Source organism: Flavobacterium sp. ALJ2, from assembly GCF_015594725.1.
Classification (GTDB): Bacteria; Bacteroidota; Bacteroidia; order Flavobacteriales; family Flavobacteriaceae; genus Flavobacterium.
Genome location: NZ_JADNRC010000013.1, coordinates 1 through 115,343, shown reverse-complemented (window position 1 = coordinate 115,343; position 115,343 = coordinate 1). Strand labels below are relative to the sequence as shown.

Here is a 115,343-nt window from a genome sequence, read left to right as displayed (position 1 = left end):
TAAAAAATAGTAATTTTTGTTTAACGATTCTTTTAAACACTTTATTGTCAGCTGGAGTTTCTCATTAGCAATGATTTTTTTCTTTGTTGTTTTGTCATTTTCATCTTTTCTTTCTTCTTCTCCTGTAATTTTAAAATCATAAAATTCATCTCCTGTAATAGATATATAATCATCCTGACTGTCTCCTTCAAAAAAAACTTCAACACTCAATGTGATTTTTTGTTTTTGTTTTAATAAAACAAAAGGAATATCGACATGATCGCAAAAATTAATTAGTCCATAATTTTGCTGAATCACTTGTATTGCGCCTGGCTCATCTGCACTTTTGGCTATGATATTCCCTAAATCATCGGTTGAATTTCCTTTTTTATAAAAGTATTCAACATCTTTAAAGGGTACATCTTGTATTTTTTGAATTTCCATTGTTTCCGGATCGACATCTATCCAATCAAAACCAAATTCTCCTTTATAAGATGCTAAAGTTCTGACTTTGGCATACACCTTTGAGATTTCTTTTGGCTCTGAGGAGTAATCTCCAAATATAACATTTTTTGTTTCTGCTTGTTTAGAATCTAAAATAGAAATTGTTCCGCCAGAACTACAAGTAGCAGTAGAGGATTCTAAGAGTCCTTTGTATTCGCGTTGAAGTACATTGCTTTTTGTTTTCTCCCAAGGGGCATTAATAATGGGTTGGCATGGGGTAGGTGGGTTTGTTTTATTACAACTGATGAAATTTGGTAAAAATGTTTTTTCGTTTTCAGTAGCCATTAATTTATCCTGAATAAAAATTTTGGATTGAGATTTTACATCCAGCACACCATCTTTAGTGCCCAGAGTACATTTACACTGGGCACCGTTACATATATACTTTGCCATAGTTAGTTAATTAATACGTTATCTCCTTTTATGATTGTGTCTTTAGTGGCTTCTACTTTTATTTCCATATTTGCTTTAATATTTATATTTGCTTTGGCATCTATATTTATATTTTCGCCCTTTAGATTAATGTTACCAGAGGTCAGTATGTTAACACCATTTTGACCTAAAATTTCAATTAAATTATTAGCATCTTTTTTTAATTGGATTTTATCTTTCTCTAAAAGAATGGTCTCGTTTGAGTCAGTAAGTTTTATTTCTGCTTTTTCGTTACCGCTCATTTCAAATGACAGCTTTTCCTTTTCATCATCATTATATAAACGAGCCGATATATTACTTGGTTTTATTAATAAACTAGTTCGTTTTTTACCCTTATCATCGTTTATTTTTAGGTTAGTAACATTTTTTGTCATTGTCAAGACGGAGCCTTCTGTTACAACATTGTTTTTAATCGAATTAAAGGTTGTTGTTAGACTATCAGGGGTAAAATGGGTAATTGCCAATGGTTTTTCATCGTCATCAAAATAGCTGATTTTAAAGTTTTTGTCTTTGTCAAACTCTATTTTAGCAACGTCAGTAATCTTAGTCTCATCAGTTTCTGTGGCAGTTTCTGTGTTTATATAACGAATATGCAGTTTATTGCCATCGGCACTATAATCAAAAAACAATTTAGTGTCATTCTTAGCCTGAATTCTGCCCATAAGCCTATCCACTTCTGAAAACTGCGAAATAAACGCTCTGGTTTCTACTCCGTCTATAATGGTGGCTAAAACCCAACTGTCTTTTTTTGGAATCGTTATAATTCCTTGTTCTAAATCCAGGATCGAAGCTTTTAGCCGTACGTTTTTAATAATGGCGCCATCGGCTCGCATGATGTTTACAGTATAAGCATCTTCCGGATTATGGAAGGATGTTTCTTCTTTGTTTATTTCGATGACTTTTGCTGCAAAAGTTTCAATAATTTGATTTTTACTGGCAACATCTTTTATTAAATCTGTTATATTTCCCATTTTGTTTCTTTAAATTGTTTCTACTCTTCTTCCTATGTAAATCTTTTGCCTATACCCGTTTTCACCATAGCTTCGTTCTACTTTTTCGACCTGAAAAGTGCCATTCTTTTCTTTGTCCTTTGCATTTTCTAGAATTACCTTGTCTGTAGGTCGTACAAACGGTTCGCCAAAAGTGAGAAAATAGCCTTCAAAGCCGCTTGGTTTTGATTCCATTGCTCTCAGTGCGGCATATTGATATAATTCTGAAGCCACTTTTGTTGTAGTATTTTCAAAAGCCACAGGATCTTTTGGCAAGTCATCGGTATCATTATGCAATACATGAGTTTTTATTAATTGCCCATTCGGATCACCTAATTCAATATAAATTGGAGTATTTGAGTTTTTAAAGTATTTTTCTACCCGCATACGGGTATTTTTTGTAGATTCATTAACCACTATTAGTTTATCTTCTATAATATTATAGCGAAATCTAAAGCGTACTTTTCCTAAAAAGCCTCCAGAAATTGATTGCGTTATTTTATTTAATTGGGAACCTAAGAGACTAAGTCCTTGATTGATTAATTTTTTGACTAATGCTCCAGCTAAAGGGCTTTTGATGAAATTCCGATCTATAAAGCCAGCTAATTCTGTGGTGGTATGTTGTTGTGGGTTATTGGTAATTGTAAGTACAGGCGCTGCATTTTCGGTTTTAAAATAGGTATAAATCCCTTTGTCTTTCAACATCTCAAAAACCTGAGCTAAACTTTGATTTCTGTTGATGACTATATTTCCTAATTCTTCATCAAGTGCATTTACTTTAAAAGGTAATTTTAGTTCTTTTATCCTCTTTTCAAAAAAAGTTTTTGGATTAAAATTATCTACATTTGTTGTGGGATTGCTTGCCACAATATTTAGAATATCTTTTTTATTCTGAACGTCATCATCTTTTACTGCTTTTACTTTTTTAAAAGCATACATGGCATCTTCGCAGGTTATTACAGCATTTATATCCGTTTGTACTCCTGTGATGTAACCTCTAAAAGCAGGTTTGTAATCGCCATCATATCCTAAAAATATTTCGATAAAATTTTCTAGTTTAAAAAAATCATAAATTGATTTTTCTTCGCCACTTGCATTTGTAAACAAGCTCTGATCAAAACCTTTGGTATCTGTATATACTTTTTGCGGCATCACAATAGTAGCTGTATCGGTAAGGGATTTATATGAACTGCTGATGTCTACATTTTTTACATAAGTAAACTCATAAAATTTAGGTGTAGGGATAAGTCTTACTGTTTCGTAAACTCTAATTTTAGCATTTAGTTTAAGCATTGTCTCTAATTATTAGTTCTACAGTTTCATCTGATGTGGCACTTGCAGTAAATTTTTGAATGTTTTTTGTTCCGGAAATAGAAGGGATAGCATAGGAGTCTATTACTAATTCATAGATACCAAATCGATTCAAAATAGCATGCGTTACTCTTAAAGCATAAGGGGCATTCAGGAATTGTTTTAACAAGAAAAGTTTTTCTTTTGGATATTCATCTCCAGTTTCATTAGCAATTAGTCCTTCGATTGAAATATTAAAATCACCATTTGTAATATGTTCCTTAATGGTTGAATCGCGACCTTCGATTCCTTCTTTCTTTATAGTTTTTGAACGATTTAAATTAACCGTTACAGCATCTATTCGTAAACTAGGTAGGGTAAGATCTTTTTTTACAAGAGGTTCAAAAACTAAAGGGGCAAAGACTCTTAGATTAAATTCACCTCCGGTTTTATCAATAATAAAATCTTTCGATTCTGATTCGTTATAGTTAATGCCAGTATATTCGGTTTCTTTGGTATCTAAAATTTCGTTTACATTAAAATTGAATTTCATAATGATTTATTTTTATTTTTAATTTGAAAATGTTTGTGCAAAGGCTGCCATGAGTGTGTTTTCCATTCTTTTATCGTTATGTTTTTGTAACCAAAGGGCTTCTTCGAGTAATTTATAAAACTCATCCATTGATAATTGATAGGGATCTATCTGAAAAGCAGATCGAATAAGGGCGGCCGATTTTTTGAATTCATCCTTTTGTGGTGTTGCATCGATTGAGAATTCGCTATCCTTTTTGATCATAGCTACAATAGAATTTCCTGAAGAAAGCATAAATTCGTCATCATAATTTTCTTTATTCAAGACACATTCTTCAAATAAAAATAGGATTGCTTCATGCGGATTATCTTTGTATTTATTTTGGTAATTAAGAAATGTATTGAATGACGGTTTTTTGCAATAAGCTATTGTTAATTGGTCTTCAGAAGTAAGTTTTAATACTGTACCGTGTTTTTCTTTTAGTTTTTGTATTACTATTTCGTCTGGCATTTTTTGTGGTTTTAGTAGATTTGTCTTTTTGTTGTGATATAGAATTAAGCTTAAAAATGTATCCGAGCATTTAAATACTACTGTCTCTGCTTTCTTTTTTAATTACTTCGGATAGACTTTCATTTTTTTTAGATACAGTCATAGGTGTAATAGAAAAACGTTCTATAAAAATGTTTCCTTCAGATGTTCGTCCTAGAGGATTTTTGAAATTACTCATATCGGGTGTTTTAGGTGTTTCTCCTAAGTCTCTTGGTGTATAATCCATGATGGGTTAACTATTTAATTGTTAATATGATTATTGAAAGGGATTGTTAAAGTTGAGGTATTGACTTTCTAAAATATTCTTAAAGTATGAGACTGCTTTTTACATATTAGCGAAACTAATTGTGAAAATTAGAGTGCGTAAAAGTAGTTCGGAAGGGTGCAAAAGAAGAAAAATACAACTCTTGTTTTCGGTAGTTTCAGTAGAAACAAAATACTGATAAAAGTGTTGGTCTTTAGTTTTTAAACTGTGTTTGCATTTAGCATATTCATCGACAAAAATACCCAAGACCATCAGATTTTTATGTAATCCGATGATTTTGGGTGTGTCAGTTTACATTAGCTGTTAGAGTTTGTTTTTAACTTTTGGGATGCTTTTGTATTCCTACTATTTAATCTTCTTCTTTCGTAAAGAAGGGAGTAATACTTGTCAAAGCTGCGGATAAAAACAGTCCGATTAATTTGATTCTGTTTATTGTTATCAATGACAATCCTGCATCCTGTAAAAGATCAAATTTGGTGTCAATTAAAGCTGTTAAAGCAATTACTAGGCTAGCAATTATTGCAATTTTTTGTTTGTTCATATAATTTATTTTAGATTGTTTTTTTATAAGGAGTTAATAATAACCGATAGTATGCGTCCCAAAAGAAAAGGAATCGTTGCTAGAATCAAGTAAAAGGTATTTCCTAATGTTTGGTACTGTTTCATCTTTATGCAAAAACCTTGTTAAGAAGCCTAAAATTGCACTTGTATTGGTTCTTTACCAGTTCTAAATCAGCATAAAATAATGTTGCTATTTGTTGTCATACTTATATTGGGATTGATTATTAAATTTTTTGAGACTCAGACTTTCTAGGGGATTTAAAAAAAACTGAAAGTTGACGAATCGATATTTTAAATTGACAAGTACTATTCGATTTTTGAGGGTGTAAAAGTAGTACAGAAGAATACAAAATACCTATAAAAAACACTTCAGTATTCAGTAGTTTCAGCAAGTTATATTTATACTGAAACTACTGAATACAAGTGTTTTGTAATTTTAAAATGATTCTTTTTGCTACTACTTTTGTACCAAGAAAAAATACCGTAGCTATGAATAAAAATGCAATCCATAATTTCAATCTTTCAATAAAAAATAGTGCTGCTATAAAAAGCTCAGAAGATCTAACAAAAGCAATCATAAAAGAATTAGCCAATGTTTCAAAAGAAATGAGCCAGCAAAAAGATATAGTACAACTATGGCAGGAGTCTAAATCTCTAAATACTACTGCTGTTGTTAACAACTCTAGTACCATAACCGAAGGAGGCACATCTGATGCAAGTATTGAAACAATCAAAAAAACTGCATTATCGGAGAGCAATAATTCTTCGGTTTTTAAAGGAACTATAGGAAATCATAATACGTTTATAAGTATTATTTCATCAGAGAAAAAAGGAACTTCAAATGCTCTAATCGGAGGAGGCGTTGCTGATACCAATGGCAGAACAATAGTTAGTTCTACCGTATCAGACAACACTACTCCTCCGATAATAGGAGCAGATAATAATATGCTAAACTTTAGCAGTGGTCTAACAACTCAGACGTACGCGAGTGTGGCAACACAACAAACGCTTACGGTGCCTCAAATGCTTCAGAAAAATAGCAGTGAACCAACTATAGAAGTTGTCAAAGTAGGAATTAAAAAGAGATTAGATCTAGCTATTACCGCAAATAATAGTGTTGAGATTGAATATTGGAGAGGTATTTCCAACGCCTTTGATGAAGGAGCTACAGCTCAGGATTTTGATGGTAAAAAGGATCAGGAACGTTTTACAAAAATGTATTTTGGATTACAAAAGTGGCGTTTGGCAACAATTGATGAGGCAACAATTGATGAGGCTACAATTAATAATGTAAATTGGGGAGAAGTAAGTGAGTCAATGATCTTCAAATTATCTCAATTATCCAAAGAAGAAAAAGAAGATAGGTTAGTTAGATATTATAACAAATTGATTAAAGAAATTAGAAATCCAGCTATAAATATCCCACAACTCTTTTCAGAACATGATGAGTTATTTTTATTACTAAAGTCAATTTTTCCCCATTTACCAGCTAAGATAACAATTCAAACCCAAAAAGGAAGTTATCCAGATTTAAGTCCTCAAAAAATGTATCCTGACCTTGGAGTAAAAGACATGTATTTTATTTGGTCAGAAACTCAATTAGATGAAGTAGTAATTAAAAATGATAATATTCAGGGAAGTGATGTAGACAAAGGCGCCGTGAAAATTAAAAATGAAGTTGTTAGTATTGGTCAAGCAAAAGAAGTATCTAAAAAAGCTATATTTTTATTAGGTAATCCAGACGATACTTTGACTTTAGAAGCCAAAACCTTTAAAATAAACCCTGCTACAGATGAAGAAAAAGAAAATGTAAAATGGCTGATTTATGACTCTAATAATAAATTATACCCACCAGGCGCTGTACTTCTTACTGAAAATAAGGACCCTCAAAAATCATATCTACATAAATGGAGTTCTTTTACTATGGCTATCCCTCAAAAGGAAGGGCGTTATAAAGTAGAAGCTTACAGTGACAGTAAAAAAGGAGCCAAAGCAAATTGTATTTTTGAAATAGAAGTAAGACATCCGCAAGTCAAAGAAGCACAATGGACTTATGTTAGTGGAGATTTAAAAAAAGTTTCCGGTTTCTCAGGCGAAGAAAATCACATTAAGGCAAGTATTCCAGGTTACATTAACCAAAAAGTAATAATTTACTTTCTTGTCGATGGAAAACGGAATACTACCCAATATATAACTAAAACTAATGATGCAGGAATTGTGAATAGGAGTATAAAGTTCGATGATGCTTTCAAAAAACAATTAGGTTTAACAAATAAAAAGAACAGCACATTACAGTTTATTGTAGAAGGAGAAATTAACGGAAAGACTTACGCGTTTAAAAAAGCAAGGAATAAGTTAAATGACAGTATTTTAATAAATGTAGAAAAGAAAATAGTAGATACCTATTTTGTTTATGATGACAATCGTGTAACTCCATTTACCCAAGTTCCTTATGGGGCAAAAGTAACTGGCGTGGTTAAAACTCTAAATATGGTAGGTAAAGAAATTGTATTAAAAGTGTATAAAAGGAATGCAGAATATTCACAACTTAGAGTAAAAACTATTGTCAATAATGAAGGAGTGGCTACTATAAGTTTTGTTTTAAACAAGAATTGGCAAGTCATAAATCCGTTTATAGATTTAATGGATATGTTTTATCTTGGAATGGATGGATTTGAATCTAAGCTTTCTTTAGAGAATGGATTGAATGCGGTTGTGGGTAGTGTTATAAAATCTAGTGAAAATCTAAAAGAAAAATTTGATGAAAATGACCCACAATTGATTTGGGGAGCTAAAGTAAGCAAGGAATTTAGAGTTAAAGTTGTTGAAATAGCTAAAAAGCTTAAGGTAGATCCTAATTGGATAATGATAATTATTGCAAAAGAAACTTCTCTCACTTTTGACCCACATATTGACAATGGTATTGGATATGTTGGACTCATCCAGTTTAGTGAGGTTTCCGCAAAAGAAGTAGGAACAACGCATATGGAATTAAAAAATATGACAGCAGAAACTCAATTGAATTATGTTGGCAAGAGATTGGCAAGATATGCTAAAAACGGGTATAAATCGTTGTCAGATTTATATTTAGCAGTATTAAACCCTTCAAGTGTTGGTGAAGGAAATAAAGATGGTAATGTTTTATGGACAAGTAGTAGAATGGCATATTATAATAATCCCTCGTACCATAAAGAAAAAGGAGAATATGATAATAAAATAAATATAAAAGGGAAAACTAAAAGAGGATTCGATGGGGGAACTACGTACATGTGGGAAGTAAGACAAGAGTTGGAAAGAATTGAAAAAGAAGGAGAAAAATTTGATAAAATGGTAAAAGCTTTACCACTTGAAATCAAGTATAAAAATTGGACTTTAAACGAAATAACTTCAGGATATGGTAAAAGAGATGTAAAAGTAGGATCAAAATTTCATAAAGGGTTAGATTTTAATTATTCTGGAGGAGGAGATACAGATATTGGTGCACCAATCTTTTCTACACATGACGGTTTCGTTCATGAATTAAAAGACGATGCAAGTGGAACTACAGGAAGGTATATACTAGTTCGTTCGGAGAATAGTTTATTTCAAACTAAATATTTGCATTTAAGTAAAATAGTTGTTAAAAAAGACGAAAAAATTAAAAAAGGTCAAAAAATAGGAGAATTAGGAGCTTCATATAAAGGAAAAGAAAAAGGAGGTGACATTAGCGCACATTTACATTATGAAATAATGACATTGGTAAGTAAAGCTAATGAAAATGTTTACAATCAAATAGATCCTACCGATGGACATGGGAAAAATAAAATTTACTTAATAGACCCTCAAGATTGGATTAAATAACATAAATGCGTTATTTTAGCCTTAAAAATTGTAACATGAAAAATTTATTAAAACTATTTGTTTTATTGGTTATGTTAAGTTGTAACAAGAATCAAGACGAAACAGAAAATACTGAATCTAAAGAAATACTGTACAAAGAAGAATTAAATAAATATGATTTAGTGGATGAAATACAAGATAAGGATACAATAAACAATTTTAGGAGTATAGATCTTGACACTATAAAAAGTTCACAAATAATAAAACGTAATAAAGAAGATTTTGAATTAAAAATATATAATTACAGTCTTAATGATAGTTCCATTGTGAAAAACGTCGGGGATGATTCATATCATGTGAATTTTGATATTTATCATAATCGAGTATCCGAAATTATTTTGAAAAAGAACAATAAAAATATCATATCTAAGATAATTGATAAAAATAATCTAAAAATAAGTAATAAGGAATTTAATCAATATTCTATCATTAAATATACAGAATTTATGTTTAGAAAGGATGGGGAGTTGTTTTTCGAATCAACTTTAAATGTTCCAGATACTGATTGGGTTGAAAAAATTGAGTTTTCAATATTAAAAGATAATCCTTATGAAATAAAGGTATTATAAAAAAATGAAGAACCTAATACTAATTTTTACATTTATTTTCCTTTCATGTAATCAAAAGCAAGAACCGTTTAATAGTGACTTGAGTAATAACAAGCCTCTAAATCAAGATATCCATGATTCTGAAAAGAAAAAGGGAATCAGAAATTTTTTAATCAATGAGGTATATAATGAGGATGATTTTGATTTTTCTGATGTAAGGGTTAATTATAGTTCAGGTAAATTTGTAATTGACAATGAGTTTATAATAGATTCAACTTTAGATCGTGAAGAAAGATATCAAACATTGAAAGATTACGCATTTAGTGAATATGCTGATGACAGAAGTATTATTCGAATATCTAATTATGCTTTTTCACTTCAAAAAAATAATAGTGTTTTGTATGTTGGGCTCTTTAGAAAGACAAATAAGGATAATTGGAAATGTAAAGATATCAAAAAACTTGAAAAATACTCAGTGCTTGGAGATTATAATTATATATTAGGAGATAATAAAGTATTTAGTTATACCTGTGAAACAATGGAAGGACATTCTTGTTTTGCCGTCGTAATTGACAAAGTAAATCCAGCAGGCAAATATGATAAAATTTTAAAAGCTATAAAATTTGATTTAATAAATGAAAAAATCATCGAAGTAGATTTAAAAAAAGAAAAAGTAGAATGTTTTCCTGAAATTGAGGATGATTGAAAAATAAAAATAAGCACAAAAAATCCTGTAAACATTGTTTACAGGATTTTTTTTTGTGGATCTGAAGGATTATCCTTTACGCTACCCTTTTTCTAAAAAAGAAGGATACTATACAGTAGAAGTATTACATCCGCAAGTCAAAGAAGCACAATGGACTTATGCTAGCGGAGACTTAAAAAAAGTTTCCGGTCTTTCAGGCGAAGAAAATCACATTAAGGCAAGTATTCCGAGTTACATTAACCAAAAAGTAATAATTTATTTTCTTGTCGATGGAAAACGGAATACTACGCGATATATAACTAAAACTAATGATGCAGGAATTGTAAATACGAGTATAAAGTTCGATGATGCTTTCAAAAAACAATTAGGCATAACAAATAAAAAGAACTTCACTTTGCAATTTATTCTGGAAGGCGAAATTAACGGAAAGTCTTACGCATTTAAAAAAACAAGAAATAAGTTAAATGACTCTATTTTAATAAATGCAGAAAAGAAAATAGTAGACACTTATTTCGTTTATGATGGCAATCGTGTAACTCCATTTACCCAAGTGCCATATGGGGCAAAAGTAACAGGCGTGGTTAAAACCTTAAATATGGTAGGTAAAGAGGTTGTATTAAAAGTGTATAAAAAGAATGTACAACACTCACAACTTAGAGTAAAAACTATTGTCAATAATGAAGGAGTGGCTACTATAAGTTTTGTTTTAAACAAGAATTGGCAAGTCATAAATCCGTTTATAGATTTAATGGATATGTTTTATCTTGGAATGGATGGATTTGAATCTAAGCTTTCTTTAGAGAATGGATTGAATGCGGTTGTGGGTAGTGTTATAAAATCAAATATGAATTCTAAGATAAATGATGCTGGTTTAGGTATGATTTGGGGAGGTAAAGTTAGTGTAGAATTTAGACAAAAAGTAGTGGCTATTTGTGAACAACTTTGGGAAGAAGACAAAAAGTATGAAATGGCAAATGCTTTAATGATTGCTATGTCTGTAGAAACTGGAGAAACGTTTAGTAGCTCGATGATTAGATTAACTAAAAAAGGATATGTCGGTGTTTCTAAAGAAGAACATAGAAATAATCCTGACTTAGTAAAAGGGAAACCTATAGGTTTAGCTCAATTTACTGTTGCGGCTGTAAAATCTCTTATTTTAAATGAAAAAGGTATTTTAGAGAATAAAAAAACGGCTGATGCTATTACTTTAAAAGAAGTTAATGAATATAAACAAAAACTTGCTTTATTATCACCAGAAAAACAATTGGATTATGTTAAAACCTATTTAATGCTTTTTAATAACCATAAAAAAGTAAAAAGACCTGAAGATGTCTATATGATTATATTTGCACCTGCCGCTACAGGAAAAGGGGATGATGTTAATATTTATAAAAAATTTTTAACAGAAAAAGATAAAGAGAATGAAAAAGTAAATCCAAATTACAGAGATAACGCGACTATGGATACTAAAAATGATGGATTTAATAGAGGGAATAAGGATAATATAATTCAATCTGGAGAATTGCTGGCTAGATATCGAGAAATGAGAGTGAAAGGAATGAGATATGCAATAGATATTAATGAAACTAGAAAATTAAACCAAGTGTTGGCTGAAAAAATAATAAAAGGAGGAAGAGTAACTTTTGCAAATTCTCATGTTTCAGGTATAATTGATAAAGCTATGGCACTAGATAATATAAATGACACTTCATTAGGCTTTGATGCTAAAAGGAGTAGTTATCAAAATGCTCCTGGTGGAACGGTCGAAATCTTATGTGAAATTCTCTATATATTATATGAATTAAGCAAAGTTTACAAATTAAATATTTCTGAGATTGCGGGAGCTTCACATAGTAAAAATAGTTATCATTATAAAGGAGTAGCTATAGATATTAACATAATAGATGGGGTTCATCTTGGAAGTAAAGATAAACCTAGTTTTAGTGAAAAATTTCATGCTGAATTTAGGAATAAAGTTTTAAAATTAGGTGCAACATTAGTTCTAGATCCATATAATGAGAAGACTTACCATTATAATCACATACACATAGAAATTAATAAATAAAAATTTACATTTGCCTAAAATAAAATTCTTATGAAAAAGACATTCTTTATTGTAATATTCTTTATTATTATTTCCTGTGGTAAAAAAAAGGAAGAAAGTTATATTATAAATAACCATGAATATATAATTAAAACCGATAGCGTTCAAGAGCTATTAATTTATAAAGACACTTTAAAATTTTATTATTTAAAAGGTAAATTAGTATCGGTGATCATAAATAACTTTATAACACCAGAATATGATACCGTTAAAGATGATCCATTTTTTGATAAAACTATTTATTGTATAAATGAGAACAATGAATTTGATGCTGCAATTAAAGATTACTATGGAACAAATACCTTAGCTAGTTTTGTGGATGATTATGAATATGTTTTTAAAGATAATATTTGGCAAAATAACGGGAGAATAAGAAGTTTTTTTTATGATTTTGAAGCAATGAACTTAGATATTGCTCTGGCAAGAAATAATTATTATAACTTTCCTGAATTTATTAAAAAAGCACCTAAAGATAGTTTAACACTTTTATCTATTGATCAGGATAAAGAAATCGATTTTTACGATGTTGAAAGCTTAAAAAAATTGAAAAAACTGTCTAATAAAAGTTTTGTATTTAAGTATTTAAAAGATATCAAGATTATCAATAATAGTAATGAGAAATTGATACTAGCAAAAATTATTGAAGAAGAAAACGGTAATGAATATTATATTAATTTAAAGGATATTATTTCAGACATTCGGATAGGTACTTGATATTTAAAAATTATCGTGGCTGAACCATAGTAAGCATACAATAGCCATTTCAATAACAAAGTGTATTAATTATTAAGCTACCGTAACTGGTAGCTTTTTGTTTATATAAGAATATTCTATTTTAGCACAAAAATTATAAAAACATGAAATTATTTCAATACGGTTTATTACTTTTTTTTGCATTTTCAATAATCTCTTGCAAAGATAACAGCCCAGAAAAAAAAGAAGATGTTTATCATCATAATGAAACGAAGAAGCTAAATCTTGATAAAATATTAAAAATAAACGAATATATCTTTAAAAGTTCTGAAAGTGGTTGCTTTTTTACAACATCTTATGATGATGGAACAGTATATGATCCTGAGCACGGAAATGACCTTGGTAATTTAGTAACTTTTTTGATTCCTAAAAATTTCAATTTTTTTAAAAAACATTCAAAATATATCAATAAAGATGATTATGAAAAATTAGAAAAATATGTTAATAAATTAAGCATAGAAGAACTAAAAAAGGCATTTGATATTTATGTATTATTAGTTGATAAAAAATACTTGGTGGCAACTCCTGGATATGATAGTGCCTATAAATTTACAGATAACTATCAGACAGATGTATATCAATATAGAAATAATGCATGGGAAAAAATCGAATCTTTCATTGTAGATTCTGATGAAAAGCATACTAAAGAAACAGAATGGAGATATGACTTTATTGAAAACAAAACAAAAGAGACTCAAATAGCTTTTTTTGATTCTATTTCCAAATTAAAAATTGACGATTCATGGTATCGAGATTATATTCTCCTCCTAGATTCTTATGAACCAAATTATAATTATACTTACTATATAAAAATATCTAAAGACTCTGTTTATATTGCTGAAAGAGCTTTAAAAGATTTACTAGTTCCTTTTCAGAATGAAGATACTTTGTTTTTATATCATAAAAAAAATCTTCTTACTGGTTCGAAGTACATAGAAAATAAGCAGATTCCCGAAGTCAAAATTGTAAAAGTAAAAGACAAGTATTATGTTACTAGTGAGGTTTTTGATTTGAAAAACAGTATTTCTACTAAACCTGCTAAATATGGTTTTTTAAATTATGAAATGAAGTGAGAATATTAAGATTATAATTTTAAAAGCTATAAAGTTTGATTTAGTAAATGAAAAAATTATCGAATTATATTTAAAAAAAGAAAAAGTAGAATGTCTTCCTGAAATCGGGAATGAATAAGTTGAGGTTTTAAATCGATTAGAGATGCAAAAGAAGCTATTTAAGAACAGAAAGTTGAAAAAACATGCGTTTGTACCTCAAGTCTTTTTTTTTGATAAATAGCATCTCATTAATTAACAAGGTAGAGTTAAAAAAAATAGCTGTCCTAAAATTCAGGACAGCTACTTTTTTTTATTTAGAATCTAAAAGCTTTGTTAGATCTTGTTGCTGAATACTTAGTTTTGATTGGAGTTTCAAGACTTCAAGCTCATATTCTTTAGATTTTATTTTATTTTGTTGAATTTTGTTTTCAGGAATTTTGTTAAGGCTTAATTCGTTTTGAATTTTTTGAATCTTATCCTCTGTTTTTTTGATATCTTTCTGCGTTCTTTCCGTCTTTTTTTGAGCAGATTCAATCTTTTTTTGACGCTTTTTAGCTTTATCTTGGTCTTGTTTTAAAAGGTCTTGTCTTTTTTGTAATTCTTTTTGATTCTCTAATGTTCTCTTTGCGTGCTCTTTTTCCTTGTTCAATAGTATTTCTTGACTTGAACTATTTGAACTTGTTTGCTGGCCATAAAAAGATTGTGATGTAATAAAGAGACAAATTGCTAAGCCTAAATTTTGTAGTATTCTCATGCTATTAATGTTTAAATATTTTATAATATTCGCACAAATATTATTCCAAAACATTTAGATCTCTTGTGTTTTAGTTATTTAGAATCATTTTACTGTATAACAAAACACCATTTTGTAAGAACTATAAATGGCGTTTTGTTAAGTAGAGTGTATAATTTCTAATTCAAACACTAAAGTTTTCTATAGAATTTATAGTGTTTCTATCAAAATCCAAGCTTCTGGATTTATAGTATTTTGAATCTCTATTTGTGCTTTTTCAGCTTCACGCATTGTGGCATAACTACCATATAAGACAGGGAAAAGTCCATGTTTATTTGCAGGAATTATTTTAGCATCAAATCCAGCTTTTTTTAATCTGTTGTAAGCTTTTTGAGCATTTTTTTCACTTCTAAATGCACCTGCCATAATGTGATATGACATTACTGATTTTTCTTCCTTTACAGAAAGAGTTACTGTTACGGCTGGCAGTGGATTTTTTATGAAGAAAGTGGCTTCTTGTATTTTATTCTGAACTTGTTTTTGAACAGCTGTTTCTACTAGAACAGTTTGACTAGCGATTTGATTCTGGTACATCGGGTAACCAATACTTCCTGTAACTCCTAATGCAAGTACAAAAATAGCAGCATATTTTAAATAAGAATTAGATCCTTTATAAGCTGAATGCAAGGCTACAGGTTCTTTTTCTTCAACTGTTTCTAATTCTAAAGCTTCTAGTTGTTTTTCAAATGATTCTCTTTTAACCATTGGAGAAACAAATGGGCTTAAACCAAATGAAGTAGCCAAATAATTTTTTTGATCATTTGGAGTAAACACTAGGTTTTTGTCAGCATTCATTCGGATTTGACCAACATTTTTAATAGAAAGGAAACCATTATCCTCTAATTCTTTTTTCCAAGTTGTAACTTCATAATGAACTGCGCTAACAGCAAATTTATACGATGTTTTTTCGGTAAGAGCAATATGATTTGCTAACAAACCATCGTTGTTTTTGATATGTGGGTTGAAAGAAATTAATTTTTTTGGTGGAAAAAATGAATTTGAACCTTCATTAAGTTCGGCCGATTGAATTTCGGTTAAAAAAGCTCCAAACCCAGGAACCGTTACACACTGATAACGATACAATAACTGCGCGATGTAAGTTTCGATTTTCATAGTAACAAAGTTAGGCAAGGAAAATAGTTATCAAAATTTTATTCACAATTTTTATTAACAATTCTCTATTTTTATTCAAACCAATGATATTTAGACGATTATAAATTTGTGCTTATTTTTAATTCTTTCAGATTGTTTTTTTAAACTTAATTTTTAGCAAGAATTTACCTAAAATTAGCATCTTTGTAATTAAGAAATGTTATTTTTATTTTATTTAATAATCCAAATTATTGTAACAAATGACCGAGCAAGATTTATTTTATTTATTGGCATTGCAAAGTGTTGAAGGAGTGGGAGATGTAATGGCAAAAAGGCTATTGCTGCAATGTGGTACTGCCGAAGATGTTTTTAAAACAAAATCATCGCAACTTTCTTTAATTGAAGGTGTTGGCTCAGTATTGTTGAAGAATATTAAGGAGAAATCAATTTTTGAAAAAGCACAAAAGGAACTCGATTTTATTCAGTCAAATGCTATTAAAGTAACGTTTTTTGATGAAAAAAACTATCCTGACCGATTAAAACATTGTATCGATGCGCCAGTTTTGTTATTTAGCTCTGGAAACATTGATTTGAAGAATAAAAAAATCATAAGTATCGTTGGAACGCGACAAATTACGTCATACGGAATGGAATTTTGTAAAAAACTGATAGAAGATTTGGTTCCATTAGATCCCGTTATTGTGAGTGGTTTTGCTTACGGAGTTGATATTGTAGCGCATCAATTGGCAATAGAGAATAATCTCCAGACTATTGGTGTTGTAGCGCATGGTTTGAATCAAATATATCCTAAAGTGCATAAAAAGTACGTTGCTCAAGTGGAGCAAAACGGGGGCTTTATGACTGAATTTTGGAGTTCTTCTAATCCTGATAAAGAAAATTTCGTACGAAGAAACCGAATTGTTGCTGGTATAAGTGAAGCTACAATAGTAATTGAATCTGCAGATAGAGGTGGCTCACTTATAACTGCCAACATGGCAAATGATTATAATCGTGATGTTTTTGCTGTTCCAGGACGTACAACCGACAAATACAGTCAAGGGTGTAATAACTTGATTAAAACCCAAAAAGCAAATGTATTAACCAATGCCGCCGATTTGATTTATATTTTGAACTGGGACGTTAAAAATGAGTCCAAATCAGTACAGAAGCAATTATTTGTTGAGTTAGACCCTGATGAACAGAAAGTATATGATTATTTGTTAAAAGTGGGTAAAGAGTTGATGGATATTATTGCTTTGAGATGTGATTTTCCGATTTACAAAATTTCAGGATTGCTTTTGAATATGGAGCTTAAAGGAGTAATTCGCCCTTTACCTGGAAAGTTATTTGAGGCTATTTAAAAAAAATAACCCTTTCAATATAAAACTGAAAGGGCTGGCTGTGATTGTATTTTGATCTAGTCTTTCTCTAATTAAAGAATTGTTTTTTTTTTGAGGTTGTCACTATTCTTTGTTGTCATAACTCCAAAAAGCTTCAGGACTAGGACCATCAAGCAGGCAATAAGCGGCATATGATATTCCTCGATTGCATCTTCTATAAGTCATGTTTAGATAGTTTTTTTATTTACTAAACCCTAGTTTTACTCGTACTCTTTCTAGAACTTCATTAGCAACAATTGCTGCTTTTTCGGCACCTTTTTTCAGTAACGCATCTACTTCGTCTAGGTTATTGATGTAGTAATTGTATCTTTCTCTTTCGGTTTTAAATTTCTCCGTAATCAATTCAAATAAAGCCTGTTTGGCATGACCGTAACCATAATTTCCACCTAAATAATTGGCTCTCATTGTAGCTATTTGATTTTCACTTGCCATAAGCGAATAAATTGCAAATGCATTACAAGTATCTGGGTTCTTAGGTTCTTCTAGTGGAGTACTATCCGTTTCGATACTCATTACTTGTTTGCGTAATGCTTTATCATCTAAAAATATATTGATAAAATTATTTGCTGATTTACTCATTTTCCCCCCGTTTGTTCCAGGAATCAACATACTGTCTTCTTGTATTTTAGCTTCAGGAACTACAAATGTTTCACCCATTTGGTGGTTAAAACGGGAAGCTACATCACGAGTAATTTCTACATGTTGTAATTGGTCTTTTCCTACTGGAACAAATTCAGCATCATACAGTAAAATATCTGCAGCCATTAACATTGGGTAAGAGAACAAACCTGCGTTTACATCATCAAGACGATCTGCTTTGTCTTTGAATGAATGTGCGAGAGTTAATCTTTGAAAAGGAAAAAAGCAACTCAAATACCAAGTTAATTCTGTTGTTTGTGTAACATCAGATTGTCTGTAAAAAGTAACACGGTCAATATCTAAACCAAAAGCAAGCCAGGCAGAAGCAACGCTAAAGGTGTTCTCTCTTAGAGTTTTACCATCTTTTATTTGTGTAATCGAATGCAAATCGGCGATAAACAAAAATGATTTGTTTTCGGGTTTGTTAGATAATTCGATTGCAGGAATAATTGCTCCTAATAAGTTGCCTAAATGCGGCGTTCCAGTACTTTGTACGCCAGTAAGTATTTTTGCCATGCTAAATTTTTTTCTTAACTGCAAAGTTCGCAAAGTTTTTTGCAAAGTCCGCAAAGTTTTTTACAAAGATCTTTAAATTAGTTTTCACCATAAAGAGCATAAAGTTATTTAACCGCTGAGGACGGAGAGTTTTTCACAGCGTTCACTAAGTATTTGAGGCACTTAGAAGTTGTTAATTACTCTTCTGTTTCCGTTCTTTAGTAAAATTTCATTGAAATTTATTAGTAAACCGAGTTTGTAATTTCCCAATTTTAAGTAGGTTAGGGTTTGGGCTAAATGAATTGTACTTAAAGTTTCTACACTTTTAAGTTCAATTATTAGTTTATTTTCAACCAGCAAATCAACACCATAGCTGCAATCTAATTTAACTTCTTCAAAAGTAATTGGCATTGCTTTTTCTTTCTCAACAAAAAGACCATGTTTTGTAATTTTGTAAAGCAAACATTCTTAGTAGGTATTCTTTAGTAAACCCGGTCTAGTGCTTTGTGTACTTGAATTGCCAATCCAATTATTGTGGTTGATATTTCGTTCTCTGTCATAACTATTTTGAATAAATTATTAAAATTTAACACTTTATTTCTTATGATTATTCTTTATTTTCTCTGCGAAAAACTTTGTGCTCTCTGTGTTAAATAAACACCTTGTTAACTTTGCAGTAAATTAAAAACTTGGCAGTTAATTTCTTTACTAGTGAATTCTTTTTTGCAAAATTCATTTCTGTTTTCTTACTTTTGGGTTTATGAAAGGAATTAAAATTGTTTTTTGGGTTATTTGGCGTATTTGGTTTTATGTTTTAATGGCAATCCCGATATTGGTAATGTTTCCATTTTTAGTACTGTCTATTCTTACTGAAAGTGGGTATCCGTATTTTTTTAGGATGGCAAGAATTTGGGCAAAATTTATCCTTTTTGGAATGGGTTTTTATTACAAAGTAGAGAAGGAGCAAGCTCTTGATCCTAATAAAAGTTATATGATTGTTGCTAATCATACTTCGATGACTGACATTATGCTTACGTTGGCAATTATTAAAAATCCATTTGTTTTTGTTGGAAAGAAAGAGCTTTCTAAGATTCCTTTGTTTGGCTTTTTCTATAAAAGAACCTGTATTTTGGTGGATCGAAAATCTTCAAAAAGTAAAATGGATGTTTTTAACAGGGCACAAAAACGTCTGAATCAGGGGTTAAGTATTTGCATTTTTCCTGAAGGAGGAGTTCCTGATGATGAATCGATTGTTTTAGATGAATTTAAAGATGGTGCTTTTCGTTTGGCAATTGAACATCATATTCCGATAGTTCCAATTACATATGCGGATAATAAAAAGCGGTTTTCATATACTTTTTTTAGTGGAAGTCCCGGAAAAATGAGAGTAAAAATTCATTCATTTATAGAAACAACATCGCTTCAACCCGAAGATAGAAAAACTCTTCGCGATCAAGTAAGACAGCTAATTTATAAGCAACTATTAGTCTTTTGCAAAGACAATACGGTTCAAGCAGATATTGTTTTGCAAAATGAATAATCTAGGATTAATTCTTAAAAAAGTAAATTTTATTCTATCGATGAATGATTTTTTGTGAAATAAAATTCATGACAATTCTTAATTTTCTTTTAGTTATCCAGCGTTTTTGGAATAACGTCTCCAGTTTCTTCTTCATCTTTTACATTTAAAAAATTCATATAAATAAGCTTTTTAAGGCTTAAAACCAGGTGTTCTTTATGTAGATGTTATTTGTTGGATAAGGTTGCGTAAAAAGTATAAAAAAACCCGAAAATATTTTCGGGTTTTTTTTATTTTTAGGCATTTGCCAATTCTTTGATATGTGCTTTTATCTTAATTTCTAATTCATCAGCTAATTCTGGATTGTCTTTAATTAGCGATTTTACTGCATCACGTCCTTGTCCTAATTTAGTTTCACCGTAGCTAAACCATGAACCTGCTTTCTTAACGATTTCAAATTCAACAGCTAAATCTAAAATTTCTCCTGTTTTAGAAACTCCTTCTCCGTACATAATGTCGAATTCAGCAGTCTTAAATGGTGGGGCAACTTTATTTTTAACGATTTTTACTTTGGTTCTATTACCAATTACATTGTCACCGTCTTTGATTTGAGATGAACGGCGAATATCTAAACGTACTGAAGCGTAAAATTTTAAGGCATTACCACCTGTTGTCGTTTCTGGATTTCCAAACATTACACCAATTTTTTCTCTTAACTGGTTAATGAAGAATACTGTACAGTTTGTTTTGCTAATTGTTCCTGTAAGTTTACGAAGTGCTTGTGACATTAAACGAGCATGAAGACCCATTTTTGAATCTCCCATTTCTCCTTCGATTTCACTTTTTGGAGTTAATGCTGCAACTGAGTCAATTACAACAATATCAATTGCTCCTGAACGAATTAAATTCTCGGCAATTTCTAGTGCTTGTTCTCCATTGTCTGGTTGAGAAATAATTAAGTTTTCGATATCGATTCCTAATTTCTCAGCATAATTTCTATCAAATGCATGCTCAGCATCTATAAATGCTGCAATTCCACCTGCTTTTTGAGCTTCAGCAATAGCATGTAATGTTAGGGTTGTTTTCCCAGAAGATTCTGGTCCGTATATTTCGATAATTCTTCCTTTTGGGTAACCGTTTACTCCTAAGGCTAAATCAATCCCTAATGAACCTGATGAAATTGTTTCTACTTCTACAATGGCTTTATCGCCCATTTTCATCACGGTTCCTTTTCCGTAAGTCTTATCAAGTTTATCAAGCGTAAGTTGTAGCGCTTTTAATTTGGCTTCTTTCTCTGAACTCATCTTTTCTTTTTCTTTCATCTAAATTGTTGTAATTTTTTTATAATAAATCAATATAGTTTTAGATTATTGATTTTATTTTTTTGGCTTGTAGTCGACGTAAATTTACTTCTTTTTTTTGAAGTTGCAACGGGATTTGTTTTCTATTTAAGAGTGTACTTTTTTAAATAAATAAGGCTCGAAGTTCTGTTGCTTCTTCTGGTTTTATTTTTCCGGCCAATAACAAACTTAGTTGCTTACGACGTAATGCTGCTTCGAAACGTTGTTTTTCAAGTTCTGTTTCTGGCTCAATTGGCGGTACTTCAACAGGTCTTCCTGTATCATCTACAGCAACAAATGTATAAATTGCCTCATTGGCTTTTGTGCGAAATCCCGATTCCCGATCTTCTACCCAAACATCAATATAAATCTCCATAGAACTTTTAAAAGAGCGTGATACTTTTGCTTCAATTGTTACAACGGCTCCCAGTGGAATTGCTCTGTTAAAAGCAACATGATTTACAGAAGCTGTAACTACAATTCGGCGTGAATGTCTTCGGGCAGCAATACTTGCAGCACGATCCATTCGAGCTAATAATTCGCCACCAAAAAGATTGTTTAAAGGATTAGTTTCGCTCGGTAAAACCAAATCGGTTAATATTGTTAAAGATTCTGAAGGATGTTTTGGTTTCATTTTAATTATTATATTGTTGATTTTTAAGGTCTTAACGAATAGGTGCTAAGATTTATTATTCGGGTCAAATGTAATGATTAATTGGACTTTTTCTAATGTTAGATTTCTTAGATTAATATAAAACCAATTTTTATAAATTTTGGGTTTTTATAGGAAAGGCATGGATATTAATATAAAAATGACACTTTATAATTTTATTAAATATCATTTTAAAATACAAACTGGGGGTGTTTAAGTATTTCAGAAGCTTATTTGGTTAATTGAGCCAATATACCGCTACAACTGCTGGAATAAAGTAGATTGCAATTGTTCTTGCTCCATCATAATCTTTGGCTAATCTTTGCCCAAAAAGGAGCATTATTAAGGTAATACAAGAGAATATTGCACCATAAAGTCCAAATTCTCTTCCGCTGTTTAAAAACAATTGGATTGATCCTACGATACAAAGAATTCCTGATATTAATTCTAAAACAAGGATATTAAATAAGGCAAGAGGTACTTGGTTTTTTAGTTGTGTTTTTGCAAAATGTTCTTTTAACCAGCTTACATTATCTTTCCAATAAAAAATTTTGTCGTAACCTGATTGTATGAATGTAACAGCTAAGAATATTAAAATTAGAATTGAGGCAATATTGTTCATTTTTTTATTTTTTATGAATTAAACGTGTTAATTTTATAGATAAATCGGTTAAAATTATTTTAGCATTTCCGTTGCGCTCAATATGATACATCGCATCAGATAGTTCTTTGAATATATCGTTAATGTTGTTTCCGTTTACAAATGGCGCGAAATTTTCTAATTTAAATTTTTCGACCTTTGGTTCCATATATACTAAGCTAGGGGCTTGATAGTTAAGCAACAGGGCTTGGCGAAACATTTCGATACAAAATTCTAAAAATTTTTTCTGGCTTTCTCTTCCTAAAGCAGCAATTTGCTCACTCCAGGTAATTAAATCTTGTATTGCAGCTGCATTTCCTTTGGCTTTAAAAGCGGCACGAACCCATGTTACGAACCATTGTTCAAAAGGATATTCTTCGTCATCATTTTTTATAAGATGTAAGGCTTTGTTGTAGTTGCCTTGTGCCTGATGTGCTATTTTTAATGCGACATTAGGTTCTAAGTTTTCTTTAGCGACTAGTGCGTCAGCAATTATTTGCTCACTTAATCCATTGAAATGTAATACTTGACAACGGGAACGTATAGTTTGAATAATTGATTCTTCGTTTTCGGATATTAAGATAAAAATGGTTTTGTCGGAAGGCTCTTCTAGTAACTTTAAAAGTTTATTTGATGCTGCGATATTCATTTTATCTGCCATCCAGATGATCATAATTTTATAGCCACCTTCATATGATTTTAATGCAAGAGATTTTAAAACTTCTTGTGCATCTTCTACTCGAATTTCGCCTTGTTTGTTTTGAACTCCAAGTATTTTATACCAATCGAATAATCCTCCATAAGGCATTTCTTGAATGAAATTACGCCAATCTTGAATGAAATCTAAACTTTTAGGTTTGGTTTTTACATCTTCGGTTGTTACGGTTGGATATATAAAGTGCAAGTCAGGATGAGACATGGACTGAAACTTTAAATTGCAGGATGTATTCCCGTTTTCATTTTCAGGACCAGAATTTCCACACAATATATATTGAGCGTATGCGATGGCAGCGGGTAAAGTACCAGATCCTTCTGCTCCTATAAATAATTGTGCATGAGGTATTCTACCTGAGGAAGCAGTTTTTATTAAGTGGTTTTTGATGTGGTCTTGCCCTAAAATTTCAGAAAATTGCATGAAGCAAAGATAGTAGAAAATGATTTAGTCGAAAATTTTCATATATAAAGTTTATTGCCTCAAATACGATGTTTTTCTCACTGTATTTAAAAATTCTATTAGGTAAAAATTATTTTTTTAATAGATTTTAACCTTTTTTGGCGATTTTATCTACTTACTTGAGTGTTAAAATACTTAAATATACCAAATCCATTAAAAAGTTTTCCATACGGAAACAATGTTAATATTTTCTTGTTAATGTTATTTTTAAAATATTTTAAAAGGTAAGTTTTTTTTAGTATAAAAAAATTAACATGTTGGCATTTAGCTAGGTAAATAGTATTAGAGTGATGCATAATAGTTTTTCTTAGATGCTCTAAAATAACCGATAAAATGACATAAATAATCGTTATATGACTTGATTTTGTCATCTTTTGGCTCTTTTTAGGCAAAAAAAGAGCTATAATAATTGCGAGTTAACTTTATTTACATATTTTTGTTTTTATAATTGAATTTTTAAATCAGAATTTATGAAAGGGAAAATTATTTTTTTAAGCATCTTTTTAATGTTGTCAACTGAGATGGTATTATCTCAAGCGAAGAATGCTCCCCAAAGTATTATTAGCACAACAGCACTGATCAGAAAATACCATGATCAAAAAGAATTAAAAGGTATGCAAAAAGGTGAATTATTAGAATTATACATCGAACGTATCAAAGTTTTGGTAAAAACATTACCATATATCGCTTTGGCTACTAAACCTGGAGTTACGATGGTTGATCTTGGTATTCCGATGGATAATGAAAACAAAAAAATTCAAGATGCTCAAGTATCATCAACTAATTCATTTCTTGACGTAACTGTTGAATTTCAAAGAAAAATGATGCCCTACTCTGATAAAGATAATTTGATTGCAGCGATTTTGTTTTATGAAAACACATTGAAAACATTGCATCTTTTTAATGAGAACAACGAATAATTATGTACCTATTTATTCTCATCAATGATAAAATGTATTGTTGAATTGAGATGCAGGATATATACAACTCGTTTTCGGTGTTTTCTTTGATTTATCAGGAAAATATCGAAATGAGTTTTTTTAATTTTCATTAACTCAAATATTATTTAGTGTTAATATTAAAACCTACTACCATGAAAAAATTATTACAAATTATTTGGATTGCCCTTTTTGCGGTGTGCAGCGTAAATGCACAACAAGAAAAAGGAATAATGGGTTATAGCAACTGGTTAAACAATTGGACAGAATTTAAGCCCAATAAAGTTGACTATGGAGAGCCTAATCAAATTTTGGCAGGAAAAATATCAGTAAATACAAAATTATTAAAGAGGAATATTTATGTTCTTCAAGGTAATGTTTACGTAACAAACAATGCCGTCCTTACTATCGAACCCGGCACATTAATTATTGGCGACTATGAATCAAAAGGAACTCTTGTTATTACAAAAGGAGCTTCGATTATAGCCGACGGTTTAGAAACGGATCCTATCGTTTTTACTTCAAATAAAGGTGTTAAGAAAGCCGGAGACTGGGGTGGAATTGTGATTTTGGGCGATGCTCCAATAAATAAATTTGGTAATATTTCATCTTTTAATTTTGACCTTGATCCATCGTTAACTACTTATGGAGGAGAAAATCCTGCAGGAAATTCGGGTATATTAAGATATGTAAGAATTGAATTTGCAGGTAAAAAAGTAAGAGGTGCAGGAAGTTTTAATGCATTGACATTAGCTGGTGTTGGTAATAAAACGATTTTAGAAAACGTAATGGCTAGCTTCTCAGGAGGGGATTCATTTGATATGATAGGTGGTGATTTAAATGTTACCAAGTTTGTTTCATACAAGTCTATAAACAATGATTTTAAATTTACTCAAGGAACTCAATGTAAAATATATAATTCTTTGGCAGTTAGATCTTCTTATTTAACTAGTAACAAAGAGGGTTCCCGTTGTATGGAAGTTGTTTCTTATGATAAAAAAGAAGAAACAGATTTTACTAAAAAACAAACTTTGGTTACAGCGGCTAATATTACAATGTTAAATGATAGTGACAATATTAGTGCAGATATACAATCCGGATTAGTAAAAGAAGCTATATATGTTGGAAGTAACGCAGCTCTTGAGATTAAAAGAAGTGTAATCTCAGGGTTTAATCCAGCAGTTATATTAGATAGCAAAATCGAAATAAATGATGCTAATTTGAAAAAAATAAAATTTGAGGAAATGTATTTCAATTTATGTAAAGGAAATATTTTTACTGAGTTTAATTCAAATAATGAAGACTTAGAGAATTGGTATGGTAACAGTATCTTCTTTAATGTTTATTCTCAAAGCAATAATAGCGAAACTTTTATAGATATCTCAAATCCAAAAAGACCCGATTACAGACTTAATATTGGTAAAATTACTGCTTCGAACAAATAGGCGACCTGCCTATTAGTTTGATTCTTATTTTTTAAATGATTTAGTCAGAAAGACAGTTACTGTTTTTAATTGGAAACATATAAGATGAAAAAGAATGACTACCCCACTTTGTAAAAGAATATCATGCATGTTGTTATTTGGATTACTTGTGACAACTAATTATACATTCGCTCAAGAGGTAATTACAGAAAAATCTATTTTTCCTGTTTCCTCGATTTGCTTAAATGTTGAAGAACGTCTTTGCTCTTCAACAATTTTAGAATTAAGTACTACAAATGAGTTTATAGTAGAGTTGTCTGCCCCCAAAGGTAGCTTTGCTATAAATTCAGCAGTAGTACATAGTTCTAATGATATAAGTGCTGATCCCAAATCGTCATTTACTTCATGGAATAATCTTGTAAATACATTAGATGTAAACTGTAAGTATGATTTCTCTGAAACTTTTATAGATAGTTTATTGTTTTTTGATATTGATGTAATTAAAGAACGTATGATATGATAAGAACATTACCTACTAATCTTCACATATGCTTTCTTTTTTTTTATCTGTTTTTTTTTGTAAATACAAATGTATCAGCACAAATAACTATTGGACAACCTACATTTAACTTTAGCCCAGTTTGTGCTAGTCCTACATTCAATAGCTATGATGTGAGTTTTAATTTTTCACCTGTTACTGGATTGTTAGCGACTAATCAGTTTATAGTTGAGTTATCAGAACCTAATGGAAGTTTTACTAAGGCGACGATGATATATACTTCTGCTGTTGGAGAAATTGTAACATCCCCAGGCAAAATTACAATTGTATTTCCAACAAATACAGGAGGAGAAAAATATAGACTTAGAATAAAAAGTACAGCTCCAGCTGTTACTGGTCAGCCTTCGATTGAATTTCCGGCATACTATAGAGCTCATAATTCTCAGTATACTATAAATAACTTTATTCCTACTGCTACGTATTGTGCTGGTGGTAATTATGTTTTATCAATCGATAATCCTGGAGGACCACTTAATGATTCTCCTTTAAAGCATCCTAGTTTAACTTACAATTGGTATAAAAACAATGGGTTTTTTTTGCCTGAAACATTGGTAGCTACTGCTACTAATGGTAGTTATACCGTTACGCAACCAGGTGTTTATTATGCCAGAACTAATTATGGTGCTTGTATATTAAGTTCAAATTCTTACTCTAATCAAGTTACTGTTACAGAATCAACAACAGATGCAAATACGACTATAACGTCTAGTTTAGGGAATCCATTTTGTCCAAACGGCGGAAATACTACATTAAGTGTTTCTGGTGGTATAAAATACGAATGGTTTAAAGAGGGAGTTAAAATCGAGGGAGCAAATAAACAAACTTACGATACAAAAGTTAGTGGATTGTATAGTGTTAAAATCGATTTTGGAGGTTGTATAGGAAATGGATCTATTAATCTGCAAAGCGAAGGATCTTTCACTGGGAATATTAATATACCAAATAATAATACTATCAATGTAGAAACAGGAGAAACATTGGATGTAATCGTAACTAGTGATGCCGTTGATCCTTCTTATAAATGGTATATAAATGGTACTCTTATTACAGATGCAATTACAGATAGTTATTTAATTACAACTGTGGGTAATTATAAAGTTGCTGTTACACAAACTACAGGTTGTAGTACAACAAAAGAATTTAATTTTCAAGTAACCGATTCAAATCTTAAAAACATTCCTAACATAGTGAGTCTAAGCAATGGATTTAATACTTGGGATTTACCAGGAGATTATAAAAATGCAGAAACAAATGTTATGATTGTTAGTTCACAAGGACAGGTCATGTTTAATGGTGTGGATTATGACCCTACCAAATGGGAAATAAAAGATTTTAAAAATATAAATCCAGTTTACTATTACATTATCACAAAGGGTAGTGAAGAAAAAAAAGGATCTATAACTGTAATTAAATAATATGAAGAAAATTTTACTATTCATTATTTTTCTTTACGGCTCTACACAAGTACTCTATTCTCAAGACAATATAAAAGGGGATGGAGTTGTTCCATTTTCTATACCTATCCGAAATTCATTAAAATTTAATAGATATATAATTAACCCTGCTTTTAGTTTTGTTAGGGAACAAAATACCTATGCTAGTTTTTATAACAAGCGTCAATGGGTACAATTTGATAATGCACCACAAACCTATTTATTTAGTTATTCTGGAAGATTTAGAGAAAATCAAGGAATAGGAGTTGGTTTATTCCAGCAAAACTATGGTCTTATAACTACTTTTGGAATTGTTGGAAACTTTGCTCATAATGTAGTACTCCAAGAAGAAAGTAATTTGACTTTTGGTGCCAATGTTGGTTTTTATAAAAGCGGACTGGATCAAGGTAAAATTATTTCAAACGATTCAAATCTTAACATAGATAACATACCTTCTAATTCGTTACTTACTATAAATCCAGGGATTAACTACGGAAACGCCTTTTTAGATGTAGGATTGTCTGTAAATAACCTACTGCTATACAATTTTGCCACATCAGAGATGGTGAAAGACAATCCAGAACAGGCCGTTGAGGTGCACCTTATGTATACTGGATATATTGATGCTTATGGTTTTTTTGATAGAAGTAAATTTTCTGGGCTTGTAAAATCAGAATTTAAGAAAGACAAAACTGTAATTTCTGGATTGGCTATGATTTCTATTCCAAAAGGATTCTGGGCTCAAGCAGGTTACAATACATTATACGGAATGTCAGCGGGATTTGGTGTTAATGTAACACCAAAAATTGCTATTGAATATAATTACGAAAAAGGGACTGGAAATTTCTCCAATTTTGGAGCTTCACATGAATTTGTCATTGCTTATAAATTTAAAAGTAGAAACTACTATTATGGTGATAATGAAGAGGATGATGGTGCACTTATCGCTCCTGGAGAAGTAAAGAAAATGGCACCAGCTAAGATTACAAGTCCTGTTACAAAAACTAATGGAGCAGAAAAAGCAAAACTAGCTGCTGAAGCGAAAGCCAAAGCAGATGCCGCAATACTTCAGGCAAGGTTAGAAGCTCAGGCTAAAGTTAAAGCAGATGCTGAGGCAAAAATTAAATTAGCTGCTGATGCCAAAGCCAAAGCTAATGCCGAAGCAATTCAGGCAAGACTAAGTGCTCAAGCTAAAATTAAAGCAGATGCTGAAGCTAAAATTAAATTAGCAGCCGATAATAGAGCCAATGTTAATGCCATAGCGCAAGCCAGAATAGCAGCAGCAAAATTAAAAGCAGCTCAGTCTATAGCTGATGCTGAGGCTAAAAGAGCAAAACTTGCTGCAGATAATAAGGCTAAAGCCGATGCAGCAGCTCAAGCTAGATTAAAAGCAACACAGTCTGTGGCAGATGCTGAAGCAAATAGAGCAAAATTAGCAGCAGATGCTAAAGCTAAAGTCGATGCAGCAGCACAAGCCAAATTAGATGCTGCGAAGTCTAATGCTGATGCTGAAGCGCTAAAAGCAAAACAACTTTCATCAGACGGAAAAACTAAAGTAGATGCAACCGTACTAGTAGCAAAACTAGCTGCAGATGCCAAAGCGAAAGAAGATGCCGCAACCTTACAAGCAAAACTTGCAGCTGATACAAAAGTAAAAGCTGATGCCGCTGCTCTACAGTTAAAATTAGATGCTGACGCTAAAGCGAAAGCCGATGCGCTTAAGGTTAAGTTAGCTGCAGATGCTAAAGCTAAAGCAGATGCTATTCAGGTAAAACTTGATGCCGATGCCAAATTAAAAGCTGATGCTAAAGCAAAAGTCGAGGCGGCAGAATTGAAAGCAATAATAGATGCTGATGCTAAAGCAAAAGCTGAATCAGATGCTTTACAAGCAAAACTGGCGGCGGAAGCCAAAGCCAAAGCGAAAGCCGATGCAATCGCATTTCAAGCTAAGCTAGTTGCTGATGCAAAAGCGAAAGCTAATACAGCCTTATTATTGGCTAAAGAAGCGGCAGATGCCAAAGCAAAAGCAGATGCTGAAGTAAAAGTAAAAGCTGATGCTGCAGCACTTATAGCAAAATTGGCAGCTGAAGTAAAGATTAAAGCCAAAGCCAAAGCTGATGCGGATGCAAAACTAGCAGCTGATGATAAAGCCAAAGCTGATGCTGACGCATTACAAATTAAGGTAGCTGCAGATGCCAAAACGAAAGCCGATGCTGATGCAAAAGCAAAATTGGAAGCTGACGCAAAAGCCAAAGCAGATGCACTAGAGGTAAAACTTGCTCAAGATGCAGTATTAAAAGCAAAACAAGCTTCAGAAGCAATAGCGGCAGCGAATGCGGCTAAAGATGAGAGTGCTAAATCAATTGATAATTTGACCAATATGTTTGATAGTTCATATAAAACACAAACTGATTTATTGAACCAATTGACAGTTACAGTTTCAAAAAAACAAAAAGACCTTAATGACCTTAGAGAAGAAAATGATTTAAGTGAAAAAGGAATATATAAAGAACCAAAACCTTTTAAAAGCGTTGCATCTGAAAATAGCGAGCTAGAGGCTTTGAAATTACAAATAGCACAAGTTAATAGAGAACAAAAAGATGCACTTGATAGGCTTACGAATTTGTATAATGAGAGACTTAAAAAAGTGCCAAATAAAAATGATGCACTTAACAAAAGTTATTTAGCCAAAATTGAAGCATTAAAAGTAGAACAATTAAAAGCTGAAAGAGAGAATACAGATTTGATTGCAAGTTTAGAAAAAATTAAACTTGAAACCGAAATAGAAAGAAAACGTAGAATTAAACGTGCAGCATTTGAGAATGACCAAGGCCGTTACCAACAAGATGTTGCTGCTTTAAAACGTATAAAAGAAACAACAAGACCAAGTAGTACACTATTAACAGCAAATGATTTTGATTTTGGAGATGAACAGTCAAACATGCAAATTATCAAGAACGTTAAGAATGCGCAAAGTGGATATTATTTGATTATTGCAGTTCATAGCAGTAGTGATAAAAGAGATCAATTTTTGACTAAAGCGGTTTCAGCAGGTCAATCAGATATAAATTTCTTTTACAATGTAAGTTCCAGTAAATATTACATCTATTATGAAAAGTATGACAATTTAACAGATGCGAGTAAAGCATTAGAGGCGAAGGGAAATAAATCATACAACGGAAAAATGTCTATTGTAAAAGTTGAAAACGAATAAAATAATATTGTATAAAATTATAAAAATAAGGACGCAAAGGAGCTTCTGATTTTAGAAGAACTATTGCTGAATAAATATTTTAGAGTGCCGTCTGCTATGTTTTCCTACCGGCCCATTAGGAAAACACAGTAGATGATTTAATAAAAAATACCATGAAAAAACCTACTATTTTGAAATTCATTTTATTTGCTTTGATATTCCTTCAAAGTATTGTTTCCCATTCCCAAAATTTTAAAGATTTTGAGCCTCGCTACAATAATAAAAACTTGCGTGGTGATATCCTTTTGATTGGAAATAGTATCTTAAATAGAGATACCAGAGATCGATGGGGTGGCGGTGAAGGCCCAAATGTGGCCTACGACAAAAAGGGTCAGAATGGGAACTTCACAATGAGCTATGTTAATGTTGATGGAGGCCCAGGTATTTTTAATTCAAGTAGTGCAAAATTAGACCTGCCTAATCCGACTTGTTCCAAAATTGTATATGTTGGATTATACTGGAGTGCAGTTACCAGAGGTACCGACCCAATTGATAAGGTGAAATTTAAAATGCCTGGTGGGAGCTATATAGATATAGTGGGAACAGTTATTTATGATGCTAAAAATAATAAAGTTGGTTCTAGTTTACCTTATGCAAGTTATGCTAATGTAACCGATTATTTTACCAAAGCAACACCACTACCAAATCCAACAGGATCTTATTCAGTAGCTAATGTTTCTACTGCAGAAGGATCTAATAAGGAAAACGGTTTAAACACTGGTTTATCAGCAGGATGGTCACTTTTCTTTGTATATGAAAATGCAACTTTACCAGAAAAAGCGATTACGTCATTTGATGGATTTAGCGCTATTGATAAAAACCATAATTTAGATATAAATGTCTCTGGATTTACTACAATTCCAGTTGGGCGAGTAAAAGCAAAATTTGCTTTTTCGGCAATAGAAGGGGATGCGGATATTCAAGGAGATTTCTTAGCGATTAATGGAGAGAAATCGATACCACAAGAAAGACCATTGGAGTTGGGAGATCCTGGTTGGGTATGGAATGGTCAAAATTGGGTATGGGTTAGTGAAACAAAAGATAATTTCTTTAACAGTTCTGTTACTTCGTTAGGAACAGTTCTTAATAATAGAAAGCCTAATAGTGCCAATACATTAGGATTTGATGCTGGAGTGTTTGAAGAAAATAACCCACCAACTAAGGAATTTCCAGGAGGTTCGATAATAAAAAATGGAGATACCTCAGCAGTAATAAGTTTAGGGAGTACTCAGGATGTCTATTTTTATTATTTTAATGCTTTTGCAGTAGAAATTATTGCTCCAAGAATTGTTCTTGTTAAAAAGGTAATAGGAAAAGATAATAATGGGAATGACTATGACGCAGGTAATAAGGATATTGGGATAGATAAAGAATTAAGATATGAAATAGGATTTCAAAATAAAGGAAATGATGATGCTGTAAATTTTACCATAACAGATATCCTACCTAACAATATTATTTTTGATGAGACAAAGGATATTTTACCCTTGCCTGCAGGGGTAACAGTTGCTTCTTATAATAAGGCAACAAGAACAATAGTATTTAACATTAGCCCAGATTTAGTTATAGCAAAAGGAGGAATATATACTATAAAATTTAGAGTAAAGACTATTAAAGATTGTGAATCTTTAACAGATGCTTGCTCAAATGCAATTAAGAATACTGCTATTTCAAAATATAATGGAATTGTTAATCCAGCTCTTTTTGTAGAGGGAAGTCTTGCTTCAGATGAAGGATGTAATGTTGGTGAACCTACAGCAACAAATTTTCTTATAGGTTTAGACAAATGTAAATTTGAGCAAACATTATTTTTGTGTGGTACTGTTAAATTAAAAGCTGGAGGAGGTTATCAGACCTATGTATGGAAAGATCCAAACGGAGTTGTCTTTGGAGGAAATAACCAAGAAGTTACAGTTACCAAACCAGGTACTTATACAGTGGTTACAACTGCAACACCACCATGTTTAGGAATACAACAAAAATTTATTGTTAAAGATTATGTCGTTAACATTAATGATAACCCTATTAATGAGTATGCGGACAATATTGATCCAAGCTCTACAGCAAATCCTAAATTGCCTTATCCATGTATTAATGATGGAAAGCCATTTCCTAAGATTTTTTTATGTGGTAAAACAGCAACTAAATTTATTGACACTAAAATTACAGGAGCTTCAAGTATCGTTTGGCAAGAGACAAAGGATGCACGACCGCCTATTTTAGATGCTAGTTGTCCAGATGTAGTTGCTAAAAATTGGACAGAGATAGGAGTTGGACCAACATATACAGTAAATAAAGCAGGCACGTTTAGACTTGTTGTTACTTATAATAATACGTGTGTTAATATGTATTATTTTAATGTGACACAAAGCGTTCTAGATCCTACTTTTATTAAGGAAGATATTGTTTGTGATACCAAAGGAAGTATTACAATTACAAATCCAAAACCAAATGATGGATATGGTTATGAGTACAGCTTAGATGGAGTACAGCCTTATCAAGCTTCAAATGTTTTTGATAATGTTCCAGAAGGAAGATATTTAGTTCACATTAGAACAAAAGCTGTAGATAATACATTTGCAAAGTGTATCTATACTGCTGATGTAACAATTTCTAAATTAACTTTTACAACAAATATAGAAACAACAGATCCATATTGTAATGGAGAAACTGGAACGATCAAAGCGACAGCTAATGGTGTAAACGGTTGGTATAAATTTATAGTTACTGATAAAGTAACAGGAGAAGTAAAGGGGAATTCAGGACAAGTTGCTGAACCTAAAAATTACCATCTTTTTGAAGGGATTGCTCCAGGGACATATAATGTAGAAATTACAACAAAAGATGGCTGTAAGGAAGTAAAAGAAGTTATTATAAAGGATTACAAATTATCAGCTACAGCTACTATTACAAAGCACCTTACTTGTGAGGAAGGTGAAATTACTGTAGTAGCAACAGGAGGTAAACCCGTTGCAGGAGTTCCGCCATATTATTATTATTATGTTAATGGAGCAAAAACTCCTTTAACCGATCCAGTTATTCGTATAAACAAAGCTGGAGATTATAGTATAGTTGTTACTGATGATGGAGGATGTAGTGTTACAATTCCTACCATAACAGTTCCAAGTATTATTAGACCAACTGTTAAAATTGATCAGAAAAACATTAATTGTTATGGAAATAAAGATGGTGAAATTTCTTTTACTTTAACTCCTGCTATTTCAGGTTATACGGTATCGTATAGTATTAATGGTCTTGCAGGACCATTTAGTACAATTTCTCCAATCAAAAATTTAGAAGCAGGTGATTATGATGTTGTAGTAAAATACACTTATGACCAAGTAGATTGTTTTGATGAATCTAAACTTATTACAATAGCAGCACCTACATCACAAGTTACAGCTTCTGCAGGAGTTGCCGAGTTGTCAGGCTGTGGATTACCTGGAAATGAAAAGCAAGGTAAAGTTAGGATTACAAATGCTCAAGGAGGGATTCCGCCATATAAATATAGTTTTGATGAAGGTAATACTTGGCAAGATTCAAACGAAGCCTATATAGATCCAAGAGCTACACCTTATACTTTTTATATCAAAGACAGTTCACCAGCACCAGGTTGCCCTTACCCAATGGAAGGAATTATTCTGGAAGAAAAACCTGCTGATCCGACGATTGAGGTTTCAACTCCAACCTTTAATTGTGACGGAACTGCTAACACTAAAGTTACAGTTACAAATGCCGGAGGTGCTAATTATGAATATGAATATTTACTTAATGGTAATGTTAATCAAAACAACCCGCCAAATGTTTTTGTAAATGTACCAGCATCAAATTTGTTTCCGGGTGGTTATCATGTAATATCTGTAAGATATAAACTAGTTTCAGTACCAACATTTAGTAGTTTATTAAAAGAAGATTTTGGTACAGGTGCTGATGCTAAATCTCCTGGAATAGATCCATCTTATTGTTGGGAAAAACAGGATAATGTTATTGATTGTAATGTAGGTAATCCTTGGATGCCAATACTTTTAAATGATGGTGAATATGTTGTAACGAAAGGAATTCTTCAACAGCATTATGATGATTTTGGTTGGGTAATCCCTAAAGATCATACCACAGCTGCAAATGCAAAACCAAACCCTTTAGGAAGATATTTGGCAGTAAATATTGGAGGGGCTATTGGTAAAGGTGGAATACTGTATAGTAAGCCCATTAAAGATATCATTCCTGGACAAGATATTAAAATACAATTATATGCATTGAATTTAATGCGTATAGGGAATAAACCTGCGCCAAATCTTACGATTGAGTTGCATAAGAACGGAGTTTTAGTACCAGGAGCATCTGTTAATACTGCCGACATTATTCAGAATGAATCTTGGAATTTATTAGATAAATTATCTATTAACCCTGGAAATAATACTTCATTGGATTTTGTAATTAGATCAAACAGTATTATTGAGGATGGAAATGATTTGGCAATCGACGATATATTTGTTTATCAATTACCAAAATCATGTTTGTCAACCAAAGATTTTAAAGTAGTTGTTGATCCTAATAAAAAATTTACAGCTGAGGTTAAAAATGTTATTGATACAAAATGTAACGGAAGTAAAGATGGAAGCTTAACCATAATCGCATCTAATTTTAATATTACTAATGGATTTGATTATTCTATTGATGGAAAAGTTACTTGGATAAACTCTAAATTAGAAGAAACCATCGTTGAAGGTTTAGGTAAAGGCCCAGTCACTGTTGAAATTCGTTATGATAAGGATTCAGTAGGATGTAATTTTACTATTGATGCAGTAATTAATTCACCACCCGCGTTTGAGGTTGATGCTATAGCTACTGCTGCTAAGTGTTCTGTAGGTGCTACAGTTACTGCAAGTGCAAAAGGAGGTACGCCAGAATATATATTTACACTTATAGATTCAGCAACACCACCAAATATAGTTGTTTTTCCAACTAACGGGATATTAACAAATATTCTGCCGGGAACGTATACTGTTTCAGGTAAAGATAAGAATGGTTGTCTAGATGATAAAGACACGCCTTTGGTTATTGATAAACCAGTAGCTCCAAAAGCTGAAATTGAAGTTAATACAGGTTTATGTTTTGACGGAAAAACAGCAACAATAACGGTTAATATTACCGATGGAGTAGCTCCATATTACTATCAGGTTAAATATAATACAGGAGGATTAGGTTCAAAAATTCCTATTCCAGTATCTGCAACTTCATTTACTTATGAGACAAAAGCAACAGGAGATTACACATTTGTAATAACTGATTCTTATGGCTGTGAGGCTACAGTTATAAGCCAAACAATTAATCCTAAGCTTACTGCAGATGCGCTTACGACTAGTTCATTAACTTGTATTGCTCCAAAAGAAGCTAAGATTGAAGTAACAATTAATGGTGGTACAACTCCATTTAGTTATAAAGTTAAAGATAATACAGGTACCGAAGTATACGCTAGTGTAGGAACTATAGCAGGTCCAAAATTTACTTATAATACTACTATTGCAGGTAAATATACTTTTGAGATTACCGATAAAAATAAATGTACAACAACAGCAGAGGGTAATGTAGCCGCAATTACTGATCCAGAAGTTACGGCAACACCAACAAACCCAAAATGTAATGGGGAGAGTAATGGTTCGGTAACGTTGTTAGGTTCGTTGGGATCTGGTGGATACAAGTATAATTTTGATTCAAGTGGATTTACTGATAAAACTATTTATACAGGTTTAAAAGCAGGAGTTAAGTATTCATATCAGGTTATGGATAGTAAAGGCTGTGTTTCAGCTGTAAAAGACATCACGTTAACAGAACCAGATGTAATAACACCTTCAGTTTCTATAACACCTTATACTTGTGAAGCCAAAGCTGTAATTACAGCTTCAGCAACAGGAGGGAATAGTACTACTTATACTTATGTATTGAGTATTACTAAAGGGGTAACTACTACTGTGGTGGCAACAAATAATACAGGTATATTTAAAGATTTAACAGTAGCTGGAGATTATTCAGTTACAATTACGGATAGTAAAGGATGTTCAGTAACTAAAGGTGTAGGAATTATTGCAGATTTAGACCCGCCTACAGCCATGGTCGTTACAAATGATGATCTTAAGTGTACAACTAATTTAGTAAAAGTTACTATTAAAAGTGTATCAGGAGGAACAGGAACGTTAGAATACGCGATAACTGCACCGGCAGCATTAGCAACACCTTATCAACTTGGTTTGGAATTCGATAAACTAGCTTCAGGTACATATACATTTACTGTAAGAGATGCTAATAAATGTACTTTCTCAGTGGATCATGAGATTAAAGCATTAATACCAATAGTAATAAAAGGTGAAGTAGTAAATAATATTTCTTGTTTAGGAAGTACAGATGGTTCTGCAAAATTTACTATCACAGACTTAGGTAATAATGTTCGTTATTCATACAATATTGATGGAGGAACAGCAGTAACAGGTACAACACCTACTACAGGATCTACAACGATTGTTGCAGTTGCAACTAATTTAGGAGCAGGTAATCATACATTAACGATAACTGATCTCGATACAAATTGTCCATTTTCTAAAACTGTCGAAATTTTAGCTCCGGCTGAAAAATTAGAAATAACATTATTGACAGTAACAGCTATGACTTGTATAGTTGATGGTAAAGTAGTAGTTACTACAAAAGGAGGATGGGGAAGTAATAAATATTCTCTTATACAACCTGATTTAACGGTAGTCGGTCCACAATCAATAAATAGTTTTGGTAATTTAACACAAAAAGGGGATTATACGGTAACAGTAAAAGACCTTAATGGTTGTGAAGTATCAGAAAAATTTACTTTGGCAGATAAAGTTAAACCAGATGCTAAAATAGATTTGTTGATATCAGATTTATGCTATGATAAAACTAATAAAGCAACAATAGTTGTTACGCCTAAAGTACCATCGCTAACATACGAGTATAAACTTGATCATGGGGTTTATCAGCCTTCAGGAACTTTTCCTAATTTAGAACCAGGAGATTATGTTGTAACGGTCAGAGACAAAGTGACAGGGTGTACATTAGTATTAACATCACAACATATTGCTAAAGAGCTAACAGCAACTGTAAAGTTGGATAAAGGTGTCGATTGTACTACTGATCCTGACATAGTTATTAAAGGAGAAGTATTTGAAGGTACAGCACCTTATACTTACACCGTAACTGTAAATGGAGTTGCAGATCCTATTGTTAAATCAATAACAGGAAATAAGTTTTCTTATACAGATGCTACAGCTACAACAGCTACTACAGATACAAAATATGTATTTGTAATAAAAGATAATACAGGTTGTACAACTACATCAACAGTTATTGTAAAACCAAAAACAGATCCAAAATTTACTGCGGTAGCCAATTCAACTATTTTATGTAATGGCGAAGCTACAGGTTCAATAACTGTAACTATAGACACTGGTTTTGGAGTAGGACCTTATGTAATCGATGTGTACAATACAACAACTAGTACACCTTATTATGAACAAACTACGGGACTTCCAGCAGGTTTTTATACTGTAAAAGTGACAGATGCTAAATCTTGTTTTTCTACAGAGTCAAATGTTGAAATTAAAGAACCTACGCCTATTACGGTAGTTTATGATGTTCAGCCTATAACTTGTAACACAGTTAATGGTGAATCATTGGGTTCGATTACAATTACTTCAGTAACAGGAGGAACAAAAAACTATACTTATAATGTAAAAGGACTAAATGTTAATTATGATCAAACATTTACGAATCAAACAGGGACATTACAAGTTTTTAAAGTAGTAGATTTTGGTTATTATGAGGTTATTGTAACAGATGCAAATAATTGTTCTAAAATTATAAAAAATATACTAGTGGCTTCACCGCCAAAAGATTTAGAAATAACAGTAACTCCACCAGTTGCAGATTGTTCTACAGGTGGTTCTGCAATTGTAGCTGTAGGTAAAGCAGCAGATGGATCTACAATTACAGGAAACGGACCATTTTATTTTGCTATTTACGATGGTACAACGCCTAACTTTCCTACTCCTATGGGGGCTGTTGGTTGGTTGCCTGAAGATGCCCTTCCTGTTGGAAGCAAACAAGCAACTTTCAATAATTTAACACCAGGTGTTAAGTATACTTTTATTGTATATGATAGTAATGCTGCTCATGGTGGTACAGGAACAGGATGTTATTATTATGAAACGTCAGAATTTGCTATTCCAACAAATTCTAAATTAGAAATAGATAAATTACAAGCCAACAATATTACTTGTCTGAATGCAGACAATGGTAATGTGTCGTTTAAAGTTTATAGCAAATATCTAGTACCAACGGATGTAGAATATCAAATTTTTAATGAACTAACGCAAGCACCAGTAGGACCGGTACAATCTGGAGTAGTACCAGGTGTTGCTATTCCGCCAGTTTCATTAGATATAAACAATTTTGGAGTTCTCCCATTCGGAAACTATTATGTTTTGGTTACTGAAATTGATAAGTCAGTTACGCCTAATAAAAAAGGTTGTAGTATAACTACACTTCCATTTAATATTACAGGTTCAACTACAGCTTTAGTATTAGATGCTAAGCCAATTAATAATGCTAACTGTAATCCATTGAAAGGAGTAATTGATGCTTTTCCAAATGGAGGAACTACTTTTCCAGCTGTTGTAGCTGTACCAGCAACACCAACTTCGCCAGCAATTCCAGCTTCTGCAGCGGTTCCATACTTGTATCAAATCGTTGTTGATAATTTACCGATAGGTGAAGGTATAGAGGATACTAGACCAACGGCAGCGTCTTTTGTGATTGGTACACATTCATCAAGCACTTTTAAAGTAGACGCAGGTAATTATTTGGTTTATGTTCGTGATGCTTATGGTTGTATTGCGGTTAAAGCAGTAACGGTTGTTAAAGACCCAGAACCAATAATTTCAGCTGTTATAGATCCAGCTTTCTGTTCGGCTACTGAAGGTGATTTTGCTATCAATGTAAATATAACTACGCTTGGTGTAGGACCGTATACATATACTTTAAATGGAGGTAATGATGTTGCTATTACAACACTACCAGCATTTACAATATCTGATTTGGCTTCAGGAAAATACAAAATAAAGGTTAAAGACTTGAATGGTTGTACAAGCAACGAAGTGGAATTAGAAATTTTTAAACCGTTAGACCTTAAAGCTAAATTTACTCTTGATCCTGTTTGTGAAATTGCAAACGGTACTATTACCGCAGAAGTTTTAGGAGGTAATACCACTTTAAACAATTTTAGATATACTTTAAAAAACAATACAGTAGTTATTCCTATTCCTGCCGATATAGTACAGGATAACAATGGTGTTTTCTTAAATCAAGCTGCAGGAAGTTATACTGTTACTGTTGAGGATTTAAGTACCCTTTGTAAAAAAACTGTAAATGTTAATCTTGAGGCTCCTACAAAAGTAGTATTAGCAATAGGTGATATTGATGTAACATTACCTAATTGTATGACTCCAGCAGGGCAACCAGCGCAAGGAAACATTAGTAATGGTACAATTAAAGTTAATTTACCAACAACTAATAATAACCCAGAGTATACCTATATACTTACGCCTATTGCCCCATTAACAGGAGTTAAAACTAACTCACATGGTTACTTTGATGGATTATTTTCAGGTGATTATGATGTTACAGTAAAATCTGAAAGAGGTTGTGAAGAAACAATAAGAGTTACTATTGGTATACCTGTTGAGGTTGTTGCTAGTGCAAAAGCAGATGCCTTTAAGTGTTCTACAGGAAATACTCCTAAAGCAACAACTGTTACTGTTACAGGTGCCGGAGGAAAAGGTACAGGAGCAATTGCAGATTATCTTTATAGTAATAATGGAACAAATTGGGTTACAACAAATACATTTGATGTTGATGACAATGAAACGACTCAAAATATAACATATTACGTTCAGGATGAAAACGGTTGTATCGATGATGTAACGATTCCAATCGCTCCATTCCCTAAATTAACCGCGCCAGATGTGACTTTCGGTGCAGATATGGATTGTAATAATAAAAAGCAAGAAATTAATGTTACTATAAAAGGAGGAACAAGTGCTCCAAACGCATTTACATATAAAGTGTATGAAGATGGAAATGATATAACAGGATTGCCAGGATTTATAACAGTTCCAGGTAATGGCAATACATTTACTTATGATGCATTAAAAGTGGGTAGCTCTTATAAATTCGAAATTTTCGATAATAATACGGGTTGTAGTATAATGTCTGGAGCAAAAACAATTCCAGAATTCGATAAAATTGAACTGGTAGCTAATGTAGCTACTAAAGTAGGATGTTTTGGAGAGAGTACAGGACAAATTTCTATTACTATTTCTGGTTATACTGGAGAATATCAGTATCAAATTCTTGAAGGAGGAGTTGCTATTACAGGTTTTAGTGGAACACGTAAAACAGCTGATGCTAATCCTTTTGTACTTCCTCATCTACTAAAAGCAGGTACTGATTATACAGTTCTAGTTAAAGAAATGGAATTCCCATACTGTGATGTGACTTCTGATGTTGTTATTATTACTGAGCCAGAAGTATTGAAATTAGGTATAATTAGTAATGTTAACCAAAATTGTAATACTGCAGGAGCAGTACTTACGATTGATGTGGCTTCTATTACTGGTGGAACCCAAGCGTATACTTATGGATTTGCAGTTAAAGGAACTGCTTATGCCGATGTAGTATTTTCTTCTACAGACTATACTAAAACAATACCTACTATGCACACTACTGCTCCTTTTGACGAGTGGGATGTATATGTAAAAGACAGTAATGGTTGTTATGATGTTCGAACAGAAACGATTAAATTGGATCTTGTTCCATTTGATATTAAGGCTAAAGTTGCAACTCAGTGTTTCGATCTCTTGACAAATGAAGAATATGTTATTACTGTTACTGCTGATGGTGTTAAGCCTTTGAAATACAGTTTAACTAATGTTGAAGAAACTTTTACATTAAACAATCAATTAATTGTAAAATCACCAGGAACATATCCTGTATATGTACAAGACGCTAACGGTTGTGTTACTGAAGCTCTTGCAGCATTTACAGTTTTAGATCCATTAGGATTATCTGCAGAAATTACAACTTATCCAACTTGTAATGGAGGTGATGGAGAAATAACTTTAACAGGTTTAGGAGGCTCAGGAGGTCTTAATTATGAGTATAGTAAAGATGACATAACATATACCGATGATCCTTTATTTAAAGGGTATGGGTATGGTCCGGGTAGCTATACATTTTATGTAAGAGATAAGGTGACATTGTGTATTAAGTCTATTCCAGTTGTAGTCCCTACAGCAGCAGTTGTTACTATTGTAGATGCAGATTTAACACCAACTCCAGTTACTTGTTTTGATGGAATTGATGGTACTATAACAGTTGTACTAGATGCAAGTAATAATAATCCTGATTATAAATTTACTTTATCAGGTGCTGATTATAAAGGTAATCCTGTTGATAGACCAGAACAAAAAGAACCTACATTCAGTAATTTACCAGCAGGTAAATATACCATATCAGTTATGTCAGGTAGAAATTGTCAAGGTTTAGCAACAACAGAAGTTATACAGCCAGACCTTATAATTATTGACACTCCAAGTATTACAGAATTTGCTTGTAATGATGGTGAAAACACTTCAAAATCTGCTACGATAGAAGTAAATGTAAAAGGAGGAATACCAATGTTAGGTAAATATAAATATGTATTTACCAAAAAAGGAACACCTGATAGAATTGTTCAGTCAGGAGTAGATAATACATATACAGAGACTAATCCAGCAGGAGGTTCTTATATTATAGAAGTTTCAGATGGTAATAGTTGTTCAATGGATGCTACCGCAGAGATTAAACCATTTATAAATATCGATGATGTTGTTATAACTGTTGTTGACGGTATTACATGTAGTAATGATGGTGAGAACATAAAAGTTACAGCAACTTCTACAGGAATACTACCAACTTTAGAGTATACTCTCCAAGATGCTAATAAAGTCGTCCTAGAAAAGAATAGAACAGGTTTATTTAATAAACTATCAGTAGGAGAATACATGATTATTGTCGAAAATCTTGATACAAATTGTAGCTTGCAAAGACCTCATAGAGTGTACGAACCAAATACGTTTAAGCTAGTAGCAAGTAATGTTAATAGCATTACCTGTTATGATGCAGCAAACGGGAAAATTGATTTCACTTTAGTAGATACAAAAGGGACACCTTCTGTTCTTCCTAATGGATTTGATTATGTAATTACTAGCCCAGTACTTTTAGTTCCTATAACCGGTACAAGTCCAAATCTAGGGCCACTTACAATTGATAATCTAAAAGCTGGTTTATATACAATAGTAGCTACATTAAAAGATTCGCCTTTCTGTCCAGTAGAGGCAAAATTCACTATTTCAGGACCATTGACGCCATTAGAACTTGATGTACAACATTCAGAAATTACTTGTGTAGCAGGAAACAATGATGGAAAAATTGTAGCTTCTGCAACAGGTGGATGGCCAGGTGGATACGAATACCAATTAGAATTAAAAGGAGCACCTGGTGTAGCAGTAGGTCCTTGGTCTTGGTCAACTAATTCAACGTTTATAAATTTAATAGCAGGAGATTATGTCGTAAAAGTAAAAGACAGCAAATGTGAAGTTGCTAAAACATTAGAATTAAAAATTCCAACGCCAATTGCAGTAACAATTAGCTCAGACAAAACAATGTTAAATTGTTTTGGAGATAATGGCGCAACTATTACAGTAAATACAATTACTGGAGGCTCAGGTAAGTATTTATACACGTTAGTTACAACATATCCCGATGGAGTGGTAACTAAAAATGGCCCACAAGAATCTAAAGTGTTTACAGGATTAAAAGCAGGAAGTTATATGGTTGTTGTTACCGATGATTGGAAGTGTACAGGTAATTCTACTAATACAATTGTAATCAATGAGCCGCCAATCGTTAAAGCATCTTTAGGGATTAAGACTGACGAAGGCTGTTTTAGATTACCTGAGGTTACACTTACAGCAACAGGAGGTACAGGGCCGTACAAATATGGTACAGATGGAGTTAATTTCCCTATCTCTTTCCCTCTTAATAGCTCTTCAACAACTATTGTATTGCCAGCTACAACAGTAGCTACTACATATAAATATTTTGTACAAGACGCATTAGGTTGTATTAGCTATGCTACTGCAATTGATTTTTCACCTGTTCCAAAACTAGATTTCTCTAGTGTTGTCGATTACGATATCCATTGTAAAGGATCAAGTACAGGTAGTATATATGCAGCCGCAACAGGAGGTTTAGGTAATTATGTTTATACTTTGTTAGATGCAAATAAAGTTGAAATTTCACCACTACCAACGCAAAATAAACCAGGTCGATTTGATAACCTTGCACAAGGAGATTATTTTGTAAAAGTAGTTAGTGATGATTGTAGTACTATTTCATTACCAGTTTCAATTACAGAACCACTAATAAGTATAACAGCAAAGGCGGTTCCTACAGATTTAACATGTAATGGATCAGACAACGGAAAAATTACAGTTATAGCAGAAGGTGGTACAGGAGTGTTGAGATATGCAATTTCACCAGATTTCAGACAATTCTTTGAATCAAATGTTTTTGATGATTTAGAACCGGGATTCTATGATATATTAATTCAGGACGAAAACGGATGTGAATTCCTAATTGAAAAAGTGGAAATTAAACAACCAGATATCCTAGATCTTACTTTAGTACCAAATAGTATATTGCCAGAATTCTGTGATGGAGATAAAGATGGAGCATTTAGTATCGAAATTGTAGGAGGGACAGCTCCTTACAGAGTAACCCTAGATGATAGAAATGGTACATATGAACAGCTAACAACAGCAGATCATACGTTCTCTAACTTAGTGGGAGGTACACATATTGTTTATGTTTTAGATGCTAATGATTGTACAGCAGAACTTGAAATTGTAACACCAGATTCAGTTAAGCTTTTGCCTACAGCTAAGGTTAATACAGATTGTGTGAATAATTTAGGAGCAAATTTTGTAACAATTACAATTGATGCAACAAATACCAATCCATCAGATATTGATTATGCGTTAGATGGTAGTACAACATATCAACAAAGTAACATATTCGAAAATGTTGCTCCGGGTAAACACACCGTTACTGCAAGACATACAAATGGTTGTGAGCAAAAAACATCACCATTTATTATTGAAGTCCTTCAACCGTTAACATTAACATTAGCAGATGGCGGATTAAATGAAATTGTTGCCACAGCCACAGGTGGAGGAGGAGATTACAAATACACATTAGATGGAGAATCTTATGGATCAGTTAATAAATTCATTATTTACAAATCAGGAACATACACCGTTACTGTAACAGATAAAAATGGATGTACAGCAACAGCTACAAGATATTTCGAATATATCGATGTATGTATTCCAAATCACTTTACCCCAAATGGAGATGGCATAAACGATACTTGGGCGCCAGGATGTACAGTAAATTATAAAGATTTAACATTCGACATCTTTGATAGATACGGTCGTGTAATTTGTAAGTACAAGTTGGGTCAAAAATGGGATGGAAGATACAATGGTGCCGAATTGCCGTCTGGTGATTACTGGTATGTATTGAAACTCAATGACAATAAAGATGACAGAGAGTTTGTTGGACATTTCACCCTATACAGGTAACTAATAACAAAGTAATTATGTTATCTAAAATTAAAAACACAATGAAAAAAATAATCATATCATTTCTACTTATGGCTGTAACATCAGGTTACAGCCAGGAGTTAAATTTGCCAGTTTTTACACAATACCTAGCCGATAATCCATTTGTAGTTTCTTCAACATTTGCAGGTATTGGTGATAACTTAAGAATACGAGCCAATGGTTTAACACAATGGGTAGGTATCAAAGACGCACCAGAGAACCAATCGCTTTATGCTGATTTCAGAATTTTGGATCGTTCAGGAATAGGAATCTCGCTTTATAATGATAAAAATGGTTACACAAGACAAACAGGAGCCAAAATATCATTTGCACATCACTTGATTCTTGATTATTATTCAAAACAATACCTGTCATTCGGTATTTCGTATAATATCAATAATTTTAAAATTAATATAAACGAGTTCACACCAACATACGAAAACCCACTTCCAGATCCAAGTATTACCGACAATCGATTTATATCTAATAACAACTTTGATGTAGGTGTTTTATACCGTAATAAATCGTTCTATTTAAGCCTGAATGCAAGTAATATCCTGAATAAGGAAATAGATAGATTTGATGGAATAGAACCTAATTTACTTCGAAATTATCAAGTATATACAGGTTACGTTTTTAAAGGAGCCGAAAACAACCGAATCGAGTTCGAACCATCAGTTTACTACCAAATATTTGCTAGTGATCAGCGTTCAAGTACCGATTTCAATTTTAAATTCAGACAATACAACCGTTACGAAGATTACTACTGGTTAGGAGTTTCATATCGATTCTTGAACGATCAGCTCTTTCAGCCCTTAATGGTTGGTCCAATGGCAGGTTTCAAGAAGTCAGATTTTTATTTTGGATATTCCTACCAAGCATCACTTAATCGTATCGGAGCGTATAATTCAGGAACGCATGTCGTAACCATAGGATTCGATTTCCTTCAAGCAATTAGTAATTGCCCATGTACACAAAATCCAGTTCATGATTAATAATTAATTTAGCTGTTTTTAAAGATTTGTGTTTTATTTAAAATAATTATCGAATTACAACGTTTTCGTTTATATAAACCCGCGTTTTTTATTTTTATCGAATTTATTACTAAGTTAAAAGTTCTATATTTGTTATTCTTTCAAAAAAACTAAAAAACTTACCTTCAATGAAAACTTTAAAAGATTTTAATTTTAAGAATAAAAAAGCAATAATCCGTGTTGATTTCAATGTACCATTAGATGAAAATTTTAATGTAACAGATGCAACTCGCATAGAAGCAGCAAAGCCTACAATTGATGCAATTTTAGCACAAGGAGGAAGCGTGATTTTAATGTCACACCTAGGAAGACCAAAAGGAGTTGAAGAAAAATACTCTTTAAAACATATTTTAAAAACAGCATCAGATATCTTAGGAGTACCAGTACAGTTTGCGACAAATTGTGTTGGAGAAATAGCCAAAGATGCAGCAGCAAATTTAAAACCAGGCGAAGTATTATTACTTGAAAATTTACGTTTTCATGCCGAAGAAGAAGCAGGAGATGTTGCCTTTGCAAAAGAATTAGCATCACTAGGAGATATCTATGTAAACGATGCGTTCGGAACAGCACATAGAGCACATGCTTCAACTACAATAATTGCTCAATTTTTCCCTAACGAAAAATGTTTCGGTACGTTATTGGCTAAAGAGATAGAAAGCTTAAATAAAGTACTTAAAAACAGTGAAAAACCAGTTACAGCAGTTCTAGGAGGATCTAAAGTTTCTTCGAAAATTACGGTTATTGAAAATATTTTAGACAAAGTAGACCATATGATTATTGGAGGAGGAATGACATTTACCTTCATTAAAGCGCAAGGTGGTAAAGTTGGAAATTCTATTTGTGAAGATGACAAATTAGAATTAGCACTTGAAATTTTGAGATTAGCTAAAGAAAAAGGAGTTCAAATTCATATTCCAGTTGATGTTATTGCTGCTGATGATTTCTCAAATACAGCAAATACACAAGTAGTTGATGTATATGCAATTCCTGATGGATGGCAAGGTCTAGATGCAGGTCCTAAATCATTAGCAAACTTTGAAAAAGTAATCATGGATTCAAAAACGATCTTATGGAATGGACCATTGGGGGTTTTTGAAATGGAATCTTTTGCCAAAGGAACAATCGCTTTAGGAAATTATATCGCTGCATCAACTGCAAACGGAGCTTTCTCACTAGTAGGAGGGGGAGATTCAGTAGCAGCTGTAAAACAATTTGGTTTTGAAGATAAAATGAGTTATGTATCTACTGGAGGAGGAGCAATGTTAGAAATGTTAGAAGGCAAAGTTTTACCTGGAATAGCAGCTATTTTAGACTAACTATCTCATTTTTAACACTTTTTAAAGAATATTTTAATCTGTAGTTATTAAGTTTGCAAATAATGGCATTATAATTGTTTGAAATATAGCCAGTAGAAATATACATTATGATTGTAAAAAATACCACATTATCAGTACTCTTGTTATCCACAATGGGATTGTTTGCACAAGAAGTTGCACAAACAAATACCGTTGTAAAATCGGAAATTAAAATCTCATATTTAGATTCAGTTAAAAAATCATTCGTAAAAGACGATTATGCAAGCCGCGTAGATAGTCTTTGGATGAAGGAGTTAGTGAGTTTAGATATTTACGAAGATATATCAAAAGATATCCAAACAATAAATACAGACACAAAGGTTGATTATGAATTGCCAACCGAGTTGTTAAAGCAACGACTTCAGGCAATGAATGAAAAATCACCCTTTAATATTCAGTATAATCAGGGGTTGGAAAATATTATAAAGTCATTCTTGAAAAATCGGAAAAAGTCATTTTCTCGATTAATGTCTTTATCAGAATATTATTTTCCGATGTTCGAAGAAGCATTTGCTAAGCAAAATGTTCCTTTAGAAATAAAATATTTAGCCGTTGTAGAATCTGCTTTAAACCCTAAAGCAGTTTCTAAAATGGGAGCAACAGGACTTTGGCAGTTTATGTACCATACAGGTAAACAGTACAATCTAAAAATAGATTCGTTTATTGATGAACGTAGTGATCCTTTAAAAGCCTCAGCAGCAGCAGCAAATTATATGTCGAAGATGTTCAAGATTTTTGGTGATTGGGAACTGGTTCTAGCATCATACAATTCAGGACCAGGAAATGTATCTAAAGCAATTCGTCGATCAGGAGGGAAACAAACGTATTGGGAGATTCGTAATCACCTACCGAAAGAAACACAAGGATATGTTCCAGCTTTTTTAGCAACAATGTATCTATATGAATACCACAATGAACACGGAATAAATCCAGATAGAGCTGTAGTACAACATTTTGAAACAGATACTATACGGATTAAAGAAAAAATGACATTTAAGCAAATCTCAAGTTTGCTTGATATTCCCGAAGCACAATTACAACTTCTAAACCCGTCTTATAAACTCAATGTAGTTCCGTTTTATCAAGATGAAGAACATTTTTTAAGGTTACCAAAAGAAAAAGCTTCCGTATTTGTTTCTAATGAAGATAAGATATATGCTTACCTTAATTATGAATCAAGTCCAAAGGTAAATCAAGTTCAAACATTAATTGCGACTACTAAAGCTACCTCGCCTAAATCAACACAAGCAGTTGTTTCAAAAACACAACTTTATAAAGTTCGTCCAGGAGATAATTTAGGTGCAATAGCAAGCAAATACAATGTTTCAATAGTACAGTTGAAGAAATGGAATAACTTAAAGAGTAATTCAATTGCTATGGGGAGAAATTTGAAAATTATTTCAGTAAGTAAAATTATCAATAAAGATAGTAACGAAGTGAAATTAGCTCCAGCAGTAGATAAAAAACATACAGAAGAAGCAATAGCTAGTGTTGAAGATAAAAACACCAAAGAAACACAGCCCTCACTTTATGTAGTGCAAGCAGGAGATAACTTAAGCAGTATAGCAAAGAAGCTTAATGTTTCGGTATCAGACTTAAAAGAATGGAATGGATTAAATGCAGAGAACATGAATATGATAGCATCAATGAAAAAGCTAGTAATTCATTCAAAAGCAGAAGAATCAGATGAAACTCCAGAAATAATAATAGCATCAAATGATATTGATACTTACAAGAAAAAAACAGCAACTGTAAAAAACAACGCAGTTGATTATTATGTTAAAAAAGGAGATTCGTTGTATAGCATCGCTAAAAAATATCCAGGAGTAACTATTTCGGATATTAAAAAATGGAATGATATTGAAAACGGAGATATTAAACCCGGAATGAAACTCAAAATAAACGGATAATCAAAAAATGTATATAAATTTGGGTTTTATTTCAGAACTTAACTAAAAATTAAAAATGAATAAAACCCATTTTTTATTGCTTATAATCCCATTTTTGTTTTTCTCATGTCTTAAAAAGAATGAGAGGATACATCAGCACAAGAATAGCAGTAAGATAAACACAATATCGATCATTATAGACGATCAGTTGTGGTATGGAGAAGTAGGAGACAGCATCCGAAATAAATTTGCTTCACCAGTAATTGGGCTCATCCAAGAAGAGCCATTATTTACAATAAATCAATATCCAGCCAAAATATTAGAAGGTTTTATGACCGATGGGCGAAATATTATTGTGGTTAAAAAATCAAATGTTAGTAAATTCGAGATTACAAAAAATGTTTACACATCACCACAGAATGTGTTTCGAATATCAGGGAAATCAGTTTCGGATATTATAAATGCCTTTGAAATTCATACACCACAGATTATTCGAATTATCAGAGAAACAGAAATTGCAGAATGTCAGAGAATTAATAGCAAATCATTGTTGGATCCTGCAATTCTTAATAATAAGTTTCACATAAAGCTAGATGTTCCAACGGGATATAATTTTGTATTACACAAGCGTAATTTTATTTGGCTAAAAAAAGAAATGGCAAGCGGGAGCACTAGTTTGCTTATATATCAAGTTCCAATAAATAATATTACCAAGAATTCCGATATTGTGGGTAATATTGTCAGAATGCGAGATTCAGTAGGAAGGTATATTAAGGGCAGAGAACCAAATACCCGAATGATCACCGAAGAAGCCTATGCACCCTATTTTTCTAAAATTAGTATTGACGGAAAAAAAGCTTATGAAACTAAAGGAACTTGGGATTTAAGAAATGATTTCATGACAGGACCATTCATTAATTATGCAATTATTGATAAGGCCTATAATCGGATATTGGTTCTTGAAGGATTTTGTTATTCCCCTTCGCATGAAGAACGAGATTCAATGTTAGAGTTGGAAGCCATTATCAAATCGGTTAAAATTAACAACCGATAATATTCTTTATTACAAAATCAGATTATACTATTACGAATGAAACCAATTTGGAAAATAAAGCCTTTTGAGGCATTAACTGTTCACGAACTATATGATACTCTAAAATTAAGAAGCGAAGTTTTTGTCGTGGAACAAAACTGCGTTTATTTAGATATTGATGGAAAGGACAAACTTGCATTGCACCTAATGGGCGAGTATGAAGGTAAAATTGTGGCACATGCACGACTTTTTGATGCAGGAATTAGTTTTGATAATGCTTCAATAGGTAGAGTTGTTGTAAGTCCTGATTATCGTGATAAAAAATGGGGACATGATTTAATGACAGAAGCAATTGCAGCAATTAAAACCAATTTTGGTAAAACCGATATTACAATTGGAGCGCAATTATATTTGAAAAAATTCTACGAAAGCCATGGTTTTATACAAACCAGCGAAATGTATCTGGAAGACGATATTCCGCATATTGAAATGATTAAAAGTTAATTACTAATATTTTTTGGCTTTGTCCAAACATTCAAATTAAATAGCCGATTAGTAAAAATGATATTTATAGGATATATTTGTTTCTGTAAAAATATAGAAACAATTTAAATTTGATAAATGAGCATGTTTAGATATTTTATAATAGCTTCATTTTCGTGTTTTGTTATGCATGCACAAAGTGGAGAAGATTTCCATTTGCAAAAAGCGGGGTTTGATAAAATATCCCTAAAGACAAAGAAGGATACAATTGTGTTTTTGATGTCTAAAAGTGAATCTAAAGTGCCAAAACCAACAGTTTTATTTGTTCAGGGTTCCTTGCCTTTACCAGTAATTTTTTATAATCAAGAAGTATCTAATTCTCTGATTCCGTTTAGTATTAAAGAGTATTCTGAAAAATTTAATTTTATCATTATTGCAAGAAAAGGAATTCCTTTAATCGGCAGTTACGATAAAGATGCAAACGGTTATCTTGATGCAAACGGAGAAGTACCTCTAGAGTATTTAAAAAACAATAATTTAGGATACAGAGTTAGTCAGGTACAATCGGTTATAAACTATTTATATAATGATAAAAGGGTCATAAAAGATTCCATCTTTGTTATCGGACATTCTGAAGGTTACAGAGTAGCGTGTAAACTAGCAGAGAGCAATACAAAAATTGCAAAACTAGTTTGTATGTCGGCAGATCCTTTTAATAGAGTAACCGAAAGCATTTTGCGTGAGAGAGTTAAGGGCTTTGGAACAAATAATGATGAAGCTTCTCAATTAGAAATTGATAATTTAATCGATGTTTATAAAAACATTCCAGTAAGTAAGATAACGTATAAGGATGATATAGATTTTAATAACTGGTTGAGTTATAACGAACACATGAGTTATGAGAGCCTACGAAAATTTAAAAATCCAATATTGGTTGTGTATGGATCGGCCGATATAGGTTCAGCACACAATGATTTACTACCTTTCTTATTACCAAAAAGTAATATAAAACTCAAAGCTTATCCTAACTACAGCCATAATTATGAAAAGAAAGAATTTGATGTTAACGGAAATCCTTTAGAGGATAGCTATCATTGGGATGAAGTATTTAAAGATGTAGTTAATTGGCTCACTTTATAATGATGAAAATTAATTTTAAGGTATAGACTTGTACTTCCAAAAAAAAAATGTAAAAAGAAAACATTCCTTTTTGCATTTTTTTATAAAATCTATTTTTATTGAATTACATCTTTAAGATAGATTTATATTCCGTTTGATTGTTCAAGACTCCAACGGCCTTTTTAATCTCCGAATTGTTCTTAATATAGTATTGATACAAACCTTCTTGATATTGGTATCTTTTTATTAACTCTTCTAGAATTAGATTCTTGATTTCTTTTTGGTTCTTGTCAAGCAAAGTAGTTTCGCTTTTTTCAAGAGCATTTAGTAATTGCTGATATTCTGAAGTAATCGTTTCGTCTATTTTTTCTTTTTTGGCAGCAGCTAAAGTATTCTTTAAAGCGACTTCCGTTTCTGTATCAAAAGTAATTTTATTAGTTTTTAAAAACTGTTTGAAGCTACTATAATCAGAATCAGTTATTGTTGGAATTTGAGTTCCAAGATTTGGATTTTTATAATAATAACTTGTTGCGTAGTCAAAAATACCATCGTTTTTCAATAAAGCATTGGTAATAGCGCTCAATTTAGTTTCGTCTAATTCGATATCAGGCATAACCCCACCACCATCATAAACAGTTCTTCCTTTTCTAGTTTTAAAAGCATTAAAATTTTTAGCATCCGTTTTTATAGCGACACCATTTTTGTCTTTATGAGCATAGTCTAGAGCCTGAATGCAACGTCCAGAAGGAGTATAGTAGCGAGAAATAGTTACTTTTAATTGAGTTCCATAAGTAAGATCAACAGAACGTTGTACCAGACCTTTTCCAAAACTGCGGCTTCCAAGAACAACTGCACGGTCTAAATCTTGTAATGCTCCCGAAACAATCTCAGATGCCGAAGCACTTCTTCCGTTAACTAAAATTGCTAATGGAATTTGAGTATCTATTGGCTCTTTGGTAGTTTTATAGGTATTGTTATGCTTTTCGATTCTTGATTTAGTAGTTACAATAACTTCGTTCTTCGGAACAAAAAGATTGCAAATGTTTACCGCTTCATTTAGGAGACCACCAGGATTTCCTCTTAAATCCAAAACAATCTGAGTAGCGCCATCGCGTTTAAGCTGTTCTAATGCATTTTGAGTTTCGGCAGAAGCTTTACGGCTAAAATGAGCCAAAACAATATAGCCAGTTTTAGCATCTATCATTCCAAAGAAAGGAACCGATTTAATATCAATTTCATTTAGAATAATATCAGTAGTATTTGTTTTTCCCTGACGTAGATACTTAATAGCAATTTTGGTGTTTTTAGCACCTTTAAGCAATTGTGAAGCATCGTCTTTAAAATCAGCAATTAATACATCACCAATCTGAATGATTTCATCGCCAGCTTTAAGTCCCGCTTTATCGGCAGGATAATCTTTATACTGTTCTTTTATAATTAATCGATCGGCTTTGCGAGTAATCAAGGCTCCAATACCTGTGTATTCTCCAGTATTGTTAATTTTAAAATTTATGACATCTTGCTCATTAAAGTAAACAGTATAAGGGTCTAAACTTCCCAACATACTCTTAATGGCTTTGTCCATTAAATCACCAGGATTGGTTTCGTCTACATAATTGGTATTAACAGCTTTGAATAAAGTTGTGAAGATTTCTATTTGCTTTGCAATTTCAAAGAAGTCATCCTTGAAACTGGTTCCAATGAATAAAAATGCAGCTGCAACAATAGGGATTATAATTTTTTTTTTGAAAAACGTGACCATGTTTGTGATTTATCTTAAATTTCAGAGTACTAAAATAAGAATAATTCAGCAACAATAACGTGAGTCTAGAGGGAAACACGATTTACAAGGTCAAAAGTTATTGAATAGTATCGTTTTGTAAATCTGTTTTTGGCTCAGGAGTAGGACTTGGGTTTATCTGAAGTAAAAATTTTTCAAACAACTGAACCGTTTTGGTGTTGATTTCGTTATAAGATAATTTGTCTTTTGTCTGATAAAAAAACATAAACGAATAGGGCTTGTCCAAATTATCAAGTAAAATGTGCTTGTTTAATCGGTAGGTTTCACGTAAAACACGTTTGAAGTAATTGCGATCAACGGCTTTTTTGAAATATTTTTTGGATACCGAAACCCCCATTTTTATTTTCTCATCTTGCTTTATATCACCAGAATAATAAACTAATCGCAACGGATATTTAGAAACTGATTTACCTTCAGAAAATAGTAGTCCAATTGTTGTTTTGCTTTTTAGGCGTTCGTTTTTTGGGTAAGTAAAGCTCATCTTTAAGTTTAGGAAAATACTGTGAATTATGCCACAAAGGTACAATTTAACAACTTACCTATTATTATTTGCGATTTAATTAGCACTAAAAATATATTTATTACTTTTGCACCTAATTTTTTAAGCATGCAAAAACTAATTTCATACCCTATATCCGTTGTTTATTATTTGTGTTTTGGATTTTGCTTAGCCATTTTCCATCCGATTCAATGGGTTTGTCTTAATGTTTTTGGATATCAAGCGCATAAAAAAAGTGTAGATTATCTTAATTTCTTTTTGATAAAATGTACAAATCTTATCGGTACAACTTATAAATTCGAGAATAGAGAGTTAATTCCGAAAGGAGTTCCTATTATTTTTGTCTCAAATCATCAAAGTATGTATGATATTGTGGCAATGATTTGGTATTTACGTCGTTTTCATTGTAAATTTGTAAGTAAGAAAGAGTTAGGTTCAGGAATACCAAGTGTATCTTTTAATTTACGTCATGGAGGTTCAGTCCTAATTGACCGAAAAGACTCTAAACAAGCCATTCCTGCAATTAAAGGATTATCTGAATATATTGAAAAATACAATCGTGCTGCCGTAATATTCCCCGAAGGCACTCGCAGTAAAACCGGAAAACCTAAAGAATTTGCACAAAACGGTTTGAAAATATTATGCAAATATGCACCATCTGCATATGTTGTACCAGTTAGTATTAATAACTCGTGGAAAATGGTAAAATTTGGCTTTTTTCCCGTGGGTTTAGGAAATCACCTTACCTTTACCATTCATAAACCGTTAGCAGTTAAAGATTATGATTTTGCAACGATTATGAATAAGTCGGAAAAGGCTGTAGTAGAAGGAGTTAAAATTTAAATTATATAAAATGTCTATAAAGAACATTCGATTAGAAGTAATGCAGTTTTTAGAGAAAAACGTGGACAGTTTCGTTGAACAGTATTTAATACCGGTTGAAAAGATTTGGCAGCCGTCAGATTTTTTACCCAATTCTGAAAAAGATACTTTTTTTGAAGAAGTAAAAGAACTACGCGAAATAGCCAAAGATTTACCATACGATTTTTGGGTAACTTTAGTAGGTGATACTATCACTGAAGAGGCTTTGCCTACTTATGAATCTTGGTTAATGGATGTAGAAGGTATTGATCAAGTTGAAAATGGTGGGAACGGTTGGTCTAAATGGCTCAGACAGTGGACAGGTGAAGAAAATCGTCATGGTGACTTACTAAACAAATATTTGTATTTGTCTGGTCGTGTGAACATGCGCGAGATAGAAATGACTACCCAACACTTAATCAATGATGGTTTTGATATCGGAACAGGAACAGATCCATACAAAAACTTTGTATATACTAGTTTTCAGGAGCTTGCAACTTATGTTTCACATAACAGAGTGGCACAAATGGCTAAGAAATATGGAGATAACAAATTATCTAAAATGTGTAAAATGATTGCTGGTGACGAAATGCGTCATCATCATGCATATAGCGAATTTGTTACGCGTATTTTTCAAGTAGATCCTAGCGAAATGATGCTTGCTTTTCAATATATGATGAAAGCAAAAATCGTTATGCCTGCACACTTCTTGAGAGAATCTGGACAAAAAATAAGTTCTGCTTTTGAGCAATTCTCTGATTCCGCGCAGCGTATAGGAGTATACACAGCTAGTGATTATGTTGATATCATGCAGAAGTTAATTGAAAAATGGGAGATTGACAAAATCGGTGGTCTTACAGATGAAGCTGAAAAAGCCCGTGATTATTTGATGAAATTACCAGGAAGAATGGCTAAAATTTCTGAAAGATTAATTATTCCTCAAGAATCACATATCTTTAAATGGGTAGAGCCAGCAAGACTTTAAGTTTAAGATTTCTAAGTTTAGGGTTAAAATTTTAAATTGAATTTCAACTTTGAAACAGAACTTTAAAAAATATAAATATTTATGTTGATTGTTAGTGTTTTAAAGACTTTAATAATCAACATTTTTATTTAAAATAGGATTTAGATTTAACCTATCTGTTTTAAATCCGCTTAATCTGAATAATCTGTGTGCTATTTTTAGTCTTGCAGAGAAGCATTAATTGAATACATGAATATGAATAATTTGGACTTAATAAGCAAAACAATCGCTTTTGTAAAAGAAAAGCTAAATGATGCCGAAGGTGGGCATGATTGGTTTCATATTGAACGAGTATATAAAAATGCACTTTTAATTTCTAAAAACACTCCTTGTGATGTCACAGTGGTGAAATTAGGGGCTTTGTTGCATGATATCGCCGATAGTAAGTTTCATAACGGAGACGAGACTATTGGGCCTAGGACAGCACGGTTATTTCTGGAATCAGAGAATGTATCCGAAGAGAATATAGCACATGTTGTAAAGATTATCGAAAACATATCATACAAGGGAGGAAATTTTGAGAAAAAATTTAGCTCTATCGAATTGGATATCGTACAAGATGCAGATCGTTTAGATGCAATTGGTGCAATTGGGATTGCAAGGGCATTTCATTATGGAGGATTCAAGGACAGAACTATCTACGATCCTAGTATTGCTCCGATTACCAATATGACTAAAGAAGAATATAAAAAGAATAACGCGCCAACAATTAATCATTTTTATGAGAAATTATTGTTGCTTAAAGATAAAATGAATACAGAAACTGGAAAACAAATCGCCGCAGAAAGACATTATTTTATGGAAACATTCCTTTCTCAATTTTATGCTGAATGGGAAGGGGCTAAATAGTAGTTAGTTTCTAATATCAGTTTTAGGCATTTGTATTATGTTTTTAGTTATGTAAACGATAAAAAATAAATGCTTTTAAGATTCAGAAAAAAGAGAGCCAAAGTTTATCAATTAACTTTGGCTCTCTTTTTTATTCTTTGATGCTGTATAGTATTTTTTGAAAATCAGCTTTGTATTTGTCTTTGTCCTCTAAAGATGACCAAGATAAGACTTTATAATAAGCAGTTTTGGTTTCTACAATCCCAACATGGTAGTAAATACTATTATTGATTTCTTTATCAAAATAGCTTGCATCAGACTCTATAAAGTTAATATCGCCTTTTTTTGTTGATTTTAAATTTGACACCGTTCTTTTTTCTTCATCTTTTAAGAAATCTTTGATGAAGTCTTCATAAAAATCTGTAATAGAAGTGTAATCCATACTCAGAAGTTCTAATTGTTCTTTGATATCGAAAATGACTATTCCGTAAATATTTTTCACTTCGTTTTTATATTGTATCGCTGCAGAGTTGTTTAAGTCGACAGTTTTTTTCATGTAATCTGGTAAACTTACATTAAATGTATGTCCAGCTTTGTACTCTTTCATGGTGCTTTGAGCAAAAGTTACAGTACTCATTAAAAGAGAGACTATTAATAATAAAGATGTTACGGTAGTTTTCATTAAGTAAAATTATTGGTTTGAATTATTAATTCATTTTGTTAGGTAAAAAATATATTCCTATTTGTTTTTAGACAATACCTTTCTCAATCATCTCCAGCATTACAGGAGATGCATTTTTAAATGTGGGTGCTTGTTCGATAATACTTCCCACATTTTTTTTGTTCACTTTAAAAGTAATATCGGCGACTGTTGTAAACAATAAAGCGGTTAGAAATGGATTTTTGATATAAGGAGCTAGTACAATAAATGCTTCGTCAAGTGTGTGGAAACTTTCTATTTCTTCAGTTTTATAACGTGCAGTAAGAGAAACACCATAAGTAGTATCGTCTTCGTTTATGACAAGGCGAATATATATGTTCTTTAGTTCAGTATCACCAATTGTTTTGGCCAATGTTAGTTTAGCAAAAGTTCCGCTCTGGATACTTTTTTTTACTTTTAGCCAAAATTCGTTTAATATGGATTCGTAAGACATGATATTATTTTAATATTATTTTTGTGGTTTAGGATTTATTCGTAAAGTACGTGATGCTTTGCTTAAATTTTCTCTACAAACTAAGCATAAAAGCTTATCGTTCTTTGCAGTTAAGAAACCTATTTCCCAGTAAAAACAGCTTTTCTTTTTTCTAAAAATGCAGTAGTTCCTTCGATGAAGTCTTTAGTTCCGAAGCATTTTCCGAAAGATTTTATTTCTACCTCGTAACCGTTTTTTCCATCTTTATAATTAGCATTTATAGCTTTTATAGCTTTAGAAATAGCAATTGGAGCATTCTTTATTATTTTTTCTGCAATACCATTGCAATAAGTGATTAGTTCCGCTTGAGGGACTACGTGATTAACTAATCCATATTGTTTTGCTTCTTCTGCGTTAAGCATTCCTGCAGTCATAATCATTTCCATTGCACGACCTTTACCGATAAGTTGAGGTAAACGCTGTGTTCCGCCATATCCTGGTATAAGACCTAGAGAAACTTCAGGTAATCCCATTTTTGCATTATCAGATGCAATTCTGAAATGACAAGCCATTGCTAATTCTAATCCGCCACCAAGAGCAAAACCGTTAATAGCAGCAATAACTGGTTTTTTAAGGTTTTCGATAAAATCAAATAATTTTTCTTGACCATCGGCAGCCAAAGCAGTTCCTTCTTCGATAGTATAATTAGCAAATTCTGAAATATCGGCTCCAGCTACAAATGCTTTTTCGCCACTTCCAGTTAAAACAATCACACGAACATCATTGTTTTTAGCTAATAGTTTAAAAGCTTTCTGCAAATCATTAATTGTCTTTTTGTTCAAAGCATTAAGCTTAGTTGGACGGTTAATCGTAATTGTTGCAATTTTCTCTTCAATTGAGATTAGTATGTTTTCGTAGTTCATGATACTGTTGTTTTATGAATTTGTAATTGGTAATGTAACCGTAAAAGTGGTTCCTTTTCCGTATTCTGTTTCAAAGGTAATTGTTCCTTTATAATTTTCGATGATGTTTTTTATAATTCCGAGCCCAAGACCCATTCCGCTGTTCTTAGTGGTGAATTTTGGTTCAAAAACACGATCAATATCTTGTTTTTGTATTCCTACTCCATTATCTTTTACAGTAATTTCAACATTGTCACTCTTTCGTTTTACTGTAACCATAATCGATTTGTTGTTTTGAATTTCAGGAATAGCTTGAGTAGCATTTTTAACCAAATTGGTGATAATTCGGATAAGCTGTGTTCGATCCATTTTCGAAATTATTTCCTCTTCATCGCTTTGAAAAATAAGATATTCTTCATTAAAAATATCCAAAGAAAGCTCCACAACTTCTACAACATTTAATGTTTCATTTTGTTGAGCAGGCATCGAAGCGAAATTTGAAAATGCTGAAGCTACAGCAGTCATAGTGTCTATTTGCTGAATTAGTGTTTCGGAATAATCATTTAGTTTTTGTTTAACATCAGGAGCTGTAGGATCAAATTTTCTTTGAAAACTCTGTACTGTTAAACGCATTGGCGTAAGAGGGTTTTTAATTTCGTGTGCTACTTGTTTTGCCATTTCTCGCCAAGCTTCTTCACGTTCGCTTTGAGCTAGCTTTATGGCGCTTTTTTCAAGCTTTTCCACCATTCCGTTGTAAGACTTGATCAAGAAATTAATCTCCTTGCTACTCGCTTCTAAAACAATCATTTCATTTTTCTGATTCAGATTGGTTTCACTTAGTTTATCCGAAATGGTTTTTAATGATTTGGTAATATAGGTTGACAAGAAATACGCCAATGCAAATGCTACAATCAGCATAAACGAATATACTTGACCCAAACGAATCAGGAAAGTATTCAATTCATTCTCATAATAGCCATCATCTTCTATATACGGTAAGTTTAAGATACCAAGGGGCTTGAATTTTTCATCTTTAATCAAACTATAAGAAGAACGATTTTTTATACCGTCTTGGGTTTTTATATCTACAAAACGTTTTTCTATAGAAGAACGTACTAGTTTTAAAATGTATTCAGGGATTGGCGGAGAGACTTTATCAACTGCAAAGGATTCTTTAGATGATTTTAAAAGTTCTCCTTTAAGGCTATAGATATTAATTTCGATATTATGAATTTGAGCCAATTCATGAATCTTATCTTTAAAAATCAAATCTAAGTTAGCCGTTTTTAAAGGATAGGTTGTTGTAGACAGAACATAGTTGATGTGTTCTTTTACAGCATTTTCTTTACGTTCTAAACGCTCTTGATGGTATTCTTTCGCCTCATTCTTAAATTGAATAATAGAAATGGAAGCCAGTAAAACAGAAGCAACAATAATCAATAAAATCATCGAAAGGAATATCCTTACACGCAACGAAAGCATTGACATTTTGAAGTTCTTGAGCATAAATTTTTGTTTTCTTTGTTTCAAGTTTCAGGTTTCAGATTCTGTTGCGATTGGCAACTTGAACTCTGAAACTTGAAACTAAAAAACTATTTTTTCTCTCGTATTCTTTTGTAAAATTGAAATCCCAGCATAATTAAAACAGAGAATAATATAATTCCAATGACACCATAAATCCAGTTTACAGCATTTTTTAAAACAACCAAGAACACTACTGAAAACAAGATTATTGTTGCACCTTCATTCCACAAACGCATGAAATTAGTGGTGTATTTTACATTGTCATTTTGCAATTGCTTGAATATCTGATGACATTTTCCATGATATAAATATAATAAAAATACGAAGCAAAGTTTTACGTGCATCCATGGCATCTGTAACCAAGATTTACCCAAATCGGTAAAAAATAACATCCAAAAAGCAAATATACTTGTCAAAACTGCTGATGGCCAAGTAATAATATACCACAATCGATACGTCATTATCTTGTATTGTTTTTGCAAAATTTCTTTTTCTGGAGATGGTTTGTCATTGGCCTCAATTTGATAAACAAACAACCGAACGATATAAAACAATCCAGCAAACCAAGTGATTACAAAGATGAGGTGAAGTGATTTTAGGTAATTGTAATATTCCATAAAATGTATCTAAAAGAGTTTTCTAGTTTTTATTTTGCCATTCTTTAATCCAATTACTTACCGTTACGCACCATTCATCATCATCATTTAAACATGGAATAGCAAGGAACTCTCCACCACCATTTTCTTGAAAATCTTCTTTAGCACGCATGGCAATTTCTTCTAATGTTTCTAAACAATCAGAAACAAAAGCAGGAGTTACAACTGCTAAATTTTTGATTCCTTTACCGGGCATTTTATTAATTTCAACATCGGTATAAGGTTCAAGCCATTTGTCACCAGCTAAGCGTGATTGGAAAGTTAAACTATATTTATCAGCAGGAAGTCCTAACAATTTCACAACTTGTCTTGTGGTTTCATAACATTGGTGACGGTAGCAAAAATCATGTGCTGGAGATGGTGTACTACAACAAGAACCATCAATTTTGCAATGTGATTTTGTTATGTCTGTTTTACGAATATGACGCTCAGGAATTCCGTGGTAAGAAAATAATAAATGATCGTAATCAAAACCAACTAGATTTTTTTGGATAGAATCTGCAAGGTTTTTAATATAATCTGGTTTATTGTAAAATGCAGGAACATCAGTGAAAGTCATTTGTGGGAATTTCTTTTTACGAATCTCTTCAGCTTTAACTAAAATAGTCAAAGTCGATGCCATTGCATATTGAGGATACAACGGAAAAAGTAATACTTCAGTAACCCCTTTTTCATGTAATTCTTGTAACCCTTTTTCGATTGTCATAGTACCATAGCGCATCGCTAGTGCAACAGGAATATCAACTAGAGGCTGTATTTTCTTTTGCATTCTTTCAGAAAGAACAACAAGAGGAGAACCTTCATCCCACCAAATTTTTTCATAAGCATGTGCTGATTCTTCTGGTCTTTTTCTTAAGATGATTCCACGAACTAGTAATGCTCTCAATAAATACGGAACGTCAATTACGTATTTATCCATTAAAAATTCATCTAAATATGGTTTTACGTCTTTTGGAGTTGGACTTTCAGGGGAACCCAGATTTACTAATAATACGCCTTTCATTGTTATTTTATTGCTTTAGGCTTTAAGCGCTAGGCTTTAAGCGTTTGATTGTTTGAATTTTGTTCAAAAGTATATATTCTTACTTTTTGTTAAATTGTGATTAACTATTTTTTAATTATTGTTTGATATATAAAATTGATATTGATTTTAAATATTGGTATTTATCGACATCAAATATTTTTTTGGAGTGGTTGCAAACTTCTTTTTAAAAGCAGCAATAAAATGACTCCCAGTGCTATATCCTATTTTCAGGCCTACTTCGTTTACATTATAAGAACCGCTGTCTAGTAATTTTCGAGCATAATCCATTTTATAATCAAATAAAAAACCATAAACAGTATCGCCATAAATCTGTTTGAAACCCATTTTTAGCTTTTTCAAATTTAAACCAATTTCATCGGCCAATTCTTGTAAACCTGGTGGTTCGGACATATTGGCAATAATAATTTCTTTGGCTTTTCGTATTTTTAAAACATTGTCTTCATCGATTAAAAAAGGACATTGTTCGGCATTTGGATCTTCTGTTCTATTAAAATATAAACTCAATAATTCATATCCTTTGCCTTTGTAATACAGGTTTTTTATAGAGGGATGTAGATTATAATGAAATAGCTGACTCAGGACAATTGCCATTGATGGACTAATGTTTCCTTCGTTATAATATTTTTTATCCTTGTTATCAGCACTCAAAAAAGTAATGTAATCAGCTTCGGTAGAGAATAATGCATGAAATTTCTTGATAGAAACAATTACAGATATAACCCAAGAATTAGGAGCGAGTTCTAAATGAAGCGGTAATTCTTTTTGAGGGTTATATAAAAGTAATGATTTTTCTTCTTGTAGTTCCAAAGCATAATTGCCTTGGTTGAACAGAAATTTTGCTTTTCCTTTTATACCAAAGTGAAACTGTATCAGGCCGCTACCGATTTCTCGCTGGGCATTAAATGCGTCCGAACTGTCATTCTGGAAACGAATAAGCGTAAAGTCGTCTTCAATTTTTATAATTTCTTGAGAACTCATAGCGATATTTTTTTTTGTTAAAAATGAAATTTAAAGCAAAATATTATTTAGAACAGCTCTAAATAAAGCAATTCGAAAGACTTGATTTTGCTACAAAAATAGCGTTTTTTACATAATTACAACCAATTAGAATTAAAAAAACACATAGCGACACAAATAGTACTTTGAGCGTTACTTTTATAAATAGTATAATGATAATTTTGTTGCACTTTTATGACAAGGGTATCTATGGAAAATAATAACATATCGAAACATCACTATTTTTATTCAGTTGGACTGAGCTATAAAAAAGCTGATGCTGCGATTAGAGGTAAGTTTAGTTTAGACGCTGATGCAAAAATGCGCCTGCTGGAACAAGCCAAGAATGAGGGAATTGAAAGTTTAATAGTTACGTCTACATGTAATCGTACCGAAATATATGGGTTTGCCGAGCATCCTTTTCAACTTATAAAATTGATTTGCGAAAATAGCAATGGCTCTATCGAAGAATTTCAAAGAGTAGGTTTCGTATATAAAAATCATGAGGCAATTAATCATCTCTTTAAAGTAGGAACAGGTTTAGACAGTCAGATTCTGGGAGATTTCGAAATTATTGCTCAAATAAAATCAAGCTTCACACAATCAAAATCTTTTGGTTTAGCCAATACTTTTATCGAAAGATTAATAAACGCAGTGATTCAGGCAAGTAAAAAAATTAAAAATGAAACCGAAATAAGTTCAGGAGCCACTTCGGTATCTTTTGCTTCGGTTCAGTATATTATAAAAAATGTAGAAGATATTGGTAACAAAAATATCTTGTTATTTGGTACAGGTAAGATTGGAAGAAATACATGTGAGAATTTAGTAAAACATACTAAAAATGAACATATTACTTTGATAAATCGTACTAAAGATAAAGCCGAAAAACTAGCTGGGAAATTAAATCTAATCGTAAAAGATTACTCAGAGTTACATCTTGAACTACAAAAAGCCGATGTTGTTGTTGTTGCAACAGGAGCGCAAAACCCTACAGTTGATAAAGCAATCTTAAATCTTAAAAAACCTTTATTGATTTTGGATTTATCGATTCCTAAGAACGTAAATGAAAATGTAGAAGAACTGGAAGGAGTTACTTTAATCCACATGGATTATTTGTCACAGCTTACAGACGAAACACTAGAAAATCGTAAAAAACATATTCCAGCTGCCGAAGCGATCATTGAAGAAATTAAGGAAGAATTTGTAACCTGGACCAAAGGGCGAAAATTTGCACCAACTATCAATGCTTTGAAAGAAAAACTGAACGCAATAAAAAAATCAGAATTAGATTTTCAAAGTAAAAAAATAGCCGATTTTAATGAGGAACAAGCTGAAATAATCAGTGCGAGAATTATTCATAAAATCACAACTCATTTTGCTAATCATCTTAAAGATGATGATACTATGGTAGATGAAAGTATTGAATGGATTGAAAAAGTCTTCAAAATTGGAGTGAGCGCAAAATAAAATTTTAACTATTACGAGATTAACAGAAATTAAGCTTTGTGTTATAAAGGCAGTCCTTACTATTTTAATGGTAAAAAAATAAAACAGTGGTTTTAAAAAACAGAAATGGCAGACAAAATTATAAGAATTGGAACTCGCGATAGCGAATTGGCACTTTGGCAAGCGCATACAGTCGAGAAAAAGCTAAACGATTTAGGATATAAAACCAAGATTATTGCAGTTAAATCGCAAGGAGATATATTACTGGATAAACCACTTTACGAACTGGGAATCACAGGAATTTTTACCAAAACACTAGATATTGCCATGATTAATGGCGAAATAGATATCGCAGTGCATTCTATGAAAGATGTTCCTACGGCTCTACCAAAAGGGATTGTTCAAGCAGCCGTTCTAGAAAGAGCCAACTCATTGGATATTTTAGTTCATAAAGGTAATCTGAATTTCTTAAATGAATTAGCTACTATTGCAACAGGAAGTTTACGTCGCCAAGCGCAATGGTTAAACAAATACCCAAATCATAAGGTAGTCGATTTACGTGGAAACGTAAATACGCGCATGCAAAAATTAAAAGATAACGATTGGAGCGGGGCTGTTTTTGCAGCAGCAGGACTAGAAAGAATCGGTTTAAAACCAGAAGATTATATTAATCTAGATTGGATGATACCTGCACCAGCTCAAGGAGCAATGGTTGTTGTTGCAATGGAAAGTGATAATTTTTCATTGGACGCACTAACGCAATTAAATGACATCGAAACAGAAATAGTTACCTATATCGAGCGTCAGTTTTTAAGAACATTAGAAGGAGGTTGTTCAGCGCCAATAGGAGCTTTGGTTCAATATAATGAAGAAGAAGATACGCTTCATTTTCAAGGCGTTTTATTTTCATTAGATGGAAAAGTTAAAATTGAAATAGATAAGACTGTTCCAATTGAAGAATGGAAAAAATTAGGTTTTAATATGGCGCAGGAAGTTCTTGGGAATGGTGGAGCTGAATTGATGAAAACGATTAAAGAATCTCTAAAAAAATAATGGCAAAATCAATTCAAATATTATCTACAAAAATACTTTCGAGTATTCAGAAACAAGAATTACAAAAAGCAAATATTGATTTAGTTGAAGTAAATTTCATCGAAACTCAAAATAAACCTTTTAAGATTCAAGACATCAATGAAAACTTGATATTTACAAGTCAGAATGCGGTTCATAGCGTTTTATCTGATCCGAAATCAGAAGAATTGAAAAGTAAAAATGTCTTTTGTGTTGGTTTAAAAACTAAGATTCTATTATCTGAAAGCGGATTTAATGTTATAGCTTATACTGGTTACGCCGCAGATTTAGCTGAAATAATAACTCTGATTTATGCCAATGAAAGTTATACTTTTTTTAGTGGAAACCTTCGTAGAGAAACCCTGCCAAAAGCATTAAAAGATGCTGGGGTAAAATTGAATGAGATTAAAGTATATGAAACTACCTTGACACCTCAAAAAATTAATTCAAAAGTAGATGGAATCTTGTTTTATAGCCCATCTGGAATTGAAAGTTATCTGAAAGACAATACGATTAAAAATGAAAAATGCTTTTGTATTGGAGAAACCACGGCAGAAGCATTAGAAAAAATTACTAAAAACATCATCATCGCGGATCAACCAACTGTTGAAGATGTTATTGAAGATGTTTTACACGAATATAAATAAAACTTTGCAAATCTATCACTTTGTAGCTTTGCAGCTAAAATAAAAACCATGTTAAAAAACGACCTATTTTTAAAAGCATTAAAAGGAGAAACAGTTCAACGTCCGCCAGTTTGGATGATGCGTCAGGCAGGAAGATATTTACCAGAATTTATCGCTCTTCGTGATAAATATGACTTTTTTACTCGTTGTAAAACACCAGAATTAGCTGCAGAAATAACTGTACAGCCAATTCGTCGTATTGCTCCAGATGCTGCAATTTTATTCTCGGATATTTTAGTAGTTCCACAAGCAATGGGAATTGAAGTATTGATGAAAGAAAACTTTGGTCCGTTTTTACCAAATCCTATCCGTACGATGCAGGATGTTCAGAGAGTTTATATTCCAGACATTCAAGAGAGCCTTGGTTATGTAATGGACGCAATTAAATTAACAAAGGAAATGCTGAATGATGAGGTGCCTTTGATTGGTTTTGCAGGTTCACCTTGGACAATTTTTTGCTATGCTGTAGAAGGAAAAGGATCAAAGAGTTTTGATACTGCAAAAGGATTTTGTTTTTCAAATCCAGCGGCAGCACATACATTGTTACAAAAAATTACAGATACAACTATTTTATACTTAAAAGAAAAAGTAAAAGCAGGAGTTGATGCTGTTCAGATTTTTGATTCATGGGGAGGAATGCTTTCACCTGTTGACTATCAAGAGTTTTCATGGAAGTATATGAACCAGATCGTTGAAGCTCTGGCTGATCATGCACCAGTAATTGTTTTTGGAAAAGGATGTTGGTTTGCTTTAGGCGAAATGGGTCAAAGTCGTGCTTCGGCATTAGGAGTTGACTGGACTTGTTCAGCAAGAAACGCTCGTTACTTATCAGGAGGAAACATTACACTACAAGGTAATTTTGATCCATCAAGATTACTTTCGCCAATTCCAACCATTAAAAAAATGGTACATGAAATGATTGATGAGTTTGGAAAAGACAAATACATTGTAAATTTAGGTCATGGAATTTTGCCACATATTCCTGTAGATCACGCAAAAGCATTTATTGACGCAGTTAAGGAATACGGGAATTAACGTTTAGATTTAGTTTTCAATCACAGTTTTCAGTTTACACTCTCCTGCAAGGCTTTTTTAACCTTGTAGGAGTAAACTGGTATAGTTACTTATGTTGGACAAATCACAAGGTTTTAGAAATGTTGTCGTAAAAAATTAAAAAACATGCTAAACAAAGGACTACGAGACGAAGAAAGTACCCGAATAGACAATATGCTAAAAGTATTGATGTCAATTACTTTTTTACCTAAGTTTTGGAATATTGAAGACACTAGCCTCATGGACAATGAGCTTAAAAATTTTGGTTTAAGTGTAGAAAGTTTAGATAATCTTGATGAAAAAGATTTAATAACACTTTTGGTTAGATGTCACTTAGATTGGAATCAATTAGAGCTATTTGGAGATTTTCTAGTTAAATTCTCTATTGTTGAAAATTATAATTTTTCAGGAAAAGCAATTGCTATTTATGAATATGTTCAACAAGAGAGCAAGACTTTTTCATTTGGAATCATTAGCAAAATAGCTTCTGCAAAAGCAAATTTGTAATTCATAACAAACGAGAATGTATAAAACAGAAGACTTCCAGATAACAATCTTAACTTTAAAGGATGCAGTAAGTCTTCATGTATTAATGCTTTCAAATGCAGAACGATTTAAAAGATATTTTCCTAAAACACTTTCTAAAAATTTAACTCTTGAAGCTTCAGAAAGATATATTTTAGAAAAAAATAATGAGATCCAATCTAATTCTGAATTTACTTTTGCAATTAAAGAAAACAAAACAGATAAGATAGCAGGATTAATTATTATTAAAAAATTGAATTGGGAAACCAAACAAGGAGAACTTGCTTATTGTATTGGCGCAAAATATCAAGGAAAAGGGTGGGTGTCAGCTACAGTAAGCCAAATTTCAAAATATGCTTTCAATGAATTACAATTGAAAACATTACAAATCATTTCTTATAAAACGAATTTCAAAAGTATTAAAGTCGCAGAAAATTGCGGTTTTTTATGGAGAAGAACATTAGTCAGTGAATTTACTCCAACAAATGAACTTACGTTAGATATGGAACTATACGAATTAACACAATGAAAGAACAATTTTATAAATACATACAAAGCCTTCAAGACACAATAGTTTCAGGATTAGAAGCGGTAGATGGTCAAGCTAAATTCCGTGAAGATATTTGGAAACGTCCAGAAGGTGGCGGAGGAAGAACTCGTGTAATCGAAAATGGAGTAGTTTTTGAAAAAGGCGGTGTTAATATATCGGCAGTTCATGGTAAATTACCAGAAGCTATGCAAAAAATGTTTAATGTAGGCGAAGCCGATTTTTTTGCTTGCGGATTAAGTTTGGTCTTACACCCAAAAAATCCAATGGTTCCTACGGTACATGCCAATTGGCGTTACTTCGAAATGTATGATGAGAAGGGAAATGTAATTCAGCAATGGTTTGGTGGCGGACAAGATTTAACGCCTTATTATTTGTTTGAAGAAGATGCTAAACACTTTCATCAGACTTGCAAAATAGCTTGCGATAAGCACAACCCAGAGTTTTACCCAAAATATAAAAAGCAATGTGATACTTATTTCTGGAACGCACATCGCAATGAAGCTCGAGGAGTTGGAGGACTATTCTTTGATTATTGCAAAGAGACTGATGAAAGGAGCATGCAGGATTGGTATAATTTTGTTACCGAAGTAGGAAATAGTTTTTTAGAAGCTTATGTTCCAATTGTTGAAAGAAGAAAAAATCTATTATATACTGATGAACAAAGAACATGGCAAGAAATCCGTCGTGGTCGTTATGTTGAGTTTAATCTGGTTCATGATAAAGGGACTTTGTTCGGTTTAAAAACCAATGGAAGAATCGAGAGTATATTGATGAGTTTGCCTCCACATGTGCAATGGGTTTACGATCATCATCCCGAAGCAGGAAGCGATGAGGAACGATTAATAAATGTGTTAGAAAATCCAGTTGATTGGATTTAATATATTGACCACAATGTTTTATTTTTAATACATAGAAACGTAGATTTAAAATTGTAATTTAGAGTTGTTTTAGTATTAAAAATAAAATAATGAATTTAAAACTGATTTATATTATTTTTTTTGGAAGCTTTTTGGGATGTTTTGCTCAAGATTATTCGCTGCAAAATCCTTATTTTAAATCGTATAATGATAAAGTTACTGCCAGTATATACTATTTGGATACTTCTAATAATTTCCAGATTGGTTTTGATTCTCAAGGACAAAAAAAATACATTGATCTTAATCCAAACCAAAGAGAACAGCTAGGGGTAAGTTTAAGCTATAAATTTATAGATGTCAGTTTTGGTTTTGCACCGAAATTTTTTGAAGTAAACAAAGACAATTCAAATTCTAAATTGTTTAGTTTTAACACCCGTTTTTATTATAAAAAATGGATGCAATCTTTTACATTTATTAATCAAAAAGGATTTTATGTCAGTGAACCAGGCATTTCTGTGGATTTTCCTCAAATGCGTTCTACAAAAATTGGCGGAACAACATCTTATATTTTTAATGAAAGGTTCTCTTATAAAACATTAGTTAATCAAAAGGAATGGCAGACTAAAAGTTCAGGAAGTTTTATTCCAACTTTTTCGTTTTATTATACCAATCTTAATTTAAACAATGAGTTAGATTCTTCTAATGGTGATATTTATGTTTTCTCGTTAGCACCTTCTTATTTTTATAATTTTGTGATTAGTGACCGCGTTTTAATTGGAGCAGGAATTGCCTTTGGAGCCGGAATAAATGACGTTGACGGAGATGTTTCTGCTTTATATCAATTAGATCTTAATTTAAAGATTGCTTACAATACAGATCGGTTTTTTGCTTATGCAAGTTTAAATACGCTTAATTTTCTTCAGAATGATGTTGCAGAAGCACAACTGAATGATAATATATCAACTCTAAAATTCAGTATTGGATATCGATTTAATCCTCCCAAGAAGATTAAGGAGGTTTATGATAAGGTAAATCAAAAAACAGGCTTGTAAATATTTAAAATGCCAGTCCATATTTAAAACAAATTATTATGAAAAATAGAGAAAGGTACATTGCACAATTAAACCGTATGCATTCGGGGAAAGGATTTATTGCTGCCTTAGATCAAAGTGGTGGAAGTACTCCAAAGGCCTTATCACAATACGGAGTACAAGAAAATAGTTATACAAATGAAGAAGAAATGTACACACTTGTACATGAGATGAGAACTAGAATCATTAAAAGCCCTGCGTTTGATCGTGAACATATTCTAGGTGCTATTTTGTTTGAAAATACAATGAATCGCAAAATTGACGATCAATGGACTGCTGATTATTTGTGGGAGAAAAAAAATATAGTTCCTTTTTTAAAAGTTGATAAAGGACTCGCTGACCTTGCAAATGGAGTACAGCTGATGAAACCTATTTCTAATTTAGATGAATTGTTAACACAGGCTGTAGATCGAAATGTTTTTGGAACTAAGATGCGATCTGTTATTAAAGAAGCAAATGCCAAAGGTATTAGTGAAGTAGTTGAGCAACAATTTACAGTAGGTTTGCAAATTTTCGAAAAAGGACTCATTCCTATTATTGAACCAGAGGTTGATATTTATAGTATTGATAAGGAAAAATCAGAAGAAATTCTAAAAAAGGAAATTCTAAAACAACTTAGCTTACTTGGCAAAGAAGTCAAAGTTATGCTAAAATTGTCCATCCCAACTGTGAACGATTTTTACAGTGAACTAATGTCTAATCCAAATGTATTACGTGTTGTGGCATTGTCTGGAGGATACGCTCAAGAAGAAGCCAATCATAAATTGGCACAAAATCACGGATTGATTGCAAGTTTTTCACGTGCATTGTCTGAAGGATTAACAGTAGGACTATCAGACGATGATTTTAATACTAAACTAGGTAAATCAATTACAGCCATTTATGCAGCTTCTATTGCATAAGATAAATCATAAATCAGTATTGTATAAAAAGGGAGAGAGGCACCGCCTCTCTCTCTTTTTAATTTAATCAAATCTAGATTATTTGCTAAGTTGTTCTACAAAGTCTAGTGTTTGCAGAATGATGTTTTTATTCGATTTTAATGAATTTAATCGTAATTCAAATTTCAGTTTATTATCAATCAGTTTTTTCGAAGATTGAAGTGTAACATCGCTAAACTGTGTTGCAAATTGGTCGATTTTTTTAATATCTGTTGTTTTTGTTTCAGCAGTATGACTATATGCATTAGAAATTTCAGGAATATTAAGCTTTGCTACAAAGTAATTTTGCTTTAAGTCTTTTTTTACTTCCTTAATAAAAGATCCGTTATTGGTGTTAAAGTATTCATGAGAATTTCCAATTACAATTACATCATTGTCTTTAAGAATAAACAAATCACCGTATTCTCCTTTAGTTCCGGTGATTTCGTAATAATTTCCTTTTTGGACTAACAATTTTTTACGAATTCCTAACTGTATAAGTTTGTCGCCAAATGTTGGATGCGTTGAGGTAAAAACCACTGAAAAAAGCGGAATTGATTTCTTTACTTTTTTCTCAACCTCTATTTCCTCATAATTATCGTCATATTCGTATGATTTTGTCATTACCTCTGTTTCCTTGATATCGTGTAAGAACATGCTTAAATCGCCATCAAAAAGAGTTGCAGTGGCTTCTTCATCGACTATTGTCGAAATAAAATCAGTTACGATGCTCATATCATCTTTTGTTATTGCAGCACTGCTTAAAATCTCAGCTGTTAAAGTAGGAAAGTTTTTTAATGCCTCTTTGGTGTTAACATGATAGCTCATATAACCCAACGGTTTCTTGTCAGGGAAATAATTATAAATGCTTTTATTGATTTTTCGATTAGCTATTTTGTTCACAATATCAGCCATAGGCTTAGAATATTCAATAATCTCTTCTACACGAGCATTGTCGTTATCAAAATAAAAATCCAGATTGATTCCTTTTACAAGATTTCCCCAGTTTTTTTGAGAAGGTAAGAATCTATTATAAGTAGTAAACTGAGATAAAGTAGCATAAGCATCATAAAAAGATGACATAGCTGCGCTGTAATTAATCCAAGACGAAATATCTGCAGTAGCATTTATCTTGTCAGTAGATGGAGTAGTAAAACCTTTTTCAAAAAGAGATTTGATAAATATATTTCGTTGTACGGATTGCAAACTATCAAAAGCAACACGTCCTTGTTCATACTCTGCGTAATAATTATCGGTATAAACAGCCGTAGAGTCAATAGTTTCTTCTATTTCATAAGGGGTTGTAACGTCAACAGGATCTTCATCTGATACTTCATCAACAGTGATTTCTTCCTGAATTTCTGGGATATCGTATAGATTAGTGCTGTATTTTTTAGTAAACCCAACAATTACAAAGTAATTATCGTTCCATGCTAAAGTGCTTTTTTTATCTGCAGCAGTTATTAGAGAATATAAAGGAAAATGTTCAATTGTAGCTGTCGCAATAGAATCGGTATCTTTTTTCGCATGCAGTTTCTCCATAAACTGTTTAATATCATTCCTGTTTTTAACAGGAATTGTAACTTGGTAATACGGAATACTATCTGTAAAACTTCCGTGAATGCTAATTTTTTCGTCTAGTTTAAAAAGATTTGGATATTGGTTGATGTCGTTATCAGGTTTGCCTTCAGAGTATTTGTTGATTAAAGGATGATTTAATACATCCATTATATTTACTTTTTTAGAAAGTTGGTCGCCATTAAATTGCACAAAATAATCATATGGTTTTGTATTGGTTTGACTATTGGCTAATAAAGTTGTTAATAGAATGAAATAGGTGAAAAAATGCTTCATAAATTAGGGAGTTAATTGGATTGTATTATTCATTAAAGATGATTTTTTAAGTACGCTATACATGCTTTGTTTTAAAAAAACGGTCTTTTTGTTTTTTGATATTTTACTATTAGGATTATCTGTGGTTGCAATATCACGGTCAAAAGTGTAAATAGATATAATATTGGCTTGTTCTAAATCTTGTTTTTTCTTCGGGTCTTTTACCAGATTTTCAGGAACTGGATAAGAAGCAATTCTTTCAAAACCTTTTGTGTTACTGCTAAAGTGTATTTGATTACTCTGATTGTTTATGGTATTTACGACAGCATTGAGCGCTTTTAGATTTGAGTAATTGAGCTTGATAATAAAAATATAATTTCCAAAATCGGTTTTGGTGTTTACGTTTGTAATTCCATCAATTTTTAAAGCTTTTGTTTTAAAATCGGCTAACTTCTTAGTGATTTCTTGTTCATTTGGAATTTTTACACCATCGACTTCCTTAAGCCAAATGGCTGATTTTGTCTTGAACCATGATTTTGAAAAATCAACCATAAGAGTATATTCACCACTTTGGTTATCATGGTGTTTGATTCGTTCTGTTATCTCAAAACATCCTGTTAAGAGTAGACAACAGCATAAAACGAGAAATTTCTTCATTGAGCAAATTTAAATTTAAATATTTGAAAAACGATGATATAAGAAGATTCTTAAAAAATATTTTTATAACAGTAAATTTTAGATAATATTAACGCATTCTAAACAATGCTAAAAGCCTTATTCTGTTGATTTTTCTTTAACTTTGCGTCACAATTTTAATTTCAACTTTAAAACGAATGTTAAAGCTTTTTTGCATTAGCATACTTCTTAAAAATTTATAAAAAACACCTATGTTCCCACTACAAAGAAACCGCCGTTTAAGAACTAATGAATCTATTCGCTCTTTAGTTCGTGAAACTACACTAAGTCCAAATGATTTCATGCTTCCAATGTTTATTGCAGAAGGGAAAGATGTAAAAGTCGCCATTCCATCAATGCCAGGAATATACCGTCATTCATTAGACAATACCATAAAAGAAGTAAAAGAAGCTTGGGCATTAGGAATAAAAGCAGTTAATCTTTATGTAAAAGTAAGTGAGAATCTAAAAGACAATAAAGGTGTAGAAGCTTGGAACAAAGATGGATTAATGCAACAAGCCATCCGTGCGATTAAAGATGCAGTTCCAGAAATGATTGTAATGCCAGACGTAGCACTTGACCCATTCTCTATTTACGGACATGACGGAATTATAGAAAACGGACAAGTTATAAACGATGCAACGGTAGATGCGCTTACTCGTATGAGTTTAAGTCATGCCGATGCTGGAGCCGATTTTGTAGCGCCAAGTGATATGATGGACGGACGCGTTCTTGCAATCCGAAAAGCATTAGAAGAAAACGGACACCACAATGTAGGAATCATGAGTTATAGTGCCAAATATGCTTCGGCATTTTACGGACCATTCCGAGATGCCTTAGATTCTGCTCCGGTAGATTCTCAGAATATTCCAAAAGATAAAAAAACATACCAAATGGATTATGCTAACCGAATCGAAGGAATCCGAGAAGCATTGTTAGATGTAGAAGAAGGTGCTGATATTGTTATGGTAAAACCAGGAATGGCATATCTAGATATTGTTCGAGAAGTAAAAAATGCAGTTCATGTTCCAGTAGCTGTATATCAAGTTTCTGGAGAATACGCTATGGTAAAGGCTGCTGCCGAAAGAGGATGGTTAGATCATGATAAAATTATGATTGAGCAACTATATTGCATTAAGAGAGCAGGAGCGAGTATTATCTCTACTTATTTTGCTAAAGAAGCGGCTGTAATTCTAAATAAATAAAAGATTGAAATACATAAGCATGAAAAAAATAATATTTGCATTTGCAATACTTGCATTCGTTTCTTGTAAAAAAGAAGAGAAAATTACAATCGATAATTCAGGAATGCCAAGTGAAGAGTCAGCTACTACAACGGCTAAAACGCCAGAAGAATTAGGAAAAGCACTTTTTGAAGGACAAGGAAATTGTTTTGCTTGCCATCAGGTAGACCAAAAAGTTATCGGACCAAGCATCAAAGAAATTGCCAAAATATACAAAGAGAAAAACGGAGATATCGTTACGTTTCTAAAAGGAAAAGGCGACCCAATAGTTGATCCAAGTCAGTTTGAAGTTATGAAAACAAACTTTCCTGTATCACAGGCAATGTCCGACGAAGAACTTAAAGCACTGGAAGCCTATTTTTATAGTTTTTTAAAGTAGGAGCTATCCCGATAGCTATGGGGACCGCTGCTATATCTTTATGTTTTTAAAGGAAAAACATAAAGGATGCCGCTTCCACAGGGCTAAAAAAACAAAAACCATTCGTAGTATTTACGAGTGGTTTTTTTGTTCCCTAGAAAGACAAGTTTGCGAGTAGAGATAACTTTGTAGTAAGTTGCAAATCATTACCGTTATTTTTTTACTTTTATAAAATGGAAACAGCTTATATTAATTCGCCTTTAGGAATCACCAAAATTGTTGGTGACGAAAATGGAATCTGTGAGATTACAGTTGCTAACGCTGGTGATAATGTGGTTTCTGATGTAATTGCAACAGAGTTGCAGGAGGCTGTTTCGCAATTAAATGATTACTTTTTTGGTAAAAGAACCGACTTTAATTTTAAGCTAAACCCCAAAGGAACAGATTTTCAGCAAAGAGTTTGGAAAGGATTACTTGAGATACCTTTTGGTAAAACCATGAGTTATTTGGAACTATCCAAAAAACTGGGTGATGTTAAAGCGATTCGTGCCGTAGCATCGGCAAATGGTAAAAATCCACTTTGGATAGTTGTTCCATGTCATCGCGTAATAGGAACCGACGGTTCATTAACGGGATATGCGGGCGGATTATGGCGTAAGAAATGGTTGCTAGAACATGAAAACCCTGTAAAACAGCAAAGTTTGTTTTAATTTACTCAAGATTATTTTTCGAATTTTGAAAATGTCAAAATTTAAGTACATTTATATTGCCAATGAATTAGTTATAATTAGTGTTCAAAGGCTTTCGGAAAGTTTAAACTAAATAGTTGATTAGCGAAATTTAATACCTACAAGGTCAAAAAAAAGAGCTTGCAGGATAATGATATCGATTGATTAACAAATGTTTAATTTAATGATTTAAACAGTCTGAATTAGCCTGTTTTGAGTTTTTTAGCAAAGTCTAAAAATCCAAGTAGTCTAAATAATTTAAAAAGTCTAAATTAATGATTGAAAAAATAAACCTAAACAACATCCTTTTTCTAGATATAGAAACCGTTCCCGAAACAGCTGATTTTGGTGAATTGGATGAAGAGATGAAAGAACTTTGGGAACATAAAACGCAATACCAACGTAAAGAAGACTTTAGCGCCGAAGAATTTTATGACCGTGCAGGAATCTGGGCAGAGTTTGGCAAAATCGTTTGTATTTCTGTTGGATACTTTACCATCAAAGGTGATGTCCGAAATTTTCGAGTAACATCATTTTTTGGAGATGAGGTAAAAATCTTAAGAGACTTCAATAATCTGTTAAACAACCATTACAATAAACCATACCATGTTTTGTGCGGACATAACGCTAAGGAATTTGATATTCCGTTTATCGCCAGAAGAATGATTATCAATCAAATTGCAATTCCAGATAAGCTGAATTTATTTGGGAAAAAACCATGGGAAATTCCACATTTAGATACGTTGGAACTATGGAAATTCGGCGATTATAAGCATTTTACATCTCTAAAATTATTGACTAAAATCTTAGGAGTTCCTTCTCCAAAAGGAGATATTGATGGAAGTCAGGTAGGGCATGTTTTTTATGTTGAGAAAGATATTGACAGAATCGTAACCTATTGCGAAAAAGATACGATTGCAGTAGCGCAAATTTTCCTGCGCTTACGCCGTGAAGATTTATTGATTGATGATGAAATTATTCATGTTTAGTTTTTAAAGGGCAACGATTCAAGGGCGCAGAGTTGCAAAGAGCAAAAGATAAATAGGCAACAAAAAAAACGTTATGTTTTAGCATCTTGCGAGAAATAATTAAGAAATAAATTATCCATTTAGAATACTAAAAAAAGTATTTAGATTAATTTGTATAATTTATCCAGTTTAATCAAACTTAAAAAATGACACATCCAGAAATAGCATTTTTGAGAATGGTTTCTCAGAAAATTTTGAAAACAAATTTTCATGAACCTCAAGAAATAGTAAAACATTTAGGAGCCATGCAGGCGCAGGATTATTCAATGGCAAAATGGGCGATTGGTTCTCGATGTGATGCTTCTGAAAAGAGTATTGAAGAAGCAATTAATTCAGGCAAGATTATTCGAACGCATATTTTACGCCCAACTTGGCATTTTGTTTCGGCTGATGATATTTACTGGATGCTCGATGTTTCAGGGCCTCAAGTAAAAAAAATTGTTTTATCGACAGCTAAAAAAAATGGCTTTGACGAAAAGAAATTAGATAAAATAAATTCATCAATAGAAAAGATATTAGCAGGGAATAATTCGCTAACTCGGGATGAAATTATGCAGGAGCTTGATATTAAAAAAGATTCAGCTCAAGGTTTTTTGCATAGTAGCATAGTTATGATTAATGCAGAATTAGATGGTTTAGTTTGTAACGGAATAATGAAAGGAAAACAATTAACGTATTCATTGTTAGAAGAAAAAGCTCCAAAAACAAGTACTAAACTAACAAAAGAAGAAGGACTGGCAAAATTAGCAAAACGATATTTTGAAAGTCATGGACCTGCAACATTGTTGGATTTTACATGGTGGTCAGGTTTTCCTGCTACAACTGCAAAACTTGCTATTCATTCTGTTGAATCAGAGTTAGATTCGATTGAAGTTGACGGTAAAAAATATTGGTTTAAAAAAGGGCTTCCATCAGAAACAGATATTCCCAAAAGTATTCATTTTCTCCCTTCTTTTGATGAAATTTTAATTTCCTATAAAACTCGGGAAATAACCATTGCAAAAGAACATCAAGCTAATGCATTTACAAACAACGGTATTTTTTGGCCGATTATTATTGAAGATGAAAAAGTTATTGGAACATGGAAACGAACAGTAAAAAAGGAATATATAAAAATAGATACTAATTTTTTTGAAACAGTTTCTGCGGATAAAAAGAGCCTTGTTTTAAAAGCTATTAAGCCATTCGAGAACTACTTAGAAACTAAAATCGTTATCGAATAAACGGATTTTTTAGCTAAAACATGCCAGTTTATAATAAATACTTCGAGTTTCATAAATAAAATCGTTGTGCATTTTATTGTTAAATAATTACATTTACAAAAAATATATAATTATGGTGTTAAGTAGATTTTGGTTGGCGATATTTATTTCGTCAATTGCTTTTATTGTAATCAGTTTGTTTACTGGTAATACGTATACTATTGATTATGTTTTGAATGGTAAGAAAGACGAGCCTATTTTAATTTCTGAAAAGTATATTAATCAAGTTCCGGCTTTTATCAGAGATAGTATTAAAACAGCGCCAGACAATACTATAATTATCAATCGTGATGAGGCTAATGCCGACACGACTTATGTTTATAAAAATAAAACGGTAAAGATTTTTAGTGGTGTTCAAAAATCAGATGGTTTATTACCTACTTGTAAGAGTACTTTGGTCGATTTAATTCTTCCGCTTATTGCATATTTGGCTTTTTTCTGCGGATTAATGGAACTTTTAATTATTTCGGGAGCTTCAGGAAAATTAGCTAAAGGCTTGAGTCCAGTGTTTGTAAAAGTGTTTCCGAGTATCCCTAAAAATCACCCATCGATTTCCTATATGACCTTAAATTTTGCAGCTAACTTTTTAGGATTAGATTCTGCTGCCACTCCGTTTGGTCTTAAAGCCATGGAGAGTTTACAAGAAATAAACCCAGATAAAGATAAAGCCAGTGATGCACAAATTATGTTTATGTGTTTGCATGCATCGGGTCTTACATTAATAGCAACTTCTATCATTGGGTACCGTGCTGCCGCTGGAGCAACAAACCCAGCCGATGTAATGTTGCCTTGTATTATTACTTCTTTCATCGGAACAATTGCTGCTTTCCTAATTGTTGGCGTTAAACAAAAAATTAATTTCAAAAGTGCTTCTTTGGTTGTAGGCTTAATGGTTATGATCGCTGCCATTGTTGGACTTTTATTCTATGTAAATAGTTTAGATTTAATTGGTAAAAACTTCTTTACATCAAATCTTTCAGGATTAATATTGTTTGCAATCATTGGATTTACATTGGTTTTTTCATTGATGAATGAGAAAAAATTTATTGACGCAAGTACTACAGTTTTTGATGCATTTGTAGTAGGAGCAAACAATGGAGTTAAAACAGGAGTTACTATTTTTCCTTACGTTTTAGGAATGTTAGTGGCCATTTCATTATTTAGAAATAGTGGTTTATTTGAAATTATCAGCCATTGGATTGCCTTTATTTTTTCGAATATGGGTGTGAGTAAAGAAATTACTGACGCATTGCCTGTAGCGATGCTTCGTCCTTTTAGTTCTGCGGGTTCACGTGGATTCTTAATTGACTCGATGAATACTTTTGGAGCAGATTCTATGACCGGAAGATTGAGTAGTATTTTTCAATGTAGTGCTGAAAGTACTTTTTACGTAATTGCAGTTTACTTTGGGTCAGTAAATATAAAAAATACCCGTTACGCTTTAGGAACCATGCTTTTAGTTGATGTAATTTGTGTGATTACAGCTATATTTGTGGCAAGTTGGTTTTTTTAGTAAATAGCATTTAAATTAAAAATTATATAAATTAAAAATAGAATGAGAACAGGTAAATACACAAAATACATCGCAATTGCATTATTGTTGCTTTTTTTAATAACAAGTCTATTAGCGTAAAAGTTAGTTGATTAATATGAATAGAATTTACATTACGTTGTTTTTGTTAGCTCTGATAAGTTGTAAAAAAGAACCAGCAACCATAGGCCCAAAGAGGACTAAGGAAGACAAAAAAGAAATGACTGCTAAGCCAGCATTTAATATGATTACCCCAAAAATAGATACGATACATATTTCTGGGAATGAAGAAATAGGTGAGAGTAACTATATTTTAGCTTCTTTTTTAGATAAGAAAATTGATAAAGACAGTCTAATAACTGTTCAATACAGACTTGATTTTTTTACTAATAAAACAAAAGTAGGATCAGATAAGGTTACCATTGTTCCATTTACAGAAGGTTCAGCCTGGAGCGCTTCATATGGTTTATCGCAAGAAGACGATGTTACGGTATCGCCTTTTATCCATGTCAGTTTTGGTTATGAAGCTTGTGGCTATAATCGACAACACTTTTTGTTTTATCTAAAAAATAATAAGGTACAGCTTGTGCACGACTGGGACTCTATGAGTGACGGTGGTTGGGGAAGTTGGTTAGAATTTGGAGGAATAGATCCTAAAAATGAACCAGTTTCTTTTTATAGCAAAAGAGTTTCTTACGGTGGTAAAGAAGATGTTAATGATGAAGATATGGGAACCGTAGAACATTCTGATTCTATCGTGTTTCATCTAAAAAACAATAAATGGGAAAAACGATTGTTAACCCCAAAGGAAAAGGTGTACTGGAAAAAAGACATTACTTTTAATGAATTTTATCCTCAATTTGCAGAATAAAAAAAGCCTCGCACATTGCGAGGCTTTTCCGTCTTTAGTAAGCAACATATTATTATTTCTTAACGAATTTCTTAACGATTCTTTTTCCGCCGTTATTTAATTCTATGATGTAAATGCCAGTGTTTAATCTGCTTACATCTATATGATTTCCACTTAATTGTCCTGAATTTACTTGTTGTCCAAGATTATTCGTAATCCTGAATGTTGCCCCATCGCTTTTTGCTAATGAAACGTTCAACTCATTAGCAACAGGATTTGGATATAAAGCAAAACTAGTGTTATCAGTAGTTTCGATTATTCCCGAAGCAATTTCTGGAGTTACTATAGGACCTGCAGCTGTAATATTTACTGTGTAATCCTCCACTTGTCCATAAGAGAAAGTCTCACAAGAAGTTGGGATTCCGTTGTATTTCATAGCAACTCTTAATCGTGTAGATCCAAGAGTAGATGAAGCTGGAATTGTGATTGTTCCTGTCACAGGAGTAGTTTTTGATGCTGCTTTTGTCCAAACAGTTTCGCCTGAATCTGCAAAATCACCATCTTGATTATAATCTATAAAAACAGCATAACCTTCATTGTAAGTTGTAGAAGTCCAAGAAGGAGTAATTGTAATTGTATAAGCAGTTCCTGCTACAGCATTTGTAGAAATTGCAGTGAAGTTCTCATAACCTGCCGTTCCTGTTGTGGTATTGCTGATTGTACCAAATACTACTTTACCAATTTTTTCATCGGCAGTATTGTTTCCTTGTGAAGCACAATAACTTATTGTATTTGCTAAGGTTGTTACATTTAAAGTATTACTTGCAGGAGAAACATTTCCAGCAGCATCTTTGGCTTTTACACTAAAGCTATATGTAGTTAAAGCAGTTAATCCAGTTACAGTATAGCTTGTAGTTGTAGATGAACCTTTAAGAGTTGCTCCTTGGTAGATATCGTATCCTGTAACAGCTACATTATCTGTTGCCGCAGTCCATGTTAAATTGGTAGTTGATCCAGTTGTTCCAGAAGCTGCAAGAGCAGTTGGAGCAGTTGGCGCAATTGTATCTGTAGAACCTGAATAAGCAGCTCCAACACCTACAGCATAAAATGCATTAGTTGTAGCAATTACCTCTGCAGAACCAGCACCGTATAAATCGATAGCCGATTGTATCCCTGATGTTCTTGCATTTGCAAAAGTAGAATTCGCAGTTAAATACACACTCTCTAAACGATAAGCGATTTTTGCAGCTTTATCAATTGTAATTCCTGTTACACTATAAGAACTTCCTATATCGTTTGTTCCTGTCTTACCTACAGACAAGATATAAAACCAATGGTTTAGTACACCAGAATTTGTATGAACACCACAATAATCATTGGATTGAGTAGGAGTTCCACAATTAATAACTTTCCAGTTTGTACCGCCATAAGTGTCAGGCTGACCTTCAGATTTAGGATTACTCATAGAACGTAAAGCAAGATGACCCGATCTTCTTTCAATATCTTCACCAATTAACCAAACAGATTTTGTAGGTGCTGCGTAAAACTCAATACATGCTCCCCAAATGTCTGAGAAAGCTTCATTCATTGCACCAGATTCTTTTTGGTAAGCTAAGTTTGCTGTATAAGTACAAACGGCATGACCAATTTCGTGTCCTGCAACATCTATAGCAGTTAAGATATCAAAGTAAGTTCCGCTTCCGTCACCATAAGTCATTACGCTACCATCCCAGTAGGCATTATCGTATGCATTACTGTAATGTACATAGCTTTTTATGACTGCACCTGCATTATTAAAACTATTTCTGCCATGAACTGTCGACCAATAGTCATACGTTTTTTCGGCTCCCCAATGCGCATCAAGTGCACCATTGTCTTTATTTGCATTTGCATACTCAGCAGCTGTCCAGTTATTATCAGCATCTGTAAAATTTACAGCAGCCGTATAACTAGTTCCTTTTTTCATATTATACGTGTTTATACCTAAACCTCTTGTAGCATCTGCCAGAATATAAGAAGACCCACTTAAAGTAGTTTGAATTACTTGTGTTCCGCTATAACGTGTAGCTGCGTTTGCTGCTACAATCGCCATTTGAGAATTTGAAGCTTCTTTTTGGTTTATTGAATTTGCATTCACAGATTTTGATTTACGTCCATGACTGTATTCTCCAAGATGTTTTATAGTTGCATTATAGAACAATACTTGACCGTTTTCGGCATCTATGTATAAATCCCCTCTACTTACAGGATTTGTCGCGTAAATGTCAAATTTATAGGCTAAACGAACCTTGTCGGTTGTTCTGTTAGTACCTTGATCTTCCATTGCTGGTAAAAATACTAGTTCTCCTTTTGGTTTTTCATAACCAATCTCTTTGGCATCTTGTGGTGTGTCCCAAAGGTATTGCTTAGCGCCAGTATAGCTAATCGCTCTATTAAGAGCATCTTGAGCTGATAGTTTTGGTTTTGTACTCACTTTGTTGATGTTGTAATACTCACCATTCATAGAGACTAACTTACCGTCTTTAGAATGTAAGGTGTAGTTTGCAAACTCTACTTTGATACCTTGTTCATATAATTGAAATTTTTCGTGAGTGTAACCTTGTTGGTCAGATTCGGTTTTGACTCTTGCAAAGGATTGGTTTTCTTTCAAACCTAATTGATCTTTAAAGACCTTTTGCGAATCAGAGCCTCTGTAGGTTGATTGGTCACTAAAAGTGATCAAACTTGGTTGACCATTTTCGGATACATTTTTTTGGCTTACGCGTTTATCCGTTATTTGAGCAAATGCCGATAAGGAGAATGTAAGCACAACAGCAGTTGTTGTGACAATTTTGGGTAATGTACTTTTCATAATCGATTTGGGGTTTAATGTTAATTTAATTATTAGTTTGTATAGCTATTAAAGCATGTAGGCAAATACTTTAATTTGTTATAAAAATAGAAACATTTTGTTAAATAAATTCATATAATTTACATTAATCGATAAAATGCAACACTTGTTATTAAATAATTACTAAATATTAACAAATTAAAAACAATCATCAGAAAAAACCTGTTTTTATTATTATATTATTGATTTGTAATATTTTATTACAGACTTAACTACTTGATGTTGATTGTTTTGTATGATATGTGCTACCGCTAGGAAGAATAAGCTGTAACAGAAAAAAGGCTAACATTTTTACGTGTTAGCCTTTTGTATGTATTCTTTACAAAAAAGTGTTAATCGATAATCATCTCAGGAATATCACCTTCAATTATTAAATTTGCCTCAGTTGATGCAATAATATGTTCTACCGAAACTCCGGGAGCACGTTCTAAAAGTTTAAACCCATTTGGAGTTATTTCTAAAACAGCCAATTCGGTTACCACTTTCTTTACGCAACCAACACCAGTTAGTGGTAAGCTACATTTTTTTAATATTTTAGATTCGCCTGCTTTGTTTACATGCATCATGGCAACAATGATATTTTCGGCAGAAGCCACTAAATCCATTGCTCCACCCATTCCTTTTACCATTTTGCCAGGAATCTTCCAGTTGGCTATATCTCCATTTTCAGAAACTTCCATAGCGCCCAGAATAGTTAAATCTACTTTTTGGCTACGAATCATTCCAAAACTAAAAGCCGAATCAAAGAAACTAGCTCCGGGAAGTGTTGTAATAGTTTGTTTTCCAGCATTAATAACATCAGCATCTTCTTCTCCTTCAAAAGGAAAAGGTCCCATTCCCAGAACGCCGTTTTCGCTTTGAAATTCAACGTCAATTCCTTTTGGGATATAGTTTGCTACCAATGTTGGTATTCCGATGCCTAAATTCACGAAATAACGGTCTTTAAGCTCTTGTGCAATTCGTTTTGCAATATCTTCTTTTGTTAACATATCTTTTTAATGTGTTAATTAGACAATTCGATAATTAGAAAATGTATCACTTTGCACAATCTAAATTAATCATCTAATTGCCTTATTATCTCAATTATCTAATTCCTTTGTCTTACTGTACGTTGCTCAATTCTTTTTTCAAATTTTTCTCCTTGAAAGATACGCTGTACCATGATTCCGGGAATATGAATTTGATTTGGGTCTAATGTACCAACAGGAACAAGTTCTTCTACTTCGGCAATTGTTATTTTTGCCGCACCAGCCATACAAGAATTAAAGTTTCTTGCTGTTCCTTTAAAGATAAGATTACCAGCTTCGTCACCTTTCCATGCTTTTACAATAGCAAAGTCAGCTTTAAAAGCATGTTCCATAATATGCATTTTTCCGTTAAACTCACGAACTTCTTTGCCTTCGGCAACTTCGGTTCCGTAACCTGCAGGCGTGAAAAAAGCAGGGATTCCAGCTTGTGCTGCACGACAACGCTCAGCTAATGTTCCTTGAGGAATAAGTTCTACATCTAATTCTCCTGAAAGCATCTGACGTTCAAATTCGGCATTTTCACCTACATAAGAAGAAATCATTTTCTTAATCTGCTTCTTTTGCAATAATAATCCTAAACCAAAATCATCCACACCTGCATTATTTGAGATACAAGTAAGACCTGAGGTTTCTATTTTTACCAATTCGGCAATAGTATTTTCTGGAATGCCACATAAACCAAATCCGCCAAACATAATTGTCATGTCGTTTTTGATTCCTTGAATTGCTTCCTGAACTGTGTTGACTTTTTTGCTAATCATATTATTTGTCTTGTATTGACGTATATTTTTGATAAAAATACCATTTTTAGATTAAATTATAACGATTTCGCAAAAATAAATCTGCGTGGTAATTTGTCTGTGATAATTCAACAGAAACCGTGATTAACCGCAAAGTTATTTATTCCTTTTATCTGTGGCATGAAAATTAAACGTAAAGTTCACAAAGGCAAAGACACAAAGTTATGTATAGATTAAGCTTTGTGAACTTTGTGTAATTTTTTTTATTAGAGTTCTTGAATTACTTTGTAATCATTTTTTTTTGCAAAAAAAAATCCTTTTGCATCTTCCGAAAATTCAGAAGGTGCAAAAGGATAGTCTTATGTTAAAAACGAACTTAAATTAGAGTTCGAATTCGTCTGTATTTTGTTCAGTTTCTGTTGTGTCTTTGACTTTTGGAGCAGAGTAACAATCTACTTTTATTGAAAGGTTTGCAGGTCTCTCAAATTCAGATTTAGATACTTGCAAAGCAGGATCAGCATAACAAAGTTTCATAAAATACCCCCAAACTGGTAAAGCAGCTGTTGCTCCTTGTCCGTAAGTAATACTTTTGAAACGTGCTGAACGGTCTTCGCAACCTACCCAAACACCAGTAACTAGGTTTGGAACCATTCCCATGAACCAACCATCTGACTGGTTTTGTGTTGTTCCTGTTTTACCAGCAATTGGATTGCGGAACATATACGGATATCCTGTCCAACGTTTGTCTCCGCTACCACCACCTTCAGTACGTAAGCGTGAACCCGAGCCACTTTCTGTAACTCCTTGAAGCAATTTAATTACAGCAAAGGCAATATCTTTATTCAATACATCGTGAGATTCTGGGATTGGTTCATAAATTATTTCACCGCTTTTATTCTCGATTCGGCTTAGAAACTGTGGTTTTACATAAACACCTTGGTTTGCAAATGTACTATAAGCAGCAACCATATCTTCGACTGTGATTTCAACAGCACCTAATGCGATTGAAGGTTGCGCTGGAATTTGAGATTTTACTCCCAATTTATTCGCTAGTTCAACTACTGCTTCAGGTCCAACACGGTCAATTAGTTTTGCTGATATGGTATTGATGGAGTTCGCTAAACCTTGTTTTAAAGTAACCATTCCACGGTATCTATTGTCAGAGTTTCTTGGTTCCCAATCGGCCGTAACGTGATGGCGCCCTTTGTGGATCATAAACGGTCCGTCAAGAATCGAATCACAAGGTGACATGTTTAATTGCTCAATTGCGGCAGCATAAACAAATGGTTTGAATGTAGAGCCTACTTGTCTTGCTCCTTGACCTACGTGATCATATTGGAAATATTTGTAATTGATTCCTCCAACCCAGGCTTTGATGCTACCAGTTTGTGGTTCCATTGCCATTAAACCAGATTGTAAAAAGTGCTTGTAATAACGTATAGAATCTAGAGGTGTCATAATTGTGTCTCTTTCTCCTTTCCAGGTAAACACTGTCATTTTTGTTTTTTCACTAAATGATTTTATGATTTCTTCATCACTTTTATCGGCAGCTTTCATTACTGTCCAACGGTATGATGATTTCATCGCTTGGTTAATAATTCGTTTCGTTTCGGCTTCAGAAATATTAACGAAAGGAGCATTTTTGTTTGTTTTTGATTGTTGAAAAAACTCTTCTTGTAAGTTTTTCATATGTGCATAAACAGCTTCTTCAGCATGCAATTGCATTCTAGAGTCGATAGTGGTGTATATTTTTAGTCCATCTTTATAAATATTGTAGTCAGAACCGTCTGGTTTTTTATTCTCAGCTACCCATTTTTTCATATAGTCACGCAGGTATTCTCTAAAGTAGGTTGCAGTTCCTTCACGGTGGCTTTCTAGCTTGAATTTTAATGAGATAGGAAGCGCTTTTAATTTATTTTTTTGATCTTCAGTTATCATGCCTGCTTTTTCCATTTGGGAAAGCACAACATTACGACGGTTTTTAACGCCTACGGGATTTCTTACTGGATTGTATAAACCTGAATTTTTGAACATTCCGACTAACATTGCAGATTCATCCATGGTTAAATCTTTTGGCTCTTTTGAGAAATAGGTTTGTGCAGCAGAACTTACTCCTACCGAATAATTACCAAAATCATATACGTTACAATACATTGCAATTATTTCATTTTTAGTGTATTGCCTTTCTAGACGAATAGCTATAATCCATTCTTTTACTTTTTGTACGATTCTAAAAGGCAAGAATTTAGATCCTTCTCCGTGAAATAACTGTTTTGCTAATTGTTGTGTAAGTGTACTTGCACCTCCACTAGTTCCTAAACTAGCAATGGCTCTTAAAGTACCACGTCCGTCGATACCCGAATGTTCGTAAAAACGCTCGTCTTCGGTTGCTACAAGTGCTTCGATTAGACTTTTAGGTAAGTCAGAATATTTTAATTGTGATCTGTTTGTTTGGAAATATTTACCAATAATAACTCCATCTGAGGAGATGATTTCGGTAGCCAAATTTGAATCTGGATTTTCTAAGTCTTCAAATGAAGGCATAGAGCCAAAAATTCCCCATGAAGCAAATAAGAAAAAAGTAATAACACTTAATACACCATAGCCAAAAATTTTCCAAAAGGTTTTTTTGTAGTAATTTATGTCTTTATCGGTTTTTGTTGGATTGTTTTTTTTAGCAGCCATATAAATCTATTCTAATCTTTTTTTTCAATTCTAAAACCTACATCAGTTATACCTTCAAGTTGTTGTACACCTGGAACTTTTCCTGATTCTCTAACAGCTTGTTTGATATGAACTTTGTATTTTCCTTTAAATTTAACGTCCTCTTTATAAAAGAGTTTACTTTCTTTTATATCTGTAAACCCATTACCCATTAAAGTTCCGTCAGGATGTGCCATTTGGTACTCGAGGGTATCTACTTTGGTGAATCCACTTTGGGTTTCAATAGCAACAATCAAAAATATATTATTGAAAGGATAATTATTGTTATCCCTTAAATTTACAAATAAATTGTATCGTTTGGTTGAATCTAATTCTGGTAAATTAAATGTTACAATACTGTCTTTATGCCAAGCAGATCCAACAGATTTGTATTCATCAAATACTCTTTTTTTATCGCATGAAAAAAGAAGTATAGCCACCAAAAGAAGAATTCCGCTATTTTTTATTCTCATTTTTTGTAATAATTATTGGTTTTCTAGGGCCAGCTGGTTTTTTATCGTCCGCAGCATTATTGTTTGGCTTATTGTTATTTCCAGCTGGCTTATTGCCTTTTGGATTTTGATTTTTTGGTGCTTGATTTTTGGGAGCAATTGCAGGAGCTGCAGCAGCATTTTCTCCAATAGTTTTGCGTTTTTTAGCTGGTTTTTTCTTTCTTTTAGGTTGGTCAAAACGAGTTAAGCTTTCTTGCCCCATGGCGTTATTGAAGTCTTTTTCAGGCTCTTGAGTAACCTCTATTGCAAAATCTTCTAGAGAAGAAACTTTGTTTTTAAGTTTGTTTTCAGCAATGATTTCTTTTACCTGATCGATTTTCAAAACATGCCAATTTGCAAAGTTATTCGTATAAGCAAACCACATTAATCCTTTAAAAATATCCTGTTTTTGGCAAATAGCATCGCCTTTTTCAGTGACTAATTTAGTATCATAGTCTGGAAAATCTTTAAGAGCATCCATATAAGTGTCTAGCTCATAATTTAAGCAACACTTTAATTTTCCGCATTGTCCAGCTAATTTTTGTGGATTTAAAGATAATTGTTGGTAACGTGCTGCTGAGGTGTTTACGCTTCTAAAGTCAGTTAACCAAGTAGAACAACATAATTCTCTTCCGCAAGAACCAATTCCTCCTAAACGCGCTGCTTCCTGACGAAAACCAACTTGTTTCATTTCGACTCTGGTACTGAATTCTTTAGCAAAATCCTTAATTAAAAGTCTAAAATCGACTCTATCATTTGCGGTATAATAAAAAGTGGCTTTAGAGCCATCTCCTTGAAATTCAATATCTGAAATTTTCATTTCTAGTTTTTGAGCAATCGCTAATTCACGTGCACGAACCTTCATAGGCTCTTCTTTCTCACGAGCTGCCGACCAAATGTCGATATCTTTTTGAGAGGCTTTGCGGTAAATTTTAGGAACTTCGTTGCTCGTTGGATTAACTCCTTTTTTCTTCATTTGAATTTTCACCAATTCGCCTGTAAGAGTTACAATTCCTATGTCATGTCCTGGAGACGCTACAGTTGCAACGATATCTCCAATACTTAAAGTTAATTTATCTACGTTTCTAAAAAATTCTTTTCTACCGTTCTTAAAACGTACTTCAACACAATCAAAAGGAGCTTCTCCGTTAGGTAAACTCATGTTAGAAAGCCAATCAAAAACAGTTAATTTATTGCAGCTATCGGTGCCGCAAGTCCCATTATTTTTACAACCCTTAGGTGCGCCACCATCAGAAGTTGAACAACTTGTACATGCCATAGTTTTATATGTAGTGTTGCAATTAATGCAACTTAAGTTCTTAAAAAGATTAATGTGTAAAGATAGTATTTTTTTTAGTTTGCTTTTTAATGGATTAACACTAATGCTACGTTAAATACAAAAGGCACTACTATTTAAGATAAAATTAATGGTTTTTGTTGTGGTATGAAACTTGATTTATCAAGAAAATTCTTTTGCTATTTATTTGTCTTAGTTAAAAGAACTTACTGTTTTAAGAATAGTTTTTATTCAAAAAAGCTATTATGATTATTCTTAAAATAATTATTTAAACTTATATTCGGATTGTGTTTGTAGGTTTTATCTTCAAAGATTAACCTTGATTATTGATCAAAAAAATATAAATTCAGTTAAAAAAGACACAACTCTTACTGATTCTGTTACTTTAGAGTCACAAAACTCTGAAATTAAGCAGATTGATAAGGAGCTAAAGCCTTAGGCGATGCAAGGAAAATATCAAAAGAAATTGGTAGACCTGAATGATGATGGGCGAACAGATATTATAAATACTTACAAATGCGGAGAACCTAAATGTGTTGAGGTGTATTTAAACATAGGTAACACATATAAAAAAGTAGTAAGTGGAGTATTCGGGATTAGCAAGTTGCAAGAAATCTCAAGCAAAAAACAATTACAATTGATATTACGTCATTGTTGCGTTGAAAGCCCTCAAATGAGTCTAGACGCTTATTTGGGTTTGGTAAAAAAGTTGCTTTAGTAGAAGAAAACTATGTATTAACAAATGATGGATATGTAGAAGATAAGAATACAATGTTGCTTCCAGCAGTTTATTTAGCAGAACCATGTTTTGTAAGCAATGTAACAGATAATTATAATGTGCATTATGCTTCAACGATAAAAGAAACAGGCAAATAAGGAATCGAGGATTTTGTTTTTATCTGTGAAGAAGGCACTAACGTTATAGCAAAATTAAAACAAAACTCAACTATTTAAAGTACTTGCAGAGAAAGTTGAAGCAGAGCTTACCTGGCTTTTGTAGAAATAGAAAAGAGTGCCATTGCTGGAGAATGTAATCCAGTTAATTTTGATTTTAAAGAGCAAAAATTGCGAGGTTGGATAAGTGGTAAACTTACAGAGAACATTGCCGAAAAATAAATTGCAATATCATGTAAATTCATAAAATTTTTAATTGAAGATTGTGGGTTGTCAAAGTGTAGGTGAAAAAGGAACTTTATTTCTATTATTAAACACTAAGTTTGTGAGCCTTTTAAAGAATAATAGACCAAATACATATTAAAAATACTAATTAACAGAATAATAATGAGTAAATTAAAAAAAGAGAATGAAATTTGGGGACAATGGATTACGATTGGTAATTACCGAAACTATCCTGAATTAGTAAATATGTTAGCTGATTTTGTCGGTGATAATATTTTGGGATTTGTTTATATTGACCATGAGGCAGGAACAACATTAGAGATCGTAAAGCTATTTAATAATGTTGATGGCAAAATACTATTTACTGACTGCCCGTATGATAAGGAAATTAGAGTTATTATACGTCATGCTCAATTTTCACAAACTCTTTATCAAGTAATACAAGATAATTTTTTAGGAGATTACGAATTAGTTAAGCCATTGTATATCAAAAGCTACGATAGAGATGATTTAACTGAATTTCGAAAGGATGTAACTCTCGATCCTTTTAGGGCTGAAGGTTTCCCTGACGATATAAAAATATTGTTATTTTCAAAAGATTCTGATACAACACCCGAATTAGTTTGGGGTCGTATTATAAAGTATAATCATTTAAATAAAACGGGATTATCCCAGCTAATGGTTCAACCAAATCAAGATTTTGGGATAAACAAGAATGAAGGACTGGCTTTTGCAATGACAGAAGTTGAGGATGAAGTATGGATTATTGGCATAATAATCGATAGAAAAGTAAAAATTGAAAGTAAACCATGGTGGAAGATTTGGTAAGTCATTCCTAAAACGCATTTGCAAAAGCAGTGGAAAAGAATGTAAGGCTAGCCGTTTTTCATAAAATTTAAAGAGCCATGATTTGTGGCTCTTTAAATTTATAATAAGTAAAATATCCTCTAAGTTTGTTTAACCGTAATGATCTTTACCGGGCAAGCTTTCGCTGCTAATTCGCAACTTTCTACAATGGCGTGATTAGGTGACTTTAAAGTAAAAAAGCCTTTTGCATTTACTGAATGTATCAAAACTGATTTTCCATCTTTTTTTGACATCTGAAAATGTAAAGGATCCATTTCTACACAGTAGTTACAGCCAATGCACTTGTCTCTTTGTAGTGTAACAATAACCATTAGGCTTCAACAATTTTATATAATTTATCAGACATTCTAATTCTGAAAGGTAATTTGAAAGTACAATCATCTCCTTTTGTGGCTTTATCGGCTACAATGTCGTTTACATACATTTCGTCGATTACCATTTCTTGTGCTCCTGTACTAGGTCCAGTTACAAGAATTCGATCTCCAATTTTAATGTCGTAGGCTTCAATTTTAAACTGCCCAACTTCAGCCTTTGGGAAGTAATGTGTTCCTTTACCCACATACACTTTCTTTTGGGTTGCTGCTGATCCCGGAATATCACTCCATTCTCCTAATTCTTGCCCAAGATAATATCCTGACCAAAAACCGCGATTGTAAACCGTGTTTAAAGCTTCCATCCAAATGGTGATTTTTTCCTTTGAAAAAGTTTTATCGTAATAAGAATCAATAGCTTCTCGATAAGTTTTTATTACTGTTGCCACATATTCGGGTGCACGACCGCGACCTTCTATTTTAAGAACCTGAATGCCCGAATCGATTACTTGGTCAAGAAAATCAAGTGTGCATAAGTCTTTAGGAGACATTAGGTATTCGTTATCTACTTCGATTTCAAAACCAGTTTCTTGGTCAATAACGGTATATTTTTTACGGCAATTTTGTTTGCAAGCACCACGATTTGCAGATGAGTTATTTGAATGTAAACTCAAATAACATTTTCCTGAAACGGCCATACATAAAGCACCATGTCCGAAAATTTCAATTTCAACTAAATTTCCGTTCGGGCCTTTTATTTGCTCTTTCTCAATTTGTTCCGTGATACTTTTTACTTGACGCAAGCTTAATTCACGACTTAGAACCATTGTATCTGCAAATAAACTGTAGAATTTTATGGTTTCGATGTTGGTAACATTAAGTTGGGTCGAGATATGCACTTCCATACCAATCGTTCTTGCCATTGCAATTACTGCTTGGTCGGATGCGATTACTGCAGTAATATGGGCTTCTTTGGCTTTGTTCAACAACGTTTTTACAACCGATAAATCGTGGTCGTAAATAATTGTGTTCAAAGTAAGATAGCTTCGCACATTTTTGGTGGCACAACGATTAGCAATTTCTTGCAAATCATCCATAGTGAAATTCACGGTAGAACGCGCTCGCATGTTGAGTTGTTCTACACCAAAATAAATTGAATCGGCACCATTATCTAGCGCAGCCTGAAGTGACTCAAAGTTCCCTGCGGGAGCCATAAGTTCAATTTTATTATTTTTTGTCATGATAAGTTAGTCTAAAATTTTATAGATTTTATCCGACAATCTGATTCTGAAGGGAACTTCAAAAGTAACTTTATCGCCAATTTTAGCTGTTGTAGCAGCTACTTCATTAACAATCATTTTTTCTAAAACCAATTCTTGGTTACCTGTAGTTGGTCCAGAGATTAAGATAGTGTCACCAGCGTTTAACTCTTGATTTTCGATAGTAAAAAGACCAACTTGTGCTTTTACGTAGTAATGTTCTGCTTTTCCAAGTAATACTTTTTTCACTTTTATTTTTTGGCGAATATCTGCTGGTTTCTCCGCTGTGGCTAAAGAAGTATAAGGTAGCTCACCAGAATGTTTGAATTTTAAACTATCTGATTTTCCTTTTCTAAATACTTTGTTTCCAACTTGTTTTCCAGTTCTTAATCGTACCTGATCTACCAAAGGCATATGTATAACTTCTAAACATTCTGTAGAACAGCAGTTTTCCATTGCCGATTTGCAATCATCGCATTGAATAAACAATAAATGACATCCATCATTTTCGCAATTGGTATGATTGTCGCAAGGTTTTCCGCATTGATGACATTGCGAAATAATATCATCGGTGATTCTTTCGCCCAGACGATTATCAAATACAAAGTTTTTCCCGATGAATTTACTTTCTAATCCTTCTTCTTCAAGTTGTTTTTTATAATTAATGATTCCGCCTTCTAGCTGATATACATTTTTAAAACCTTGATGTTTAAAATAAGCACTTGCTTTCTCACAACGAATTCCGCCTGTGCAATACATTACCAAGTTTTTATCTTCTTTATGATTTTGAAGTTGCTTGTTGATTATCGGCAAACTTTCTCTAAAAGTTTCTACGTCTGGAGTTATAGCACCTTTAAAATGACCGACTTCACTTTCGTAGTGATTTCTAAAGTCAACAACAATTGTATTTGGGTCTTCAAGGATATTGTTAAATTCTTTGGCTTTTAAGTGAATGCCTATATCAGTTACATCAAAAGTCTCATCGTTAAGACCGTCAGCAACAATTTTATCACGGACTTTGATGGTTAATTTTAAAAACGAGTGATCGTCATGTTCTACAGCTTCGTTTAAACGTATGCCTTTCATGAAATCGTAAACTTCTAGAGTTGCTCTAAAAGCTTCTAAATTCTCCTCTGGAATACTCATTTGAGCATTTATTCCTTCGGTGGCAACGTATATTCTACCTAAAGCATCGAGTGCGTTCCAGGCTAGAAATAAATCATCGCGAAATTTTTTGGGATCTTGAATTTTGGCATACGCATAGAAAGACAACGTTAGTCGTTGTTTACCGGCATCATCGATCATGATGGCTCTTTCTTCTGCGCTCAAAGTGTTATACAGTTGCATGCTATAAACAGTTTTAAGTTAAGAAATTATTTTGAGGTGCAAAGGTATAGAAAAAGGTTCTAAGTAGCAAAGGTTCTGAGGTTCTAAGTTTTTTAGTAGTAAAGGAATGAAGTTCTTTTTAATAAGATTTATTTTCTATTGTTTCCAGTTTCACGTTTGCGATAATTAAAAGAATTTGCTCAATCTGCTTGCTATTTAAAAAAAAATTAGAGTTTCTAAGGTTCTAGCCCAGATGGGAACGATATCCTTTTGTACCAGTTTTTGGTATAAAAGATATAGTGTACAGCTGGATTAGTTACAATTAAAATGAATGTTTTATTGCTGATTAGCAAAGTTTTATAAGTAAAGGAGGAAGGTATATAAAACAAAAAAGCACTAAATTAATAGTGCTTTTTAAATATTTTGCGTCTTTAATCCTTAGAACATTAAATATTAGCAATGTTCGTTGAATGCGTCTTGTAAATTTTCAGCAATTAATTCAGCTGGGCGACCTTCGATATGGTGACGCTCTAACATGTGAACTAATTCTCCATTTTTGAATAAAGCCATACTTGGCGAAGATGGAGGGAAAGGGAACATATGTTGTCTTGCTGCATCTACAGCTTCTTTGTCAACACCTGCAAAAACAGTGATTAAATGGTCTGGTTTTTTAGCGCCATCTAAGCTCATTTTTGCTCCTGGACGTGCATTTCTTGCTGCACAACCACATACTGAGTTTACAACTACTAGTGTTGTTCCTTCTGATTTGATTGCTTTGTCAACTTCTGCTGCACTATGTAAATCTTGAAAACCTGCAGTTGTTAATTCAGCTTGCATTGGTTTTACCATTTCTTCTGGATACATATTTTTATTTTTTTAGTTTAACTTTTTTGAATTGCAAAGTTACAAAGTTTAAAAACAAGAACTTTAATTCCACTATAATGTTTTGTTATAGTTTAGTGTTTGTTTTTAAATCAAATCGTATAGTATAACATTCTTTGACCTTTCTTCTACTTTGCGGTTTTTTAGGAAGCTAAGAATCTGGAATCTCTAAAGTGCTGTTTTATTTTTATCAGGAAATTTATAATTGTATTGTTTCAAGCGACCATTTATACTTGACGTTTTATGTTTAGTTGTTAAAACGGTTGATTTATTTTTTTCGGGAACTTCGATGGTTGAAAGATAACTGCTTAAATATTTTTTAAGCAGTTGTATATTGTCAACTTCAACCGAGTAAACTACTCTTTTGCCTTCATTTTTTATAATTACAAGATTTGCTTTCTTTAATTCTAATAAATGTTTAGATATTGTTGATTGTGCCAAGGGAATTAATTCAACGATTTCACCACAAGTCCTGTTATTTTTTTTCCAGAGAAGGGTCATAATCTGAATTCGGGTAGGATGCCCAAGTGCTTTGCAAATTCCTCCTATTGCTTTTGTCTCGATATCAAAGTCTAAGTGTTTAGTAACTCCCATAAATTTACCAATTAATTTATTATCGTTATTGAACGATTACACTAAATATACATTAGTCTTAATTGTAAAGTTACAAAGTTTAAAAGGAAGAATTCTAATTACTTGATAAAGTTTTTGTAATAGTTTAAAGTTTGTTTTTCAACCAAATATAATACTATACTTTCTTTCAAATTTTTCTACTTCATGGCTTTTTCAGCAGGGAGAATCAGGAGTATTTACATTGTCTGTTTAATTATCTTGTCATGAAATTGATAATTGTATTGTTTAAAATGGCTATTTCATCCTCTTATTTTATGTCTGGTTTCTAAAACGGTAATCTTATTTTTTCTATTGTTTTGTCTCGATATCAAAGTCTAAGTGTTTAGTAACTCCCATAAATTTATCAATTAATTTATTATCGTTATTAAACGATTATGCTAAATATACATTAGTCTTATTTGTAAAGTTTAAAAGGAAGAATTTTAATTACTTGATAAAGTTTTTGTAATAGCTTAAAGTTTGTTTTCAACTAAATATAATACTATACTTTCTTTTAAATTTTTCCTATTGCATTTGTTTCTATATCAAAATTTAAGTGTTTTGTAACTCCCATAATTTACCAATTAATTTATTATTGTTATTGAACGATTACATTAGACCTATATTATTATAGCTTTTATTACTCATTTTTTCTCTTTACTTTGGTTTGATTACTATTACTAGAGGTCAAACCTTAGTTTTCTTCAATAATGAATTGAACATTATTTAGAATTTGCAAAGTTAAATTCGAACAAGCCTTCCTAATCGCCTCAATAAAACCTTTTAAGAAAAGAATAAGACATTCTTATTCAGGAAAACATATGGCTAAATAGTGCTCAAATTGATAAGCTGCCTTTTTAATTTGTAGAATGAATCTCATTTTTAAAGGTATTTACTCCTTTTTTCGATAAAAGATATCCTAGTAAATTTTAGAATTATATGGAGTTATGTTGGCATAAAAAAAATCTGTAAAGTCAGGAGACTTTACAGATTTAAGCGTTTTGTTGATTATAGATTATTTGGCAAACTTTTTTTGGTATGGATAAGTTTCGTAAATTGTATTGTCTTCATTAATAGTAAATCCCTTTGCTGCATCTTCTCTTGCAATTGTAACTAAGGCAACCACTTCTTCTTTGGGTTTTCCTAATTTTAGCCAACAAATTGCTTTATAATATTTTGCATCTGAAAATTGTGGGTAGATTTTTAATGCTTTATCAAAAATTGCAATTGCTTCATCCCATTTTTGTAGTTCATTTTTGGCTATGGCCTGATAAAAGTATGCAGTAGGATGTTCTAATTGTTGTCTGTTCTTATAAATATCATTTACATAATCATCAAAAACTTTTTCCGCTTTATCATATTCGTTTAATTGTAAATAGCAAAGTCCGATATAAAAACTATAGGTATGATCCATTATATAACCATTTCCATAAAGTTTAATGCATTCTTCCAGATCTTTGATCGCTTCTTTATATGTTTTTAAAAAAATGCATTTTATAAAACCCCTGTAAGGAAGCCATTCCTGTTTATTATATAAAACAGCTTTGTCTAAAAATGACATTCCAACTTCGTACTTTTTACATTTAAAATACGGCATGGCTTTTTGTTGCCACAAATAAGCTATCGTACTGTCTTTTTTAAACCTTTATCAATACAACTTTGCCATTCCTGCATTTGGAAAACGTAGTTGTATTTGTAAGCACAACTATCTAAAGATTGTTCAATAGTTAAGATTTGAAGTTAAGGTTTGTTTGAAAGAAAAACTACTCTAAATAACGCTTTAATAAATGGTGTTTTAGGACACTTTAAAATAACTTTAATATCTTCAGTGAAGCTAGTTTCTTCGTCTAAGAACTTAAAAATCAATGGTGGATTTCCTTTCTGGAAAATGTCTGAGAAAATATGACTTCCTAGTTCATTATTCCTGTCGAGAATATCTAATAAAAGCAAATCATAAAACCAGAATTTATTTTTTTTATGAAATTTCCTAAAATCGGTTTGAGTTTCAAGAAACGACACTAATTGGGTAGATTTTTTATCCGTTTTTTTGAACGTGTACCCCGTGCTTGCTTTTGTCCAGCCACCTGCTGTACCAATATTGAGTACACGTTTGGTGTTTCTTTTCCAAAAGGGGTAACATGTCATCGGAATACTTCCTTTTTCTTTCTCAACTATCTCGTAATCTTGAATACCTAAATTATGAATATAGTTTTTAATTTCTGATTCGTATTCCTGTTTTTCTAAAAGGGTATGAGAAAATAAGGTATATTCTACTAAAGCTTCTTTTTTTGATGTTGGTAAAACATACATGAAGCGTGTGTTGTTTTTTTGTGCAACAGAAAAATCCATGAAAGTAACTTCTTCTGGATTAAGAAGATCCTGTTTGCTTTTGATGAACCAACCTATAAAATGCTGTTGTAAGACAGGATATTGTTGTTGGTTTTCGATTAATGTTTTGTTATAAATGCTATTTAAAAGTTGATTGCAAGTAAATGTATCAGTTGAAGTAGCTATAAAAACATGTGTGTCGAGCTCGTTAATATCGGTTACTTTGTCGTTAAGAAAAGTAATATCATTTTGTTCCTTGATAAGCTCAAAAACAAAATTATAAAAGTCCAAACTACGAATCTGATTGTATTGATACGGACTTAAATCTAAATCTCTTTTAAAGCTTTCATTAGCAAATAAAGCGGTATCCCATTTTTTTGAAATGACACTTTCCCAAATTGATGGCTCTTTTTGCCAAAAACACCAAGTCCTGTCATTGGTTTTCTTTGAATCCTCATCAATTAATAAAATAGTTTTTCCAACAAACTTCCCAGATACCACCATCTTATAAACTGTCATCATTGCTGATAAACCAGTTCCTGTAAAAATGTAATCGAAATGCTTCATGTTTTGGAGGTACTATTTTTATCAAAAATAGGTAATTTTTATTCGTTGGGTTTAATCAGGAGATAATTTAAAAACATAGAATTCTTTTAACCATGTAAGTTATTTAAGAAAATATAAGTTTAAACGCTTCATTTAAATAGATTTATATTGCTAGCTTTTATCCTGTTTTTTCAGTTTGGACAAAATCAGTTCTAAGTCTTTAGCATTGCAATAGTTTGTGTCTTGGAATATAATTTCATTTTCGGAATTTAAGACACAAATGATTGGATAAGTTAATTGATTATTAACGGTTCCTAATTGAATTGCTAATTCATTAACTCCGCTTGAATTTCCATTTGGTTTATAGTGGAATGCCCGATTATTAAAACGAATTGTTCTTTTTTCTTCAGCATGAAAATCTATAAAATAGAATTCATTATTGAGTTGTTCTATTATTTTTTTGTTTTTAAAGGTCGAATTCTTCATTGCCTGACAATACTTACACCAATCGGTGTGGATAAAAACGATGACTTTCCGCTTTTGGATTTGCTGTAAACTGTCTATTTGTTCAAACGAATAGGAGCGTAGTTGAGCAAATCCAGTGGAGTTAATTCCTATAAAGAAAATGATTAGAATTAGCTTTTTCATTTGTTTTGTTTTTTGCCAGCGATAATTTAACCGCAAAGTACACAAAGTCCCGATAGCTATCGGGATACGCAAAGTACATAAAGGATTGAAATTCTTTTAATTTTTATAATCTGTGGCATAAGTTTTTTATCTCAGGTTATAGCGCAATCCGAAGAAACTGCGTATTCCTTGATTTGGAGCATAAACATAAGTTGTGTCAAATGTCATTCCGTACGGGTTACTTTGTGTTACAAGTACTTTTCCGTTTGGGTCATAATCTACATTTTTATCAAAAGGATCGTTGGTTCTCGAAATCAGGAAGGGATTGTTTCGTTTAGGTGTAAAGTTAAGAAGGTTTTTGATTCCTATATATAACTCGAAATTTTTCCAACCTGTATAGGTAAACTGAATATTTTGTAAACTATACGAAGGTGAATTTGGGCTTCTCGGGTCGTTATCACCTAATAAAGGTAATTTCATTGGGCTATATAAATTTACAGTATAGTCAATTGCTAAATCAATTGGATTAATTTTATACGAAGCACTCCAAGTTGCTGTAAATTTCTCCGTTAGATATGGTCTTTCACGGATTCCATTTTCAATATTTGTAACATCCATGATCGTTGCGCCAGCAATTAATTTTAATCCGTTATTGAAATTAACGTCAATGTTTGTGCTGATTCCCTGACTTACAGCGTGCCCATTAATGTTATCATATATAATTTTGTTCGGATCAGTTTCATAATCCGCAATTATTTTATTGCTAAAACGAGTGTGAAATGCAGTAGTTTCGATACCAATAAATGTTCCACTGTTAAAGTATATTTTCTTGATGTAATTTATGTTAGCATTGATTGATTTTTCAGGATTTAGATTATTAGCAATGATAACTTCTCTTGATCCAGTTAAAGCGGCGTGGTCTTCTGTAAATAAATTCACTACTCTATATCCTGTTCCTGCGTTAAATCGAAGGATATTGTTATCATTGAATTTTAATTTATAAGCAAATCGTGGTGTTATGATATTCCCATGAATAGAGTTGTAATCGTAACGAAGGCCTAAAAGTATTTTGTGTTTTTCGTTGAATGTTATTTCATCTTGCAAGAATATACCAGGTAGCCATGTTTTGTCTGGATTGTTTTTTCCTTGCACTTGTGTAGATGTGGTATTGTCGTCATAATAAGTGTAACGTGAAGCAATTCCGGCAAGTAAATCGTTATTTCTGATTTTCTTGTCCCAAGTAAGTTGGGCAAAACCTATTTTTTGGTTGGCAATATAAGAGGTAGTTCCGTAGCGGCTGTCTTGATAATGTAGATTACCAGAGAATGAAAATATCAATTTTTCATCAGTTGGTAATTGATAACTTCCTATAAGTTCGCCGCGTTTGGTATAAACGCTTTCTCCATAAATTTCATCACCACCTCTGTATTTTTTCTCCCAACGTAGATCTCCGCCCCAACGATCTTCATACATTCCGCGTCCTGCAATAGTGAAGATTCTATTTTCTTTCCTTTTAAAAGTCCATTTTTGAAATACTGATATGCGATCCTGAAGCGTAACATCTGTAAAACCATCATTATCATTGTCAATTTTTTGGTTGTAATTAAAATAATTAATTCCCAATAAAGCTGTTGCATTTTTTCCAGCATTGAATTTTACTCCTAAATCTACATTTGTTTCCAGCCAACTTGTTGTAAAAACATCAGCAGAGAAAACGGGTGCATTGCTGGCACTTTTTGTTATAATATTTATCAATCCACCAACAGCCTCACTTCCGTATAAGGAAGATGCAGGACCTTTTACAATTTCTATTCTTTCAACCAGTGAATTCGGAATTCCTGATAATCCATAAACGGTTGATAAACTGCTCACAATTGGCATTCCATCAATCATTACTGCAGTATAAGGACCTTCGAGACCATTTATATGAATGTCTCCAGTGTTACAAACACCACAATTTAGTTGAGGTCGTACTCCATTTACATTTTGTAAAGCTTCATAAATATTAGCTGTTGGGTTTTTCTTAAAAAATACGGGTGTGTAAACTTCTACAGGAACAGCACTTTCTAAACGTTTTACGGCTTTTAATGTTCCCGAAATTACGACTTCATTTAGCTCATTTTCATTACTTTTTAATTCAAAATCTAAAGTCAAAGACTCATTTTCTTTAATAATAATATTCTTAGTTATTGTTTTTTGACCAAGTGATGAAATTTGAATTTTATAATTGCCTAGCGGAATAGCTTCTAATTTGTAATTGCCTAAACTATCCGTTTGGGTTTTATAATTAATTTTTAGTATTTGAACATCTGCTTGTTGAGTTTCTGAATTTTCGATAGATACTTTTCCTGAAATTGAAGTGGTATTTTGTGAAAAAGAGACCTGAAGCATTAAAAACAGTAGTATTGTAAATAAATATTTCATTTTATATAAATTATATTTTAGACAAATCTAAAAATTATATTTGATAAATACACTTTTAATGATTAAAATATATTTAAACATTAAAAAAGCGGCTCATTATTAAGAATGAACCGCTTACCATCTCAATTGCAAACCAAAACAATTCAGATTAGATAAAAACCAAAATACTTAAAATGATTTTGTGATTATGTTTTAAGAAAATATTCTTCTATAAGTTCCTTGTTTATTATAGTACCAGCTACAGATCCTGTTGAAACTGCTAGAGCTAGCGAACGACCAAATGTGCTATTGTCACCTGCTGCATAAATGCCTGCAATAGTTGTTTTTTGAAATTCATCGACTTTTATTAAGCCTTGTTCTGTTATTTCACAGCCTAATTCTTGTGGTAAAAGTGTGTGTTGCTCAAATGGAGGTTTAGCATAAAGTGCTTTCACAGGAGTTTTAGCTCCGTTCTTAAAAATGATGCTCATTATCTTGCCTTCATTGTGTAAGAAATAATCAATTTCATTTTCTACAACAGCTACATTATTTTTTCTTAAGACTGCAGTTTGTTCTTCGGTTAGGGTTGTTTTACCGTTTGTGAAAACGGTTAAGTCTTTTGTCCAATTTGAAATCATTTTGGTAAACTCATATCCGATAGCTCCGTTTGCAATAATGCCAGTTTTTTCATTTTTCACCTCGTATCCGTGGCAATATGGGCAATGTAATATTGAAATTCCCCAGCATTCTGCAAATCCATTTATTTCTGGAAATATATCTTTTAATCCTGTTGTAAAAAGTAATTTTCTTGCTAAAAATACTTCTTTTCTTTCCGTTTGTATTTCGAAAACTGTTTCTTTTTTTAGGGATTTAATCACTTTATCTTCAACGAAAGTCACAGTTGGGTATTTTAAGACTTGTTTTTTTGCCTTAGCATTTATATCCGAAGGTTTTTTACCATCTTGAGTTATGAAATTGTGTGAATATGGAGTTTGTTGGTTGCAAGGTTTTCCGCTGTCTATTATTAATACTTTTCGTAAAGAGCGCCCCAGTGTCATTGCAGCAGAAAAACCTGAATAGCTGCCTCCAATAATTATTACATCATATATATTGTAATTTATCATGATTTTATGTTTAGTGTTTACGAAAATACTCTTGGAATAGGGAAAGGGTCTTTGTCTGGGAAAATACCATTTTGATAAGCTATAATTTCATCTGGGGTGCAAAGGCATTTCTTAAGTTCTTCAAGTATTTTATCTTCGTTCATTTTTTGACCTATAAAAACAATCTCATTAAGACGGTCGCCAAAATCAGTTGTCCAACGCTCTTCGATTACATCTTGATAGTCGACGAAGTTATTAAACGTCATTCGTTCACCAAGAGGCATACTTGCCCACCAAACACCTGCACCTTCAGCTTTCATTGAGCCGCCAGCTTGGCTCCAGTTAATGGCTTGTTCAGGACGTGATGCCAACCATAATAATCCTTTGCTTCTAATTATATTTGCAGGAAATTCAGATTTAATAAAATTCCAAAATCGTTGCGGATGAAATGGTTTTGGATTGCGAAAGACAAAAGAATTAATTCCGTATTCTTCAGTTTCAGGTGTGTGAATTCCTTCTAGTTCTCTAATCCAGCCAGCTGAAGTTTCAGCTTCTTCAAAATTAAATAGTCCTGTGTTTATAATTTCAACGGGATTTATTTTTCCTAAAACCGAAGTAAGTATTTTGGCAACGGGATTTAGTTTATGAATGGAAGCTTTAAGTATTTCGAGTGAGTCAACACTTATTAAATCGGTTTTGTTTAGAATAATAACATTAGCAAATTCTACCTGATCTACTAATAGATTGACAATTGTGCGATTGTCATTTTTAATATCAGATGCGTTTCGGTCTACGAGTGTTTCATCAGAACCAAAGTCTTTAAAAAAATTATAGCTGTCTACAACAGTAACCATTGTATCAACATAACTAAATCGTGACAAATCAATGTTTTCATCCTCATTTACAAACGAGAATGTTTGGGCAACTGGAATGGGTTCGCTTATACCAGTACTTTCGATAAGCAAATAGTCAAAACGGTTTTCCTTTGCGAGTTTTTCAACTTCAATCATTAAATCTTCACGTAAAGTGCAGCAAATACAGCCATTACTCATTTCGACCAATTTTTCTTCTGTGCGGTGTAATGTATGCTCATTCTTTACAAGTTGTGCATCGATATTTATTTCGCTCATATCATTTACTATTACGGCAACTTTTAATCCTTCTTTATTGTGGAGAATATGGTTGAGTAAGGTAGTTTTTCCAGCTCCAAGGAATCCACTTAACACAGTTACAGGTAGTTTTTTCATTGTCGTTATTTTTTATGGCTTCTGTAGTTTATATAATGACCAATTATCATCCCAATTCCTCCAATAAAGATTAGGTAGGTGTGAACATCTAATATAATTTCTATAATTATGCTTATAAAAATTAGTGCTATTGATAAAACCAGAATACTACTAACAGGTAGAGTCGCTTTTTTTACTATTTTTATAACTGCAAAAAAACCGATGGATGCAAAAAGTAAATCGATTATAGGATTATGGGTTATACCAAGTGGAAGTATTGTTAATATAGGAAACACTAAACAATGTACGAGGCATATCGTTGCGCTTGAAATCCCTAAAAAGTCCCAATTAAAAGTTGTTTTTGTATTCATATTGTGTATATTAGCTTAATGCAATTATGTTGCAAATATAGAAAATTATTTCAAATGCAACAATGTTGCGTTAATATTTTATTCATGAAAGTTACCCGTAATACCGTGGCCAAAGGAGCCATTTTAGATTTAATTGCAAATTCAGATTCGGCATTATCTCATTCTGAGATTCATAAACTAACTCAGGATTTGTGTGATAGGGTCACAATCTATAGGATTTTAGATCGTTTGGTCAATGAAGATGTTATTCATAAGATCGTGAATCTTGATGGAACTATTAAATATGCTAAATGCCATCACGAAAATCATGTGCATATTCACAATCATGTGCACTTTAGTTGCGAAAAATGTTTAAAAGTTACCTGTATGGAAAATGTGCAACCAAGTTATATTATTCCCCGTAATTATAAGGTTAATGATGTCAATTTTACTCTTTCGGGATTGTGTCCGAATTGTTTATAATTTCATTTAACATTTAGGCAAGACTAAAAATAATGTTTGAGCAATGCGATTTTTACATATATTTGCTTTAATAATTTTTATGAAATGACTAAATCTCTTGAAGAAGTTAACCAATCGGTTCAAACGCAAAATAAAAAATCAGTCTTTAGAAAAATTCTAGCATTTTTTGGACCAGCTTATTTAGTGAGTGTGGGTTATATGGATCCTGGGAACTGGGCGACAGATATCGCAGGTGGAAGTCAGTTTGGATATGCTTTACTTTGGGTTTTGCTAATGAGTAATTTAATGGCTTTGTTATTACAAAGTCTTAGTGCCCGATTAGGAATCGTGACCCAACGTGATTTGGCACAAGCTTCAAGAGAAACCTATTCTAAATTCATCAATTATATATTATATATTCTTGCCGAAGTAGCCATTGCAGCCTGTGATCTTGCTGAGGTTTTAGGAATGGCAATTGGTATTAATTTGTTGTTTGATATTCCGCTCATCGAAGGGGTTTTAATTACTGTTCTGGATACTTTTTTATTGTTATTCTTAATTAATAAAGGCATCCGAAAAATGGAAGCTTTTATCATTGTTTTGGTTGCAATAATTGGGTTTTCATTTGTTTTTGAAATGATTTTTGCTGAACCAGAACTAGATAAAGTATTATACGGATTGATCCCATCTCTTCCTAATTCAGCTGCTTTATATATTGCAATCGGAATTATTGGTGCAACTGTAATGCCTCATAATTTGTATTTGCATTCCTCTTTAGTACAAACTAGGAAATTTGATCGAAGTACGGCTGGAATTAAGCAAGCATTGAAATATAACTTGATAGATTCAACTATTGCTCTTAATCTTGCATTCTTTGTAAATGCTGCTATTTTGATTTTGGCGGCTGCAACTTTTCATCGAAATGGGATGTTTGAAGTTGCTGAAATTCAGGATGCACATCAATTTCTCGAACCACTTTTAGGTACTAAATGGGCACCGGTGCTTTTTGCAGTTGCTTTAATTGCAGCAGGACAAAGTTCAACAATTACAGGGACTCTTGCAGGTCAAATCGTTATGGAAGGCTATTTGAATTTAAGAATCCAGCCTTGGGTTCGTCGTATAATAACACGTCTAATTGCTATTGTTCCAGCAGTAATTGTAATCTTGATTTATGGCGACAGTATCACCGGAAAATTATTAATTCTAAGTCAGGTAATTTTGAGTTTGCAATTGGGATTTGCAATTATTCCGCTAATACATTTTGTAAGTGATAAAACAAAGATGAAGGGGTTTCATATTAGTAGATTAACTCAGGTTACAGCCTGGATTATTGCTCTGATTATTGTATCTCTAAATGGGAAATTGGTTTATGACGAAATAAGTGGTTGGTTAGAAGCTTCAGAGAATCCTATAGTGCTTTGGGTTACTGTGGTGCCTCTGGCAATTGCATTTTTAGTTTTATTGCTTTATATTGTTTTTAAACCGTTTATTGCACGCGCAAAATCTAAGATACATAATCATTCACCTCATAATATTTCCTTGCAGTTTTCTGTGAAAGAAGCATATAGCAAAAAAAATATTGCAATTTCTGTTGATTTCTCTAGTGCCGATGAGGCAGCAATTAACAGTGCTTTAGAATTAGGCGGAATAGATGGTAATTATACTTTAATCCATGTGGTAGAAACGGTTGGTGCTCTTATGTATGGTAAAAATGTTGATGATCATGAAACAACAATCGATGAAAAACTGTTGTTAGAATATAAAGAGATGCTTACCGCAAAAGGATTTAAAATCGAGACAGAACTCGGATTTGGTAAGGCAAACAATATTATTCCGATCATTGTTAATAAAGGAAATTTTGATATTTTGGTTATGGGAACGCACGGACATACAGGCTTCAAAGATTTGATTTTTGGTACAACAGTCGATAAACTGCGTCATAAAATTTCAATACCTTTGTTTATTGTTAAAAAATAGTTCTTTTAGAGGAACAAAGATCCAAAGAGGTAGAGACTCTCTTTAAAATCTAAAATCAACATTCTAAAATCTAAAATCTAATGACCTTCTCAGAAGAAAACTACCTAAAAGCTATTTATCATTTAACTACTTCTTCTGAAGCTGAGGTTAGTACCAATGCTATTGCTGAAATGATGGAGACAAAAGCCTCATCGGTAACAGATATGCTTAAGAAATTATCAGAAAAGGATTTGATAAATTACAAAAAATACCAAGGTGTATCGCTTACTGAAAATGGAAAACTAGCAGCCAAAATGATTGTTCGTAAGCACCGCTTGTGGGAAGTCTTTTTAGTAGATAAACTTGATTTTTCTTGGGACGAAGTTCATGATATTGCAGAACAATTGGAACATATTAAATCTGAACAATTAATCAATAAATTGGATGATTTTCTTGGGAATCCTACTGAAGATCCACATGGTGATCCGATTCCTGATGCGCAAGGCCGAATCATTAAAGTTGAAAAACAATTGCTTTCAGAACTTGTAGAAAAGCAAGTTGGTATTTGCGTTGGTGTAAAAGATACCTCTTCAGAATTCTTGCAATACCTTGACAAACAAGGTATCGCTTTGGGATCTAAAATTGAATGTTTATTCAAAGAAAGCTTCGATTTGTCTTTAAAAATTAAAGTAAATCAAATGGAATTGACAATTTCTAATAAAATAGCTTCAAATTTGTTTGTGAAGTTACTTTAAAAAGGCGCTAAGATTGTAATTAACAAAGGTTTAGTTTATGTGTGAAAATAAACTCAATATTTTAAGGGTGAACGGAGTCGAAGTCCGTATACCCTTTGGCACTGCTCAGGGGGAAGTAAAGATTGCATTAAAAATTAAAAAGGTTCAAAGATTGTCTGTTTATACATAAACCGATCAACCTTTGAACCTTTGTTTCTTTAGTCCTTTGAGCCTTAAAAAAACTTAGTGTCTCAAACCTAGTGACATCCACAGTCATTTTCTCCGCAATTTCCCTTCTTCTTAGATTTCCAGAAATACTTACGAATTAAGAAAGCAATTGCTACTGCCAAAACTACAAAAGCTATAATTTCTTGTACCATGATGTATTATTTTAATAGTTGATAAGCTAATAAAGCTGTAATATAGGCGAAACCACTCATTAATACGAGTTGAATCATTGGCCATTTCCAAGAGTTTGTTTCTTTTTTTGTAATTGCAAGGGTACTTGCGCATTGTAATGCAAATGCATAAAATAATAGTAATGAGATTCCTGAAGCAAAATTAAAGATTTTTTCACCAGTTTGTGGATTGATCTCTTCTTGCATTTTGCTTTTTATTGTGGCCTCATTATCGGTACCACCTACGCTGTAGATAGTTGCTAGGGTACCTACAAATACTTCTCTAGCTGCAAAAGAACTAATAATTGCAATACCAATTTTCCAATCGTATCCCAAAGGGGAGATTACAGGTTCGATAGTTTTACCCATCAATCCGATATAAGAGTTTTCTATTTTTTGAGATGCAACAGCTTCTTCAAATTCAAAATCATCTAGAGGCTTGTCTTTGTGTCTTTCCATTACGATGGCTTCAGCTTCGTTAAAGTTTTTTCCAGGTCCGTATGAGGCTAAAAACCATAACACCACAGATATTGCCAAGATTATCTTTCCTGCGCCAAAAACGAATGCTTTCGTTTTCTCAACTACATTTATTGCAACGTTTTTAAATAATGGGGTTTTGTAGCTTGGCATTTCAACTACAAAATATGTTTTATTTTTTATTTTTAGAATCTTATTTAAAATATAAGCAGATAGAATTGCTGTTCCAAAACCTAAAAGGTACAATAACATCAGGGTTAATCCTTGCATGTTAAGGAATCCAAAAAGACGTTCATCGGGAATTACCAACGAAATGATAATTGCGTAAACAGGTAATCTAGCTGAACAAGTTGTAAATGGAGTTACCAAAATAGTGATTAATCGCTCTTTCCAGTTTTCGATATTACGAGTAGCCATAATTGCAGGAATTGCGCAGGCAGTACCAGAAATTAAAGGAACAACGCTTTTTCCTGATAATCCAAATTTACGCATGATTTTATCCATAAGAAAAACTACACGGCTCATATATCCACTTTCTTCAAGTATAGAAATGAATAGGAATAAGAACGCAATTTGAGGAATAAATATTAAAATTCCACCAATTCCAGGGATGATTCCTTGAGAAATTAAGTCAGTTAGGATGCCACTTGGTAATCTTTCTGCTGCTAATGCACTTAATGATGCAAATGCACTGTCTATAAAATCCATAGGTATTGTAGCCCATTGGAATATAGCTTGAAATATTATAAATAGAATGGCAAAAAACACTACATAGCCCCAAACCTTGTGTGTTAATATGCGGTCTAGTTTGGCACGGAAATCTGTAGCCACTGTACCGTCTACTTTTAATCCTTCTTTTAAAATATCATTTATAAATTGATATCTTTTAATCGTTTCTTTTTGTTGTAAGCGTTTTAATTCAGAGTGGGATTTGGTAAACGTACTTCTGATTTCATTTCTATCTAAATTTAAAAAGTTGACGTCCTGAGTAATTACCAACCATAATTTGTACAATAGTTGGTTAGGAAAAGCATGTTGTAAGCTTTTAAAATATTCTGGATCAATAACCGATGCGTTTAAGCAAGGTTCATTTGGAAGGTTTTTGTAGTCAACAATCAGGTTCTTGAGTTCATCAATTCCATGTCCTTTACGTGAACTTATTAAAGCAATTTTTGTCTTTAAGTGCTCTTCAAGATATGGGATATCTAGAGAAATACCTTTAGATTTCATTCTATCAGCCATATTAATAACTAATATTGTTGGAATTTCAAGGTCTTTTATTTGAGTATAGAGTAGTAAATTTCGTTTAAGATTCTCAACATCAGTAACAACTAATGCTACATCTGGATATAATTTGTCGTTTTTATTCAACAAAAGTTCAATTACCATATTCTCATCGATAGAGCTGGCGTTTAAACTATATGTTCCCGGTAAATCGAGAATGTTGGCTTTGATATTATTTGGCAATTTAGAAAAGCCCATTTTTTTCTCAACGGTAATTCCGGGATAGTTTCCTACTTGTTGATTAAGACCTGTTAATTGATTAAAAACAGAAGTTTTCCCCGTATTTGGATTACCTATTAAGGCTACATTTATATTTTGAATACTCATTGCAAATTCTATTTGATTATTTCTACTTCAATTACACGTGCTGTTTCAATGCGAATAGCTACATGTGAACCATTAATATTCAAATATAAAGGACCTCCAAAAGGAGCAATTTGAAGCAATTCGACCATGTTACCTGGTAAGCATCCCATTTCTAATAATTTCAACGGAACGAGATCAATATCAAACTCTTTGATAGTGGCTTTTTCGCCTTTTTTAAGGGAGTGGATAGAATGTTTCAAGTTTATTTAGATTGAATTAATATTGCAATATTAATCATTTAATATTTATTTGAGGTCATTTTACGCTATGGTTTCACTGTTTTAAGATATAATTCACATATGAAATCAGATTTAGCAAAATTTTTTACTCAGTGAATTAACTCTTTTAAAGGTAATTTTAAGCAGGAGAACTTATTCGGTAGACAAAAAGTTAATATCTTCTATTAGTTTTTGAATATCTTCTTTTTTGGTTCCGTCATAAAAACCACGAACTCTTCTCTTTTGATCTACTAAAATAAAGTTCTCAGTATGTACCATATCGTATAATTGATCAGGTCTTCCTAGTTTTACAGCTAAATATGATTTTCTAGCCATAGTGTAAATCTCTTTTTTGTCACCAGTAACAAGATTCCACTTGCTGTCTATAATGCCATTTTTTATAGCATATGCTTTTAGGACAGGAACACTATCAGTTTCTGGAAATACAGTATGTGAAAGTAATTTTACTTTTGGATTGTTCAAAATTGCTTTTTGAACATCGGCTAGATTAGCAGTCATTTTTGGACAAATAGAACCGCAAGTCGTAAAAAAGAAATCTGCGACATATATCTTTCCTTCATAATCTTTTTGAGTAACGGTATCACCATTCTGATTTACAAATGCAAAATCAGCAATTGTATGATACTTACTTTTATATTGCATAGTGCTATCAACCAGTTCGGGATTTACATCGGCTGGATTATAAATAGGCAATGTTCTACTAGGTTTTAATGCAGAATAAAACAACGAAATTGTAATAGCAGAAAACACGAAAAGAACCAAGAAAAATTTCCTGTATTTGTATAGTAAAGATTTCATAAAAATAATTTGGTGCAAAAGTACAAAAACCTCTTTTTAAATAAGGTAACATTGTTTTTTTTAACCAAATTAAGGCTGTGATTTTCTTTAAGTAAGGATTTAATCATTTTATTTTTTTAGAATAATTGGATATTTAGAAATTTGAAACAAAAAATCTTATTATTGTTAACATTTTATTTAAAATAATAACAATAAGTTTGTGAATACTAAACAAAAACAAAATATGAAAAGACAAATTAATAAGCATTTGTTATTTGCTATTCCTGCAGTGTTAGGATTTACAATTAGTCAAGCGCAAAGTACGACACCAAAAGCATCGGGTATTGATGTTACTTTGATGGATAAAAGAGTTAAGCCAAGCCAAGATTTCTTTCGTTATGTAAACGGAACTTGGCTAGATAAAACTGAAATTCCAAGCGATAGAAATGCATGGGGAAGTTTTAATGAACTACGTCAGAAGACTGATAATGATGCTTTGGCAATTTTAAAGGAGGCCTCAAAAAGTCAAAAGTATAAATCAACTTCAGAGCAAGGAAAAGCAATCGCACTTTTTAATACAATATTAGATACTATTGGAAGAAATAAGTTAGGGATTAAACCATTAAAACCTTATTTGACTAAAATAGACGCTATCAAAAATGTAGCAGATTTGCAGAATTTTCTAATAGAGATGGAACCTATAGGAGGAGCTGGATTTTTTGGAATTTATGTTAGTGCAGACAAAAAGAACAGTAATATTAATTCGGTTAGTTTAAGTGTTGGTAGATTAGGGTTGTCTGATAAAGATTATTACGTATCTGAAGATAAAGACTCTAAAGAAAAGCGTGCTAAATACGAACTTCATATTGCAAGAATGTTGCAGTTTATCGGAGAGTCTCCACAAATGGCTAAAGAGAGTGCTGCTCAAATTTTAGCATTAGAAACAGCTATGTCAGCTCCAAGATTAGACCGTGTAGAGCGTAGAGATGGAAGATTGCAATATAATCCAACAGCAGTAGCCGATCTTAAAAAGATGACACCAGCAATTCAATGGGATAAATATCTTGCAGGTATAGGAATGGCAAAAGCAGATACGATTATTGTAACACAACCTCGTTACATGAAAGCGTTACAAACAATTTTCACTGAAAATAAAGTAGCTGCTTGGAAAGAATACTTAAAATGGACAGCTTTAAATAAATCAACATCACAGTTAACTACTCAAATAGAAGATGCTAACTTCGATTTTTATGGAAAAACATTAACTGGAGCGATAAAACAACGTCCTAGTGAAGAAAGAGCACTTCAGGTAATAAATCAGGCAGTTGGAGAATCTTTAGGTAAATTGTATGTGGAGAAAATGTTTCCAGCTGAAGCAAAAGTAAAAGCTGAAAAAATGATTAAGAATATAGTTTTGGCCTACCAAAATCGTATTACTAATTTGCCATGGATGTCAGCAGAAACAAAAACAAAAGCAATTGAAAAACTTAATAAAATTGCAATAAAGATTGGCTATCCTGACAAATGGAAAGATTATAGCGCTTTAGTTATCAAAGACGTATCTGAGGGAGGAAATTATTTCGAAAACAGCATCAACCTTGCTAAATGGAGTTATAATGATAATATTTCTAAATACAAGCAGCCAGTTGATAAAACTGTATGGGGAATGTCTCCACAAACAGTAAATGCATATTACAACCCATCATATAACGAAATTGTATTCCCAGCAGCTATTTTGCAACCACCTTTTTATAATTATCAAGCAGACGAGGCTGTAAATTATGGTGGAATCGGAGCTGTAATTGGACATGAAATTTCTCATGGATTTGATGATTCAGGAGCACGTTATAATGCAAATGGAAACTTGGTTGATTGGTGGACTGCAGATGATTTAAAACAGTTTACAACTTTAGGAACTGCATTGGCAAATCAATATAGTGCATTAGAACCTCTACCAGGAATTCATGTAGATGGAAAGTTTACATTGGGAGAAAATATAGGTGATCTAGGTGGTGTAAATGCTGCTTATGACGGATTACAATTGTATTTAAAAGCTAATGGAAATCCTGGATTAATAGATGGATACACTCCAGAACAACGTTTCTTTATATCATGGGCAACCGTTTGGAGAACCAAAAGTCGTGATGAAGCAATAAAAAGTCAGGTTAAAACAGATCCTCACTCTCCAGGAATGTACCGAGCCTATGTGCCGTTACAAAATGTAGATGCTTTTTATGAAGCATTCTCGATAAAATCAGGAGATGGTATGTATATAGAGCCATCAAAGCGAGTTAAAATTTGGTAGATAAATAAAAAACGGCTGTCTCTAATAAGACAGCCGTTTTTTATTTATCATTGAAACATAGATT

Annotated in this window: 94 protein-coding genes (1 of these 94 running past the window's edge); 45 read left to right on the top strand and 49 right to left on the bottom strand. The window is 32.4% G+C overall.

Features of this window, described 5'->3' with window-relative positions; genetic code table 11:
- From IUY40_RS15170 to IUY40_RS15140, 7 genes are all read right to left on the bottom strand, one after another.
- On the bottom strand, window positions 1–876 hold the 5' portion of the coding sequence (locus tag IUY40_RS15170) for a DUF4280 domain-containing protein (RefSeq protein ID WP_195737709.1). It extends 1,323 nt beyond the left edge of the window; only the first 876 of its 2,199 coding nucleotides appear in the window; its start codon is at window positions 874–876; the stop codon falls past the left edge of the window.
- 2 nt (window positions 877–878) lie between these two features.
- Window positions 879–1,886: a hypothetical protein gene (locus IUY40_RS15165; protein ID WP_195737708.1), complete on the bottom strand. Its 1,008-nt coding sequence runs from the start codon at window positions 1,884–1,886 to the stop codon at window positions 879–881.
- Window positions 1,887–1,895: 9 nt separating this feature from the next.
- Window positions 1,896–3,197 carry a hypothetical protein gene (locus IUY40_RS15160; protein WP_195737707.1) on the bottom strand — a complete coding sequence of 434 codons (1,302 nt, stop codon included), beginning with the start codon at window positions 3,195–3,197 and terminating at the stop codon, window positions 1,896–1,898.
- Entirely contained in the window at window positions 3,190–3,747 is a 558-nt protein-coding gene (locus IUY40_RS15155) for a DUF6046 domain-containing protein (protein WP_195737706.1), read from the bottom strand. The genes IUY40_RS15160 and IUY40_RS15155 overlap by 8 nt, the downstream gene beginning before the upstream one ends.
- Window positions 3,748–3,765: 18 nt before the next feature.
- Window positions 3,766–4,236, bottom strand: coding sequence for a hypothetical protein (locus IUY40_RS15150; RefSeq protein WP_195737705.1), 471 nt, complete (start codon window positions 4,234–4,236; stop codon window positions 3,766–3,768).
- 70 nt (window positions 4,237–4,306) lie between these two features.
- Window positions 4,307–4,501: a hypothetical protein gene (locus tag IUY40_RS15145; protein ID WP_195737704.1), complete on the bottom strand. Its 195-nt coding sequence runs from the start codon at window positions 4,499–4,501 to the stop codon at window positions 4,307–4,309.
- A 388-nt stretch (window positions 4,502–4,889) separates the two neighbouring features.
- Entirely contained in the window at window positions 4,890–5,081 is a 192-nt protein-coding gene (locus IUY40_RS15140) for a hypothetical protein (protein ID WP_195737703.1), read from the bottom strand.
- A 509-nt stretch (window positions 5,082–5,590) separates the two neighbouring features.
- Here IUY40_RS15140 and IUY40_RS15135 point away from each other — a divergent pair.
- The 6 genes from IUY40_RS15135 (at window position 5,591) to IUY40_RS15110 (ending at window position 14,164) form a co-directional block, all read left to right on the top strand.
- Window positions 5,591–8,941, top strand: coding sequence for a M23 family metallopeptidase (locus IUY40_RS15135; RefSeq protein ID WP_195737702.1), 3,351 nt, complete (start codon window positions 5,591–5,593; stop codon window positions 8,939–8,941).
- A gap of 35 nt (window positions 8,942–8,976) precedes the next feature.
- On the top strand, window positions 8,977–9,549 hold the full coding sequence (locus IUY40_RS15130) for a hypothetical protein (protein WP_195737701.1): 573 nt from the start codon (window positions 8,977–8,979) through the stop codon (window positions 9,547–9,549).
- Window positions 9,550–9,553: 4 nt separating this feature from the next.
- Window positions 9,554–10,234: a hypothetical protein gene (locus tag IUY40_RS15125; RefSeq protein ID WP_195737700.1), complete on the top strand. Its 681-nt coding sequence runs from the start codon at window positions 9,554–9,556 to the stop codon at window positions 10,232–10,234.
- A 34-nt stretch (window positions 10,235–10,268) separates the two neighbouring features.
- The gene (locus IUY40_RS15120) at window positions 10,269–12,299 is read left to right on the top strand and encodes a hypothetical protein (protein WP_195737699.1); all 2,031 of its coding nucleotides are present in this window, start codon (window positions 10,269–10,271) and stop codon (window positions 12,297–12,299) included.
- 30 nt (window positions 12,300–12,329) lie between these two features.
- Window positions 12,330–13,052, top strand: coding sequence for a hypothetical protein (locus IUY40_RS15115; RefSeq protein ID WP_195737698.1), 723 nt, complete (start codon window positions 12,330–12,332; stop codon window positions 13,050–13,052).
- A gap of 143 nt (window positions 13,053–13,195) precedes the next feature.
- Window positions 13,196–14,164: a hypothetical protein gene (locus IUY40_RS15110; RefSeq protein WP_195737697.1), complete on the top strand. Its 969-nt coding sequence runs from the start codon at window positions 13,196–13,198 to the stop codon at window positions 14,162–14,164.
- Window positions 14,165–14,453: 289 nt separating this feature from the next.
- Here the strand turns inward: IUY40_RS15110 and IUY40_RS15105 are convergent, their stop codons facing one another.
- Entirely contained in the window at window positions 14,454–14,897 is a 444-nt protein-coding gene (locus IUY40_RS15105; protein ID WP_195737696.1) for a hypothetical protein, read from the bottom strand.
- 189 nt (window positions 14,898–15,086) lie between these two features.
- The gene (locus tag IUY40_RS15100) at window positions 15,087–16,049 is read right to left on the bottom strand and encodes an SPOR domain-containing protein (RefSeq protein WP_195737695.1); all 963 of its coding nucleotides are present in this window, start codon (window positions 16,047–16,049) and stop codon (window positions 15,087–15,089) included.
- A gap of 239 nt (window positions 16,050–16,288) precedes the next feature.
- Between IUY40_RS15100 and dprA the strand changes: the two genes are divergently transcribed.
- A complete protein-coding gene (dprA, locus tag IUY40_RS15095; protein ID WP_195737694.1) occupies window positions 16,289–17,389 on the top strand; it encodes a DNA-processing protein DprA in 1,101 nt (366 codons plus the stop codon).
- Window positions 17,390–17,608: 219 nt separating this feature from the next.
- Here the strand turns inward: dprA and trpS are convergent, their stop codons facing one another.
- A complete protein-coding gene (gene trpS / locus IUY40_RS15090; RefSeq protein WP_195737693.1) occupies window positions 17,609–18,583 on the bottom strand; it encodes a tryptophan--tRNA ligase in 975 nt (324 codons plus the stop codon).
- Window positions 18,584–18,745: 162 nt separating this feature from the next.
- Window positions 18,746–19,024 carry a GxxExxY protein gene (locus IUY40_RS15085; protein WP_229335574.1) on the bottom strand — a complete coding sequence of 93 codons (279 nt, stop codon included), beginning with the start codon at window positions 19,022–19,024 and terminating at the stop codon, window positions 18,746–18,748.
- Window positions 19,025–19,322: 298 nt separating this feature from the next.
- Between IUY40_RS15085 and IUY40_RS15080 the strand changes: the two genes are divergently transcribed.
- The gene (locus tag IUY40_RS15080) at window positions 19,323–20,102 is read left to right on the top strand and encodes a lysophospholipid acyltransferase family protein (protein ID WP_195737692.1); all 780 of its coding nucleotides are present in this window, start codon (window positions 19,323–19,325) and stop codon (window positions 20,100–20,102) included.
- A gap of 275 nt (window positions 20,103–20,377) precedes the next feature.
- On the opposite strand, the gene recA is transcribed toward IUY40_RS15080, so the two are convergent.
- The 4 genes from recA to IUY40_RS15060 all read right to left on the bottom strand — a co-directional run bounded on the left by recA (window position 20,378) and on the right by IUY40_RS15060 (window position 23,848).
- Window positions 20,378–21,385 (bottom strand): recombinase RecA, encoded by a 1,008-nt coding sequence (gene recA / locus IUY40_RS15075; protein WP_195737725.1) that lies wholly within the window; start codon window positions 21,383–21,385, stop codon window positions 20,378–20,380.
- A gap of 160 nt (window positions 21,386–21,545) precedes the next feature.
- Complete coding sequence (locus IUY40_RS15070; RefSeq protein WP_195737691.1) at window positions 21,546–22,055, bottom strand: acyl-CoA thioesterase; 510 nt, start codon at window positions 22,053–22,055, stop codon at window positions 21,546–21,548.
- Between the two features lie 256 nt (window positions 22,056–22,311).
- A complete protein-coding gene (locus IUY40_RS15065) occupies window positions 22,312–22,695 on the bottom strand; it encodes a DoxX family membrane protein (protein WP_195737690.1) in 384 nt (127 codons plus the stop codon).
- Between the two features lie 4 nt (window positions 22,696–22,699).
- On the bottom strand, window positions 22,700–23,848 hold the full coding sequence (locus tag IUY40_RS15060; protein ID WP_195737689.1) for a DNA polymerase III subunit delta': 1,149 nt from the start codon (window positions 23,846–23,848) through the stop codon (window positions 22,700–22,702).
- Between the two features lie 509 nt (window positions 23,849–24,357).
- Between IUY40_RS15060 and IUY40_RS15055 the strand changes: the two genes are divergently transcribed.
- From IUY40_RS15055 to IUY40_RS15000, 12 genes are all read left to right on the top strand, one after another.
- Window positions 24,358–24,807 carry a hypothetical protein gene (locus tag IUY40_RS15055; protein WP_195737688.1) on the top strand — a complete coding sequence of 150 codons (450 nt, stop codon included), beginning with the start codon at window positions 24,358–24,360 and terminating at the stop codon, window positions 24,805–24,807.
- Window positions 24,808–24,980: 173 nt separating this feature from the next.
- Complete coding sequence (locus tag IUY40_RS15050; RefSeq protein WP_195737687.1) at window positions 24,981–26,270, top strand: hypothetical protein; 1,290 nt, start codon at window positions 24,981–24,983, stop codon at window positions 26,268–26,270.
- A gap of 94 nt (window positions 26,271–26,364) precedes the next feature.
- On the top strand, window positions 26,365–26,769 hold the full coding sequence (locus IUY40_RS15045; RefSeq protein WP_195737686.1) for a hypothetical protein: 405 nt from the start codon (window positions 26,365–26,367) through the stop codon (window positions 26,767–26,769).
- A complete protein-coding gene (locus IUY40_RS15040; RefSeq protein ID WP_195737685.1) occupies window positions 26,766–28,223 on the top strand; it encodes a gliding motility-associated C-terminal domain-containing protein in 1,458 nt (485 codons plus the stop codon). The genes IUY40_RS15045 and IUY40_RS15040 overlap by 4 nt, the downstream gene beginning before the upstream one ends.
- A gap of 1 nt (window position 28,224) precedes the next feature.
- Window positions 28,225–31,455 (top strand): type IX secretion system membrane protein PorP/SprF, encoded by a 3,231-nt coding sequence (locus IUY40_RS15035; protein WP_195737684.1) that lies wholly within the window; start codon window positions 28,225–28,227, stop codon window positions 31,453–31,455.
- Between the two features lie 152 nt (window positions 31,456–31,607).
- Entirely contained in the window at window positions 31,608–46,262 is a 14,655-nt protein-coding gene (locus IUY40_RS15030; protein ID WP_195737683.1) for a T9SS type B sorting domain-containing protein, read from the top strand.
- 41 nt (window positions 46,263–46,303) lie between these two features.
- The gene (locus IUY40_RS15025; protein WP_195737682.1) at window positions 46,304–47,278 is read left to right on the top strand and encodes a type IX secretion system membrane protein PorP/SprF; all 975 of its coding nucleotides are present in this window, start codon (window positions 46,304–46,306) and stop codon (window positions 47,276–47,278) included.
- 167 nt (window positions 47,279–47,445) lie between these two features.
- Window positions 47,446–48,633 carry a phosphoglycerate kinase gene (locus IUY40_RS15020; protein WP_195737681.1) on the top strand — a complete coding sequence of 396 codons (1,188 nt, stop codon included), beginning with the start codon at window positions 47,446–47,448 and terminating at the stop codon, window positions 48,631–48,633.
- Window positions 48,634–48,740: 107 nt separating this feature from the next.
- Window positions 48,741–50,582 carry a LysM peptidoglycan-binding domain-containing protein gene (locus IUY40_RS15015; protein ID WP_195737680.1) on the top strand — a complete coding sequence of 614 codons (1,842 nt, stop codon included), beginning with the start codon at window positions 48,741–48,743 and terminating at the stop codon, window positions 50,580–50,582.
- 55 nt (window positions 50,583–50,637) lie between these two features.
- Window positions 50,638–51,615, top strand: a complete 978-nt coding sequence (locus IUY40_RS15010; RefSeq protein ID WP_195737679.1) for a DUF4837 family protein — start codon at window positions 50,638–50,640, stop codon at window positions 51,613–51,615.
- A 36-nt stretch (window positions 51,616–51,651) separates the two neighbouring features.
- Complete coding sequence (locus tag IUY40_RS15005) at window positions 51,652–52,098, top strand: GNAT family N-acetyltransferase (RefSeq protein ID WP_195737678.1); 447 nt, start codon at window positions 51,652–51,654, stop codon at window positions 52,096–52,098.
- Window positions 52,099–52,215: 117 nt separating this feature from the next.
- Window positions 52,216–53,217: a hypothetical protein gene (locus IUY40_RS15000; protein ID WP_195737677.1), complete on the top strand. Its 1,002-nt coding sequence runs from the start codon at window positions 52,216–52,218 to the stop codon at window positions 53,215–53,217.
- A gap of 103 nt (window positions 53,218–53,320) precedes the next feature.
- On the opposite strand, the gene IUY40_RS14995 is transcribed toward IUY40_RS15000, so the two are convergent.
- Complete coding sequence (locus IUY40_RS14995; protein ID WP_195737676.1) at window positions 53,321–54,958, bottom strand: S41 family peptidase; 1,638 nt, start codon at window positions 54,956–54,958, stop codon at window positions 53,321–53,323.
- Between the two features lie 97 nt (window positions 54,959–55,055).
- Complete coding sequence (gene rnpA, locus IUY40_RS14990) at window positions 55,056–55,478, bottom strand: ribonuclease P protein component (protein ID WP_195737675.1); 423 nt, start codon at window positions 55,476–55,478, stop codon at window positions 55,056–55,058.
- Window positions 55,479–55,604: 126 nt separating this feature from the next.
- Between rnpA and IUY40_RS14985 the strand changes: the two genes are divergently transcribed.
- From IUY40_RS14985 to IUY40_RS14975, 3 genes are all read left to right on the top strand, one after another.
- Window positions 55,605–56,339, top strand: coding sequence for a lysophospholipid acyltransferase family protein (locus tag IUY40_RS14985; protein WP_195737674.1), 735 nt, complete (start codon window positions 55,605–55,607; stop codon window positions 56,337–56,339).
- Between the two features lie 10 nt (window positions 56,340–56,349).
- Window positions 56,350–57,342: an acyl-ACP desaturase gene (locus IUY40_RS14980; protein WP_195737673.1), complete on the top strand. Its 993-nt coding sequence runs from the start codon at window positions 56,350–56,352 to the stop codon at window positions 57,340–57,342.
- A gap of 234 nt (window positions 57,343–57,576) precedes the next feature.
- Window positions 57,577–58,230 (top strand): HD domain-containing protein, encoded by a 654-nt coding sequence (locus IUY40_RS14975; RefSeq protein ID WP_195737672.1) that lies wholly within the window; start codon window positions 57,577–57,579, stop codon window positions 58,228–58,230.
- Window positions 58,231–58,360: 130 nt separating this feature from the next.
- Here IUY40_RS14975 and IUY40_RS14970 read toward each other — a convergent pair whose 3' ends face one another.
- The 7 genes from IUY40_RS14970 to IUY40_RS14940 form a co-directional block, all read right to left on the bottom strand.
- A complete protein-coding gene (locus IUY40_RS14970) occupies window positions 58,361–58,891 on the bottom strand; it encodes a hypothetical protein (protein WP_195737671.1) in 531 nt (176 codons plus the stop codon).
- 67 nt (window positions 58,892–58,958) lie between these two features.
- Window positions 58,959–59,363 (bottom strand): hypothetical protein, encoded by a 405-nt coding sequence (locus IUY40_RS14965; RefSeq protein WP_195737670.1) that lies wholly within the window; start codon window positions 59,361–59,363, stop codon window positions 58,959–58,961.
- Between the two features lie 119 nt (window positions 59,364–59,482).
- A complete protein-coding gene (locus tag IUY40_RS14960) occupies window positions 59,483–60,265 on the bottom strand; it encodes an enoyl-CoA hydratase-related protein (RefSeq protein ID WP_195737669.1) in 783 nt (260 codons plus the stop codon).
- Window positions 60,266–60,277: 12 nt separating this feature from the next.
- Window positions 60,278–61,693, bottom strand: a complete 1,416-nt coding sequence (locus IUY40_RS14955; protein ID WP_195737724.1) for an ATP-binding protein — start codon at window positions 61,691–61,693, stop codon at window positions 60,278–60,280.
- A 143-nt stretch (window positions 61,694–61,836) separates the two neighbouring features.
- On the bottom strand, window positions 61,837–62,385 hold the full coding sequence (locus IUY40_RS14950; protein WP_195737668.1) for a CopD family protein: 549 nt from the start codon (window positions 62,383–62,385) through the stop codon (window positions 61,837–61,839).
- A 22-nt stretch (window positions 62,386–62,407) separates the two neighbouring features.
- Window positions 62,408–63,427, bottom strand: coding sequence for a ferrochelatase (gene hemH, locus IUY40_RS14945; RefSeq protein WP_195737667.1), 1,020 nt, complete (start codon window positions 63,425–63,427; stop codon window positions 62,408–62,410).
- 147 nt (window positions 63,428–63,574) lie between these two features.
- Complete coding sequence (locus tag IUY40_RS14940; protein ID WP_195737666.1) at window positions 63,575–64,447, bottom strand: AraC family transcriptional regulator; 873 nt, start codon at window positions 64,445–64,447, stop codon at window positions 63,575–63,577.
- A gap of 228 nt (window positions 64,448–64,675) precedes the next feature.
- Here IUY40_RS14940 and hemA point away from each other — a divergent pair, with 228 nt between their 5' ends.
- The 9 genes from hemA (at window position 64,676) to IUY40_RS14895 (ending at window position 72,646) form a co-directional block, all read left to right on the top strand.
- Window positions 64,676–65,932: a glutamyl-tRNA reductase gene (gene hemA, locus IUY40_RS14935; RefSeq protein WP_195737665.1), complete on the top strand. Its 1,257-nt coding sequence runs from the start codon at window positions 64,676–64,678 to the stop codon at window positions 65,930–65,932.
- Window positions 65,933–66,037: 105 nt separating this feature from the next.
- Complete coding sequence (hemC, locus tag IUY40_RS14930; protein ID WP_195737664.1) at window positions 66,038–66,964, top strand: hydroxymethylbilane synthase; 927 nt, start codon at window positions 66,038–66,040, stop codon at window positions 66,962–66,964.
- A complete protein-coding gene (locus tag IUY40_RS14925) occupies window positions 66,964–67,629 on the top strand; it encodes a uroporphyrinogen-III synthase (RefSeq protein WP_195737663.1) in 666 nt (221 codons plus the stop codon). The genes hemC and IUY40_RS14925 overlap by 1 nt, the downstream gene beginning before the upstream one ends.
- Before the next feature lie 48 nt (window positions 67,630–67,677).
- Window positions 67,678–68,703 carry a uroporphyrinogen decarboxylase gene (hemE, locus tag IUY40_RS14920; RefSeq protein WP_195737662.1) on the top strand — a complete coding sequence of 342 codons (1,026 nt, stop codon included), beginning with the start codon at window positions 67,678–67,680 and terminating at the stop codon, window positions 68,701–68,703.
- Window positions 68,704–68,847: 144 nt separating this feature from the next.
- Window positions 68,848–69,228: a hypothetical protein gene (locus IUY40_RS14915; protein WP_195737661.1), complete on the top strand. Its 381-nt coding sequence runs from the start codon at window positions 68,848–68,850 to the stop codon at window positions 69,226–69,228.
- 16 nt (window positions 69,229–69,244) lie between these two features.
- On the top strand, window positions 69,245–69,775 hold the full coding sequence (locus IUY40_RS14910; RefSeq protein WP_195737660.1) for a GNAT family N-acetyltransferase: 531 nt from the start codon (window positions 69,245–69,247) through the stop codon (window positions 69,773–69,775).
- Window positions 69,772–70,674 carry an oxygen-dependent coproporphyrinogen oxidase gene (gene hemF, locus IUY40_RS14905; protein WP_195737659.1) on the top strand — a complete coding sequence of 301 codons (903 nt, stop codon included), beginning with the start codon at window positions 69,772–69,774 and terminating at the stop codon, window positions 70,672–70,674. The genes IUY40_RS14910 and hemF overlap by 4 nt, the downstream gene beginning before the upstream one ends.
- Before the next feature lie 89 nt (window positions 70,675–70,763).
- On the top strand, window positions 70,764–71,705 hold the full coding sequence (locus tag IUY40_RS14900) for a DUF4421 family protein (protein WP_195737658.1): 942 nt from the start codon (window positions 70,764–70,766) through the stop codon (window positions 71,703–71,705).
- A gap of 38 nt (window positions 71,706–71,743) precedes the next feature.
- Window positions 71,744–72,646, top strand: a complete 903-nt coding sequence (locus tag IUY40_RS14895) for a fructose bisphosphate aldolase (protein ID WP_195737657.1) — start codon at window positions 71,744–71,746, stop codon at window positions 72,644–72,646.
- A 78-nt stretch (window positions 72,647–72,724) separates the two neighbouring features.
- Here the strand turns inward: IUY40_RS14895 and IUY40_RS14890 are convergent, their stop codons facing one another.
- Both IUY40_RS14890 and IUY40_RS14885 read right to left on the bottom strand, forming a co-directional pair.
- Entirely contained in the window at window positions 72,725–74,518 is a 1,794-nt protein-coding gene (locus IUY40_RS14890; RefSeq protein WP_195737656.1) for a hypothetical protein, read from the bottom strand.
- 3 nt (window positions 74,519–74,521) lie between these two features.
- A complete protein-coding gene (locus IUY40_RS14885; protein WP_195737655.1) occupies window positions 74,522–75,154 on the bottom strand; it encodes a hypothetical protein in 633 nt (210 codons plus the stop codon).
- Between the two features lie 230 nt (window positions 75,155–75,384).
- On the opposite strand from IUY40_RS14885, the gene hemB reads away from it, so the two are divergent.
- The 7 genes from hemB (at window position 75,385) to IUY40_RS14850 (ending at window position 82,194) form a co-directional block, all read left to right on the top strand.
- Window positions 75,385–76,377: a porphobilinogen synthase gene (gene hemB / locus IUY40_RS14880; protein ID WP_195737654.1), complete on the top strand. Its 993-nt coding sequence runs from the start codon at window positions 75,385–75,387 to the stop codon at window positions 76,375–76,377.
- A gap of 19 nt (window positions 76,378–76,396) precedes the next feature.
- Window positions 76,397–76,795, top strand: coding sequence for a c-type cytochrome (locus tag IUY40_RS14875; protein ID WP_195737653.1), 399 nt, complete (start codon window positions 76,397–76,399; stop codon window positions 76,793–76,795).
- Between the two features lie 212 nt (window positions 76,796–77,007).
- A complete protein-coding gene (locus tag IUY40_RS14870) occupies window positions 77,008–77,484 on the top strand; it encodes a methylated-DNA--[protein]-cysteine S-methyltransferase (protein ID WP_195737652.1) in 477 nt (158 codons plus the stop codon).
- Between the two features lie 293 nt (window positions 77,485–77,777).
- Window positions 77,778–78,491: a 3'-5' exonuclease gene (locus IUY40_RS14865; protein ID WP_195737651.1), complete on the top strand. Its 714-nt coding sequence runs from the start codon at window positions 77,778–77,780 to the stop codon at window positions 78,489–78,491.
- Window positions 78,492–78,676: 185 nt separating this feature from the next.
- A complete protein-coding gene (locus IUY40_RS14860; RefSeq protein WP_195737650.1) occupies window positions 78,677–79,753 on the top strand; it encodes a winged helix DNA-binding domain-containing protein in 1,077 nt (358 codons plus the stop codon).
- A 112-nt stretch (window positions 79,754–79,865) separates the two neighbouring features.
- Complete coding sequence (locus IUY40_RS14855) at window positions 79,866–81,305, top strand: nucleoside recognition domain-containing protein (protein WP_195737649.1); 1,440 nt, start codon at window positions 79,866–79,868, stop codon at window positions 81,303–81,305.
- A gap of 136 nt (window positions 81,306–81,441) precedes the next feature.
- The gene (locus IUY40_RS14850) at window positions 81,442–82,194 is read left to right on the top strand and encodes a hypothetical protein (RefSeq protein WP_195737648.1); all 753 of its coding nucleotides are present in this window, start codon (window positions 81,442–81,444) and stop codon (window positions 82,192–82,194) included.
- A 52-nt stretch (window positions 82,195–82,246) separates the two neighbouring features.
- On the opposite strand, the gene IUY40_RS14845 is transcribed toward IUY40_RS14850, so the two are convergent.
- The 6 genes from IUY40_RS14845 to ricT all read right to left on the bottom strand — a co-directional run bounded on the left by IUY40_RS14845 (window position 82,247) and on the right by ricT (window position 91,304).
- On the bottom strand, window positions 82,247–85,024 hold the full coding sequence (locus IUY40_RS14845; RefSeq protein ID WP_195737647.1) for a M4 family metallopeptidase: 2,778 nt from the start codon (window positions 85,022–85,024) through the stop codon (window positions 82,247–82,249).
- Between the two features lie 371 nt (window positions 85,025–85,395).
- Entirely contained in the window at window positions 85,396–86,052 is a 657-nt protein-coding gene (locus tag IUY40_RS14840) for a CoA transferase subunit B (protein WP_195737646.1), read from the bottom strand.
- Between the two features lie 98 nt (window positions 86,053–86,150).
- A complete protein-coding gene (locus IUY40_RS14835) occupies window positions 86,151–86,852 on the bottom strand; it encodes a CoA transferase subunit A (protein WP_195737645.1) in 702 nt (233 codons plus the stop codon).
- A 360-nt stretch (window positions 86,853–87,212) separates the two neighbouring features.
- Complete coding sequence (locus tag IUY40_RS14830; RefSeq protein ID WP_195737644.1) at window positions 87,213–89,516, bottom strand: transglycosylase domain-containing protein; 2,304 nt, start codon at window positions 89,514–89,516, stop codon at window positions 87,213–87,215.
- An 11-nt stretch (window positions 89,517–89,527) separates the two neighbouring features.
- Window positions 89,528–90,007, bottom strand: coding sequence for a gliding motility lipoprotein GldH (locus IUY40_RS14825; RefSeq protein ID WP_195737643.1), 480 nt, complete (start codon window positions 90,005–90,007; stop codon window positions 89,528–89,530).
- Window positions 89,991–91,304: a regulatory iron-sulfur-containing complex subunit RicT gene (ricT, locus tag IUY40_RS14820; protein ID WP_195737642.1), complete on the bottom strand. Its 1,314-nt coding sequence runs from the start codon at window positions 91,302–91,304 to the stop codon at window positions 89,991–89,993. The genes IUY40_RS14825 and ricT overlap by 17 nt, the downstream gene beginning before the upstream one ends.
- 460 nt (window positions 91,305–91,764) lie before the next feature.
- Between ricT and IUY40_RS14815 the strand changes: the two genes are divergently transcribed.
- Window positions 91,765–92,040 carry a hypothetical protein gene (locus IUY40_RS14815; RefSeq protein ID WP_195737641.1) on the top strand — a complete coding sequence of 92 codons (276 nt, stop codon included), beginning with the start codon at window positions 91,765–91,767 and terminating at the stop codon, window positions 92,038–92,040.
- 265 nt (window positions 92,041–92,305) lie between these two features.
- Here the strand turns inward: IUY40_RS14815 and IUY40_RS14810 are convergent, their stop codons facing one another.
- Window positions 92,306–92,461: a hypothetical protein gene (locus tag IUY40_RS14810; protein ID WP_195737640.1), complete on the bottom strand. Its 156-nt coding sequence runs from the start codon at window positions 92,459–92,461 to the stop codon at window positions 92,306–92,308.
- A 142-nt stretch (window positions 92,462–92,603) separates the two neighbouring features.
- On the opposite strand from IUY40_RS14810, the gene IUY40_RS14805 reads away from it, so the two are divergent.
- Window positions 92,604–93,269, top strand: a complete 666-nt coding sequence (locus tag IUY40_RS14805) for a hypothetical protein (RefSeq protein WP_195737639.1) — start codon at window positions 92,604–92,606, stop codon at window positions 93,267–93,269.
- 119 nt (window positions 93,270–93,388) lie between these two features.
- Here IUY40_RS14805 and IUY40_RS14800 read toward each other — a convergent pair whose 3' ends face one another.
- The 12 genes from IUY40_RS14800 to IUY40_RS14745 form a co-directional block, all read right to left on the bottom strand.
- Complete coding sequence (locus tag IUY40_RS14800) at window positions 93,389–93,619, bottom strand: ferredoxin (RefSeq protein ID WP_195737638.1); 231 nt, start codon at window positions 93,617–93,619, stop codon at window positions 93,389–93,391.
- Complete coding sequence (locus IUY40_RS14795; RefSeq protein WP_195737637.1) at window positions 93,619–94,860, bottom strand: peptidase U32 family protein; 1,242 nt, start codon at window positions 94,858–94,860, stop codon at window positions 93,619–93,621. Before IUY40_RS14795 ends, IUY40_RS14800 begins: the two co-directional genes overlap by 1 nt.
- 6 nt (window positions 94,861–94,866) lie before the next feature.
- A complete protein-coding gene (locus IUY40_RS14790; protein WP_195737636.1) occupies window positions 94,867–96,225 on the bottom strand; it encodes a rhodanese-related sulfurtransferase in 1,359 nt (452 codons plus the stop codon).
- 432 nt (window positions 96,226–96,657) lie between these two features.
- Window positions 96,658–97,068, bottom strand: coding sequence for a BrxA/BrxB family bacilliredoxin (locus tag IUY40_RS14785; protein WP_195737635.1), 411 nt, complete (start codon window positions 97,066–97,068; stop codon window positions 96,658–96,660).
- Window positions 97,069–97,254: 186 nt separating this feature from the next.
- The gene (locus IUY40_RS14780) at window positions 97,255–97,680 is read right to left on the bottom strand and encodes a metalloregulator ArsR/SmtB family transcription factor (RefSeq protein WP_195737634.1); all 426 of its coding nucleotides are present in this window, start codon (window positions 97,678–97,680) and stop codon (window positions 97,255–97,257) included.
- A 1,033-nt stretch (window positions 97,681–98,713) separates the two neighbouring features.
- Window positions 98,714–99,259 (bottom strand): tetratricopeptide repeat protein, encoded by a 546-nt coding sequence (locus IUY40_RS14775; protein WP_229335572.1) that lies wholly within the window; start codon window positions 99,257–99,259, stop codon window positions 98,714–98,716.
- Window positions 99,260–99,438: 179 nt separating this feature from the next.
- Complete coding sequence (locus tag IUY40_RS14770) at window positions 99,439–100,593, bottom strand: lycopene cyclase family protein (RefSeq protein WP_195737633.1); 1,155 nt, start codon at window positions 100,591–100,593, stop codon at window positions 99,439–99,441.
- A 150-nt stretch (window positions 100,594–100,743) separates the two neighbouring features.
- Window positions 100,744–101,220 (bottom strand): thioredoxin family protein, encoded by a 477-nt coding sequence (locus IUY40_RS14765; RefSeq protein ID WP_195737632.1) that lies wholly within the window; start codon window positions 101,218–101,220, stop codon window positions 100,744–100,746.
- Window positions 101,221–101,346: 126 nt separating this feature from the next.
- Window positions 101,347–103,623 (bottom strand): TonB-dependent receptor, encoded by a 2,277-nt coding sequence (locus IUY40_RS14760; protein WP_195737631.1) that lies wholly within the window; start codon window positions 103,621–103,623, stop codon window positions 101,347–101,349.
- A gap of 185 nt (window positions 103,624–103,808) precedes the next feature.
- Window positions 103,809–104,726, bottom strand: coding sequence for an NAD(P)/FAD-dependent oxidoreductase (locus IUY40_RS14755; RefSeq protein ID WP_195737630.1), 918 nt, complete (start codon window positions 104,724–104,726; stop codon window positions 103,809–103,811).
- 17 nt (window positions 104,727–104,743) lie between these two features.
- Window positions 104,744–105,952, bottom strand: a complete 1,209-nt coding sequence (locus tag IUY40_RS14750; protein ID WP_195737629.1) for a GTP-binding protein — start codon at window positions 105,950–105,952, stop codon at window positions 104,744–104,746.
- Window positions 105,953–105,957: 5 nt separating this feature from the next.
- A complete protein-coding gene (locus tag IUY40_RS14745; protein ID WP_195737628.1) occupies window positions 105,958–106,302 on the bottom strand; it encodes a MerC family mercury resistance protein in 345 nt (114 codons plus the stop codon).
- 84 nt (window positions 106,303–106,386) lie between these two features.
- Between IUY40_RS14745 and IUY40_RS14740 the strand changes: the two genes are divergently transcribed.
- The 3 genes from IUY40_RS14740 to IUY40_RS14730 all read left to right on the top strand — a co-directional run bounded on the left by IUY40_RS14740 (window position 106,387) and on the right by IUY40_RS14730 (window position 109,454).
- Window positions 106,387–106,764 carry a transcriptional repressor gene (locus IUY40_RS14740; protein ID WP_195737627.1) on the top strand — a complete coding sequence of 126 codons (378 nt, stop codon included), beginning with the start codon at window positions 106,387–106,389 and terminating at the stop codon, window positions 106,762–106,764.
- 84 nt (window positions 106,765–106,848) lie between these two features.
- Window positions 106,849–108,720, top strand: coding sequence for an Nramp family divalent metal transporter (locus IUY40_RS14735; RefSeq protein WP_195737626.1), 1,872 nt, complete (start codon window positions 106,849–106,851; stop codon window positions 108,718–108,720).
- A gap of 80 nt (window positions 108,721–108,800) precedes the next feature.
- On the top strand, window positions 108,801–109,454 hold the full coding sequence (locus tag IUY40_RS14730) for a metal-dependent transcriptional regulator (protein ID WP_195737625.1): 654 nt from the start codon (window positions 108,801–108,803) through the stop codon (window positions 109,452–109,454).
- A gap of 236 nt (window positions 109,455–109,690) precedes the next feature.
- On the opposite strand, the gene IUY40_RS14725 is transcribed toward IUY40_RS14730, so the two are convergent.
- From IUY40_RS14725 to IUY40_RS14710, 4 genes are all read right to left on the bottom strand, one after another.
- Window positions 109,691–109,813: a FeoB-associated Cys-rich membrane protein gene (locus tag IUY40_RS14725; RefSeq protein ID WP_195737624.1), complete on the bottom strand. Its 123-nt coding sequence runs from the start codon at window positions 109,811–109,813 to the stop codon at window positions 109,691–109,693.
- Window positions 109,814–109,819: 6 nt separating this feature from the next.
- A complete protein-coding gene (feoB, locus tag IUY40_RS14720; RefSeq protein ID WP_195737623.1) occupies window positions 109,820–111,919 on the bottom strand; it encodes a ferrous iron transport protein B in 2,100 nt (699 codons plus the stop codon).
- 8 nt (window positions 111,920–111,927) lie between these two features.
- Window positions 111,928–112,158: a FeoA family protein gene (locus IUY40_RS14715; RefSeq protein WP_129540266.1), complete on the bottom strand. Its 231-nt coding sequence runs from the start codon at window positions 112,156–112,158 to the stop codon at window positions 111,928–111,930.
- Window positions 112,159–112,329: 171 nt separating this feature from the next.
- Complete coding sequence (locus IUY40_RS14710; RefSeq protein WP_195737622.1) at window positions 112,330–112,995, bottom strand: SCO family protein; 666 nt, start codon at window positions 112,993–112,995, stop codon at window positions 112,330–112,332.
- A gap of 223 nt (window positions 112,996–113,218) precedes the next feature.
- Here IUY40_RS14710 and IUY40_RS14705 point away from each other — a divergent pair, with 223 nt between their 5' ends.
- Window positions 113,219–115,279 (top strand): M13 family metallopeptidase, encoded by a 2,061-nt coding sequence (locus tag IUY40_RS14705; RefSeq protein ID WP_195737621.1) that lies wholly within the window; start codon window positions 113,219–113,221, stop codon window positions 115,277–115,279.
- Window positions 115,280–115,343 lie beyond the last annotated feature (64 nt).

What these genes read in the sequence shown, in the direction of transcription:
- IUY40_RS15165 (WP_195737708.1), bottom strand. Translation starts at nt 1,886, where the DNA reads ATGGGAAATATAACAGATTTAATAAAAGATGTTGCCAGTAAAAATCAA.
- IUY40_RS15160 (WP_195737707.1), bottom strand. Translation starts at nt 3,197, where the DNA reads ATGCTTAAACTAAATGCTAAAATTAGAGTTTACGAAACAGTAAGACTT.
- IUY40_RS15155 (WP_195737706.1), bottom strand. Translation starts at nt 3,747, where the DNA reads ATGAAATTCAATTTTAATGTAAACGAAATTTTAGATACCAAAGAAACC.
- IUY40_RS15150 (WP_195737705.1), bottom strand. Translation starts at nt 4,236, where the DNA reads ATGCCAGACGAAATAGTAATACAAAAACTAAAAGAAAAACACGGTACA.
- IUY40_RS15145 (WP_195737704.1), bottom strand. Translation starts at nt 4,501, where the DNA reads ATGGATTATACACCAAGAGACTTAGGAGAAACACCTAAAACACCCGAT.
- IUY40_RS15140 (WP_195737703.1), bottom strand. Translation starts at nt 5,081, where the DNA reads ATGAACAAACAAAAAATTGCAATAATTGCTAGCCTAGTAATTGCTTTA.
- IUY40_RS15135 (WP_195737702.1), top strand. Translation starts at nt 5,591, where the DNA reads ATGAATAAAAATGCAATCCATAATTTCAATCTTTCAATAAAAAATAGT.
- IUY40_RS15130 (WP_195737701.1), top strand. Translation starts at nt 8,977, where the DNA reads ATGAAAAATTTATTAAAACTATTTGTTTTATTGGTTATGTTAAGTTGT.
- IUY40_RS15125 (WP_195737700.1), top strand. Translation starts at nt 9,554, where the DNA reads ATGAAGAACCTAATACTAATTTTTACATTTATTTTCCTTTCATGTAAT.
- IUY40_RS15115 (WP_195737698.1), top strand. Translation starts at nt 12,330, where the DNA reads ATGAAAAAGACATTCTTTATTGTAATATTCTTTATTATTATTTCCTGT.
- IUY40_RS15110 (WP_195737697.1), top strand. Translation starts at nt 13,196, where the DNA reads ATGAAATTATTTCAATACGGTTTATTACTTTTTTTTGCATTTTCAATA.
- IUY40_RS15105 (WP_195737696.1), bottom strand. Translation starts at nt 14,897, where the DNA reads ATGAGAATACTACAAAATTTAGGCTTAGCAATTTGTCTCTTTATTACA.
- IUY40_RS15100 (WP_195737695.1), bottom strand. Translation starts at nt 16,049, where the DNA reads ATGAAAATCGAAACTTACATCGCGCAGTTATTGTATCGTTATCAGTGT.
- dprA (WP_195737694.1), top strand. Translation starts at nt 16,289, where the DNA reads ATGACCGAGCAAGATTTATTTTATTTATTGGCATTGCAAAGTGTTGAA.
- trpS (WP_195737693.1), bottom strand. Translation starts at nt 18,583, where the DNA reads ATGGCAAAAATACTTACTGGCGTACAAAGTACTGGAACGCCGCATTTA.
- IUY40_RS15080 (WP_195737692.1), top strand. Translation starts at nt 19,323, where the DNA reads ATGAAAGGAATTAAAATTGTTTTTTGGGTTATTTGGCGTATTTGGTTT.
- recA (WP_195737725.1), bottom strand. Translation starts at nt 21,385, where the DNA reads ATGAGTTCAGAGAAAGAAGCCAAATTAAAAGCGCTACAACTTACGCTT.
- IUY40_RS15070 (WP_195737691.1), bottom strand. Translation starts at nt 22,055, where the DNA reads ATGAAACCAAAACATCCTTCAGAATCTTTAACAATATTAACCGATTTG.
- IUY40_RS15065 (WP_195737690.1), bottom strand. Translation starts at nt 22,695, where the DNA reads ATGAACAATATTGCCTCAATTCTAATTTTAATATTCTTAGCTGTTACA.
- IUY40_RS15060 (WP_195737689.1), bottom strand. Translation starts at nt 23,848, where the DNA reads ATGCAATTTTCTGAAATTTTAGGGCAAGACCACATCAAAAACCACTTA.
- IUY40_RS15055 (WP_195737688.1), top strand. Translation starts at nt 24,358, where the DNA reads ATGAAAGGGAAAATTATTTTTTTAAGCATCTTTTTAATGTTGTCAACT.
- IUY40_RS15050 (WP_195737687.1), top strand. Translation starts at nt 24,981, where the DNA reads ATGAAAAAATTATTACAAATTATTTGGATTGCCCTTTTTGCGGTGTGC.
- IUY40_RS15045 (WP_195737686.1), top strand. Translation starts at nt 26,365, where the DNA reads ATGACTACCCCACTTTGTAAAAGAATATCATGCATGTTGTTATTTGGA.
- IUY40_RS15040 (WP_195737685.1), top strand. Translation starts at nt 26,766, where the DNA reads ATGATAAGAACATTACCTACTAATCTTCACATATGCTTTCTTTTTTTT.
- IUY40_RS15035 (WP_195737684.1), top strand. Translation starts at nt 28,225, where the DNA reads ATGAAGAAAATTTTACTATTCATTATTTTTCTTTACGGCTCTACACAA.
- IUY40_RS15030 (WP_195737683.1), top strand. Translation starts at nt 31,608, where the DNA reads ATGAAAAAACCTACTATTTTGAAATTCATTTTATTTGCTTTGATATTC.
- IUY40_RS15025 (WP_195737682.1), top strand. Translation starts at nt 46,304, where the DNA reads ATGAAAAAAATAATCATATCATTTCTACTTATGGCTGTAACATCAGGT.
- IUY40_RS15020 (WP_195737681.1), top strand. Translation starts at nt 47,446, where the DNA reads ATGAAAACTTTAAAAGATTTTAATTTTAAGAATAAAAAAGCAATAATC.
- IUY40_RS15015 (WP_195737680.1), top strand. Translation starts at nt 48,741, where the DNA reads ATGATTGTAAAAAATACCACATTATCAGTACTCTTGTTATCCACAATG.
- IUY40_RS15010 (WP_195737679.1), top strand. Translation starts at nt 50,638, where the DNA reads ATGAATAAAACCCATTTTTTATTGCTTATAATCCCATTTTTGTTTTTC.
- IUY40_RS15005 (WP_195737678.1), top strand. Translation starts at nt 51,652, where the DNA reads ATGAAACCAATTTGGAAAATAAAGCCTTTTGAGGCATTAACTGTTCAC.
- IUY40_RS15000 (WP_195737677.1), top strand. Translation starts at nt 52,216, where the DNA reads ATGAGCATGTTTAGATATTTTATAATAGCTTCATTTTCGTGTTTTGTT.
- IUY40_RS14995 (WP_195737676.1), bottom strand. Translation starts at nt 54,958, where the DNA reads ATGGTCACGTTTTTCAAAAAAAAAATTATAATCCCTATTGTTGCAGCT.
- rnpA (WP_195737675.1), bottom strand. Translation starts at nt 55,478, where the DNA reads ATGAGCTTTACTTACCCAAAAAACGAACGCCTAAAAAGCAAAACAACA.
- IUY40_RS14985 (WP_195737674.1), top strand. Translation starts at nt 55,605, where the DNA reads ATGCAAAAACTAATTTCATACCCTATATCCGTTGTTTATTATTTGTGT.
- IUY40_RS14980 (WP_195737673.1), top strand. Translation starts at nt 56,350, where the DNA reads ATGTCTATAAAGAACATTCGATTAGAAGTAATGCAGTTTTTAGAGAAA.
- IUY40_RS14975 (WP_195737672.1), top strand. Translation starts at nt 57,577, where the DNA reads ATGAATAATTTGGACTTAATAAGCAAAACAATCGCTTTTGTAAAAGAA.
- IUY40_RS14970 (WP_195737671.1), bottom strand. Translation starts at nt 58,891, where the DNA reads ATGAAAACTACCGTAACATCTTTATTATTAATAGTCTCTCTTTTAATG.
- IUY40_RS14965 (WP_195737670.1), bottom strand. Translation starts at nt 59,363, where the DNA reads ATGTCTTACGAATCCATATTAAACGAATTTTGGCTAAAAGTAAAAAAA.
- IUY40_RS14960 (WP_195737669.1), bottom strand. Translation starts at nt 60,265, where the DNA reads ATGAACTACGAAAACATACTAATCTCAATTGAAGAGAAAATTGCAACA.
- IUY40_RS14955 (WP_195737724.1), bottom strand. Translation starts at nt 61,693, where the DNA reads ATGATTTTATTGATTATTGTTGCTTCTGTTTTACTGGCTTCCATTTCT.
- IUY40_RS14950 (WP_195737668.1), bottom strand. Translation starts at nt 62,385, where the DNA reads ATGGAATATTACAATTACCTAAAATCACTTCACCTCATCTTTGTAATC.
- hemH (WP_195737667.1), bottom strand. Translation starts at nt 63,427, where the DNA reads ATGAAAGGCGTATTATTAGTAAATCTGGGTTCCCCTGAAAGTCCAACT.
- IUY40_RS14940 (WP_195737666.1), bottom strand. Translation starts at nt 64,447, where the DNA reads ATGAGTTCTCAAGAAATTATAAAAATTGAAGACGACTTTACGCTTATT.
- hemA (WP_195737665.1), top strand. Translation starts at nt 64,676, where the DNA reads ATGGAAAATAATAACATATCGAAACATCACTATTTTTATTCAGTTGGA.
- hemC (WP_195737664.1), top strand. Translation starts at nt 66,038, where the DNA reads ATGGCAGACAAAATTATAAGAATTGGAACTCGCGATAGCGAATTGGCA.
- IUY40_RS14925 (WP_195737663.1), top strand. Translation starts at nt 66,964, where the DNA reads ATGGCAAAATCAATTCAAATATTATCTACAAAAATACTTTCGAGTATT.
- hemE (WP_195737662.1), top strand. Translation starts at nt 67,678, where the DNA reads ATGTTAAAAAACGACCTATTTTTAAAAGCATTAAAAGGAGAAACAGTT.
- IUY40_RS14915 (WP_195737661.1), top strand. Translation starts at nt 68,848, where the DNA reads ATGCTAAACAAAGGACTACGAGACGAAGAAAGTACCCGAATAGACAAT.
- IUY40_RS14910 (WP_195737660.1), top strand. Translation starts at nt 69,245, where the DNA reads ATGTATAAAACAGAAGACTTCCAGATAACAATCTTAACTTTAAAGGAT.
- hemF (WP_195737659.1), top strand. Translation starts at nt 69,772, where the DNA reads ATGAAAGAACAATTTTATAAATACATACAAAGCCTTCAAGACACAATA.
- IUY40_RS14900 (WP_195737658.1), top strand. Translation starts at nt 70,764, where the DNA reads ATGAATTTAAAACTGATTTATATTATTTTTTTTGGAAGCTTTTTGGGA.
- IUY40_RS14895 (WP_195737657.1), top strand. Translation starts at nt 71,744, where the DNA reads ATGAAAAATAGAGAAAGGTACATTGCACAATTAAACCGTATGCATTCG.
- IUY40_RS14890 (WP_195737656.1), bottom strand. Translation starts at nt 74,518, where the DNA reads ATGAAGCATTTTTTCACCTATTTCATTCTATTAACAACTTTATTAGCC.
- IUY40_RS14885 (WP_195737655.1), bottom strand. Translation starts at nt 75,154, where the DNA reads ATGAAGAAATTTCTCGTTTTATGCTGTTGTCTACTCTTAACAGGATGT.
- hemB (WP_195737654.1), top strand. Translation starts at nt 75,385, where the DNA reads ATGTTCCCACTACAAAGAAACCGCCGTTTAAGAACTAATGAATCTATT.
- IUY40_RS14875 (WP_195737653.1), top strand. Translation starts at nt 76,397, where the DNA reads ATGAAAAAAATAATATTTGCATTTGCAATACTTGCATTCGTTTCTTGT.
- IUY40_RS14870 (WP_195737652.1), top strand. Translation starts at nt 77,008, where the DNA reads ATGGAAACAGCTTATATTAATTCGCCTTTAGGAATCACCAAAATTGTT.
- IUY40_RS14865 (WP_195737651.1), top strand. Translation starts at nt 77,778, where the DNA reads ATGATTGAAAAAATAAACCTAAACAACATCCTTTTTCTAGATATAGAA.
- IUY40_RS14860 (WP_195737650.1), top strand. Translation starts at nt 78,677, where the DNA reads ATGACACATCCAGAAATAGCATTTTTGAGAATGGTTTCTCAGAAAATT.
- IUY40_RS14855 (WP_195737649.1), top strand. Translation starts at nt 79,866, where the DNA reads ATGGTGTTAAGTAGATTTTGGTTGGCGATATTTATTTCGTCAATTGCT.
- IUY40_RS14850 (WP_195737648.1), top strand. Translation starts at nt 81,442, where the DNA reads ATGAATAGAATTTACATTACGTTGTTTTTGTTAGCTCTGATAAGTTGT.
- IUY40_RS14845 (WP_195737647.1), bottom strand. Translation starts at nt 85,024, where the DNA reads ATGAAAAGTACATTACCCAAAATTGTCACAACAACTGCTGTTGTGCTT.
- IUY40_RS14840 (WP_195737646.1), bottom strand. Translation starts at nt 86,052, where the DNA reads ATGTTAACAAAAGAAGATATTGCAAAACGAATTGCACAAGAGCTTAAA.
- IUY40_RS14835 (WP_195737645.1), bottom strand. Translation starts at nt 86,852, where the DNA reads ATGATTAGCAAAAAAGTCAACACAGTTCAGGAAGCAATTCAAGGAATC.
- IUY40_RS14830 (WP_195737644.1), bottom strand. Translation starts at nt 89,516, where the DNA reads ATGGCTGCTAAAAAAAACAATCCAACAAAAACCGATAAAGACATAAAT.
- IUY40_RS14825 (WP_195737643.1), bottom strand. Translation starts at nt 90,007, where the DNA reads ATGAGAATAAAAAATAGCGGAATTCTTCTTTTGGTGGCTATACTTCTT.
- ricT (WP_195737642.1), bottom strand. Translation starts at nt 91,304, where the DNA reads ATGGCATGTACAAGTTGTTCAACTTCTGATGGTGGCGCACCTAAGGGT.
- IUY40_RS14815 (WP_195737641.1), top strand. Translation starts at nt 91,765, where the DNA reads ATGCAAGGAAAATATCAAAAGAAATTGGTAGACCTGAATGATGATGGG.
- IUY40_RS14810 (WP_195737640.1), bottom strand. Translation starts at nt 92,461, where the DNA reads ATGAATTTACATGATATTGCAATTTATTTTTCGGCAATGTTCTCTGTA.
- IUY40_RS14805 (WP_195737639.1), top strand. Translation starts at nt 92,604, where the DNA reads ATGAGTAAATTAAAAAAAGAGAATGAAATTTGGGGACAATGGATTACG.
- IUY40_RS14800 (WP_195737638.1), bottom strand. Translation starts at nt 93,619, where the DNA reads ATGGTTATTGTTACACTACAAAGAGACAAGTGCATTGGCTGTAACTAC.
- IUY40_RS14795 (WP_195737637.1), bottom strand. Translation starts at nt 94,860, where the DNA reads ATGACAAAAAATAATAAAATTGAACTTATGGCTCCCGCAGGGAACTTT.
- IUY40_RS14790 (WP_195737636.1), bottom strand. Translation starts at nt 96,225, where the DNA reads ATGCAACTGTATAACACTTTGAGCGCAGAAGAAAGAGCCATCATGATC.
- IUY40_RS14785 (WP_195737635.1), bottom strand. Translation starts at nt 97,068, where the DNA reads ATGTATCCAGAAGAAATGGTAAAACCAATGCAAGCTGAATTAACAACT.
- IUY40_RS14780 (WP_195737634.1), bottom strand. Translation starts at nt 97,680, where the DNA reads ATGGGAGTTACTAAACACTTAGACTTTGATATCGAGACAAAAGCAATA.
- IUY40_RS14775 (WP_229335572.1), bottom strand. Translation starts at nt 99,259, where the DNA reads ATGTCATTTTTAGACAAAGCTGTTTTATATAATAAACAGGAATGGCTT.
- IUY40_RS14770 (WP_195737633.1), bottom strand. Translation starts at nt 100,593, where the DNA reads ATGAAGCATTTCGATTACATTTTTACAGGAACTGGTTTATCAGCAATG.
- IUY40_RS14765 (WP_195737632.1), bottom strand. Translation starts at nt 101,220, where the DNA reads ATGAAAAAGCTAATTCTAATCATTTTCTTTATAGGAATTAACTCCACT.
- IUY40_RS14760 (WP_195737631.1), bottom strand. Translation starts at nt 103,623, where the DNA reads ATGAAATATTTATTTACAATACTACTGTTTTTAATGCTTCAGGTCTCT.
- IUY40_RS14755 (WP_195737630.1), bottom strand. Translation starts at nt 104,726, where the DNA reads ATGATAAATTACAATATATATGATGTAATAATTATTGGAGGCAGCTAT.
- IUY40_RS14750 (WP_195737629.1), bottom strand. Translation starts at nt 105,952, where the DNA reads ATGAAAAAACTACCTGTAACTGTGTTAAGTGGATTCCTTGGAGCTGGA.
- IUY40_RS14745 (WP_195737628.1), bottom strand. Translation starts at nt 106,302, where the DNA reads ATGAATACAAAAACAACTTTTAATTGGGACTTTTTAGGGATTTCAAGC.
- IUY40_RS14740 (WP_195737627.1), top strand. Translation starts at nt 106,387, where the DNA reads ATGAAAGTTACCCGTAATACCGTGGCCAAAGGAGCCATTTTAGATTTA.
- IUY40_RS14735 (WP_195737626.1), top strand. Translation starts at nt 106,849, where the DNA reads ATGACTAAATCTCTTGAAGAAGTTAACCAATCGGTTCAAACGCAAAAT.
- IUY40_RS14730 (WP_195737625.1), top strand. Translation starts at nt 108,801, where the DNA reads ATGACCTTCTCAGAAGAAAACTACCTAAAAGCTATTTATCATTTAACT.
- IUY40_RS14725 (WP_195737624.1), bottom strand. Translation starts at nt 109,813, where the DNA reads ATGGTACAAGAAATTATAGCTTTTGTAGTTTTGGCAGTAGCAATTGCT.
- feoB (WP_195737623.1), bottom strand. Translation starts at nt 111,919, where the DNA reads ATGAGTATTCAAAATATAAATGTAGCCTTAATAGGTAATCCAAATACG.
- IUY40_RS14710 (WP_195737622.1), bottom strand. Translation starts at nt 112,995, where the DNA reads ATGAAATCTTTACTATACAAATACAGGAAATTTTTCTTGGTTCTTTTC.
- IUY40_RS14705 (WP_195737621.1), top strand. Translation starts at nt 113,219, where the DNA reads ATGAAAAGACAAATTAATAAGCATTTGTTATTTGCTATTCCTGCAGTG.